Origin of the sequence: Flavobacterium agrisoli (genome assembly GCF_016522065.1) — a bacterium.
Taxonomy (GTDB): Bacteria; Bacteroidota; Bacteroidia; order Flavobacteriales; family Flavobacteriaceae; genus Flavobacterium; species Flavobacterium agrisoli.
In genome coordinates this window covers 519041-634383 of the sequence record NZ_JAEHFV010000001.1, presented here as the reverse complement: position 1 = coordinate 634383, position 115343 = coordinate 519041, and the positions used below count along the sequence as shown (strand labels likewise).

At 35.9% G+C, this 115343-nt stretch carries 94 protein-coding genes and 1 pseudogene (2 of these 95 running past the window's edge); 46 read left to right on the top strand and 49 right to left on the bottom strand.

Annotation, left to right across the window (positions count from 1 at the left end; genetic code table 11):
- On the bottom strand, positions 1–420 hold the start of the coding sequence (locus I5M07_RS02620) for an efflux RND transporter periplasmic adaptor subunit (protein WP_200104632.1). Its footprint begins 639 nt before the window's first position; only the first 420 of its 1059 coding nucleotides appear in the window; its start codon is at positions 418–420; its stop codon lies off the left edge, out of view.
- Positions 421–641: 221 nt separating this feature from the next.
- Entirely contained in the window at positions 642–2747 is a 2106-nt protein-coding gene (recG, locus tag I5M07_RS02615; protein ID WP_200104631.1) for an ATP-dependent DNA helicase RecG, read from the bottom strand.
- Positions 2748–2964: 217 nt separating this feature from the next.
- Between recG and I5M07_RS02610 the strand changes: the two genes are divergently transcribed.
- Both I5M07_RS02610 and I5M07_RS02605 read left to right on the top strand, forming a co-directional pair.
- Positions 2965–3912, top strand: coding sequence for a hypothetical protein (locus tag I5M07_RS02610; RefSeq protein ID WP_200104630.1), 948 nt, complete (start codon positions 2965–2967; stop codon positions 3910–3912).
- A 93-nt stretch (positions 3913–4005) separates the two neighbouring features.
- Positions 4006–4551: a DUF1697 domain-containing protein gene (locus I5M07_RS02605; RefSeq protein WP_200104629.1), complete on the top strand. Its 546-nt coding sequence runs from the start codon at positions 4006–4008 to the stop codon at positions 4549–4551.
- Positions 4552–4567: 16 nt separating this feature from the next.
- Here the strand turns inward: I5M07_RS02605 and I5M07_RS02600 are convergent, their stop codons facing one another.
- Both I5M07_RS02600 and I5M07_RS02595 read right to left on the bottom strand, forming a co-directional pair.
- Complete coding sequence (locus tag I5M07_RS02600; protein WP_200104628.1) at positions 4568–5821, bottom strand: DEAD/DEAH box helicase; 1254 nt, start codon at positions 5819–5821, stop codon at positions 4568–4570.
- A gap of 112 nt (positions 5822–5933) precedes the next feature.
- Positions 5934–6965 carry a formimidoylglutamase gene (locus I5M07_RS02595; RefSeq protein ID WP_200104627.1) on the bottom strand — a complete coding sequence of 344 codons (1032 nt, stop codon included), beginning with the start codon at positions 6963–6965 and terminating at the stop codon, positions 5934–5936.
- Between the two features lie 94 nt (positions 6966–7059).
- Between I5M07_RS02595 and I5M07_RS02590 the strand changes: the two genes are divergently transcribed.
- Complete coding sequence (locus I5M07_RS02590; RefSeq protein WP_200104626.1) at positions 7060–7935, top strand: hypothetical protein; 876 nt, start codon at positions 7060–7062, stop codon at positions 7933–7935.
- A gap of 105 nt (positions 7936–8040) precedes the next feature.
- On the top strand, positions 8041–8391 hold the full coding sequence (locus tag I5M07_RS02585) for an iron chaperone (RefSeq protein WP_200104625.1): 351 nt from the start codon (positions 8041–8043) through the stop codon (positions 8389–8391).
- Between the two features lie 20 nt (positions 8392–8411).
- Here I5M07_RS02585 and I5M07_RS02580 read toward each other — a convergent pair whose 3' ends face one another.
- Together I5M07_RS02580 and mnmE are read right to left on the bottom strand one after the other, a co-directional pair.
- Positions 8412–9989, bottom strand: a complete 1578-nt coding sequence (locus tag I5M07_RS02580; protein ID WP_317191306.1) for a MutS-related protein — start codon at positions 9987–9989, stop codon at positions 8412–8414.
- Between the two features lie 425 nt (positions 9990–10414).
- On the bottom strand, positions 10415–11848 hold the full coding sequence (gene mnmE, locus I5M07_RS02575) for a tRNA uridine-5-carboxymethylaminomethyl(34) synthesis GTPase MnmE (protein ID WP_200104623.1): 1434 nt from the start codon (positions 11846–11848) through the stop codon (positions 10415–10417).
- Positions 11849–12038: 190 nt separating this feature from the next.
- On the opposite strand from mnmE, the gene I5M07_RS02570 reads away from it, so the two are divergent.
- A complete protein-coding gene (locus tag I5M07_RS02570; protein WP_200104622.1) occupies positions 12039–12872 on the top strand; it encodes a universal stress protein in 834 nt (277 codons plus the stop codon).
- A gap of 692 nt (positions 12873–13564) precedes the next feature.
- Here the strand turns inward: I5M07_RS02570 and I5M07_RS02565 are convergent.
- Together I5M07_RS02565 and I5M07_RS02560 are read right to left on the bottom strand one after the other, a co-directional pair.
- A complete protein-coding gene (locus tag I5M07_RS02565) occupies positions 13565–14659 on the bottom strand; it encodes a Fic family protein (RefSeq protein ID WP_200104621.1) in 1095 nt (364 codons plus the stop codon).
- Positions 14660–14839: 180 nt separating this feature from the next.
- Positions 14840–15157, bottom strand: a complete 318-nt coding sequence (locus I5M07_RS02560; RefSeq protein ID WP_200104620.1) for a transposase — start codon at positions 15155–15157, stop codon at positions 14840–14842.
- Positions 15158–15794: 637 nt separating this feature from the next.
- Here I5M07_RS02560 and I5M07_RS02555 point away from each other — a divergent pair.
- The 16 genes and pseudogenes from I5M07_RS02555 (at position 15795) to I5M07_RS02480 (ending at position 38380) form a co-directional block, all read left to right on the top strand.
- Entirely contained in the window at positions 15795–16148 is a 354-nt protein-coding gene (locus tag I5M07_RS02555; protein ID WP_233621917.1) for a DUF6122 family protein, read from the top strand.
- Positions 16149–16206: 58 nt separating this feature from the next.
- The gene (trxB, locus tag I5M07_RS02550) at positions 16207–17154 is read left to right on the top strand and encodes a thioredoxin-disulfide reductase (RefSeq protein WP_200104619.1); all 948 of its coding nucleotides are present in this window, start codon (positions 16207–16209) and stop codon (positions 17152–17154) included.
- Positions 17155–17649: 495 nt separating this feature from the next.
- Positions 17650–18219 carry an RNA polymerase sigma-70 factor gene (locus I5M07_RS02545; RefSeq protein ID WP_200104618.1) on the top strand — a complete coding sequence of 190 codons (570 nt, stop codon included), beginning with the start codon at positions 17650–17652 and terminating at the stop codon, positions 18217–18219.
- Between the two features lie 155 nt (positions 18220–18374).
- Positions 18375–19559 (top strand): FecR family protein, encoded by a 1185-nt coding sequence (locus I5M07_RS02540; protein ID WP_200104617.1) that lies wholly within the window; start codon positions 18375–18377, stop codon positions 19557–19559.
- A gap of 97 nt (positions 19560–19656) precedes the next feature.
- The gene (locus tag I5M07_RS02535; protein WP_200104616.1) at positions 19657–23124 is read left to right on the top strand and encodes a SusC/RagA family TonB-linked outer membrane protein; all 3468 of its coding nucleotides are present in this window, start codon (positions 19657–19659) and stop codon (positions 23122–23124) included.
- A gap of 15 nt (positions 23125–23139) precedes the next feature.
- Positions 23140–24636, top strand: coding sequence for a RagB/SusD family nutrient uptake outer membrane protein (locus I5M07_RS02530; protein WP_200104615.1), 1497 nt, complete (start codon positions 23140–23142; stop codon positions 24634–24636).
- A 246-nt stretch (positions 24637–24882) separates the two neighbouring features.
- Complete coding sequence (locus tag I5M07_RS02525) at positions 24883–26130, top strand: TlpA disulfide reductase family protein (RefSeq protein ID WP_200104614.1); 1248 nt, start codon at positions 24883–24885, stop codon at positions 26128–26130.
- Between the two features lie 27 nt (positions 26131–26157).
- Positions 26158–26673: a protein-disulfide reductase DsbD domain-containing protein gene (locus I5M07_RS02520; RefSeq protein WP_200104613.1), complete on the top strand. Its 516-nt coding sequence runs from the start codon at positions 26158–26160 to the stop codon at positions 26671–26673.
- Between the two features lie 24 nt (positions 26674–26697).
- Positions 26698–28194, top strand: coding sequence for a hypothetical protein (locus I5M07_RS02515; protein ID WP_200104612.1), 1497 nt, complete (start codon positions 26698–26700; stop codon positions 28192–28194).
- Positions 28195–28227: 33 nt separating this feature from the next.
- Positions 28228–29601, top strand: coding sequence for a TlpA family protein disulfide reductase (locus I5M07_RS02510; RefSeq protein WP_200104611.1), 1374 nt, complete (start codon positions 28228–28230; stop codon positions 29599–29601).
- A gap of 432 nt (positions 29602–30033) precedes the next feature.
- Positions 30034–32070: a protein-disulfide reductase DsbD family protein gene (locus I5M07_RS02505; protein WP_200105141.1), complete on the top strand. Its 2037-nt coding sequence runs from the start codon at positions 30034–30036 to the stop codon at positions 32068–32070.
- 99 nt (positions 32071–32169) lie between these two features.
- A complete protein-coding gene (locus I5M07_RS02500) occupies positions 32170–33696 on the top strand; it encodes an aminotransferase class V-fold PLP-dependent enzyme (protein WP_233621916.1) in 1527 nt (508 codons plus the stop codon).
- 44 nt (positions 33697–33740) lie between these two features.
- The gene (locus I5M07_RS02495; protein ID WP_200104610.1) at positions 33741–36533 is read left to right on the top strand and encodes a M16 family metallopeptidase; all 2793 of its coding nucleotides are present in this window, start codon (positions 33741–33743) and stop codon (positions 36531–36533) included.
- A 196-nt stretch (positions 36534–36729) separates the two neighbouring features.
- The gene (locus tag I5M07_RS02490; protein WP_200104609.1) at positions 36730–37086 is read left to right on the top strand and encodes a hypothetical protein; all 357 of its coding nucleotides are present in this window, start codon (positions 36730–36732) and stop codon (positions 37084–37086) included.
- A gap of 236 nt (positions 37087–37322) precedes the next feature.
- Positions 37323–37715: pseudogene (locus I5M07_RS15965) on the top strand (Pycsar system effector family protein); the annotation flags it as partial.
- A 356-nt stretch (positions 37716–38071) separates the two neighbouring features.
- Complete coding sequence (locus I5M07_RS02480; protein ID WP_233621914.1) at positions 38072–38380, top strand: tyrosine-type recombinase/integrase; 309 nt, start codon at positions 38072–38074, stop codon at positions 38378–38380.
- A 319-nt stretch (positions 38381–38699) separates the two neighbouring features.
- Here the strand turns inward: I5M07_RS02480 and I5M07_RS02475 are convergent, their stop codons facing one another.
- Positions 38700–39596, bottom strand: a complete 897-nt coding sequence (locus I5M07_RS02475; RefSeq protein ID WP_200104607.1) for a helix-turn-helix domain-containing protein — start codon at positions 39594–39596, stop codon at positions 38700–38702.
- A gap of 239 nt (positions 39597–39835) precedes the next feature.
- Between I5M07_RS02475 and I5M07_RS02470 the strand changes: the two genes are divergently transcribed.
- From I5M07_RS02470 to I5M07_RS02395, 16 genes are all read left to right on the top strand, one after another.
- Complete coding sequence (locus I5M07_RS02470) at positions 39836–40762, top strand: aldo/keto reductase (RefSeq protein ID WP_200105139.1); 927 nt, start codon at positions 39836–39838, stop codon at positions 40760–40762.
- 33 nt (positions 40763–40795) lie between these two features.
- Positions 40796–41635, top strand: a complete 840-nt coding sequence (locus tag I5M07_RS02465) for an aldo/keto reductase (protein ID WP_200104606.1) — start codon at positions 40796–40798, stop codon at positions 41633–41635.
- A 29-nt stretch (positions 41636–41664) separates the two neighbouring features.
- Positions 41665–42132 carry a nuclear transport factor 2 family protein gene (locus I5M07_RS02460; protein ID WP_233621911.1) on the top strand — a complete coding sequence of 156 codons (468 nt, stop codon included), beginning with the start codon at positions 41665–41667 and terminating at the stop codon, positions 42130–42132.
- Between the two features lie 26 nt (positions 42133–42158).
- Complete coding sequence (locus I5M07_RS02455; protein WP_200104605.1) at positions 42159–43139, top strand: aldo/keto reductase; 981 nt, start codon at positions 42159–42161, stop codon at positions 43137–43139.
- Positions 43140–43146: 7 nt separating this feature from the next.
- The gene (locus tag I5M07_RS02450; RefSeq protein WP_200104604.1) at positions 43147–43770 is read left to right on the top strand and encodes a flavodoxin; all 624 of its coding nucleotides are present in this window, start codon (positions 43147–43149) and stop codon (positions 43768–43770) included.
- Positions 43771–43796: 26 nt separating this feature from the next.
- Complete coding sequence (locus I5M07_RS02445; protein WP_200104603.1) at positions 43797–44690, top strand: SDR family oxidoreductase; 894 nt, start codon at positions 43797–43799, stop codon at positions 44688–44690.
- Between the two features lie 10 nt (positions 44691–44700).
- The gene (locus I5M07_RS02440) at positions 44701–45924 is read left to right on the top strand and encodes an MFS transporter (protein ID WP_200104602.1); all 1224 of its coding nucleotides are present in this window, start codon (positions 44701–44703) and stop codon (positions 45922–45924) included.
- Positions 45925–46034: 110 nt separating this feature from the next.
- On the top strand, positions 46035–46607 hold the full coding sequence (locus I5M07_RS02435; RefSeq protein ID WP_233621910.1) for an NAD(P)H-binding protein: 573 nt from the start codon (positions 46035–46037) through the stop codon (positions 46605–46607).
- 36 nt (positions 46608–46643) lie between these two features.
- A complete protein-coding gene (locus tag I5M07_RS02430; RefSeq protein WP_200104600.1) occupies positions 46644–47777 on the top strand; it encodes an NAD(P)-dependent alcohol dehydrogenase in 1134 nt (377 codons plus the stop codon).
- A 187-nt stretch (positions 47778–47964) separates the two neighbouring features.
- A complete protein-coding gene (locus I5M07_RS02425; protein ID WP_317191305.1) occupies positions 47965–49077 on the top strand; it encodes a cupin domain-containing carboxymuconolactone decarboxylase family protein in 1113 nt (370 codons plus the stop codon).
- A 26-nt stretch (positions 49078–49103) separates the two neighbouring features.
- Positions 49104–50159: an NAD(P)-dependent alcohol dehydrogenase gene (locus tag I5M07_RS02420; RefSeq protein WP_200104598.1), complete on the top strand. Its 1056-nt coding sequence runs from the start codon at positions 49104–49106 to the stop codon at positions 50157–50159.
- 205 nt (positions 50160–50364) lie between these two features.
- Positions 50365–50832: a (2Fe-2S)-binding protein gene (locus tag I5M07_RS02415; RefSeq protein ID WP_200104597.1), complete on the top strand. Its 468-nt coding sequence runs from the start codon at positions 50365–50367 to the stop codon at positions 50830–50832.
- A 47-nt stretch (positions 50833–50879) separates the two neighbouring features.
- Positions 50880–51473, top strand: coding sequence for a hypothetical protein (locus I5M07_RS02410; protein WP_200104596.1), 594 nt, complete (start codon positions 50880–50882; stop codon positions 51471–51473).
- Between the two features lie 26 nt (positions 51474–51499).
- Positions 51500–53662: a xanthine dehydrogenase family protein molybdopterin-binding subunit gene (locus I5M07_RS02405; protein WP_200104595.1), complete on the top strand. Its 2163-nt coding sequence runs from the start codon at positions 51500–51502 to the stop codon at positions 53660–53662.
- A gap of 55 nt (positions 53663–53717) precedes the next feature.
- Positions 53718–54725 carry an XdhC family protein gene (locus I5M07_RS02400; protein WP_200104594.1) on the top strand — a complete coding sequence of 336 codons (1008 nt, stop codon included), beginning with the start codon at positions 53718–53720 and terminating at the stop codon, positions 54723–54725.
- A gap of 17 nt (positions 54726–54742) precedes the next feature.
- Positions 54743–55348 carry a nucleotidyltransferase family protein gene (locus I5M07_RS02395; RefSeq protein ID WP_200104593.1) on the top strand — a complete coding sequence of 202 codons (606 nt, stop codon included), beginning with the start codon at positions 54743–54745 and terminating at the stop codon, positions 55346–55348.
- A gap of 519 nt (positions 55349–55867) precedes the next feature.
- Here I5M07_RS02395 and I5M07_RS02390 read toward each other — a convergent pair.
- The 3 genes from I5M07_RS02390 to I5M07_RS02380 form a co-directional block, all read right to left on the bottom strand.
- Entirely contained in the window at positions 55868–56179 is a 312-nt protein-coding gene (locus I5M07_RS02390; protein ID WP_200104592.1) for a hypothetical protein, read from the bottom strand.
- Positions 56180–56731: 552 nt separating this feature from the next.
- On the bottom strand, positions 56732–57748 hold the full coding sequence (locus tag I5M07_RS02385) for a DUF4238 domain-containing protein (RefSeq protein WP_200104591.1): 1017 nt from the start codon (positions 57746–57748) through the stop codon (positions 56732–56734).
- Entirely contained in the window at positions 57723–58097 is a 375-nt protein-coding gene (locus tag I5M07_RS02380; protein WP_200104590.1) for a hypothetical protein, read from the bottom strand. The genes I5M07_RS02385 and I5M07_RS02380 overlap by 26 nt, the downstream gene beginning before the upstream one ends.
- Before the next feature lie 579 nt (positions 58098–58676).
- On the opposite strand from I5M07_RS02380, the gene I5M07_RS02375 reads away from it, so the two are divergent.
- Entirely contained in the window at positions 58677–62483 is a 3807-nt protein-coding gene (locus I5M07_RS02375; RefSeq protein ID WP_200104589.1) for an NACHT domain-containing protein, read from the top strand.
- Positions 62477–63295: a hypothetical protein gene (locus tag I5M07_RS02370; RefSeq protein ID WP_200104588.1), complete on the top strand. Its 819-nt coding sequence runs from the start codon at positions 62477–62479 to the stop codon at positions 63293–63295. The genes I5M07_RS02375 and I5M07_RS02370 overlap by 7 nt, the downstream gene beginning before the upstream one ends.
- A 123-nt stretch (positions 63296–63418) precedes the next feature.
- On the opposite strand, the gene I5M07_RS02365 is transcribed toward I5M07_RS02370, so the two are convergent.
- The 27 genes from I5M07_RS02365 to I5M07_RS02235 form a co-directional block, all read right to left on the bottom strand.
- Positions 63419–65041, bottom strand: a complete 1623-nt coding sequence (locus I5M07_RS02365; RefSeq protein ID WP_200104587.1) for a DUF4209 domain-containing protein — start codon at positions 65039–65041, stop codon at positions 63419–63421.
- 138 nt (positions 65042–65179) lie between these two features.
- Positions 65180–65749: a hypothetical protein gene (locus tag I5M07_RS02360; protein ID WP_200104586.1), complete on the bottom strand. Its 570-nt coding sequence runs from the start codon at positions 65747–65749 to the stop codon at positions 65180–65182.
- Positions 65750–65782: 33 nt separating this feature from the next.
- On the bottom strand, positions 65783–66769 hold the full coding sequence (locus I5M07_RS02355; RefSeq protein WP_200104585.1) for a putative phage abortive infection protein: 987 nt from the start codon (positions 66767–66769) through the stop codon (positions 65783–65785).
- A gap of 117 nt (positions 66770–66886) precedes the next feature.
- The gene (locus I5M07_RS02350) at positions 66887–67288 is read right to left on the bottom strand and encodes a hypothetical protein (RefSeq protein ID WP_200104584.1); all 402 of its coding nucleotides are present in this window, start codon (positions 67286–67288) and stop codon (positions 66887–66889) included.
- Between the two features lie 12 nt (positions 67289–67300).
- Positions 67301–67741, bottom strand: coding sequence for an Ntn hydrolase family protein (locus I5M07_RS02345; protein ID WP_200104583.1), 441 nt, complete (start codon positions 67739–67741; stop codon positions 67301–67303).
- Between the two features lie 162 nt (positions 67742–67903).
- The gene (locus tag I5M07_RS02340; protein WP_200104582.1) at positions 67904–68329 is read right to left on the bottom strand and encodes a hypothetical protein; all 426 of its coding nucleotides are present in this window, start codon (positions 68327–68329) and stop codon (positions 67904–67906) included.
- Positions 68330–68883: 554 nt separating this feature from the next.
- On the bottom strand, positions 68884–70230 hold the full coding sequence (locus I5M07_RS02335) for a hypothetical protein (RefSeq protein ID WP_200104581.1): 1347 nt from the start codon (positions 70228–70230) through the stop codon (positions 68884–68886).
- A 252-nt stretch (positions 70231–70482) separates the two neighbouring features.
- Positions 70483–70647 (bottom strand): hypothetical protein, encoded by a 165-nt coding sequence (locus I5M07_RS02330; RefSeq protein WP_200104580.1) that lies wholly within the window; start codon positions 70645–70647, stop codon positions 70483–70485.
- Positions 70648–70875: 228 nt separating this feature from the next.
- A complete protein-coding gene (locus I5M07_RS02325) occupies positions 70876–71469 on the bottom strand; it encodes a hypothetical protein (protein WP_200104579.1) in 594 nt (197 codons plus the stop codon).
- 36 nt (positions 71470–71505) lie between these two features.
- Entirely contained in the window at positions 71506–71949 is a 444-nt protein-coding gene (locus I5M07_RS02320; RefSeq protein ID WP_200104578.1) for a hypothetical protein, read from the bottom strand.
- Positions 71950–72008: 59 nt separating this feature from the next.
- Complete coding sequence (locus I5M07_RS02315; protein WP_200104577.1) at positions 72009–72374, bottom strand: hypothetical protein; 366 nt, start codon at positions 72372–72374, stop codon at positions 72009–72011.
- Positions 72375–72530: 156 nt separating this feature from the next.
- Positions 72531–73364 (bottom strand): hypothetical protein, encoded by an 834-nt coding sequence (locus I5M07_RS02310; RefSeq protein ID WP_200104576.1) that lies wholly within the window; start codon positions 73362–73364, stop codon positions 72531–72533.
- 60 nt (positions 73365–73424) lie between these two features.
- On the bottom strand, positions 73425–74216 hold the full coding sequence (locus I5M07_RS02305; protein WP_200104575.1) for a hypothetical protein: 792 nt from the start codon (positions 74214–74216) through the stop codon (positions 73425–73427).
- Positions 74217–74436: 220 nt separating this feature from the next.
- On the bottom strand, positions 74437–75291 hold the full coding sequence (locus I5M07_RS02300) for a tetratricopeptide repeat protein (protein WP_200104574.1): 855 nt from the start codon (positions 75289–75291) through the stop codon (positions 74437–74439).
- A gap of 115 nt (positions 75292–75406) precedes the next feature.
- Complete coding sequence (locus I5M07_RS02295) at positions 75407–76294, bottom strand: hypothetical protein (RefSeq protein WP_200104573.1); 888 nt, start codon at positions 76292–76294, stop codon at positions 75407–75409.
- A complete protein-coding gene (locus I5M07_RS02290) occupies positions 76282–78573 on the bottom strand; it encodes a Piwi domain-containing protein (RefSeq protein ID WP_200104572.1) in 2292 nt (763 codons plus the stop codon). The genes I5M07_RS02295 and I5M07_RS02290 overlap by 13 nt, the downstream gene beginning before the upstream one ends.
- A 207-nt stretch (positions 78574–78780) precedes the next feature.
- On the bottom strand, positions 78781–80160 hold the full coding sequence (locus tag I5M07_RS02285) for a hypothetical protein (protein WP_200104571.1): 1380 nt from the start codon (positions 80158–80160) through the stop codon (positions 78781–78783).
- A 640-nt stretch (positions 80161–80800) separates the two neighbouring features.
- A complete protein-coding gene (locus tag I5M07_RS02280) occupies positions 80801–81226 on the bottom strand; it encodes a hypothetical protein (protein WP_200104570.1) in 426 nt (141 codons plus the stop codon).
- 10 nt (positions 81227–81236) lie between these two features.
- Positions 81237–81863, bottom strand: coding sequence for an SOS response-associated peptidase (locus I5M07_RS02275; protein ID WP_200104569.1), 627 nt, complete (start codon positions 81861–81863; stop codon positions 81237–81239).
- Between the two features lie 292 nt (positions 81864–82155).
- Entirely contained in the window at positions 82156–85209 is a 3054-nt protein-coding gene (locus I5M07_RS02270) for a DNA polymerase III subunit alpha (RefSeq protein WP_200104568.1), read from the bottom strand.
- A 3-nt stretch (positions 85210–85212) separates the two neighbouring features.
- On the bottom strand, positions 85213–86394 hold the full coding sequence (gene dinB / locus I5M07_RS02265) for a DNA polymerase IV (protein WP_200104567.1): 1182 nt from the start codon (positions 86392–86394) through the stop codon (positions 85213–85215).
- Between the two features lie 169 nt (positions 86395–86563).
- Positions 86564–86803 carry a DUF6965 family protein gene (locus I5M07_RS02260; RefSeq protein WP_200104566.1) on the bottom strand — a complete coding sequence of 80 codons (240 nt, stop codon included), beginning with the start codon at positions 86801–86803 and terminating at the stop codon, positions 86564–86566.
- Positions 86804–86861: 58 nt separating this feature from the next.
- Positions 86862–87332, bottom strand: a complete 471-nt coding sequence (locus tag I5M07_RS02255) for a JAB domain-containing protein (RefSeq protein WP_200104565.1) — start codon at positions 87330–87332, stop codon at positions 86862–86864.
- A gap of 268 nt (positions 87333–87600) precedes the next feature.
- Positions 87601–88917 carry a PcfJ domain-containing protein gene (locus tag I5M07_RS02250; RefSeq protein ID WP_200104564.1) on the bottom strand — a complete coding sequence of 439 codons (1317 nt, stop codon included), beginning with the start codon at positions 88915–88917 and terminating at the stop codon, positions 87601–87603.
- Complete coding sequence (locus I5M07_RS02245; protein WP_200104563.1) at positions 88914–89294, bottom strand: PcfK-like family protein; 381 nt, start codon at positions 89292–89294, stop codon at positions 88914–88916. The genes I5M07_RS02250 and I5M07_RS02245 overlap by 4 nt, the downstream gene beginning before the upstream one ends.
- 24 nt (positions 89295–89318) lie before the next feature.
- Positions 89319–89678, bottom strand: coding sequence for a DUF7222 domain-containing protein (locus I5M07_RS02240; RefSeq protein WP_200104562.1), 360 nt, complete (start codon positions 89676–89678; stop codon positions 89319–89321).
- A gap of 44 nt (positions 89679–89722) precedes the next feature.
- Complete coding sequence (locus tag I5M07_RS02235) at positions 89723–90112, bottom strand: single-stranded DNA-binding protein (protein WP_200104561.1); 390 nt, start codon at positions 90110–90112, stop codon at positions 89723–89725.
- A gap of 315 nt (positions 90113–90427) precedes the next feature.
- On the opposite strand from I5M07_RS02235, the gene I5M07_RS02230 reads away from it, so the two are divergent.
- The 3 genes from I5M07_RS02230 (at position 90428) to I5M07_RS02220 (ending at position 94934) form a co-directional block, all read left to right on the top strand.
- Positions 90428–90862, top strand: coding sequence for a DUF1810 domain-containing protein (locus I5M07_RS02230; RefSeq protein WP_200104560.1), 435 nt, complete (start codon positions 90428–90430; stop codon positions 90860–90862).
- Positions 90863–91082: 220 nt separating this feature from the next.
- The gene (locus tag I5M07_RS02225; protein ID WP_200104559.1) at positions 91083–94352 is read left to right on the top strand and encodes an SMEK domain-containing protein; all 3270 of its coding nucleotides are present in this window, start codon (positions 91083–91085) and stop codon (positions 94350–94352) included.
- 39 nt (positions 94353–94391) lie between these two features.
- Positions 94392–94934: a hypothetical protein gene (locus I5M07_RS02220; RefSeq protein WP_200104558.1), complete on the top strand. Its 543-nt coding sequence runs from the start codon at positions 94392–94394 to the stop codon at positions 94932–94934.
- A 100-nt stretch (positions 94935–95034) separates the two neighbouring features.
- On the opposite strand, the gene I5M07_RS02215 is transcribed toward I5M07_RS02220, so the two are convergent.
- From I5M07_RS02215 to I5M07_RS02195, 5 genes are all read right to left on the bottom strand, one after another.
- Complete coding sequence (locus I5M07_RS02215) at positions 95035–98445, bottom strand: DEAD/DEAH box helicase (protein ID WP_200104557.1); 3411 nt, start codon at positions 98443–98445, stop codon at positions 95035–95037.
- Between the two features lies 1 nt (position 98446).
- The gene (locus I5M07_RS02210) at positions 98447–99268 is read right to left on the bottom strand and encodes a hypothetical protein (RefSeq protein ID WP_200104556.1); all 822 of its coding nucleotides are present in this window, start codon (positions 99266–99268) and stop codon (positions 98447–98449) included.
- Between the two features lie 478 nt (positions 99269–99746).
- Complete coding sequence (mobC, locus tag I5M07_RS02205; protein ID WP_200104555.1) at positions 99747–101735, bottom strand: conjugal transfer protein MobC; 1989 nt, start codon at positions 101733–101735, stop codon at positions 99747–99749.
- 18 nt (positions 101736–101753) lie between these two features.
- Positions 101754–103007 (bottom strand): relaxase/mobilization nuclease domain-containing protein, encoded by a 1254-nt coding sequence (locus tag I5M07_RS02200; protein ID WP_200104554.1) that lies wholly within the window; start codon positions 103005–103007, stop codon positions 101754–101756.
- Positions 102992–103384, bottom strand: a complete 393-nt coding sequence (locus I5M07_RS02195; RefSeq protein WP_200104553.1) for a plasmid mobilization protein — start codon at positions 103382–103384, stop codon at positions 102992–102994. The genes I5M07_RS02200 and I5M07_RS02195 overlap by 16 nt, the downstream gene beginning before the upstream one ends.
- Before the next feature lie 399 nt (positions 103385–103783).
- Between I5M07_RS02195 and I5M07_RS02190 the strand changes: the two genes are divergently transcribed.
- From I5M07_RS02190 to I5M07_RS02180, 3 genes are all read left to right on the top strand, one after another.
- Positions 103784–104074, top strand: coding sequence for a hypothetical protein (locus tag I5M07_RS02190; protein WP_200104552.1), 291 nt, complete (start codon positions 103784–103786; stop codon positions 104072–104074).
- A 219-nt stretch (positions 104075–104293) separates the two neighbouring features.
- Positions 104294–105778, top strand: coding sequence for a MauE/DoxX family redox-associated membrane protein (locus tag I5M07_RS02185; RefSeq protein ID WP_200104551.1), 1485 nt, complete (start codon positions 104294–104296; stop codon positions 105776–105778).
- A gap of 77 nt (positions 105779–105855) precedes the next feature.
- Entirely contained in the window at positions 105856–106140 is a 285-nt protein-coding gene (locus tag I5M07_RS02180) for a DUF6520 family protein (RefSeq protein ID WP_200104550.1), read from the top strand.
- A 45-nt stretch (positions 106141–106185) separates the two neighbouring features.
- Here I5M07_RS02180 and I5M07_RS02175 read toward each other — a convergent pair whose 3' ends face one another.
- Genes I5M07_RS02175 through I5M07_RS02165 form a run of 3 tightly spaced genes read right to left on the bottom strand, consistent with a single transcriptional unit; the run spans position 106186 to position 113254 of the window.
- A complete protein-coding gene (locus tag I5M07_RS02175) occupies positions 106186–108825 on the bottom strand; it encodes a S9 family peptidase (RefSeq protein WP_200104549.1) in 2640 nt (879 codons plus the stop codon).
- Between the two features lie 9 nt (positions 108826–108834).
- Positions 108835–110217: a RagB/SusD family nutrient uptake outer membrane protein gene (locus I5M07_RS02170; RefSeq protein ID WP_200104548.1), complete on the bottom strand. Its 1383-nt coding sequence runs from the start codon at positions 110215–110217 to the stop codon at positions 108835–108837.
- 10 nt (positions 110218–110227) lie between these two features.
- Positions 110228–113254 (bottom strand): SusC/RagA family TonB-linked outer membrane protein, encoded by a 3027-nt coding sequence (locus tag I5M07_RS02165; protein WP_200104547.1) that lies wholly within the window; start codon positions 113252–113254, stop codon positions 110228–110230.
- 851 nt (positions 113255–114105) lie between these two features.
- Here I5M07_RS02165 and I5M07_RS02160 point away from each other — a divergent pair.
- On the top strand, positions 114106–114735 hold the full coding sequence (locus tag I5M07_RS02160) for a hypothetical protein (protein ID WP_200104546.1): 630 nt from the start codon (positions 114106–114108) through the stop codon (positions 114733–114735).
- A gap of 180 nt (positions 114736–114915) precedes the next feature.
- On the opposite strand, the gene I5M07_RS02155 is transcribed toward I5M07_RS02160, so the two are convergent.
- Positions 114916–115092, bottom strand: a complete 177-nt coding sequence (locus I5M07_RS02155; RefSeq protein ID WP_144219336.1) for a histone H1 — start codon at positions 115090–115092, stop codon at positions 114916–114918.
- A gap of 77 nt (positions 115093–115169) precedes the next feature.
- Positions 115170–115343, bottom strand: partial view of a helix-turn-helix domain-containing protein gene (locus tag I5M07_RS02150; protein WP_200104545.1) — the final stretch only. Its footprint extends 1500 nt past the window's final position; only the last 174 of its 1674 coding nucleotides appear in the window; the start codon falls outside the window, past its right edge — the gene reads right to left on this strand; it ends in the stop codon at positions 115170–115172.

Below are 115343 nucleotides of genomic sequence, written 5' to 3'. Positions count from 1 at the left end.
TTCTTCTTGACTAATGGCTTCTTTTTCTAATAGTAATTTGGCTCTTCGGGCATTTTCGCCAGCAAGTCCTTGTTTGGTAATAGCTTGTTGCAATTGCGCTTTTAGTTCAATGTCGTTGACTTTAAATAAAACCTGGCCTTTTTTGACCATCGAACCTTCTTTAAAATAAATACCTTCTACAATTCCAGAAACTTCACTTCTAATTTCCACTTGTTCGTTCGCTTCAATAGAACCTGATAATGAAAGATGGTTGTCAAAAACACTGCTTTTTACAATTATTCCCGAAACGGTAGTTGCTTTTTTCTTGCTTTTAAATGCTTTTGCTTCGGCATTTTTTTCTTGATTGGCTATTATCCTGTATCCGATAAAGCTTCCTATTCCGATAATAATGATAACAAGGGCTAGATTTTTAAATTTCATTTTATGTGAAGTTGTGTAGGTTTATGTTAGGTTTTTGGTATAATTGCAAATTTAGTTTTTTGTTGTAAAACCTTTGAATGTGACTTTGTATTTAACAGTTGTAGCTACAACAATTGTAGTTTTTAAGGCAATTTAAGAGTATAAGACTTTCAAAACAGACAAAGGTTTAATTAAAAATGAGAAAAAAATAGTTTTCAAAAAATATACAGCCTTTTATAGAATTAACTGATGTAATTCCAAATGTTTTTCTTTTTCGTCATTTCTAGGAATACGGTTCGCAAATTTTGGTGTTCAGGCAATTGCAATGCGGGGTCTTTTTTCAATAATACAAGCGCGTGATTTCGAGCCAAAGCTAAAATTTCTTTGTCTTTTACAATATCGGCAATTTGAAGATTGAGTACACCACTTTGTTGGGTTCCCATTAGATCACCTGGACCTCTCAATTTTAAGTCGACTTCGGCAATTTCAAAACCATCGTTGGTTTGTACCATAGTTTCCATACGGGTTTTACTGTCTGAACTCAATTTGTGACTGGTCATTAAAATGCAATAACTTTGTTCGGCACCACGACCCACGCGACCTCGCAATTGGTGTAGTTGCGATAATCCAAAACGTTCGGCGCTTTCAATAATCATCACACTGGCGTTGGGTACATTCACACCAACTTCGATTACTGTGGTCGCCACCATAATATTGGTTTTTCCTTCGCTAAAGCGTTTCATTTCAGCATCTTTATCGGCAGGTTTCATTTTACCGTGTACGATAGAAATGCTGTATTGTGGCAAAGGAAAATCGCGTGAAATACTTTCGTATCCGTCCATTAAATCTTTAAAATCCATTTTTTCGGATTCTTGAATGAGTGGATAAACAATATAAATTTGACGGCCTTTGGCAATTTCATCTCGAATAAATTTCCATACTTTTAGTCGGTTAGCATCGTAGCGGTGCACGGTTTGTATGGGTTTTCTGCCAGGAGGCAACTCGTCAATTACCGAAATATCCAAATCGCCATACAGACTCATCGCAAGCGTTCGCGGAATAGGAGTGGCGGTCATGACTAAAACATGGGGCGGAATGCTGTTTTTTTTCCACAATTTTGAACGCTGCTCTACGCCAAAACGATGTTGCTCATCAATTACCGATAAACCTAAGTTTTTAAACTTCACTTTATCTTCTAACAAAGCATGCGTTCCTATTAAAATTTGCAAAGCGCCATTTTCTAATTCTTCGTGAATGATTTTTCGAGCAGCTGTTTTAGTAGAACCGGTTAGAATTTTGATAGAAATGTTCATACGCTCTGCTAATTCGGATAAGCCCACAAAATGCTGATTGGCTAAAATTTCGGTTGGTGCCATTAAACAAGCCTGAAAACCATTATCTAAAGCCAAAAGCATGCTCATAAAAGCAACTATGGTTTTACCCGAGCCAACATCTCCCTGTAATAAACGGTTCATTTGGGCATTGCTTCCCATATCAGCCCGAATTTCTTTGAGGACTCGTTTTTGCGCATTGGTTAAGTCAAAAGGCAAGTGATTTTGATAAAATTCGTTAAAAAACGAGCCAACTTGTGTAAAAGCGTGTCCTTTTATTTTATGTTTTTGGAGGAGATTTTTGGTAATTAATTGCAATTGTATAAAAAACAATTCTTCAAATTTTAATCGGAATTGCGCTTTAGCTAAAAGTTCGTTGCTTTTTGGAAAATGAATATTAAATAATGCGGCTTTTTTCGGAATTAATGAAAGTGATGTTAGCAAATAATCGGGTAGGGTTTCGGAAAAAGCAGCCTGAGTTTCTAGAAAAAGTTGTTGCATTAATTTGGTAAAAACTCGATTTGAAATACCTCTGTTCGCTAATTTTTCTGTTGAAGGATAAACGGGTTGCATGGCCGATCGCAAACTTTTTTCATGTTCGGCTAACAATTCAATTTCAGGATGTGACATGTTAAATGTACCGTTAAACAAAGTACATTTTCCAAAAATCACAATTTTTTCATTTAGTTTCAAAGATTCTTTAAGCCATTTAATTCCTTGAAACCAAACGAGTTCCATTTGTCCAGTTTCATCATCAGTAAAAGTTGCGACCAATCTTTTTTGGTTTTTACCAAATTCAACGGTTTTAATATGAATAATTCGGCCTATTATTTGAACTTCTGCAGCTGAATTTTGTAGTTCGTTTATCTTATAATACCGCGTTCTATCAATATATCGATTGGGAAACAACTGCACTAAATCGCCATATTTATGAATTCCCAACTCCTTTCGCAATAATTCGCCTCGACTTGGGCCAACGCCTTTGAGGTATTCGATAGGAGTTTGTAAAAGATCCATTTTAAGATTTAAAATTTACGATTAGCAGTTTTAAAAAAGAATTTATTCCTTTTAGCGAAGATAGATTTTAATTGGTGATTTTGAAAATGGAGTTAATATAACTTTTAGAATGAAAAATGTGTTTTTTTATTTTATCTATAAGAAAAATCTTCTTTATGTATTTTATTGTATTATTCTTGTTTATTAAAAAACGAACCAATTAACCAAATTCAACCTTATGAAAAATCAAACCAAATTTTTAATTTATTTTTTAATTAGTACTATATGTAGCGGTAGTTTACTAGCTCAAAAACAAATTATTACAATAAATAAAAAAGTAAACGACGACAAGAGCATCGATTTCTATTACGAAAAAAACAGTCCCGGAAGTTACTCGGTAGATTTGCAGTTTTCGAATGTTCAAAATTGCGATGTTCGTGAACACAAAGCAGTTCTAAGAAGTCATAGTGGTTTTTTAATGAAACTCAGACCAATTGATAAAAACAAAGGAATTGGATATTCGTACAATATTTACTCCATAATGGGTGAGTTAAATCCGAGAATTGATAGTCTGTTTGGATATTCATTACCTTTTAAAAATGGTAAAAAAGTAAAAATTAAAGAAGCTGGTAATGCTGGCGAAAAATTTTTAGGACAAGAAAAACCGGCAAATTGGAAATCTTTTTTTGTGATATCTCCAACTCCCGATACAATTTGCAGCATGCGAAAAGGAATTGTGGTAAGAATTGTAAACGAACATGAGAATACCGATTCTGCAGATGCCATCTATACAAGCAAACGAAATTCGGTTACCATTGAACACGAAGACGGAACTTGTGCCACTTACACCGGATTTAATCAAAATAAAATATGGGTTAAACTAGGCGAATCAGTCCATCCGCAAACCGAAATTGGCGTTTCCGAAATGTATAATGGCAAAGGGTATACCATTCATTTTAATGTACATTATTTGTTCGATAAAGATTTTAAATCGACTAGTAAAAATTTAAAAGGTTATAAAAGTAAGTTTAAAAACATCAATCCGATATTTATTACGCAAGAAGGAGATGTTCAAATTGAGTCGGGAAAAGAGTATACGGCAAAAGTTGATGAAATGGTAATTACCAAAGAATTTTCAAAATCAGAAAAAAAGAAATACGCCAAAGAACATTTGAATTTTAAATAATTTTGAGTGAACGAGAAGTTGTTTTTTTTAAATCATTTTTCTGAAGAAATTCTAAAATCTAAAAAGTACCTTTGAAAAAAGAATAACTATTTTATGAATACGCACTTATGTCTTCTTCGCGGAATTAATGTTTCGGGACACAATATGATCAAAATGGATGCTTTGAAAACTACGTTAGAGAATTGTGGTTTTCAAAATGTGGTGACTTACATTCAGTCTGGAAATGTTTTTGTTGATTCGCCTGAAAGCAATTCAGCAGCAGTTGGATTTGCCATTAAACAAGAAATTTTTAAGGTTTTTGGACACGAAGTTGCGGTTGTGGTAGTTTCTAAAGAAGATTTAAAAAGTACTTTAAATGAGAATCCTTTTTTGATTGATAAAGAAGTAGATGTGAAAAAATTATATGTGGCTTTTTTATCCCAAAATTTAAAAAAGGAAGCTATAAACGATTTAAAAATGAGTCAATTTAAACCCGATGAAGCTATTTTACAAGGGAATAAAATTTTTATAAAATATGCGATGGGAGCAGGAAAAACAAGATTGGATCAAAAGTATATCGAAAAGAAATTGAATGTGGTTGCCACGATTCGGAATTGGAATACGGTGAGTCGTTTGTTAGAACTTTTTGAAGAGCGATAAAAAAAAAACGTTGGTATTAATACCAACGTTTTTTGTTTTTCTTAGAATTATCCGATTTTCGAGAATTGGTTTTTTTACCCCCACTTCGGTTTGAATTTTTAGGTTTAGTTGCTTCGGCAATTGGAGAGCCGCTATGCCAAGGATAAGGATGATCGGCAATTGTTTTTACATCTACCTTAATCAATTTTTGAATATCCTTCCAGTAACCGTGTTCATCTTTACTACAAAATGAAATCGCAATTCCACCATTTCCGGCACGACCTGTTCGGCCAATACGGTGTACATATGTTTCGGGAATATTGGGCAAATCAAAATTAATAACATAGGGTAATTGATCAATATCAATTCCCCTTGCGGCAATATCGGTGGCAATTAAAACACCTACTTCTTTATTTTTAAATGCATCCAAAACACGTTGTCGCGCGTTTTGCGATTTGTCTCCGTGAATGGCTTCGGCTGCTATCTCTTTTTTTCGTAATGCTTTTACAATATTATCGGCACCGTGTTTGGTTCTTGAAAAAACCAAGACATTCGATAAATTGTCTTGCGTGATTAAATGATGAAGTAAATTTCGTTTTTCTCCTTTTTCAACAAAATAAACACGTTGTTCTACTTTTTCAGCGGTAGAAGAAACAGGAGATACCGTGACCGTTGCCGGATCTTGCAAAAACATTTCGGCCAATTCGCGAATAGCAATAGGCATCGTGGCAGAGAAAAGTAGCGTTTGCCTGTTTTTTGGGGTAAGTTTTACTATTTTTTTGACATCGTTTATAAAACCCATGTCTAACATTTGATCGGCTTCGTCTAAAACCAAAACATGCAAATGATCCAAATCGATAAAACCTTGTTTTTGCAAATCCAATAAACGTCCTGGAGTAGCCACCAAGACATCTACACCATTTTTTAAAGTATCTACTTGTGCATTTTGCGATACTCCTCCAAAGATGGTCAATTGTGTTAGATTGGTGTATTTAGCATATGTATCGAAATTTTGTCCAATTTGAACCGCTAATTCACGCGTAGGGGTTACAATTAAAGCTCTGATTTTTTTGGCTTTTTTAGAAGAACCCACGATGCGGTGCAATTGATGGATAATCGGAATAGCAAAAGCTGCCGTTTTTCCGGTACCGGTTTGGGCGCATCCTACCAAATCTCGGCCTGATAAAACAATAGGAATAGCTTGTTCTTGAATGGGGGTGGGGTTGGTATAGCCTTCTTCGTGAACGGCTTTTTGGATACTTTTGGAAAGTGCTAAATCTTCGAATAACATATATATCTGAATTAATGAAGTCTTTTACTATAAGGCTAAAAGACAAGGTAACAAAGATAGTGTTATTATTTTGGATGCGCTCTAAACACGAAAATTGATTTTAAAGTAGACTTTATTGTTCGCTGGTTTTGATAAAATCGGTTACCAAATACCCAATTAATTTTCCGATTAAATGGTTGTTTTTTTCTTCTCCTAAATCGGGAGCGCCTTCGCAAATGTGCAAATAGGTTGCATTTTTGTGTTTTCCGAAATAAGAAACAAACTGACGAAGTTCTTCAATCGAAAATCCGCTTGGGGTCATGGCACTACTGGCAATATTAGGCAACGCATCTAAATCAACTTCGATACCAAAGGAATCTGTTTTTACAAAATCCAAAGCATGTTGCATTTCGCTAAAAAAATCTTTTTCCCTCCTAATTTTAACACTGTCGTAAGTGTTGTAACGCACACGATCTTCCTTCTTTTTAATGATGTCTAAAACACTTTTTGATGTGTAATTTTCGTGTAATCCAAAAATGAAATATTTTTTTAAAAATCCTTCTTCGTAAGCATACGAAAAACCGTTTCCGCTGTGTCTTCCTTCCAAAATTCTAAAATCCGAATGCGCATCAAAATTCACGGCATTCACCGGTTTTCCTTTGGCTAAAGCACTTCCTTTTATATTTCCGTACGAATTATTATGTCCGCCACCAATAATAATGGGTGTTTTGCCAGCCTTTACAATATTAAAAATAATGTTGGAAACTTCTTTATCAATTTTTTCGACCAACTGGCTCAATTTCAAACGATCATCAATATCGTTAAAATCCAAATGGGCAACTTCTTGCATTTCGGACGTTACATCCAGATGGCCTAAAATAGCAATTTGACTGCCTTTACAAAACCGATTGTGTTGGATATTAGCAATGCTTTTGAGTGCACTTTCCCAAGCCGAAGCGGCTCCAGGTCTTCCATAATTGGCTCGAATACCAATATCTTCTGGAATTCCTAACAGAATGTATTGAGCTTCGCAATTTGTAAGAAAAGTTATTAAATCGGTGTCTTTTGGTACGGTTAAAATCTTCTCACCAAACTTTATTTCGCCACTTCGGTGGTTGGTAACTTTGGCTAGATCACTGATTGTAAAAGGGATAAGTTTTTCCATGTAAAAAAGTGTTATCCAAAAATACTATAAATGTAGTAACTTACGTTATTACCTAAGATTAATTATTAAATTTGATAAAAAATTATAGTAAAGTATGGAAAATCAACAAAAAAATTCAAGTCTTAAAGCGATTATCGCAGTGTTGGCTGTCTTATTAGTAGGAGCCTTAGTGTATATTTTTAAAATGACTTCAGATACAGAAGTTGTAAAAACAGAATTAACTACAACCTTATCTGAGAAAGATGCTGTAATGAAAGATTTACAGGAATTAAAAGCAACTTACGATGCTGCAATTGCCGAAAATACATCAATGTCGGACGAATTAATTCAAGAGCGCGATAAAGTTGTAGGTTTAATGGATGAATTGAACAAATCTAAAGGAGACGTTTCTAAATACCGTTCTCAAGTTAGATCAATGCAATCTAAAATGAACACTTTAATTGCCGAAAACGATGAGTTGAAAAAACAAAATGGCGTGTTAACTACACAACGTGATAGTACTATTACGGTTTTAGGAGAGTCTAAAAAATACAACGAAGTATTAGTTGGACAAAACGAAGAATTAACAAAAACAGTAGAGAAAGCGTCGAAATTAACTATTTTGAATACAAAAACGGCTGCTTACAAATTGAAAAATTCAGGTAAACAAGTAGAAACCGATAAAGCGAGTAGAGCCGATGTTTTAAAAGTAAGCTTTACAGTGGCCGAAAATCAAGTGGCTAAATCGGGTGACAAAACCTATTATGTACAAGTTATTGACAGTAAAAACAATGTGTTAGGAGACAAAAAAACAGTTTCTTTTGGAGAGACCAACTTAACGTACAGTTTTCCAACTACAGTAAAATATGAAAACAAAACGGTAAATGTATCTGAAGATTTACCTGGAAAAGATTTTGCTAAAGGAACTTATTTTATTAACATTTTTGACAACGATCAATTGGTTTCTAAAACTAGTTTTTCTTTGAGATAAGTTACAAAACTAATTTTTATAAAAGGCTTGATCTACTTCTGGATCAAGCCTTTTTGCTTTAAATAACGTATTAAGTTTGGTTTTAAAAATTAAATTTGAAAATTTATGAATGAAGAAGTCACAAGCTATATCGCAAAATTTCCTTCTGAAGTGGAGTTTATTTTAGAAAACATCCGGGCGATTATTTTAAAAATTGTTCCAAAGGTTACCGAGTCCATTTCATACGGAATGCCTGCCTATAAATACAAAACCAAACCATTGGTCTATTTTGCAGCGTATAAAAATCACATCGGATTTTATGCTACGCCTTCCGGACACGAGCAGTTTAAAGAAGCTCTTTCGGTTTACAAACAAGGAAAAGGATCTGTTCAATTTCCTTTAAATCAAAAAATCCCGTATGATTTAATAGAAGCAATAGTAAAATATAGAGCAGCTGAGAATGAAACGAAAAATTAGATTTTGTTTGAATCAGAATTTTAAATAATGCCCATTTTTTGCATCAAAAAAGTGGCGCTTTTATTTTGACAAATTCCATCTCGCAAACAATAATCAAAATGAAGTTCATTGGCTATAATTTGTGCTTCAAAACATTGGTTTTTTAGTTTTTCAGGAAAAGCATTGGTAGTCAAACAAACCTCTACATCATGAGTAGCAATAGCCCCTATTGCATTTTTTGAAATAATTTTTTTGATTACTTCAATAGTTCCGTTTCGTTTGTCATCTGAGTTGGTGCCGCGTAATATTTCATCCAAAAGTACAAAAGCCGGTTGTTGGTTTAAGGCTTCCATAATTTGGTGCAGTCGTTTAATTTCGGCAAAAAAATACGATTCGCTATCCGAAAGTGAATCGGATAAACGCATTGAAACTAAAATAGGTAAGGGGTGTAATTGGGCTTTAGTAGCACAAACGGGTGCACCAATGCAACCTAAAACCATGTTGATGCCTAAACTTCTTAAAAAAGTACTTTTACCCGACATGTTGGAACCGGTTAAAATAATAAACGATTCCGGTTGAAAGCGAACATCATTACCAATTCGAGTTTGCGGATTTAGAAGTGGGTGGCTCAAATTATCAAACGAAATATTGAAATTAGAATTCAATTCTGGAAAAACAAAATCGGGATTGTTATAGGAATAATTAGCTAAACTATTTAGCATTTCAAATTCGCCAATAATATTCAACCAGTCTTCTAATGCGGTAGCATGTTTGGCTTTCCATTGCCATAGCGCTTTTAAAATATGTGCATTGTACAAAAAAGTACCGTTAAAAAGCGAAGCAGTTATTAAGTTGGCAATAGAGTCCATTTTAGAAAAAAGCTCCGATAATTGCTTTAAATGCGTGCTGGCTTTGGTATTTTCAAAATACAATTGTTTTTGAAGTGTTTGTAATTTGGCTGATGCAAACGTTTGATTTTCTATAGCTTGAACCAGTAAACTATATTGATTAATGATTCGGTCTATTTCGTAAGTGGGAGCGATTTCAGCTTTTATTTTTTTTATAAAATAGCCTAAAAACATCAAATTGGCTATAAATACATAGGTTACTAATTTGATTAATAATGTGTTGGAAGTTAAAAAATACCCGATTACAATTCCCAAAAATAGAATCGGACCCGCATACAAATAAAACTGAGCAAATTTTGAAAATTGTTGTGGTGGAGTCGAATTCCATTTAAGTAAATTTTCATACGCCATTTTAGAATCTTTTCCTATTTGGGCAAGTGCTAAAAAATGCTGACGAAATTCCAATTTCTCTTTTAATTCTTTTATACTATTTTGATTAGCAATAATTTCTTTTTCGGTCAAGGGATTTAATAGCAAATTGGCTAAGGTTTTTTTTCCGATAAAAGTAGCGGTGCGGTTAAGATGCTGAAAAAGCGAATGTTCTCCAAAAATATCCAAATCATAGCTGTAAGGATGTTGTGGTTCATGGAATTCGTTTCCGTTTTCAAAAGGATTTTTTTCTCGTTTTAAAAAACCAATTTCAGCGTTATTAATTTGGAGTAAAGCGGTATATAGTTGTTTTTGAAAGGAGAGTTTCGAATGTATTTTCATCAAAAAAACAAATGCAACTAAACTTATAAAACAGAGATATAAGTAAAAATCTTCTTGTTTATTAAAATAATAGTAAACTGAAAAAAGTACCAAAAAAACACTCAAAAGGCGCAATAAACTTACTAAATTGAATTTTTTCTGATTGTCTTGTAATTGTTTTTGATAAAGAGAAATATTGTCGGAATAGGCATTCATAAAAATTCGAGTTTAGCTATTTCCTACAAATATAAATGTATTCTCGGTTCTTTTGAAACCCCTTTTTTTATGAAAATTTATAATTATGTCTTTTTTGGGAATAATTGCTTGCCAAATTTGATAACCGACTTAATTAAAAGTAAAAAAACATTGTGATTTCTAGCGGTATATTTTTGAATATAAATTACGAAAAATGATCTATTTATTTTATTATGTAATGCTTTTGAAATCTACTTCCCGATACAAAAGTTAGCAAAGATATTCCCCAGTAATTCGTCGTTTGAGACCTGACCTGTGATAAGCCCGAATTGATACAAAGCTTCTTTAATATCCAGTGCCAATAGGTCACTAGAAAGATTTGTTTCAAGTCCGTGTTTTACTTTTTGGATTTCATCTAATGCTTTTAAAAGCGAATCGTAGTGGCGGGTATTGGTTACAATGGTTTCATTATTGCGTAGAGCACCTGTATTTACGAAAGATAATAATTGATTTTTGAGTTCTTCTACGCCTTGTTTTTCTTTGGCAGAAATGTAAATGGTTGATAGTTTACGGTTGACAGTTGACAGTTCGTCTTGGTAAGCAACTAATTTGTTTTGTATAAGTGATAGGGTTTCATCAGAAATCATATCTTTTTTGTTGATAATAACGACTAGGGCTTTTTGTGGATATTGATTTTGTGTTTTATTAATTTCAAGTAATAAATTATCAAGTTTTCCATCAACTGACAACTGGCAACCGTCAACCAAATACAAAACCATTTGGGCCTGGTCTATTTTTTCGAAGGTTTTTTGAATACCGATGCTTTCTACCACATCTTTAGTTTCACGTATTCCGGCAGTATCAATAAATCGAAAACCGATGCCGCCAATTACTAATTCGTCTTCTATGGTGTCGCGAGTCGTTCCCGCAATATCCGATACTATAGCTCGTTCTTCGTTTAAAAGTGCGTTCAAAAGAGTTGATTTTCCAACATTTGGTTCGCCAACAATAGCCACAGGAATTCCATTTTTGATCACATTTCCAACAGCAAACGAATCAATCAGTCTTTTTAAAACAAATTCAATTCGGTTGACTAATTCATGAAACTGAATTCGGTCGGCAAATTCAACATCTTCTTCTGCAAAATCTAATTCGAGTTCGATTAAAGAAGCAAAATTCAGAAGTTCCTCACGAAGTTTGGCAATTTCATTAGAAAAACCACCACGCATTTGTTGCATCGCAATTTGGTGGGAGGCTTCGTTATCCGAATTAATCAAATCTGCAACGGCTTCGGCTTGTGATAAATCTAATTTTCCGTTTAAAAAAGCGCGTAGTGTAAATTCGCCAGCATCGGCCATACGACACCCATTTCGTAATAACAATTGAATAATTTGTTGCTGAATATATGTTGAACCGTGACATGAAATTTCAATAGTATCCTCTCCGGTATACGAATTTGGGCCTTTAAAAAGGGAAACCAAAACTTCATCTAAAGCCTTTTCATTGTCAACAATATGACCCAAATGCAAGGTGTGGGTTTTTTGCTTCGTTAAATCTTTGTTTTTAATGGATTTAAAAACCGAATTTCCAATTTGGATGGCTTCGGAACCCGAAATACGAATAATAGCAATAGCTCCCGCTCCTGACGGAGTAGCTAAGGCTACGATAGAATCTTGATTTATCATGTGACAAAGTTACAAAATTTTGATTCGAATTTAGAAGCTGAATTTTGACCTAATAGTAGGTAAAACATTTTATTTTAAGAGTGAAATTTAAAATTAAAACAAGCTATTTATTTCGTTAAAAATCTGATAATTATCATTTAAAAACCTACAAAAATTGTGTACATTTGAGAGTAACCAAAATATAATTGTCATGAAAAAGATATTATTTCCAACCGATTTTTCCGAAACTTCACAGAATGCTTTTGTGCATGCCTTGGAGTTCGCCAATTTTATAAATGCCGAATTGCTTTTGTTGCATTCGTTTGAATTACCTGTTTTTGATAGTCAATTTTTTCCAGAAAATTATGCTACCATTTACGATTCGATTGAACTGGCACAATTTGAAATGTTCAAAGACGAAGTGCCTAAATTGCGTTCTATAGCACAAGAGCGAAAATTAGAAAACATTCGCATTCAACACCGATTGATGGATGGTGATTTGATCTTTAATCTCAAAAGAGCCATAGATGAAGAAAAAGCCGATTTTATTGTAATGGGAACTTCTGGATTATCCGATTGGAGTACGTTTTTCTTAGGATCTAATACCGAAGCCATAATTTCTAGCGTTCATATTCCAGTTTTATGCATTCCTTCTGAAGTGCCTTATAAAAAAGTCAAAAATATAGGTTTCACTACGCGCTATCGTGAAAAAGACAAAGCCGAGTTAAAAAAAACAATCGCGATTGCCAAAAAAATGAATGCTCAAGTAAAATGTTTGTATGTTAAATCGCAAAATTCGGACGTAAGTGAGGCCACTATTAAAGAATGGGAAACTGAATTTATGGGCGAACCAGTTGTTTTTTCGGTTCTTCCGAGTGATGATATTAAAGAAACCGTTTTGGATTTTATATTATTTAAAGAAATTGATGTTTTGGCTGTCATTGCTTATAAACGCACATTTTTTGAAGCAATTTTAAATCCGAGTTTCTCAAAAAAAATTGTCAAAGAAGTGCAAATTCCAGTTTTAATTATGCACGAACATTAATAAGAGTCAAAATTTTGATCGATTTTGAAAAAATGGGGGAGTACTTTAAAACAAAAAAACCTGCAAATCCTTGAATTTGCAGGTCTTCAGACATTTTTTGTGGCTTTTTAAAAAGAATGAAAACTTTAAGTTTTCCGCCTTTTAGGTCTTTCAGTGGGGAGAGCAGGATTCGAACTTTATGTGTTGAGATCCTGTCTTTGCTACGTTTTTATAAATGTCTTGAACCTAAAGCACCGATTCTGCACCCAAATTCAATTTTACTATTTCAATATTAGATCATGCACAAAAATTACATGCTAACGGATTGACAATCAGAAGTATTATTCTTTTTTTTGTATCACAAATATATCAAAAATATTAAATATCTAGGTTTAAAAGATTAAAGCATTATTATAGAGTAGTAAAAAAGGTATCAACGCCACACAAATAAATTCTTTTTTGCCGATAAATGAACTGTATATGATTCAACTTAATTAAGTTGTATTTGGTTTTAAAAATTATTAGGGCATACTTACGTAGCTATTAGTGATAAAAAGTTATTTCTTCTAAAGAATAAACAACTTTAACAGTCTTTAGTTTTTGTAGCAAAAAATATATTTACTCCAAATAGGTGAACTAAAAAAAATATTAGTAAAGATGGATAAAAATAAGTATTGCTATGAAACTGCTGAATTTTTTGTTTTTGATTTCGATCAAAAATTGTGATTTTTTAATTTATAGCTGGTATTTCTTCCAGCTCCCTCTTGTATTAAAATGTCCTTTTCAATTAGATCTTTGATATCTCTTAAAGCAGTGTCTGTTGACGTTTTTGTCATTTTTGCCCACTTAGATACATTTAGATTTCCAAAGAATGAATCTAAAAGTGACTGCAGCATTTTTTGCTGACGGACGTTAAAAGTTTTATCTTTATGAGATTCCCAGAACTGTCCTCGTTCTAGTATTTTCTCAATAGTAATATCTGTGCTTTCCATTGAACGAAATAAGCAGTTTAAAAACCAATCCAGCCAGGGTGTAATATCCAGATCACCTTTTTGTGTTGATTCAAGAATGTTATAATATTCGTTTCTTTCTTTTTGAATTTGTGCAGACATTGAATAAAACCGCTGTTTGCTTTGATCTGCTCGGGCCAGAAGCATATCGGCGACTGCTCTGGCTATTCTTCCGTTTCCATCATCAAAAGGATGTATTGTAACAAACCATAAATGGCCAATTGCAGCTTTTAGAACTGGATCAATTTCAGTTGTACTATTTAACCATTTTAAAAAGCCCTGCATTTCTTGATCTACTACGTCAGGTAATGGCGCTTCGAAATGGACTATCTCTCTTCCCATAGGACCTGAAGTAACCTGCATAAGATCTTTACGCCAATCCCCAACGATGATTTTATACATACCACTCCTTCCTGTTGGAAAAAGTGAAGCGTGCCATCCAAATATTCTATCTTCTGTTAAATCGTTTGAATAGTTTTGAGTTGCATCAAGCATCATCTCAACAACACCTTCAACATCTCGTTCAGCCTTGATGGTACCAGCGATATCAATTCCTAATCTTCTAGCAATTGATGAACGTACTTGATCATGATTTAACAATTTGCCTTCTATTTCGCTTGACTTTATAACATCCAAAGTTAGTGTTTGCAGCATAGTCTCTTCCTGAAGTTTAAAACCAAGTGCTTTCATCTGTCCAAGGATTTTTCCTTGGCGGTATCTGACTTTTCCTAGTATGACTGTAATTTCTTCTGAATTCCATTTAAAAACTGGCCATTCTTTCTTTTGATGTATGTACATATTCACCGCAATTTTGCGGTAAATTTATTGTTTATTTGCCGCATTTACAAAATGTGCGGTGATTATTAAAAATTTAAACCGCATTTTTGCGGTGATTGTATTTTTAACCACCGCAGTGTATCTACTTTACAACACAAATCTAAATATGAAATTCTACTTTATAGTGAATGTTAAATCGCACTACAGATATATTGTAATTGATGGAACTCCCTTGGAAAAGATGCTTATAGCCTTTTTAGAATACCACGTTCTAATTCTGTTTCTTTTAATTTTTTTTTTAAGCTCATGGATTTTTTCTTGTTCAGGGCTAAGTTTTAATTTTCCTTTCTCTGGAAAACTTCCTGTTCCAAATTCTTGGCAATCCTGACGCCATTTGTAAAGCAAAGGTGCTGTTATTCCAAGTTCCTTGGCTAATTGTGAGATATTATCTCTTTCATAACTTAATTGGACAGCTTTCTCTTTGAAATTGCGGTCATAAGTTTTACGATTTTCTTTCATGTACTAAAGTTAAGATTTAGTTCTTAACTAAAACTCCATGCTAAGTTAGCGCATTCAGGTGGTCAATATATGCGTTTTTTGCAAACAAATTAAAGTTCTTGTATTGTAGCAGCAAAAAACAATAAGCGCACAAATTCAATATTTTTTGAAAGAGAAGATGTTAAAAAACATTTAAGCTTTCAATATTATGCCAAAATTTAATAATCATCTAAGTAATTGAATTTTTTCGTGATGATATTATTATTTATTAGTGTTTAAATCAGGATATTTGTTCGAATAATATTCTTTTTTACTTCGAAACTTATTAAATCATTAAAAGTTTTTTTTTTTATACGTGATAGTTTCTAATTATTACACTATACAACACTATACATAAGATACATAAAATTTCACAATAAAATTCAGTCAAGGAAAAGTAGCTTGACAATCAAAGATAAACGCATCTATAGTTTTTTGCATCTATTTTACCTATGTACTTCGATAGGATCCAATAATACTATTGTAAGCAATAAAATAAATGTATGAATCGACAATGTTGACTAGAATTATAAAATAGTTAGATAATCATTATTAGAAAAACAAAGGGAAAAATTATTTCCTACTTATTAAATCAGATAGAAAAGATGTCTGCAAAATTATGAATATTGAAATTTTAAGAATACTACAAAACACCCTTCATTATAGCCTGCATTTTTTGGCACCAGGACTATTTGCATTTGTTTTTTTTAGATCAAATTGGAAACGAGCATGGATTATTATGGTTGCAACTATGGTTATTGACGTTGATCATCTTTTAGCTACACCAATTTTTGATCCATCTAGATGTAGTGTTGGATTTCATCCATTACATTCTTATTATGCAATAGTTATTTATTTATTTTTACTGATTTTCAAACAAAGTAGAATTGTAGCAGTAGGACTATTGTTTCATATTATAACAGATTATCAAGATTGTTACTGGTCAAGTTTTGTAACAATTCATGGGCGATAAAATTGCCTTCGTCTTATGGCTTAATTAAAATATTTTTATAATTTATACATAACTAACTATGACAAAAAGTATTGAAAAAATTAAATGCTTAATTATAGGTTCAGGTCCTGCAGGTTACACTGCTGCAATTTATGCAGCTAGAGCTAATATGAATCCCGTATTATATCAAGGAATGCAGCCAGGTGGTCAGTTAACTACAACCAATGAAGTTGAAAATTTCCCAGGTTATGTTGATGGTGTTACGGGACCAGAAATGATGATTCAGTTACAGGCGCAAGCACAACGTTTTGGTGCAGATATTCGTGATGGATGGGCTACAAAAGTTGATTTTTCGGGAGATATTCATAAAGTATGGATTAATGATAGTATTGAATTACACTGTGAAACAGTAATTATTTCTACTGGAGCTTCAGCTAAATATTTAGGACTGCCATCTGAACAACATTATTTACAAATGGGTGGAGGTGTTTCAGCATGTGCAGTTTGTGAAGGCTTCTTTTACAGAAATCAAGAGGTTGTAATTGTTGGAGCTGGCGATTCTGCTTGTGAAGAAGCGCACTATTTATCTAAATTATGTAAAAAAGTGACCATGTTAGTTAGGAGTGAAAAATTCAGAGCTTCTAAAATTATGGAAGAACGCGTTCGCAAAACGGAAAACATCGAAATTTTATTAAACCACGATACAGTTGAAGTTTTAGGAGACCAACAAGTTGTTGAAGCGATTAAAGTTTTGAATAAATCAAACGGTGAAACGTATGATATTCCTGCTACAGGTTTTTTCGTAGCTATTGGTCACAAACCAAACACAGATATTTTTAAAGATTATATTACACTTGACGAAACGGGTTACATTATAAATACGCCTGGAACATCTAAAACAAATGTTGCTGGTGTTTTTGTTGCTGGAGATGCTGCGGATCACGTTTACCGTCAGGCAATTACTGCTGCGGGAACAGGTTGTATGGCAGCTTTAGATGCAGAACGTTATTTAGCGGCTAAAGTTTAGTTGTTGACTTAATTTATATTATTATTAAGGTTATTTGGACATTTTCATAGAATAGCTTATAAAAGGCTCCTTTTAGAAAGGGGCTTTTTTCTTTATGAAAATTTTAGAGTTAAGAGTCGACTATGGGATTTAATTTTTTGAGTTCTATTTGTTTAATCGTAGTTCCAAGCAAATAAATTTATTTTCGTAAGGTAATTCAAGTACATAAAAGCGCTAGTAAAAGTTTGCTAGTTGAAGTATTAAAATTATAATATATTGCTTTAGTAGGTTTAATATTGCTATACTATTATATGCAATTATCTTAAAAGTTAGAAGTGTAGTTTATGTGGACTATGTAAAAATATATATGTAAAATTTATGAAATGAAATAAATAGTGTAAGTTGATTTAAATTTACTATGTGATTCTTAAAAAGGATATATTTTATTTGTAATAAATAGAAAAAGTATTCAAATTATTAACTTTTGGTTAAATTGCAAAACATTTGTTAGACAATATGAATATTACTGAGGAAGAATTAATACAAAGGATTAAAGCGGGAAATAAAGAAGCGCTTACTATACTTTATGATAGATTTTGCAGGAAACTTTTGGTGTTTTCATACAATCTTCTAAAAGATAGGGAATTGTGTGAAGAAATTGTTCAGGATGTTTTTATTGATTTCTGGAGAAGACGATCTGAACTTCAAATCAAAGTATCACTACAGAGTTACCTGTACGCAAGTGTACGATATAAGATTTTTGCAGAATTTAGAAGAGAAAAAGCGATTCGTGTGGAGCTGTATGATGATATCAATGGCAGAATGCAATACTCTACTCCTGAAACAAGAATGATTCATGAGGAACTTGAAGAGCAGGTAAAGTTGATTATTGAAAGACTACCAGATAAATGCAAACTAGTTTACACTATGAGTAGAAATGAAGGGCTTTCTCATAAAGAGATTGCAGAACTTCTTGCTATATCAACTAGAACAGTTGAAACTCACATTTCAAATGCACTTAAAGTTTTAAGGGATTCTTTGGGGCACGCTTTAACAATTGAATTTATACTTTATCTACTACATTAATTCCTCTAGATTAGAATATTATAGTTATGTACTGATAATTATGTTGATTTATCAATACAGTATTAACTAATCATTAATAAATTATCAAATCGATAAAAATTTTTTTTTATTTACGTGATACCTCCTTTTACCTACACTATATAATTATACAGACAATGAGAAATCAAAATTTAATGGATTCTAATTATAACAGACAGGACTTTCAAAAACTTATTGATAATTATCTTGATGGTAAAATATCCTTGAGCGAGTTGAAAATGCTTATAAATTACACTGAGAGTTTTCAGCTGGATTCTGACTTAGAGGAATTAAATCCTGAGAATGGTTATAGAGATAGAATGTTGGAAAATATTCTTGATGCTATTAAAGAAGAGCAACCTAAGGAATCAAAAGTTATAAGGTTAATTAAAAGTAGCTTATTTAAATATGGAGTTGCGGCAGCCATTTTGCTTTTTGTTTTTTTTAATGCGTTTTATAACGGCGGTGGTTTACCTGTTGATGAAGTACCAAATGAAGTTGTTGTAAATAATGATATTAGAATAGGAAGTGATAAAGCGACTCTTACCACAGAAACGGGTGAAACTATCGTTCTTGAAAAAGGAAAATCATATAATGGTAAAAATACAGTAAGTAATGGTGAAGAATTGGTTTATGTAAAAACAAATAGTGCAAATGATAAAGTTTCGTACAACTATCTTACTATTCCTAGAGGGGGTGAATTTTTTGTAAAATTATCAGATGGAACACAGATTTGGTTAAACTCTGAATCTAAATTAAAATACCCTGTTTCTTTTGTGGAAGGAGAAACTAGAAAAGTTGAATTGGTGTATGGTGAGGCTTATTTTTCAGTATCACCAAGTACAGTCCATAAAGGTGCCAAATTTCAAGTTCTTACAGGTATACAGGATATAGAAGTGATTGGTACACAGTTTAATGTAAAAGCATACCGTGATGAAGATATCATTTATACCACTTTGGTTGAAGGAAAAGTGGCTGTTGAGATCGGAAATAAAAAAGAATTCCTTAAACCTACTGAACAACTTGCATTAAATAAATTAAATAAAAGGACAGAAATTTCAGAAGTGGATTTATATTCAGAAACTGCTTGGAAAAAAGGATTGTTTGCTTTTAAAAGTAAAAAATTAAAAGAAATAATGCAGGTTCTCGCAAGATGGTATGATGTAGAGATAGAATTTGAAGATAAAAGTGTAGAGGATATTGAATTTAAGGGAGTTATAAATAAAAATCAAGATATTGAAGAAATACTAACCTTAATAAAGAAAACTAAATTTATAAATGCCTATGAGATAAAAAAAGACAGAATAATTATTAAAAAATGAAATTAAAGGGAACAAAGTTTAGACCGACCAAAGTATAAGACTTTATCCCCTTCATAATGACTAATCAATGCTATAATCAATTAGAAAAACCAAATTTATGGAAAATAAACTAACCAGAGTTTTTTTTAATCACAGAAATGAATTTTTAAAAATAAAGAGCAAGCGGTCTCTTGTATTTTTAATTTGTATTGCCTTTTTTGGGTTAATGTCTAATAATGCTGTAGCACAGACTGCTAAAGTAAAAATAGACCAGAATAAGAGTATGAGTGTAGATGACGTATTTAATCTTATTATGAGTCAGACCAATTATACTTTTATTTATCAAGTACAGCAATTTAAAAATTTCCCAAAAGTTGATCTTGTTAAAGGAAGTATACCAACTAATGAATTATTAGATAAAGCTCTTTCATCTGGAAGTTTTAACTATTCATTTAATAATAATACTATTGTTATAAATGAACTTCCTAAACTTAAAGCGAAAAGTGAAATATTAATTTCGGGTAAAGTTAATGATATATCAGGAATGGGAATACCTGGAATTACGGTATATGTTTCTACTACTGGAAATGTTAAGGATGATGCAATCAGTAAAGATTTTTTGATAAGAGGTACTGTTACGGACTACGATGGTTCATTTTCTTTAAAGGCCGAGACGGGAAATTATATTTATGCCGCAGGAATGGGATTTGAAGTTTATACAGAACGTATAACGGGAGCCCAAAAGGTTTTTAATATAATACTTAATGAAAAAGCAAGTGAGCTAGATCAGGTGGTAGTTGTAGGATATGGAACAACTAAAAAAAAGGATTTAACTGGTGCGATTGGTTCGGTTAAAGCGGAAGAGATTGTGCAAGTTAAGACACAGACAATTGATCAAGCTTTGGGGGGCAGGCTTAGTGGGGTATCTGTTTCTCCTCTTAGTGGAAAACCTGGTTCCGGAGCTGCAGTAAATATTAGAGGACTAACTTCTTTACGTGGCGATAACCAACCTTTATATGTAGTGGATGGTGTTCCTATTACCATAAATCCTAGTTTTCAAGAGAATGGATTAGGTAGCTCTGTCACTGGTCAGCGTGAAAATCCCTTAATGGCTATAAATCCTAATGATGTAGAAAGGATAGATATTTTGAAAGATGCTTCTGCTGCTGCAATTTATGGGTCACGAGCAGCTAATGGAGTAATTATTGTAACTACTAAACATGGAAAAAGAAACCAAAAGCCTCAGTTTAATTTTTCTATTAATTCGACATTTCAAAATCCAACCAGTACATTTGATTTTTTAAGTGTAGATCAGTATAAAACTTTTCAAACTGAGCAGGCTCAAAAAAGGATCGATCAAGGAGTTGGTACACCTGACGATGCTGCAATACTTGCGGGTACTTTTTTCGGTTCTGAAAATACTGATTGGCAGAAGAAAATTACGAACCAAAGTGCTTTGTGGAATGACTACCGTTTCAATGTGTCGGGTGGTAGTGAAAACGTTAATTACCTGGTTGCAGCCACTGTTACTGATCAGGAAGGTATGATGATTGGGACTAAGTTCAAAAGATACAATTTTGCAAGTAATCTTGATGCCACAATCACAGAACACTTAAAAATAGGAACTTCTATAAATTATAATTATTCTATCAATAAAACCTCTAATGTAAATGGTTTACTATTAGGGAATTTCAGACCAGATTTAGGGGTATATGATGAAAATGGCGAATATACGTCTACTCCTACTTTTTATGGGCCAAATCCTACGGTTAGAAATCCTGTTGGAGGCGAGGGGCAGGCTAAAAACAATACTACTGCACAAAATGTATTCGGGTCTGTTTATGGTGAAATTAATATTGTTAAAGGTTTAAGTTTTAAATCTTTATTAAGTGTTGCGGCAAATATTGACGAGACCAATAATTTTGCGCCATCTTTTTCACAATTAGCGAGTACAGATCCAATTACTGGTTCTGCTGAAGCCACTTTGCGTGTACAGCATAATAAAGGATTCAGCACCTCTTTCAATAATACATTGACCTACACTAATAAATTTGAAAGTGGGCATAGTATTAATGCGGTTGCAGGTATTTCTTGGGATCAATCTAGAATAGATTTAGCGGTGCAAAATTATGCAGGTTTTCCAGATGATTATATCTTAACAAATATAGGTTCTTCCAGTCGTGCTACAACCTATCAAAGTGATGCCTTAGAAAACGGATTAAATTCAATTTTTGGAAGAGTCAATTACATTTATAAAGATCGTTATTTGGCGACATTTACAGCAAGAAGAGACGGTTCTACTAAATTTGGACCAAATAATCAATATGGTTTTTTTCCCTCTGGAGCTTTAGCTTGGAATGTTCATAACGAAGAGTTTTTCAAAAGTAATGTAATTAATCAATTGAAATTAAGAGCTTCTATAGGTAAAACTGGATCAGATAATTTATCTTCTTTTTCTTATTTGGCGTACATGAATTCATTAGCTGGAGGAGAGTCTATCTATGCAAATATTAACGGTATTGTTGTGAATTCAATACCTAATAATGATATTAGATGGGAAGAAACTAATCAAATCGATTTTGGATTAGAGTTTGGTCTATTTAATAACCGTTTAAACGGTGAGATTGGTTATTTTGAGAAAAAAACAAATGGTATAATTCTATACACACCAGTACCATCAGAAACCGGTACGAGTTCTTACAACTCTAACATTGCAGATGTAAGTAATAAAGGATGGGAGATAACTGTAGGTGGGGATATTATTCGTAACAAGGATTTTACTTGGAATTCATCATTTAATATTTCGTTTATTAAAAATAATGTAGACTCTCTAAATGGAGGGAATGTGTTTAGTTTTGGTTCGTCTTCTTCAATTGTTGAGGGGCAGCCAATTGGAGTTATTACAGGATATGAAGTTCAGAGTATTGCTCAAAATCAAGCTGAGATTGATGCTTTGGACGCGGCATCACCAACAGGTATTTATTATGGTAATTTATCACAACCAGGAGATTATATTTACAAAGATATTAATGGAGACGGTCGTATTAATACTGATGATTTAAAACCGATAGGAAATCTAAATCCTAATTACTTTGGGGGTTGGAATAATACTATGACCTATAAAAACTTCAACTTTTCTTTTAATTTTCAATACTCACAGGGTAATCAAAGAGAAGTTACATTGGGGAATTTTATGAGTGACGCTCAAAATCCTCAAGTGAATACAACAACTATTGTATATGATACTTGGACACCAGAGAATCCAAATGCAACTTATGCTCGTATTGGTGCTGCAAATGAAGGGTATGCTATTTCTAAATATGTTGGAGATGCCTCTTATATTCGATTACGTTCTACTTCGTTAGCATATAATTTTCCAAAACAGTGGTTAAATAAAACGGAGATTGCTAATATGAGGTTATCATTGTCAGCAAATAATTTATTTACGATTACTAATTATATTGGTGTAGATCCTGAATCTGTATATCAACCAAGAGGAGGTGCGACAACAGATCTAAACAGAGATGAATCGTATTCGTATCCTTTGGCAAAAACTTTTACAATTGGTTTAGACGTGACATTTTAATTAAAAAAATAAAAGATGAAACTATCAAATAATATATATATAACGGCATGTCTTTTTTTAGTGTTTTTTACTTCTTGTGATTTAACAAAAGACTTAGATGAATATGAACCGCTATATTCTTTGCCAGCAGAAACTGCAATTTCCAATGAAAATTCTGCAGAATTAGCACTTACAGGCGTTTATTCAATTTTGCAGCAAAAAGGAGGAAGTAACCCCTTTAGTTCTATAGTGGGAAGTACCTTAAGCGGTGTTGATACGGGAGGTTATCCTGCGTTTCTAAACGCTGAGGACAGGGGACTTCTAGGAAATACACCTTTAACAGTAGGGAATAAGGTTCAGTCAATTTATTCAGGTGAATACACTATGATTAATAGAGCCAACTGGGTAATAAGTGGTGTGGAAAAATTACAAGAAGATGTTTTTATTAACAAAAATAGAAAATCTGAAATTGTAGGTGAAGCTAAAATTATGAGAGCTTTAGGTCATTTTAATTTACTTGTGAAATTTGGACAGTTTTATGATGTTAATTCAGAGTATGGTGTGAATGTCCGTTTAGAACCTGCAAGAGATGCTACAACAATACCAAGGATTTCAGTAGGGGAAACTTATGATGCGATTTTGAAAGATTTGGAGGATGGTATTGCAACTGCACCCGCTTTACGTAAGAAATATTATGCTAATAAAACTTTTGCAAAAGGATTGAAGGCTAAGGTGTTACTATATATGGGGCGCTATGCAGAAGCCGCAACAGTGGCAAAGGATGTTATTGATAATTCGGGACCTGATTTTGCATTAGTTTCTAATTTTGAACAACTTTTTGATCATACTACTATTGGTACTTTAGACAATTCTGAGGGGCTTTTAGCAGTCTATGCTGATGGAGATGAAACTTTAGGTAATGGTAATTTCTGGGCCGTTTTCAATGCCGTTTCGGAATGGTACTATAATTTAGGTGAAACGGGTACTGTATCAATAGGAGGAAAGGTTATCAAATACGATGAAACTAGAATTCCATTCATGAAAACGGGTTCTTATGCTATTCCGGACTTTGGTTACAATGGAAATATGAAATTTGCACAACGTTTTGGTCCACAGTCACAATTTGAAACATTATATATTCTGCGTATGGCAGAAATATATTTGATTTATGCAGAAGCTGCAGCTAGAAGCACTAAAAGCGTGTCTTCAGATGCTCTTGCTGCTTTGAATCAAATTAGAATTAGAGCAGGAGCTACTTCTGCTGAGGAAGGTTTTGTAATCTATCCTGCATCAATTACATATACGCAATTTTTAGAAGCTGTACGAATGGAGAAGCTTATGGAGCTTGGCTCAGAAACAGGAGAAGACTGGTACGACCTTATTCGTTACGATTATGCTGATGGATTTGGAACAGGGTTTCAAGTTTCTGATGTGAAATCTACCGCTACTAATTCTGATTTTTTCATCTTGCCTATTCCTGATGTATCTATTAAAGCAGGAAATAATATTGTTAAGCAAAACCCTGGTTACTAGTAATTAAATAGAGGCCTTTGACAAATCATCAAAGGCCTTATTATCCACTTTTTAAAGAAAATCAACAAATAGTTTATTTGTAGGAGAGGTGTGACTATATCTTATATCTATGGAACATTTATTCCAGCTATAAGAGGGCTTCGCTTATCAAAAAATAGAATTATAAGTAATAAAGTAAAATGAATATGGCCTAGGCATAATTCAATTATATAGTGAATAGAGAATAGTAATTAAAAGAATTTTAAGATGAAAATAAGCTGCTACTACATTGCTTTAATAAGTGTGTTACTTTTAGGATGTAAAGAAGAAAAAAAAGAGGTTTATTCTTTTAAGGGTGAGATCGAAGGCGCCGCTGAAGGTACGAAAGTTTTTCTGAAAATTGTAAATGATGATTTAATGACAACAGTTTTTAATGCTGGAAATGTTGCAGACAGTACCGTAATTAAAGATGGGAAATTTGAATTTTCAGGAAAAATGCCTGAGGCAAAATTGTTTCTTTTAGTAATCAATAGTAAAACTGAGCCTGAAGAGCCAGGAATGCCTGTTTACCAGCCGTCTGTTCCTGTTTTTTTAGAGAATTCAGAGATTGATTTAAAAGCAGTTTTGGATAGTATTCCATTGGCGAATCGTCTTTTTTCTGAAGGTAGATATTCCTTTAAGAACGTTGCAATTACAGGTTCAAAAAGTCAAGATGTTTACTTAAGTTATCTTGACGGTTTACAGTTATTTGGAGAAAAAGCTTCTGCACTTTTTGATGATGAATACCTACCTTATTTAAATCCTGAAAAAGCATCAAAAAAAGGTCCAATTTCTACAGGAGTTGCTATTGTAACTAAAATTGAAGAAAATCAGGAAAAAAGACATAATTACGTTTTAAAATTTATTAACGAGAATATAAATAATCCTGTAGGGCTTACTATTGCCAAAAATGAGCTTACTAAATTGTCACTTGAAGAATTGAAAAAATTAGAGTCGGTTATACCTGTTGAGCAAAAAAATACTGATGTAGGTAAAAATCTTATCTCAAGAATCTCTGAAGTTAAAACTGTAGCTCCAGGTGCCTCTTATATGGATCTTTCTTTTAATGATTCAACTGGTAAGTCAGTAAAACTTTCTGATTATGCAGGAAAAGGTAACTACCTTTTATTGGAGTTTTGGGCTTCATGGTGCCATCCTTGTCGAGCGGATATTCCACATTTAAAAGAAGTATACGAACGCTATCATCCAAAAGGTTTTGAAGTAATCAGTGTTTCAATGGATCAGGATAAGCAAGCATGGTTAGATGCAGTGAATGAAGAAAATATGCCTTGGATACAGGTTTCTGACTTACAAGCATTTGATGGAGAACTGGCTAAAAAATACCAGCTTCGTGCCATTCCTACTTGTATACTGTTAGATCCAAAGGGAAAAATAGTAACGACAAACATGAGAGGATCTTTCATGGATAAAAACTTAATTGAATTATATGGAAATCAGTTTGGAAAAACTTATTAATACCAAGAAAAACTAATAAACAGTAAAATGAGAATAATTAAAAAGTGTGGTTTAATTTTGTTTTTAAACTTAGCATTAAATTCATTTGGTCAAAATCAGCCAGATGCTGCTCTTACTAAAAAAGTTGAAAAGGCAATTTTATCATTAAAGGTTAAAGACCCCAGTGTTTCAGATCCTGTTTCAGTTGATTCTCAGCTGATATGGAACAGTAGTAAAACGCAGTTCGCTGTTGTAGTGAAAAGTAAAGTATTAGCAGGATGGCATATTTATGCTTATGTACCAAAAACTCAGCCATACCTTCAGTATAAGCTAGTACTGGAAACCCCAAAAGGAGTAACTCCCTTAACAGATTGGACCAAACCTAATTCATACCCTTATGCAGACAATATTTTTGTCTATAAAGGACAACAGGTTTTTACAAGATATTTTTCTGTGAAGGATTTAGCCTCAGGATCTAAAATAACAACAGGACTATTTTATCAGACTTGCGACATTAGGCAGTGTTTACCTCCGAAAACAAAAGCGAAGGAATTAAAATTATAATCGTATATAATAAAAGTAATTACAATGAGACAGTTGCAAAAAACAATGGTATTGATAGTAATACTGTTCGGTACTAACGCTGCATTTTATGCGCAACAGAAAAAGGAAAACTTGTCGGTATTATATGTAGGATTTGATCCAGCAGTTCCGGTAAGCGAACAAATAATTAATTCGGAAACAAAAACAGGAGGTATGACCCCGGAGCGTTTTAGAGAAGACGTAAAAACAAGATATAATGCTTTTGAAAGTTATCTAAAAGAGTATTTCACATCGGTCAAAGTTATGGATGCCAGAAGCTATACAATGGATATGTCCAAAAGCTATGATGTTACGATCTTCGATCAGGATATCAATCCATGGGAAAAGAGACAGGATTCTCCGAAATACAAACCGGCAAAGTATTTAACGGAAGATTTTGATTTTCCAACTATTTTTATTGGTCACACTGCACCGAATATGGGTAACAGTATTGGTTTGAAACTGGATTGGTTGTGTTTGTGCTTGGATGCAGAGGCTCATCATTTAAAAACGGAACATCCTATTTTTAAAGGACCATTTCCGGTAAAACTTACAATGACAGTTAAACCAACACCAGAAGCAATCTTTCATTATCCTTCTGGGAAAGATGTACCGAAAGAAATACCAATGTGGCGTGTTCAAAAAGAAGGCTATTTAGACGGAAAAGGATACCGTATTGGTCTTGTGACAAGAGGTGATGGCTTTTTAGATTCTCCAGATGCTGAATATATTTCAAGCGGAGTTAATAGTAAAGATGTTGGAGCTGTGGCCATAGGCCGACATGGTAATTTCTTTTTATGGGGCTTTTCAGCGTCTCCAGATTTTATGACTGAGGAAGCCAAGCAGGTTTTTGCTAATAGTATTGTATATATCAAGCAATTTAAAGGGCAAAAACCAATTGCTAGAAAATATAATGATCGTATTGCTATACGAACTTCAATTGACGATATGATTGCCAATCTTAATACGGAGTCTTTTGAGAAATTCAAAATTTACATGGGAGAACTAAATGTTCAAAGGGAGAAAGAGATAAATAAGTTATTGGATAAGAAAAAGAGCGGTGAAAAATTAAGTGAAATGGAAGAAGCTATACTTGGTGCACAGTCTCAGCCGATTCCTGTTCCAACTTGGGAAGACTATCTACAGATGACTGCACAGACTTTTTACAAACCAGAATATCTGAAAAATGTAGATAAATTAATAAAATACCTGAAAGAGAATAAAAAGTATATGTACTCTGAACCCGATGGATTTTATGAGTTAAAAATTGACGAGGACATCAAAAAAATAGGTATTGGCAATGCAGATATCAATCTTTTAACACAATGTGTTTCACTTTTAAAGAGCGGTAAAGATATTGATTTAGTTAACAGAGTTCTTTTACGTTATACCGCAATGAACAAAAGTCCACAGGAATGGGAAAAATGGCTTCAGGATAATTCTTCTAAATTGTTCTTTACAGAAGCTGGAGGTTATAAATGGCTGATTGATACTACAAAGTAATCAGTAACAGTGTAAATAATAAAAAATAATAATATGAAAAAAATAATTTGTTTAGTAGTTGCGGCTTTAGCACTTGTCTCTTGGAATGAAAAGGAACCAGATTATGCTATAATTTCAGGTGTGATCACACATAAAAAAGCCGATTGGAAAATTGTAAGTAAGGATCAATCCTTTTCACAAATTCTTAAAATAGATGCGCAGGGAAAATTTAAAGATACACTTCGTGCTAAAGAGGGGGTATATTTTCTGTTTGATGGAACGAACTATGCTCAGATTTACATTGAAAATGGAAGTGACATTGTTATAAATGCGGATACTAATGACTTCAATAATACTCTTAAATTTTCGGGTAAAGGGTTTGAAGCGTCTAATTACCTAGGTTTAAAAATGGAGGCTGAAGGTAAGTTAATTGGAGATGAAAAAGCTTTTTATACACAAGACGAAGCGGTATTTAAGATAAAATCAAAAGAAGTTCAGACAAGTATTGAAAGAATTTTAGACGGTGTTAAAGGCATTTCTGAAAGTTACAAAACCAAAGAAAAAAGAAATCTAAATTATGGTTATTTAGTTAAATTAGATAACTATGAAAAATACCACGAATATTTTGCCGCAAAACCAGGTTTTAAAGTTTCTCAGGGATTTCTTAGCGACTTAGATGGATTATCATTTGAAAATGCAGAAGACTTTAATTTTTCAGAAGATTATAAGAAACTTATACTCTCTCACTACAGTAAAGAGGGTGAGAAAATAAGCCAATCGACCTCAATTCCTGAAGATGTAGCATTGTTGCAGGCATTAGGTTCTATTTCAAATTCCACTATAAAAAACAGCCTTTTATTTTCTTCAGCTGAATTAGGAATTACTTTAACAACGGATCTTAAGGCATATTACAATGCATTTATGAATGCTTCAACAAGTCAAGACGACAAGAAAGTTATAACAGATTTATATAATAAGTTATTGATTGTGGACAAAGGTCAGTTATCTCCCCAATTTGTAAAATATGAAAATAACGCTGGCGGAGTTACTTCTTTAAGCGAGTTAAAAGGAAAATATGTTTATATAGATGTATGGGCAACTTGGTGTGGACCGTGTATGGCTGAACTTCCTTTCTTGCAAAAATTGGAAGATAAATATCGTGAGAAAAACATAACTTTTGTCAGTATCTCGGTTGATAAAGCAAGCGCACATGACAAGTGGAAAAAAATGATTGTTGATAAAAAATTAGGTGGAATTCAATTAATTGCTGATAAAGATTTTGATTCTCAGTTTATCAAAGATTATTCTATAATGGCAATTCCAAGGTTTATTTTACTTGATCCAAATGGAAACATTATTAGCGCAAATGCAGCTAGACCAGCTGAAGAAGATAAAATTGTAAAATTATTTTCTGAGTTGGGAATCTAAAAACAACCTTTTTACTTTTTTTAATTTTCTAGTTATTAGGAAAATAAATAGTTGCTTAAAATATGCTTTTTATTAAGTGTATTTTGAAGGGACTAGGGTTATAATGCTTTTTTTTAAGGATATTATCTGTTACCATTTATTTACAAAAATGGGAGTCTTGCTAGTTTTATTGTGGTTAAAATTAGATGATTATATATGATATGATGATGATTTATTGCTATTAAGCTTCTTTAATAAAACATGTTTTAAAAGATATTTTGAATTAGTAACTCACTTGGAAAACAATTAAAGAAGAAGGAGAAGAGGACTCTATTCTAGCAGTCCTCTTTTAATAGAATAATTATTAAAAAATTCAATAGAAAGAGCTGTAGAGGCATAACAATTTTATACTTAATATTTTTTTTGAAAAAACTAGAAACAACTTACACTTTTATGAGAAAAACGATACTACTAATAGTACTACTATTATCTTTTTTAGGACATGGACAAGTTTTGGATCCTGTAAAATGGAATACGACTGTTGAAAAACTTTCGGATAAAGAATACAAACTTGTTTCAACAGCTTCGATTCAACAAGGATGGCACCTATATTCGCAAAATGTTCCGGAAAATGGTCCAATTCCCACAACATTTAAATATGATGTTGTTAAGGGATCTTTTAAATTAAATGGAACAACGGCTGAAAAAGAGGGGCATATCATAGAGGATCCTATTTTTAGGATGAAGATAAAATATTTTGAAAATTCTACAGTTTTTGAACAGAGGATACTAGTATCATCAAAGATATCTTCGGTTAAAGCGGTGGTTGAGTTTATGGTTTGTGATGATTCAAGATGTATGCCTCCGACGGAAGTTGACTTGATTTTTAACTTAGAAAAAGCAAAAATAATAGCTCAGCCAATAACTTCAACGCAACAAACCACCGTAATATCTGATTCAATAATTAAAGAAAAGGACACAGCATCAATAGAACAACATGAAAATAATACTATAAAACCAATAGTTTCAAATGATGTGAAGGCTGAAAATAAGAAGGAAAACGGATTATTGGGTATTTTCTTTATTGCTTTTCTGTCTGGTTTTGCAGCACTTTTAACGCCTTGTGTTTTTCCAATGATTCCTATGACTGTAAGTTTTTTTACAAAGCAAAGCCAGAATAAAGCCGTTGGAATTAAAAATGCTATTATTTACGGTGTATGTATTATAGTTATTTATGTGCTTCTAGGAACTGCGGTAACGGGCATTTTCGGAGCAGATGCCTTAAATGCTCTTGCTACTAATGTATGGTTTAATATTATTTTCTTTTTATTGCTGGTTATTTTTGCTGTTTCATTTTTAGGAGCTTTTGAAATTATGTTGCCAAACTCATGGTCCAATAAAGTAGATTCTCAGGCTGACAGGGGAGGACTAGTTGGTATTTTCTTTATGGCTTTGGCTCTTGCAATTGTATCTTTTTCATGTACTGGTCCTATTGTCGGAACACTTTTGGTTCAGGCAGCTTCAAAAGGTGGTATTGCACCTATTATTGGTATGTTTGGTTTCTCGTTAGCGATTGCATTACCATTTGCATTATTTGCTGCTTTTCCAGGCTGGCTAAATTCACTACCTAAATCAGGAGGCTGGTTAAATACAGTAAAAGTTGTTTTGGGTTTTCTAGAACTGGCACTAGCTTTTAAATTCCTATCACAGGCGGATTTGGTTATGCAGACACATTTACTAGAGCGTGAAGTTTTTTTAGCGATTTGGATAGCTGTATTTGGTACACTAGCTTTATATCTTTTTGGAAAAATAACTTTACCACATGATTCGCCTTTGAATCATATTTCAGTAGGAAGACTTAGTCTTGGCCTTGTTGTTTTATCTTTTACTATATATATGATTCCAGGCTTATGGGGAGCACCACTAAATTTAATCAGTGCTTTTCCACCACCCCAAGATTACAGTGAATCTCCATACGGTGTTGGTTCTTCAAAGGGTGGATCGCCAGCGTCAGCTCATACAGATGTACCAGAAGGAGCTCATCTTTTAGCGCCGCATGATATAGTAGCTTTTGACGACTATGATAAAGGCTTGGCTTATGCAAAAAAAGTAGGTAAGCCAGTTATGTTAGATTTCACAGGATGGGCTTGTGTAAACTGTAGAAAAATGGAGCAGAATGTATGGCCTGATCCAAAAATATTGTCTATGTTGAAAAATGATGTGGTGTTAATTTCATTATATGTGGATGATAAAAGGGATTTAGCATCTAGTGAGGTTGTAGAGTCTAAATTACGACCAGGTAAACAGTTAAAGTATATTGGACAAAAATGGAGTGAACTTCAGACTATAAAATACAAAGCAAATTCACAACCCTTTTACGTACTTATGGATCATTCTGGGGAAAATTTAACAGAGCCGGTAGCTTACACACCAAATATTGAAGAATTTCAGAGTTGGCTCAAAAAAGGTGTGTCACAATTTAAAAAGTAACATATATAAAGGTTATTAATTCTTGGAAATGAATTGCTTTGGATAAATATATCCAAAGTAATTCGTCTTCTTCTAAAATAAATTATTAAAAGTTTTGTAATGAAAGATAATGCTAAATCTGAAAGACAAATGGCTGGTGACGGACAGTCAGAGCTTGAAGTATATTTTTCCAAATTCAGAGAAAATACGATAGGATACAATCATATATTTCATTCTGCATATGGTAATCAAAAGATGGTGTATGCTGACTGGATTGCAAGTGGACGTTTATATCGTCCCATTGAAGCGATCATGTGTAGTGAAATAGGACCTATGATTGCCAATACCCATTCATTTTCTAGTGAGTCAGGTAAAGCCTCGACGTATGGGTATCAATTGGCTAGGGAACTTATCAAAAAACATGTAAATGCTTCTGACAAAGATGTTTTAGTTACCACAGGAACTGGTATGACTGGAGCTCTATCTAAATTGTTGCGAATAATGGGGCTGAAATTTGTGGAACAAATAGAAAAAGCAAATAGCAACAGTTTTATTAATGAACGTCCAGTGGTTTTTATAACTCATATGGAGCATCATTCCAATCAAGTTCCTTGGTACGAAATAGATGCGGATGTTGTTATTTTACCTGCAGGGAAGGGTAACCTTATTGATCTCGAGTTAGTAGAATTAGAAGTTAAAAAATACGCTTCAAGAAAAATAAAAATAGGCTCTTTTACAGCATGTTCCAATGTAACGGGTATTATTACGCCGTACCATGAACTGTCAAAAATAATGCACCGTAATGGGGGATTGTGTTTTGTTGATTTTGCAGCATCAGCACCGTATGTTGCACTAAACATGCATCCGAATGATCCACAAGAAAAATTAGATGCTATTTTCTTTTCTCCGCATAAATTTCTTGGAGGTCCTGGTACTTGTGGTATTCTGGTTTTTAATGAAAAATTGTATAATGCGACAAGTCCCGATAATCCAGGAGGAGGTAATGTAAAATATACTACACCATGGGGGGGATTTTGCTACAGCGATTCAATCGAAGTAAAAGAAGATGGTGGAACTCCCGGATTTCTTCAAGTTATGCGTACTGCCTTGTGCTTGGAATTGAAAATACAAATGGGAATTGAAAAAATGAAAAAGCGTGAGACAGAGCTTCTTCAACTATGTTATTCAGAATTCAAAAAGTTACCCCAAATTAAATTGTTAGGAGACTTAAATAGTGAACGAATTGGCTGTGTTTCCTTCACAATAGAAGATATTCATTACAATTTGGCTGTCAGACTGCTTAATGACCGATTTGGGATTCAAGTCCGTGGCGGGTGGTCGTGTGCAAGTACCTATGCGCACAGCCTCTTTAAAATTGATAAAAAAGAATCCGAGGTAATAACAAAAGGTATTTTGCAACAAGATTTAAGTAATAAACCTGGTTGGGTACGGTTATCGCTACATCCTACTATGGCAAATTCTGAGCTACTTTATATCTGTAACGCCTTGAAAAGTATCATTGAGAACTACCTTGAGTGGCAGAAAGACTATGTCTATAACCCTTGCAATAATGAGTTTGATAGTCTTTTTTATAAAGACAGTCTTGAAGAAGAAGTTAAAGGTTGGTTTACCACTGAATTAGTATAAGTATTTGAAAAATAATAAGAATAGTTTAAAAAATTATAAATAAAATGAAAAGAAAAATAATTTGGAGTCTTAGTTCGCTATGTTTTTGCACATTGGTTTTTGCACAAAAAAGCAATCCTAATTTTAGTAAAGTTAAAGTTGTAGGAGGAATTGAAGAGTATATGTACCAGCCTAATGGAATGAATGTATTGCTTTTACAAGATAATGCCTCCCCTGTGGTTACGGTTCAGATTGTATATCGAGTAGGTTCTAAAAATGAAGTTTTAGGAAATACTGGATCAACACACCTTTTAGAGCATTTAATGTTTAAAGGTACGCCGACTTTCAATAAAAAAAGTGGAACAACTATTACTGACGTTCTGCAGAATACGGGAGCTAAGTTAAACGCTACTACCTGGTATGATCGTACCAATTATTTTGAAACACTACCAAGTGATAAAATAGGTTTGGCACTTCAGATTGAAGCTGATAGAATGCGTAATTCTTTATTGCTAAAAGAAGATAAAGATGCTGAAATGACCGTTGTACGTAATGAATTTGAGCGTGGAGAAAATGATCCAAATAGTGTTTTGGATAAGGAAATCTGGTCAGCAGCTTACATAGCTCACCCATATCATCACTCTACTATTGGATGGAAATCTGATATTGAGAAAGCACCAATTGAAGTGCTGCAAAATTTCTATAACACCTATTACTGGCCAGATAATGCTACATTGACCATTATTGGTGATTTTAAAAAGGATAATGTGTTTGCCCTTATTGAACAGTATTTTGGAAAAATTACGAAATCACCAAATGTAATGCCTCAACCTTATACAGAAGAGCCTCAGCAGTATGGGCCTCGTAAAGTAATCGTAAAAAAACCAGGTGAATTGGGTGTAATTAATAAAGCTTATAAAATACCGGGTGCATTACACGAAGACTTGCCTGCACTAAACATTTTAGGAGAGATTATTGGTTCTGGACCGTCATCAATATTAAATAAAACTTTCGTTGACAGTCGTATGGCAATTTATGCCTATGCAGGAGCTAGTAATTTTAAAGAAGTAGGTTTATTTTCTATTGGGGTGGGTTTTCCGGTTTCATCAAAGCATGAAGATATTGATGCTAAGATAACAGAGGTTGTGTCAAAAATTCAGAAAGAGGGAGTAACTCAAGATGAAGTAGACCGTGTTGTTGCTAAAATTAGTGCACAAACAATTTTAGCCAGAGATGGTTCGAGTGTAATCGCGTCTGAATTGACAGAGGCTATTGCTGCGGGTAACTGGACAGAATATGTAATTGGGGTTGATAAGTTGAAAAAAGTTACTCCTGCTGATGTACTTCGCGTTGCCCAAAAATATTTAGTGGAAGATCAGAGTACAACAGGTTATTTTGTACCTAAGCAAAATGGAGGTCAAAATGAAAATGCTCCGCAAGCAAATAATTTCATGCCGGAAAATGGGCCTTTTTATTATAGACATGGCGAAGAAGGCCATTCTCAAGATAAAATACCTGTAAATTTGGTAGCATTGCAAAATGGTAGTAAAGTTGAAACCTGCTTAAGTAGTACCGTAACTGAAAAAAAAGCGACTGTATACAAAAGAGAAAAAGTGCAGGGAATTGATGTGGTGTATGTAAAAACTTCCGCAAAGGATTTTGTCACTGTGGTAGGTAGTATTTCATTGGGTAATTTCTCAAATGAAAATAAAAATGACATGATACCATCATTGACTGCCGAAATGCTTTCTCAAGGGACATTGTTTAATGATAAATTTAAATTTTCTGAAAAGCTTCAAAAACTGGGAGTTACTCTTAATATAAATGCTTCAACTTCAAAAGTTAATATTGGTTTTAAATGTTTGAGCAAAGATGTCGATCAGGTTACAACTTTACTAGCTGAAGCGCTTCGCTCTCCCTTGTTTGATAAAAATGAATTTGAAAATATCAAACAACAGTTTATCGGAAACAAACAGCAAAATTTAAATGATCCTAGACAAAGAGGTAGTATTGCTTTGACTCGAAATATATATTCGAAAGAAAATCCAAATTATGATTTAACAATTGAAGAAGATTTGGCTAATATTCAAAATGCCACTTTGGAAGATTTAAAAGCATTTCATAAAAAGTATTTTGGACCTGCATCAATGCATTTGGTAATTGCTGGTGATACAGACAATACAAATTTTAATGTTTCTTTAAAAAAATCTTTTAAAAACTGGAAGGGTGGTGTAAATGAAATTTTAAATTTTGATGAAACAGTAAAAGCAGAAGCAAAAACGGAAGTAGTATCAATTGCAGAGAAACCAAGTGCTGAATTATTTATAGGGCAGTACACAGGTTTAAAAAGAGCAGATGCTGATTTCATACCATTTCATATTGCTACTTATACATTGGGAGGTGGCTTTGCTGGACGTCTGATGCAAACGGTACGAGATAATGATGGACTAACTTATAACATTACATCGGGAACAGGTGGTAATGCTGTGACAGGAGGTTACTGGTACATAAACGCATCGTTTAATCCAAGTTTATTTCAAAAAGGTCTGGACGCTACCATGGTACAGGTTGATAAATGGATAAAAGACGGTATTACTTCAGAGGAGTTGGAAAACAAAAAAACAAATTTAATTGGAAGTTTTAAAGTAGGTCTGTCTACAACTACAGGGTTAAGCTCAACTATTCTGAGCTTTATCGAGAGAGGTTTGGATCCTGAGTACGTGGAGCAATATCCAAAAGACATTGAAAAAGTGACCTTGAAGGATGTTAATGACGCTATCAAAAAATATGTTCAAGCAGACAAAATGATTATTATTAAATCAGGTTCTCTAGACAAGGACGGCAATCCAGTAAAGTAATTTTAATAGTCGTCTTTCGTGTTTTTATTTTAGATTATATAATTTGTTACTTATTTTTTGAAAGACATTTAAAGAGCTGTTTGCCGACAGCTCTTTACTTTTTTATTAAACGGAAGTGCTTTTAGATTATTTTTTGAGATAATCAGTAATGAAGATATTCTTACATAAATTAAATTATTTTTTAAACTTTATTATTATGCTTAAAGAGGTTCATTCAACGACTACTATTTCAAAGTCCCTTACAGAAGTTTTTGATTATTTTTTCTCACTAAATCCATTGGGTATACTACAGGAGTTTGGATACCTTGCTCAAAATAAAACGGAAATTTTAGTAAATACTAATTCAATGCTAGGAAGTGAAGAGTTGATATATTTCCACGATGGATCAACAGCGTTATATCAATTGTACGATCTTATGCCAAATGTTTTATTTTCAATTCATATTGATGATTTTAGTTCTAAGCGAATCAAAGGTCTGGAAGCAATCCGCTGTCATTATTCTTTTGATGCTTTGGAATCTGGAATGGTAATAGTACATTGTTGCATCAGCTAAAAATGAAATCAATCATTTATAAAGTACTATTTGAATTGCTTTTGCAAAGAAAAATGCAAAAAAAACTTGATGCAATATTGTTAAAATTCTAAATTATATTTATTAGGATATAATTATAATATAGGTTTAATCGATGGCTATAAATTTTCATTGAACCAAAACAGTTTTTAGATTAGATATTGATTTTTATTTAAACACACTTAAAATTTATGTCCCAGTAAATGTAGCAATTCCAAAAATTAGATGGTCCAAAAAATGGACATTTAATTGTACCTACGTTTATCATGTTGACATCTAGTGTAATTACAATAGTTTTTGCCATTCTTTCTACACGTCCCAAAGTGACCAAAGGAGTTTTTACAAAAAAAGATATTGAGGATAAGAAAGTCAATCCCCTTTTCTTTAGAAATTTTTGTAAAATGCCATTAATAGACTACGAATGGGCAATGAACGAAATTATGAAAGATCAGGAATATATCTACAATTTTTTGATTAAGGATTTGTATTATTTGGGAGTCGTTTTAAATAAAAAATACCAATTACTGCGAATCGTCTACAATATTTTTATGGTAGGAATCTTAGTGTCAGTAATTGCTTTTGTGATTGCTCTATTAGCAATTTCGGGTTAGTTTTCTTTCTTTATATTACTATTTTGAAGTCCAATTACTGTCATCTCTTGGATAAAAATATTACTAGAAGTAAAAACGTCATAGAATTGGCATGATAATTATTGTGGCAATGGCAAGGGGACTCCAAGTTATTGATAACAAGAATAATCAAAAATAAACTAGTAATCATTCGAACTTAGACTTTCAAATTCTTTTAATTCAGTATTTAATTTATTTCTTAAATCTCAGTTGATGTTTTGCAATTAAAGACAAACAAAATAAAAATAGGTTTGAATGGTGAGAAATGTATTATGTCAGAGTGTCAAAAAACGGGATTTCCAACCAACATACCATTATTGCCTAAAGCTCTCTAAATAATGGAAAAGTACAGAGAACATCCACTTTGTTTAGAAAGAAGATCTGTTCTTCCTGTGATCTCAAACCAGAAAATGAATGAATATCTAAAAGAAATTGCTGAAATATGTGGATTACATGTGATTTTAAATACACATAAAGCTAGAAGAACTTTTGCAAGTACTGCAACTCTCGGTAATGATGTACCTATACGTGTCGTAAAAGAAATGCTTGGTCATTCATCTGTAAAGCAGACCGAAGAATATGCAATAATTGAACAGGCAGCCATCGGTCGCGAGATGCAGGGATTAAAAAAAAATACTGGCAGATAAGGAAGATGTATCGGGTAATTTAACTATCCAAACAATTGAGAGGATGGAGAAGGAATTGAGCGAAATGAAAAAGAAACTTACTATCATTAACCAGAAGTGAATAAATTACTAGAAAGCGAAGGGTTAATGTAGAGATTTTTCTCTGCACTAGCCTTTCATTTTTTATTAATGCTTATTGTATGGTAAATTACCAATTGCGAAATATTCAGTGATAAATGGAGCTAGAATATTTATTGTGAACCTTATTAAACGCTGGGCCAATAGTTTCTGATAGAACAAATGCACGTACAATTGCACTTAAAATTTAATTAAATGAAACTTAATTTAAACTTCTATATTCAATCGGAGTATAACCAGTATTTTTTTTGAACATTCTATTAAAGTGTTGAGGATACTTGAATCCAAGTTCAAATGCGATTTGGCTAATGGATTTCTCAGTATCAAAAATTCTTTCTTTGGCTAAGTTGATTAATTTTAACTGAATATGGTCCTGAGCTGACTTACCAGTTTCTTTTTTAATTAAATCTCCAAAATAATTGGAGGAAAGGTTCAAAAGATCTGCAAAATAACCAACTGAGGGCAGACCGAAATTTTGTGTGTTTTCCGATTGAAAATATTCATTTAACAGATTCTCAAATTTTGATAAAATGTCGGTATTTATATTTTCACGGGTTATAAACTGCCTGTCATAAAATCTGACGCAATAATTAAGCAGCAGCTCAATATTGTTAGTAATGATGCTTTTGCTGTGCTTGTCAATTGACTGATTAAGTTCATATTCTAGCTTATTGATTAAATCCCTTATAATCTGCTGTTCCTTTAATGATAAATGCAGTGCCTCATGTGAGTCATAGGAAAAGAAAGAGTATTGGCTCATTTGTTTGCCTAACGTTGTACCTTTTATAAGGTCAGGATGAAATAACAATGCTAATCCGGTGGGCTGATAATCTTCTTCGTTTTTCACTTCAATTACCTGTCCAGGGGCAACAAATACCATTGTCCCATCATCGTAATCATAATTGTTTCGTCCGTATTTAAGTTCACCGCATTTACCCGCCTTTAGAAAAATAGCATAAAAGCCAAAATGCATACGACTGTTATTTGGTAGTGCTTTTGTTTTTGAATTATCAAATACACTAATTAAAGGATGCTGGGTATCAACACCTTTTAGCTTATTGTACTGAGCTATTTTTTCAACTTTTATAATTTGTTCCATGATGTATCATATAATTGTCGTACAAATATACTACTCAGATTGCTAATTAGTTAGCCCATTTGTTCAAATCAGTAAAAATGGTAATAATAACAGTAATATGTATAATCTCCCGATCACATTATTGAAGGAACTTTGTATTATCAAAAAAGTTAACAAGATTATTAGGTTAGAATTAAAATAAAATATAAAATGAAAACAAGATATTAGGTACACAAGGTTTGGAAGTTTCTGCTTTGGGAATGGGATGCATGAACTTAAGTTTTGGAACAGGAAAGGCAGCTGATATAAACGATGGAATTAAAGTAATCCGTTCTGCATATGAAAGAGGGATTACATTTTTTGATACTGCAGAGGCATACGGACCCTATACTAACGAAGAATTGGTTGGCGAGTCATTGAAACCTTTTCGCAAGGATGTAATTATTGCTACAAAGTTCGGAATGATTTCAGATACAGGAATTAACAGCAAACCGGAGCATATCCGTAAAGTTGTAGAGGCATCCTTAAAAAGATTACAGACTGATTATATTGATCTGCTGTACCAGCACCGTGTAGATCCAAATGTACCTATTGAAGATGTTGCAGGATCAATTAAGGATTTGATTCAGGAAGGGAAAGTAAAATATTTTGGTCTTTCAGAGGCTGGCGCAGAAACTATTCAGCGTGCTCATATTATACAGCCTGTTTCAGCGGTTCAGAATCAATATTCAATCTGGACAAGAGAACCCGAAGCGAAAGTTTTACCGCTGTGTGAGCAATTGGGAATTGGGTTTGTTCCATGGGCGCCAATTGGGACTGGTTTTTTAACCGGGAAAATTACACCTGATACCAAATTTGACAGTGATACCGACCTGCGCGCTGCTTTTCCTCGCTTTACGCCAGAAGCAATTAGAGCCAATATGCCAGTTGTAGAACTGCTTACAAAAATTGCCAATAGAAAAAATGCCACACCAGTACAAATAGCACTTGCTTGGTTATTAGCACAAAAAACTTTTATAGTGCCAATTCCGGGTATGGATAAAATTGAATTTTTAGATGATAATATTAAGTCTGTCGAGGTTCAGCTTTCTACACAGGATTTGCAGGATATTGAAGAAGGACTTGCAAAAATCACTTTTCAGGGAGCAAGACTTAACGAGGGTTTGCTTGGTTTATCTGAAGAATAATTCATCTTTTTAATTAACTACTAAAATGACAAAATGAAGAGTATAATATTAAATAATGGAAGCGAAATGCCTCTGCTTGGATTTGGTGTTTACCAGATTCCAGATGCAGACGAATGTGAAAAAAGTGTGCTAAATGCTATTGAAGCAGGATATCGACTTATTGATACAGCAGCTGCTTACGGCAATGAAGAAGCGGTAGGGAACGCAATTAAGAAAAGTGGTGTAGCAAGGGAAGATTTGTTTATTACCACAAAAGTATGGGTCTCAGATGCCGGTTATGAAAAAACAAAAAAAGCATTCGAAACTTCGCTTCAAAAACTGCAGTTAGAGTATCTGGATTTATACCTGATTCATCAGCCTTATGGGGACGTGTACGGATCGTGGCGCGCTATGGAAGAATTATATGCTGAAGGAAAAATAAAGGCAATCGGGGTAAGTAATTTTCAGCCTGATCGCCTGATCGATTTAATTCTCCATAATAAAGTCGTTCCTGCAGTAAACCAGATTGAGACACACCCATTCAACCAGCAGATAGAAACTCAAAATTTGTTAAAAGCAAACAATGTTCAGATAGAAAGCTGGGGGCCATTTGCCGAGGGTAAAAATGATATGTTCACCAATAAACTATTGGTTTCAATAGCTGAAAAATATAACAAAAGTGTGGCTCAGGTTATTTTGCGCTGGCTGGTGCAAGGGGGAGTTGTAGCCATTCCCAAATCAGTTAAAAAAGAAAGAATTATTGAAAACATCAACATTTTCGATTTTGAACTAGGTTTAGAAGATATGGATATGATTTCCATTTTAGATACTAAAAAAAGTGTCTTCTTTGATCATCGCGACCCTGACATTGTAAAATGGATAGGAAGCCGATAGAAGGCTTCTTTCTGATTTAAATTAAACAAATGAAACGAGTATTAAAATTATTGCTTCTGAGTCTGATTTTTATTTCAACAGAAGCTCACACACAATCAAAATCCAAACAAACTATGGAAAGCGATAAAGAAAATGCTGAAAAATCACAAATAATTGATATAACCCGGCAATTGACAGAATTGATGATTGACAGGAACATTACAGGACTAAATAAGATTTTAGATGCAGGATTTACGCTCACGCATATTACCGGATATGTCCAGTCAAAAGAGGAGTGGTTCTCAGAAATTGAAAGTGAAAGGATGAAATATTATTCCTATACAGAAGTCAAAACTTCAGTGAATATTGAAGGAGACAAGGCTGTTTTTGTGGGACAGAATCTTTTGGATGCGAGAATTTGGGGTACCCGAAATAAGTGGCGTCTGCAGCAGACCATGCATCTTGAAAAACGAAATGGAAGTTGGATTATAGTTAAATCTGTGGCAAGCACATTTTAAATAAAAATAATATAAGAATTGAAATTATGGAAAAGAGAATATTAGGAAATCAAGGATTAGAAGTATCAGCATTGGGAATGGGATGTATGGGACTAAGCTATGGTTATGGTCCTGCAACAGATAAACAAGCTGCTGTAAAATTGATTAGAGAAGCTTACGAACAAGGAATCACTTTTTTTGATACAGCTGAAGCTTATGGTATTGCCAATGAAGAACTGGTTGGAGAGGCTTTAAGTCCTTTTAGAAAGGAAGTGGTTATTGCAACCAAATTTGGTTTTAAAGACGGAAATGCATCTAACGGGCAAGACAGCCGTCCGGAGCGCATCAGAGCAGTTGCCGAGGAATCTTTGAGACGTTTAAAGACAGATGTTATTGATTTATTTTACCAGCACAGGGTTGATCCAAATGTGCCAATGGAAGATGTGGCCGGAACGGTTAAAGATCTTATTGCAGAAGGGAAAGTAAAATATTTTGGACTATCGGAAGCCGGTGTTTCCTCCATTCGTAAGGCACATGCAGTTCAGCCTGTAACAGCTTTGCAAAGTGAATATTCGATTTGGTGGAGAGAACCGGAATTGGAAATTTTACCAGCTCTTGAAGAATTAGGAATTGGTTTTGTGCCGTTCAGTCCGCTGGGGAAAGGATTTTTGACAGGTGCTATCAATGAAAACACAAAATTTGGCCCATCTGATTTTAGAAATATTGTTCCTCGTTTTTCTGAAGACAACCGAAAAGCCAATCAAAGGCTGGTTGATTTGTTAGGGAAAATTGCTTTAGACAAAGAAGCAACTCCTGCCCAAATAGCATTGGGATGGTTATTGGCTCAAAAGCCATGGATTGTTCCTATACCCGGAACAACAAAATCACACCGCCTGACGGAGAATATCGGAGGAGCGTCGATTCATTTATCAGCTTCGGATATTCAAAAAATTGATGAAGCTTTTGCTGAGACTACGATACACGGGGAACGATATCCTGCACACTTGCAAAAAAGGGTAGGTAACTAAATTGATTATGAAAAAGATAAAAAATATAGCAGGTTTAGTAATCACCGTCTGCCTTTTTTGGTCTTGTTCACAAGCACAGAACGCGCCAGATGAAGCGCTGGAGCCTGCTGCAGATAAAAAAATCCTGATTGTTTATCTATCACGGACAAATAATACCAAAGCTATAGCTGAGATGATTCAAAAGTACGTTGACGGTGATCTTGCAGCGGTTGAGCTGCAAACGCCTTATCCCGAAAATTACACGCAGACTGTAGATCAGGTAGCAAAAGAAAATGCTGCAGGCTATTTACCGCCATTGAAAACAAAAATTGCCGACATAGAAAAGTACGACGTTATATTTTTTGGCTTCCCAACCTGGGGCATGCAGCTGCCTCCTCCAATGAAAAGTTTTTTGAGCCAATATCAATTAAAGGGAAAAACTATTATACCATTTAATACCAATGCCGGATATGGAGTTGGAAGTGGTTTTCGGGATGTGAAGAAATTATCTCCAGATAGCAACATATTAGAAGGCTTTACAATCGAAGGCGGAAAAGAAAAAGACGGTGTTTTATTTGTCATGGAAGGTAACAAACAAAAAAAGGCACAAGAACAGGTTGAAAGCTGGCTACGGAAAATTTCGATGCTGTAATAATTAGGAGTACTAATAATTGGCTATTGAATGACTTTTTAGATAAAACATTTTATAGCACATATAAAACAAAAAAGATGAAAAATAATAAAGATATAATCGTATTGACAGGCGCGGGCCAGCTTGGACTGGCTATCGCCAGAAGGTTAGGTTACGGAAATAAAATATTTGTCGCCGACTGGAAGCTGGAAAATGCTGAATCCATCTCGAAAATACTAACGGAAGCTGGTTTTGATGCTGTTCCATTTAAAGTTGATATTTCGTCGAGAGCATCAGTTCTTGCATTAATTGCAGCCGCTCAAAAGGAAGGCGAAATTTCCATGTTTATTAACGCCGCAGGTGTATCGCCAAGCCAAGCATCTATTGAGCAGATTTTGAGTGTGGATCTTTATGGAACGTCACTTTTGCTAGAAGAGTTTGGCAAAGTGATTAAGCCAGGCGGAACAGGTGTCGTTATTTCCAGCCAGTCCGGCTATAGAATGCCTGCTTTGAGTGCAGAGCAGGACAGGTTACTGGCAATGACACCAGTTGAAGAGTTACTGCAGCTGGAAATGCTTCAACCTGCAAATATAAAAGATACACTCCACGCATACCAAATGGCAAAACGGGCCAACGGCAAAAGGGTGATGGCAGAAGCTGTAAAATGGGGAGAAAGAGGCGCACGTGTCAACTCAATTTCTCCAGGTATCATCATTACACCTCTTGCTCTTGATGAGATTAACGGACCTCGCGGAGATTTCTATAAAAATATGTTTGCCAAGAGTCCTGCCGGCCGTCCGGGTATCGCAGATGAAGTAGCCAATGTAGCAGAATTATTACTGTCCAAATCCGGGGCTTTTATAACAGGAGCAGATTTCTTAATAGATGGTGGTGCAACCGCTTCATACTTCTACGGTCCACTTCAGCCAGAAAAAAATTAAAACTTCTATTATGTCAACACCTGCCAAATTTCATTATGGTTACGTCATCGTTTTTTGCTGTTGTCTTATTATGGGCATAAACATCGGTTTTGTGATGAGCTGCGCCGGTATTTTCTACAAACCAGTCAGCTCAGCTCTTGGTATTTCAGTGGGGGATTTTGGTTTATATATGACCTTCATTAATGCATTTTCATTCCTGATGCTTTCCATAGCGGGAAAAATGATGGACAACTACAGCGCACGGTGGCTGCTTACAATCAGTTCTGGTATTACAGGGTTACTATATCTCGGCATGTCGCAATTTAGTGCTGCATGGCACTTTTACGTTGCCGGTGCCATTACCGGGATATGCCTTGCCTTCCTTTTATACCTGAGTTATCCCATTCTTATAAACCGTTGGTTTAAAACCAGGGTTGGTTTTTTCATTGGACTCTGCAGTGCCGCTTCCGGCATCGGAGGTGTTTTATTTAATCCGCTTGCCGGTCACCTTATTGCAGAATACGGCTGGAGGAACACCTATCTGATTTTCGGAATCATTGTCCTTGCTATTGTAACACCATTGCTTGGGCTGTTGCTGCGAAATTATCCTGAAGACAAAGGATTGCTGCCATTCGGTAATGATAAAGCAACTGTTGAGCAGGCAAAAACAGGAACAGATTATTCTAGAGCCATCAAAAGCCCCGAGTTTTATGTATTGGTTGTTTTTACTTTCCTTATGATCTCCGTTTCTACACTCAATTTATTTCTGCCTACCTATGTAAATAATTCAGGTTATACCGTAGAGCAATCAGCATTTGTGGCTTCTGCGATTATGTTAGGGGTAACTGTCGGCAAAGTGGCATTAGGATGGATAAATGATAAAAGTCCTTTGGCAGGGGTATTGACATCGGTGGGCTTCGGTATTATCGGTTTTATATTTCTTTTATTAGGTGAGACCGGAATGGCGCTGATGATCATCGGCGGGTTCCTATTTGGTTGGGCATATGCAGGTGTGACATTGGAAACTGCTTTGCTTGTAAGGACAGTTTTTGGAACCAAAGACTATTCGCAGATATTCTCAAATATTGCTATTGCCCTGGCATTAGGAGGAGCAGTTATGTCAGGCGCCTGGGGTTATATAACCGACCTGATTAATTTCAAATATATTCTTACAACAGGAATAATATTGTTAGCAGTTTCAGGAATTTTAGGATTTTTTGCCCTGCGAAAAAGCAACCAATTTCAATCAATATAAAAGATTATTATGAAAAGGATCTTGTCGTTAACAATTATTCTTATCAGCCTGTGTACAGGCTGCATGAATGCACAAAATAATAACATAATAACATAATAAAAAAAGAAAACATGAAAAAGGTATTAGTAATCGGCGCAAGCGGAAGCCTTGCAAAATATGTGATAGACACTTTGCAGCATGTGCCAAATATTCATCTCACATTGTTGGCGAGAAACAAAAGCAGGATCGAAAATGATACCATCAATTGCACTGTGGTTCAGGCCGATGTCATGGATTATGACAAACTTAAAAATGCGATTGATGGCCAGGATATTGTCTATGTCAACCTTGCAGGAAATTTGGAAGCAATGTCGAAAAATATCGTAAAAGCAATGCAGGAAGCCGGAGTTAAAAGAATAATTGCTATCAGTTCCATTGGAATTTATCAAACGACTTTGAAACCGGTTTTAGTTCCGTATAGAAAATTAGCCGATGTGATAGAAAGTTCAGGATTGGATTATACCATTTTAAGACCGGAATGGTTCACGAATGCTAACGAAGTAGACTATGCAATCACCCAAAAAGGTACACCAGAGAAAGGTACGGCAATTTCACGAAAAAGTATTGCTGCGTTTGTAGCAACTCTTGTACAAAATCCAGATTCACATATAAATGAAAACTTGGGAATAAGTAAACCCAATTAAGTAAAGCTAAAATTACAAATAAATAAAAATGATAGTATGAAAAGAGTATGGAGTTTGACAATCGTATTAGTTATGGCATTACTAAATGCTGTAACGGCCCAAAATAAAACAATACCATCAAAAGGTTTTGCCGTTTTGGCTGCTGATGGAAAATTTAAACCTTTTGAATTCAACCGTCACGCACTTGGCGACAACGAAATTTTGATAGAAACATTATACGCAAGTATCTGCCACAGTGACATTCATCACGTACACGGAGATTGGGGAAAAGAAGAATTCCCGATGGTTCCCGGTCATGAAATTGCAGGGCGCGTGAGTAAAGTTGGAAAAAATGTGACCAAATTTAAAGTCGGCGATTATGCGGGTGTAGGCTGTATGGTCAATTCCTGCGGGAAATGTGATTTCTGTAAAGCGGGATTGGAACAGTACTGCAAAGATGTTGTGCTTACGTATCACGACAAAGATCAGTTTCATGATAATGAAGTTACACAAGGCGGCTATTCAAATAATATAGTACTTACCGAAAATTTTGCCATTAAACTGCCTGCCAATACAGATATGAAAAAAGTAGCACCGCTGTTGTGCGCCGGTATTACAACCTATTCGCCAATTCATTATGCACAGGTAAAAAAAGGAGATAAAGTTGGTGTTGCAGGCTTTGGAGGTTTAGGTCACATGGCAGTACAGTACGCTGTTAAGATAGGGGCAGAAGTAACCGTTTTTGATATTACCGAAGAGAAACGCGCGGATGCCAAGCGATTGGGAGCGGTAAAATATGTTAATGTAAATAATCCTGAGGATTTAAAAGGTTTGGACAATTCTCTGAATTTTATTATCAGCACGATTCCGGCGAGCTATGATCCGAATATCTATTTAAAAATGCTGAAAATCGATGGGCAGATGGCTTTTGTAGGGTTGCCTCCCTACGCTAAAATGCCAATAATTCCAATTGATAAACTGATCTGGCAGGGTAATAGAAAAGTATTCGGCTCACAAATTGGAGGTATTAAAGAAACTCAGGAAATGCTGGATTATTCAATTGCGAATAACATTTATCCTGAAGTAGAAATTATTCCGGCTACCTCTAAGGCCATTGAAGTTGCCTATCAGAATGTTCTGGACGGTAAAGTGAAATTTCGCTATGTGATTGATATGAAAACACTAAAGTAAGCGGATGAAGAATTCAAATCAAATATTGAATATCGAAAAAAGCGTAAAATCTGTGGTGCTATTGATGCTGTCCTTATTTACAGCAATAACGGCACTAAATGCGCAGACAAATAATAATAAAACTCAAAAAATGACATCATTTACAGATAAAGGAGTCCAGGCTCCGGCAACCAATTTTATAGGTACAGTGTGGGTTAACATGAATGTAAAACCGGAGGAAGGTTACAATACCAATATCGGAACCGTAACTTTTGAACCTAAAGCCAGAACAAATTGGCACAAACATTCCAGCGGACAGGTATTATTCGTGATTGAAGGAATCGGATACTATCAGGAAAAAGGCAAGCCTATCCAGTTGATTCAGAAAGGAGATGTAGTTAAAATTCGTAAAAACGCATTGCATTGGCACGGCGCATCCCATGGCACTATGATGAGACACATTGCCCTTGTTCCTGAATATGACAAGGATAAAACTGAGTGGCTTCAGTCCGTAAATGACGAGGAATATAATAGCTATACTACTGAAAAATCAGTACAGACACCGGTAAAAATTACTGCGACAGCGCACAAAAACCACGAAGAATTGTGGCCCGATTACCAGTCAAAGGCACAAGAGACCGATCCTGAGTTAATAGAAGTATTTGATAATTTTGCCTTTGATGAAGTGATAAATCACGATGCAATGGAAACTAAAACCCGTGTGCTGATTATTATGGCTTCTACCATCGGCAGCCAGGCATTAACAGAATATAAAATGTTTGTTAATGCCGCTTTAAATACAGGTATTTCGCCTGTCGAAATTAAAGAGGTACTTTATCAGGCAGTGCCTTATATTGGAATTTCAAAAGTGATTGATTTTTTAAATGCCACCAATGAAATATTCACTGAAAGAAATATTTTGCTTCCTCTGGAAGGTCAATCTACCACTACACCTGAGACGAGAATGGAAAAAGGATTGGCTAAACAAAAAGAAATTGTGGGCGAGAGAGTAGATGAAATGTACAAAAACGCCCCAAAAGATCTTTTGCACATTCAAAAATATTTATCAGCCAATTGCTTCGGCGATTATATTACCAGAAATGGACTTGATGTAAAGAAAAGAGAAATGGTGACATTATCATTTTTAATTGCAATGGGTGGAACAGAAAGTCAGATCAAAGGACATATTGCAGGAAATGCAAAAGTTGGAAATGACAGACAGGTACTGATTAATTTAATGACACAGCTAATTCCTTACGTAGGTTATCCCAGAACATTAAACGCAATTACCTGTCTGAACGAAGTACTCCCTGCTAAATAAAAATAACAAAATATATAAATAACAACATGGAAACAAAACAAACAAAAGCATACGGAACAACATCAGCAGCAGAACCCCTAAAAGAAATGGTAATTAACCGCAGGAAAGTTCAGGCTCATGATGTAGAATTTGAAATTTTATATTGTGGCATCTGCCACTCTGATCTTCATCAGATTAAAGATGATTTTGGAGGAACGATGTTTCCTATCGTTCCTGGTCATGAGATGGTGGGAAGAGTTACAGCTGTAGGTGATCATGTAACCAATTTTAAAGTGGGTGAACTGGCAGCAGTTGGCTGTATTGTGGACAGCTGCGACAATTGTGAATATTGCAATGACGGTATTGAACAATTCTGTGACGAGGGAACTACTTACTCTTTTAACAGTCCTGATAAATATCTTGGAGGAGCAACGTTAGGAGGGTTTTCAAAAACTTATGTATGTCATGAAAGGTATGTACTTCATATGCCTGAGTTCAAAGATTTGGCAGCTTCTGCACCACTGCTTTGCGCTGGAATTACAGTTTATTCACCATTAAAACACTGGCAGGCAGGACCAGGCAAGAAAGTGGGTATTCTTGGAATAGGCGGACTTGGGCATTTGGCTATTAAAATAGCGAAAGCGATGGGCGCGCATGTCACGGTTTTCACCACTTCACCTTCCAAAGTAGAGGACGCCATACGACTTGGAGCTGATGAGGCTGTGTTGTCTTCAGATAATGAAAAAATGCAGGAGTATTCAAGAAAACTACATTTTATATTGGATACAGTTTCAGCAAAACATGATGTCAATACTTATCTGAATCTGCTTCGTCATGACGGAAGTGTAGTCCTTGTTGGACTTCCGCCAGAGGCCTTGGAGATAGGAGCATTTAATGTTGTTATGGGTAGAAGAAGTTTTTCAGGTTCTAATATTGGTGGAATTGCCGAAACTCAGGAAATGCTGGATTTTTGCTTTAAGCACAACATTACCGCTGAGAGTGAAATAATCAATATTCAGGATGTTAATACCGCATTTGAACGTTTGGAAAGAGGGGATGTAAAGTACAGATTTGTGATTGACATGAATTCATTAATATCTTAGATGTAATTATAAATTTAATAATCCCAAACAGCAGTAATATGTTCTTTGGGATTACTTGCTATTTTACTTATTGTTGAATAATTTTTTTTGGATTTTAATCAACAGTTGTAGAATAAAAGTGTTTAATTTTCAAAGAGTTGATTGGTTTTTGTAAATTAGATGATGGAACTAATTAAAATGTTATAAATCCTAAAACAGGCGAATTATGATACAATTAACCGTAAACGGCAAAACTGAAAAACTTGACGTAAGCCCCGAAATGCCGCTGCTTTGGGCAATACGAGATACAATAGGACTCACAGGGACAAAATTTGGCTGTGGTGTAGCACAATGCGGGGCATGCGTGGTACATCTTGATGGCGAAGCAGTGCGCTCATGTGTTACAAAAATGAGCCGTGCCGAAGGTAAAAATGTCGTGACAATTGAAGGACTTTCAGAGAATAATGACCATCCAGCACAAAAAGCGTGGCAGGAAATTGACGTTCCACAATGTGGCTATTGTCATTCCGGACAAATAATGTCGGCTGCTGTTCTTCTGCGTGAAAATCCAAATCCTTCCGATCAGGATATAGACAATGCAATGGCAGGAAATATATGCAGATGTGGTACGTACCCACGAATTCGCAAAGCGATACATCTCGCTTCAGAAATGCAAGAGAAAAGCAAAACATGATTTATAAACGGAAAACAAAACTAATGTCAACAAAAACTAAATTTTTAATGATAGCCGTAATATTGGTTTCTACTATTGCACTGGCATTTACCGTTTCGATACACCATCGGATAACGGAAAAGGAATATATTGGCATTACACCCATAAAAAAAGACAGTGCAGCATCTGTAGCGGCTTTTAAGCAAGTATACAAAGTACTTATGAGTCCGCGTTGTCTTAATTGTCATCCAAAAGGCGATATCCCGCTTCAGGGAGATAATAATGTGGTTCACAGTATGCAACCAAAACGCGGAAAAGACGGAAAAGGAATATATGCTATGAAGTGTGCAAATTGTCATCAAGCCGAAAACAGTCCAGGACTGCATACACCTCCCGGAAATCCCGAATGGCATTTACCGCCTGCTGATATGAAAATGGTATTTGAAGGAAAAACTGCTCATGAATTGGCCAAACAATTGGTTAACCCGGAACTGAATGGACATAAGGATTTGCAAAAACTTATTGCTCATGCTGATGATGGTTTGGTAAAAGCAGGGTGGAATCCCGGAAAAGGAAGAACCGTTCCGCCTTTAACCCATGCACAATTTAAAAAAGCCTGGATTACCTGGCTGCAAACGGGCGCTTATGCTCCTGCAAAATGATATTGCTTTAATTTAATGACGATCTGATGACTAAAAACAACAACATAGATACTACAAGACGAAATTTTTTAAAGCTAACCGGTTTAGGTGGTGCGGCACTTTGTCTTGGCTTTTATTTTCCTGCAGAGGGTGCACCAATTCTAGTACGACCTTCAGAATTAAGTGAATCTGAAATAGAACTGTGTCCTTGGATTATTATTAATCCGTCAGGAAAAATAACTATTGTGAATCACAGGGCAGAGATGGGACAGGGTTCGTATCATTCGGTACCGCAAATTGTAGCTGAAGAACTGGAAGTTGATATGAATGATATCAATGTGATTTTTGCAATTGGAAACGAAAAAAAATATGGAGGACAGGTAACCGGAGGAAGTTCTACCATTCGCTCTTCCTATAAAAATCTGCTAAAATTAAGCGCTGCTTCACGTGAATTGCTCATTGCGGCTGCAGCTGCAAAATGGAATGTTCCGGTTGTAGATTGTTATGCAGCATCCGGCCATGTAATTCATAAACCATCCGGAAAAAAAGCACACTATGGAGAACTTGCTTTAGCTGCTTCAAAACTCCCAGTTCCAAAAGAACCAAAGCTTAAAAAAATATCAGAATATAAACTAATCAGAAAGCCACTAAAAAGAATTGATACACCGTTTAAAACTAATGGTGCCTTAATTTTTGGACTTGATAAAAGAATTCCGGGAATGTTGTTTGCTTCAGTAGAACGTGATCCCCGTTATTTTGGAAAAGTAAAAAGTTTTGACGCGACAGCAGCCTTAAAAGTTCCGGGTGTTAAAAAAGTTTTTAAAGTTGAAATGGCGTATTATGAATATATACGAGAAGGTGTTGCTGTAGTGGCAGATTCAACCTGGGCAGCTCTTGAGGGAAGAAAAGCATTAAAGGTAGAATGGGACAGCAGTGGTTTTAAACACTGGAGTACTCCGGAAATCTTTAAAGCCCAAGATGATTTACTGCACAGTCAGGAAGGTATGATACTCAAAACGCAAGGTATTCCTAATGAAATTCTTGCCCAATCGACAAAAAAACTAGATGTGGTTTATCAAACTCCGTATCAATCGCATGTTGCTATGGAGCCTATTAACTGTATTGCACATTTTAAAGGTGATTCGATTGAAATTTGGGGCCCGATTCAGGCTCCGGGATGGATTCAGGATGATATCAGTAAACAATTTAAAATTGACAAAGAGAAAGTAATTGTGAATATGACTTTCCTTGGAGGTGGTTTTGGAAGAAAAGCGATGATCGATTATCCAAGTGAGGCCGTTGGTGTTTCAAAAATAATAGGTGGTCCGGTTCAGGTAGTCTGGACGCGTGAGGACGATGCTACTTTAGGACCGTTTCGCCCCGGAATATCTTATCGATGCGAAGGAATGATTACCAATGGAAAGATTGAAGCATTGAAATTCAGAATGGCCGGCCAGAACAATGATCACTGGCGTGGCGGTGCAAAAGATAAGCCCAACAGAAGTACCAGCGAAGGATTTTTGAACCCCTATTACGCGAGTATTAAACACCTTAGTATTGCAGATGTTCTTTTTGAAACCACAATTCCAACCAGTTTTTGGCGTTCGGTTTACGCATCAACAAACGGATTTGCCTATGAAAGTTTTATCGATGAAATGGCGCACGAAGCGGGAAAAGATCCTTTGGATTTCCGTCGCGAGCATTTGCAGGAAGAGCGGTGTCAAAAGGTAATCGATAAGATGGAAGAAGTATCAGGCTGGAAAAACCGTGCAAAAAATGAAGGATATGGTGTTGCGATAACAGAATGCTTTAATTCAACAGTAGGCCATATCGTCAAAGTTTCAAAAAATCCTCAGGGAGGTGTCAAAATTGATAAAGTTTGGGCTGTAATGGATTGTGGCTGGTATGTCAATCCCGACATTATTCATGCACAGGTAGAAGGCTCTATTGTGATGGGATTGGGAGCGGCCACTACGCATCAGATTACATTTAAAGATAATGTAGTGGAACAGCATAATTTTTATGATTATCCATTGCCCAGAATTAATGAAATCCCAATGATAGAGGTCTATATCATAGACAATGAAGCAGATGCGGGTGGAGTTGGTGAGCCTGGGCTTCCGCCATTAGCACCGGCACTTACCAATGCCATTTTTGATCTTACAGGAAAACGAATTAGAAAACTGCCTTTTAGTCTTGCAACAGTTTAACGAATTACCGTATAAATTTGTTGAAAGTATAATTATTTCAAAAAAGGATTAAAATATGATGCACGAATTACTGAAATTAAAAGAAGCATACCTTTCAGCACAGACAATGGGACTAAAAAGCATTATGGCAACAGTTGTCGCTATCGAAGGTTCCTCGTACAGAAGACCGGGTGTTCGTATGCTGATATTTGATAACAATACGATGGTTGGTGCGGTAAGTGGAGGATGTGTCGAAAATGAAATCCTCAAACAATCTCGGTCTGTATTTTTCGACAATAAAGCGAAGATCATGATTTATGATGGAAGATATAGACTTGGGTGTGAAGGTATCCTATATATTCTTATAGAGCCGTTTTCTCCTGATATAGCTCTTTGGAATGCTTTAGAAAATGTTGTACAGGAAAGAAAACCTTTAGAAATAGAATCCTTTTACACAAAAACAGAAGGGAGTCAGCCTGGTTTAGGTTCTGAATTTCATTTTGAAGAGAAGAATTTCACTTTTTCTACTGTTCAATTAGACAAATCCTTATTAAATTTTACACAAATATTAAAACCACGCTTTCATTTAATTATAGTTGGATCAGAACATGATGCTGTCCAACTATGTCAATTTGCTTCTTTAACAGGATGGGAAATTGCAATAGTAGCATCATTAAAAGATCCGAAAAAGGAAAGTGATTTCCCAGGGTCAGCTCGCGTTGTTCATTTATTGCCTGAAGAAATAGGTGGTCTTTCTATTGATAATGAAACAGCTGTTGTTTTAATGACCCACAGTTATGCAACCGATTTAAAGTTTCTGATAGCATTAAAGAATTCAAAGCCGGCTTATCTTGGTCTTCTTGGTCCAATTAAGAGGCGGAATCAAATATTAAACGACTTTTTTGAGTATACGGATTCTTATAATGAAGGTCTGCTTGATGTAGCTTATGGACCTTCAGGCATTAGTATTGGAGCAGAGACCCCTCAGGAAATCGCAATTAGTATTATTGCGGAGATACTTGCTGTAGTAAGAAAAGAGGAACCCATATCGCTAAAATATAAAAAAAGTACTATTCATTCCTAAATTATAATTGAATTGTAATGAATCAAATCGCTACAGTAGTTTTAGCCGCAGGAATTGCTAAAAGAATGGGGGAATCAAAGCAGCTTTTGCCTTGGGGAGATTCGACTTTATTGGAGACTGTTATTAAAAATGCTTTGACAACCGATGCAGATATTTCGTTTGTAGTTCTTGGTGCATATAAAAACGAAATTGAGGAAAAAATAGATTTTTCAAATAGTATTGTTGTTATTAATGAAAATTGGGAGCAGGGATTGGGCAGTTCTATTGCCTTAATAACTGCTGAAATAGATAAAAAGTACCCCAACATAAATGCTATGTTGTTTGTGCTGGCAGATCAGCCTTTTATTAGCATTTTACATTTAAATGAAATGATGAAACTTCATCATAAACAGAATGAATCAATTATTTTAACCAAAAAACAGGATTACAGAGGAGTCCCAGTTTTATTTCCAAGAAAATACTTCTCAGAGCTGATGTTATTACCCAATGATGAAGGAGCCAAAGAAATTATCTATAACAATAAGAGTCAAGTCATGGAAGTTGTAACTCAGGATAACACAGCAGATATTGATACTTACAAAATGTATGAAGCATTACGCAAAATTTTCAAAAGTGAAAAATGATTAATTTGTTGAGAATCATAGATTATTATGTCTTTTCTATATTTCCATTTGTGACAGAATATCTAAATTCCATTGTCTTCTTTTTTTCTTCTCTGCACTATCTTATTTTGATATCATTTCCATACTAATTTTGTGCACTCTTGTTATCTAGATTAATTGGTTTCTAGTAATGTTTCGAACTTAAGTTTTTAAACTTTTGTTTTACAGAGTTTTAAGATGAATGTTGTAAATCAATGCACCGATTTTGCACCCAGATTCAAATATATCTTTTTTCAATACTTTATCTGTCTAAAAATATGTAATACATATTTGAAAATGAGTTTTTTAAGTATTGATTTTTTTTAAGGTTTTTCCTTTTCTAAATAAATTGTACTAAGATTTTACTGCAAAATTTGGATGGTTTATTATCCTTAAAAACGCTTTTGCTTTTTGGTGAAATTCTAGGCATCCCCAAATAAAACTTGTTCTATAAATGTTTTATTTAACTAGTAAGGTATTGTAATTTATTAATTCCTAAAGTTAAATCTTTGCATAAAAATTATTGTTTAGAAAATTACAAGTGCCGCAATAAATTACTCCTTCAGGCGAGACATTTTTTTTCTGTTTAATTTTAGTTGGAGTGTAAGTTTTTTTTTCTAATATATTATCTTCTACAGTTTCATCACTTTCTGAACCTTTTAGAAATTTCTTTACTGTATTTTCTTCTAGAAATCTTAAAAAAGATAATATTTCAGCACCTTCGTCTAGGATGACGTTCATCCCTTCGTCGGTTAACATTTTATGTGCCTCCTCAGGAGTTATTTTCCATGTATCCCTTTGGTTGTTCATCATGTGTTAGTTTTGTAACTCAAAGATAATCATTTGTTTATGGAGATGAATAATGGTTTGTTTTAATACGTAGAGGGACCGTTACTGAACAATTTACAAACCATTTTATAAACGATTTAAAGAAATTAGTTTATTTTTAAGTCAATTTGAAAGATAATTACTTTGTTTTTCCGGTTGTGAGCGGTTTGTATATGTTGTAAGGGGTAAACGTTAAAAAATGTTAAAACATATGTATATTTAAATTTATTAAGATGAAATAGCTTTTATAAAATTCTTGAAAATCAAGTTTAGTAATGACTAAATAAAACGGGTTAGTTTTTAGTAAAATTAAATAATCATTTGGAGATTTATTCAAATCAAAATTTGTTGAGGATATTAGAGTTTTTTAAATGATCTTAATCTAATTAGAAGTTAATTATGTTAGATATTTAATCTGCTAATTTTACAAATAACAATATTTAATTCATTAAATATTGTTTGACTTATGTTAAAAATTGATTTATTTCTCTTTGCTACATTTTATATTTTATGTTGTTCTGCCGAAGCTTACTTTTATCATCCTAAGTTTATTTTTGGGTTATTCACAAATTCAGACTTGTTAAGGTAATCTGAATGATTATTGAAACTTGCCTGATGATACATGAATTCAAAAGTACTTTTTAAAATAGTATCAGATTGCTTGATTTTGAGCAGTTCTTTATAATGGAATATGGTTCTTTTGAGACCTTCTTCGGAATCAGATGCAATAAATCTTTTAGCTTGATTCAATATGCTGATGTTTGTATTTGCTAAGAATAAACCATCTAGAAAATTAGGGGATTTATCAGATAAAACTAAAAGTTTATTTTTAGTCAGTGGAAAAATTAGTTCATTAAAGACGTTATCTAATCGAATATCATCATTGTTTATTAAAAATGGATTGTCTCCGGTAATAAAATTATTTGCAGGAACATCTATGGTAAAGATTTTCCATTTTTCCATCAGTTTTAAAAGTTCTTCCTTATTGCCATCGGATAATGGAATCATATGTTTGAGCATTTTTTGAATTTCAGGATCGTTTAAGACATGCTCTTTAATTTCTGGTATTTCTTGGTCAGAAGCAAATCGGTTATTATCCTTTTTTTTAAAGCCAAAATATTTATTACTAAGCCCTTCTTTTTTTATAAGGTCTAAAAAAATACTGTTTGTATCGGGTGAACGCCAAAATAGCTGGCTAATAAAGTGAAGAACTTCAAGTTGTTCTGTGGTGTTAAAATGATAATTTGTGATATCTGGATTCTGAATTTTGGAAAATAAACGAGATACTCTTGAATCAATAGGAGAAAACATTGGTTCTTCCAAAGTAAAATGGATTTTACCATCAACTTTATAATTGTTCAGGTCCTTTTCGTAAAACTTACTTTCAGGATTTTGTTTAGGAATTATAATGTCTCTTATTTTATCATAGACGTTGATCAATTTGTCTTGGTCCGCAAAACCTTTTAAATAGAATACAGGAAGATAATGATGTCGTTTTGAATATTTATCAAATGTAATTTTTAGCTTTTTATTCATATCTTTTCTTTCTTTCACTTATAGATTTTTGCAATAAATTATTTATTTCGCATACGTCCATTTGCATCTGGTACAGCGCGTTTGCCCGGCGCAATTGAGACCATGCGTCCGTCGGGTCCTTGAACAGCCCGATGTCCTTTTCTAATTGCAGCCATTCTGCCATCCGAGCCTTGAAGCCCGCGGGCACCAGCAGGAATTTCAACCATTCGCCCGTCGCTGCCTTGAAGTCCGCGTGAACCTGGTCGTATTGAAACCATCCTTCCATCGGCTCCTTGCAGACCACGGCCGCCAGGAGGGATTGGAACCATTCTTCCGTCAGCTCCCTGCAGACCTCGATATCCTGTTGGAATGATAATAGCTCTTCCATCGCTTCCAGTTAATTTTCTATCCATGTCTTTATCATATTATGTTTATACTAATTGGGTTTACTGAAGTTCTTTACAAGTTAGTATTTATATTAGTATTTTGTTGCTGCTTTTTCATGAACAATTTAAACATTTTACTATGTCTATAAAATGGCATGTTTCCAATTTTATATTCCTTTGTCTGTATTTGAACGCAGATCTTTCAAAAATATGGATTTAGCTGTATAAATCACAGCGTATAAGTACCTGTTTATAATTGGGTTTTACTTAAAATCAGGGATATTATTAGATGTTAAATATTAAGTTATATGTATGAGATCTATAATAATTGTAATTTAGTTTTATTTTAGATTTACGCTTAGGTGAAAAGAAAAAGTTAACTATTTAAATTCTAAATGAAGAACTGCGTATTTTTGGCATAAATTATTCACTTCTATAAATACACGTATAAATACCTGTTGTAAATATCCTTGTAATTCTTTTTATTGTATTCAAAATAATAATGGGAGTGACTACAATATATTTTTAAACAACATTAAAAAATGAAGCTAACGTTTGAAGTTTTTTCTAATTCTTAATCAATGGATAAAATCAACTGGTCGAATTACAACTATGACGAATTCGAAATGTTTTGTAACGCACTTCTAACATTTGAATTTGGCAAAAATTATATGCCATTCTCGGCAGCTGGAAGGGACGGGGGGATTGATGGAGCATTTACCGGCGCTTACCAAGACTTATCTGGCAGGTGGAGGTTTCAGTTTAAATTTTCTCAGGTTGCCAGAGGAGAAGCAGTAAACAACCTTAGGTATCAGTTAAAAAAGGAAGTTGAAAAACTGGGAGAGGAGGAATATTTCGTACTGTTAACAAACATAGAACTTCTACCACAGGAACATGCAGGTCTTTTAGCAATTTTCGAAACGGAAAAGCAGGTTTTAAATAAAAAAGCTGCAGGATTTATCTGGGATGGCGCAAAAATTTTCAATTTGTTCCTTCAGTATCCTATTTTATTTTTATGGATCAATGACGGCTTTAGTACTGCTCAGGTCCAAGATTATAAGATTGTTTTCTCTAAAAGTTTAAATGCCGGGCCCTTTGAACCGTCATCTTTGTCTAATTTTTTTATTTCAAGAGAGGAAGATATTAATAAACTGAATGACTTTATTACTTCAGATGAGAATCTAATGGTTGTGTCAGGTGAAGCCGGTATTGGCAAAACCAGACTTGTCATAGAGTTTTTTAAACAGACTGTAGATTTACTTGAACAATGGATGCCTTTAGTCTTAATGAATAAGAATATTGATTTTGACAAATTAAGAAAGGCCTTTTCAGCAAATTATAATTATGTTGTTTTAATTGACGATGCGCACAATTACAGACCAGAGATTATTTCTGATCTAAACGCACTTATAGAAAATCTTCCTAATAGAATAAAATTAATACTTACTTCCAGAACTATAGGAGCGTCAGATTCGCTGTCCTTACTCAAGGAGTCTTTGGATATTTCTTTTATTAATTTAAATGAGCTTTCAAGACAGGACACTGAACTTATTTTTAAACATTACTTAGAAAATACTGAATTAAGGCATTATACTAACGAGTTGGTAATGACATCATTTGGGAAGCCGATTCTCATAGTTGCCATGTTAAACGCTATATTTAAAGGTGAACCGATACACAAGATTAAAGAGCAGGATTTTCTAAAACTCTATGTTAACAGATACTTTAAGACATATATTGAAGAAGTCAGTGACATCACGGGTATAAATAAGTTGAGTATAACTAAGCTCCTACAGAATATTGTATTAATCGAGCCAATCAATTTCACCAACGGTGATGTACTTAGAAAATTAAGTGAACTTCATGATATTAATATTTCTGCATTGACTGAAGCTTTAAATATTCTAATCAATAATAATTTTGTTAATGGCCGATTTGAGCAGAGTATAAAGCCTGATTATTATAGTGATATAATACTTTCACAGATAAAAAAAACAGAAATTGTTAATTACCTTGCCGAGTTCTCAACCTACATTGAAAATATAATTATCAATCTAAGCAGTGTTGCTGAGATCGACAATGAACATAATAACATTTTAAATGAAATACTGCAGGTTTACATAAATCTGATCGGTACGGAAAAAGACATTAAAAAAGTTCAAAAAATACTTCTCACTGTTAGAAATATTAGTTTTGCCCAGCCTGAGGTTGCTAAGTCCGCTGTCATTATTTTTATAAATTCGTTGGTAGACTGTAATCATCCAATAGTAACAGAGAGTAATCGTAATGGTTTTAAGTATTACTCAGATGAATCGCCGGTATTGACAGTTATATCGATTTTATCAAATCTTTTTCAATTCTCAAATAATATTGAATTTGTGTGCGCAAGTACTTTTAAATTGTATGATATTCTTCCCGAAGGTAAGATAGCTGGAATTTATTCATTTTCTAAAAGAGATATTATTGAAAGATTCAGTATGGAACGCCAAACTTATTTTGTGGAGATGCTTTCAAAAGGTGTAAAAAGATTTAGCGAAAAAGATTTAGAATTTTCCGTTTTATGTTGTAAATCTCTATTAACTCTTGATTATACTCATTCGGAATGGGATGTAGTAAATAAAGAAAGTATTGTATTTACAACTTACTATATACCTTGTACGCCAAAAGTAAAAAAATTTAGAAAATTTGTCATTTCTACATTAATTAAATTTTATAAACTGCAGAAGATTAATTCCCTAAGGTCTGAATTATTAAAATTCATAATTGATATTCCACGAGCAATATTTGCAACTCATAGAAATAGTACCCCATACAAAAACGATGAGGAAATGAAAATCATTTTCGAATTTCTAATAAAAGAAGGAAAAGAATTTGATATTTTAGATCAAAAGGAAATACTTGAGAAATTATATTGGTTTGAGAAATGGGGGATTTCAGAAGATCTCAAGCCGCTGATATCAGAAGTGAAAAATGTTCTAAAACCTAAAAATTTAACAGAGCGTTTATCTCAGTTGTTTTCCAAAGCAGAGCTCAGCATTTTAGATATGCCAAACATTGAAGAATATGTAGTTCAAAAATGCGGCGAAATAGTTAAAACTGCCAGTACTGAAGAATTGGCGGAAAGTATTATTGAGTTTTTAGCGCCTCAAAATTACCCTCCTCATTATTATTTTACCTTCCAAAAGGAACTTGAAAATAATTATCCGAAATATGCCAGGCAGTTACACGATAAATTGTTTGATCACTCTTATAAATTGTATGGAATTTACGGAGCGAGAATTCTATCCGCATTATACTTTAAGCACAATGATAAAGAATTTTATTGGACTCAGGCAGGAAAGCTGCAGAAATTGAATTCTACTGAATCTGACAATGCTTTACTTTCCGTGTATTCTGATAAAGTTCCCGGATTTTACAACCTTGACGAGGAAGACATTGAAGTTATTGTGAAAGTTTTTAAAAAGAAGAACGCAGAAAATAATTATGAACTTTCCATGGCCCTGCAGAGTCTATTTGTGGTTAATTATCCAGAAGCCTTAAAAATTTGTGCTGACTTTTTAGATAGAGCAGCTCAACGGCAGACAGAAATGTTTTTTATCAGGCTAAGTGATAACAAAACTGTCTCAGACGAGCAGATGGCATATCTTGTTTTGAAGCATACAATAAGATATCAGCTTAGTTATGAAATCGAACATTGTTTAAATAAAATTCTCATAACTGCAGGTCCTGATCCTATTTTTGAGTATTTATTGGAAAGATTTGATTTTAAAAAGAACATCGTAATAACCAAAAAGACTTTCGGCGGTTATGAATTTGTCCCATACGGCAGTCATTCACACTTGTTTAATCAAACACCGCCTTCTCTTAGGGATGAAATGTTTTTCCGTGCGCTAAATTGGTTTATGGATCTTGATAGTGATGCAGGGCATTTATATTACGCAAAAGATCTCTTAGAATATTTACAGCCTTCCAAATCCTTAAGCATCAGCCTTTATGAGAATTACGATAAAATTATTTCAAAATTTAGAGATGACGGCGAAAAGTTAGAACGGATAATTATGAGCCTTAATATTTTCCATGTCAAAGATGATAATTTACTTCAGACAATAATTAATTGCTTTAATTATGCCACGAGCTTTATAGAGGAAGATCCGGAAACATATCAAAGTTTAAGAGATGCCTGCTATATTGCAATTATTACAATGGGCGTTAAATCCGGTTCTGCAAATCAGCCATTTAAGGTAGATCTTGATTTACAGTCACTATTAAAAAATTGTATTGCCAGCCAGCCGTACGAAATGCCATCTACACAGTTTTTGAAAGAAGTACTGAAGTCCGTTGAGGCAGATATAAATCGTTTAACCGACAAGGATAATCTAACATGGTAAAAAACATTACTTTAACGAATTTCAGCAGTGAAAAAAATGAACTTCTGAAAATAGTCAGAAAGAAAATTTCCGAAACAAAAATTACCAGTCATAATGAAATTTTTCATAATAAATATAAAATCGAACTTAGTTCTATTATTGAGCTTTTAAATGCAATAGAAGCAAAATTTAAAAAGTGCGAGATACTTTATTATACCTATTTTGAAAGTGCCGATCATGCAGTTTTGAGCGGTAATGCAGCAACGCTGCCAGTTGATATGGAATGTACATTTTGGGACGGTACAGCGAAGTTTAACTATGATTTTAAAGTAGATGATAAATTTTTTTATAAAGAAATAATAGATCTCAATTTTCAGAGTTTTATCCTTCAAATTGCTTCGCTTTATGAAAATTTAGTATTTCTGGCAGAAATATTAATTAAAAAAGTTATTGTCTATGTAAGGCCGCCTTTGAGTTCTCCTCTTCATGACTATTTAGATTTTCTTAAGCGCTTAGTTAATTTAGGCTATCGTCAAAATGATAGACTTAATATTTGCATCAATGCACATCATGCTTTTTTTAATAGGTATCTGCAGCAAATAAACAACCTCAGAAACAGATTTATACATGGACATAGTATAAATCTGAGCACCGATGGGTACAATTATTATGTAGACAATATGCCGTCTACTTCATTTGTACCTAACTCCCCAGACCTGCTGCTGGATGTTTTTACTAAAGAGATTTTAGATAGTTCTAAAGTATTTATATCAGAACTTCTAATTTCTTTAAAACAGTCAACTAACCATCATACTAAATATCTTCCTGCATAAATTTATTTTAAAATATAGCAGATTGGGAATATGTCTATGGTTATAATTTATTTTTGCATTATCTGGTACATTTTATTATTAAAAGATGCTTTTTCTAACATAGGACTAAGAATTGTGATTGCCTCAGCTATGTAAAATAAAGATTTCTTCACAGTCCCTAATCATTTTTAATGTAAGCCACCATACGTATATGCCGTAATGCTCAATAATAAATGGCGGTAAGATTCCATGACATAGTTCATTTCTGAAATTAACACTGCTGTTTTCTATTAAAAAATCTTTTAGCTCATCGAAAACGCTGTGTTGATAATTATTAATTAATATTTCCAATATTCCGCCTAAAGTATTATCGTGCTGTACTTCTTCATCAATTTTAAACGTTATTTTATTTTTAATTTGCAAGACATGTTTAAAACTATTTTCCAATTGAGGAACCAGTAAATGGGCAGCAGTTACAAAATCATTATTAAATCCTGCTGATATTCCGTTGACAAATATTACAATTCTATCCTCGGGTATAAAGTGGGTATTCATTTTTTTCAAGAGTAACTGAACATAACCTTTATCTATTTTTTCTTCTCTATCCATTCTCCATTTTGTTTTTCTAATAAAACTGATTACTGCCTCTCTTAAAAGGCGTTTATCTTGGATTTGAGAGTACATTTCTAATGTAGTTTTACCGACAATTTTACCATTGGCGTCTTGTTTCATTACAGTATCAAAAAAAGGAGATAACGAATTATTTTCTGATGGACTGGTATTAAAACCATTTACTAAAGATATGGGGAATGATAATAAGTTCTGTAATCCGGATTGGAAGTCAAACGTTTCAAATAATGAAAGCCAATATTCAGACTGCTCATTACTAAATTTTTCAATTTCACTATTTTCGTTGTTATAGTTCTTGGCGACAGCAAGATGCATTTTTGCATGCTGCTTTTGTTCAGAGATAATTTTAGCATGCAGTCTGTTTTTTAATTCATCTTGTCCACTGATGCTCTTTAACTCTCTTGAACCATTTTGATAATATGAAAGTATCGTTGGATAATAAGTATTTGCCTTCTTATTTCTGCTCTCAAAATCACCATTTTTTTCGTGATTTTCAGCGAGTTTAATTTTAGATTGAATTGCTGAGATTAACTTAATATCAAATAAGAGTAATATTAAATGATGAGCACCATTGTAATCATTGTTACTTTGCAACTTCTCGATCCATTGGTTTAAAAGTTCACCAAAATCTTCCTGCACTCTTGCAGGGTTTAATGAAAAAAGTTCCACCGTGATCTCTTTTACTAAAAATGGCTGGCTGAAGTTCATTTCCAGTATTGTCTTTTTTGCTATTTCATATATGTTTTCTTTTTCAGAATTGAAAAGGGCTTTTGCTGATTTTACTAATTTTAGCGCATTTAATAAATAGTCAGGATCATTATTATAAATAAATATCTCCAAGTAAAGAAAAACAGTTTTAGGAAGATGTTCTTTTTTATCTTTTGCAAATCGTATTGAAAGATACTCTCGCCATCTGGCGCTTATTTCTTTATTTTTAATATCGCTTATTGTAGAGAAATTATCTAGTATTTCTTCCTGAAATGAATTAGAAATAAAGTTTTTAATATTTGTGGAGCAGAGTTCTATAAAAAGATTTATTATGGTATTTGAATCAGGATAGTCGTTTTTTTGCTTATATAACATTTTTGTTAGTGCTGATCCATAGTAATAATCTTCAATATTTTCTATTTCTTTCATTATCGTTTGATTTAAGGATTCGCACTAATTATATTTGAGATTATTTCAGATAATGAAAATATGCAGTTTTAGTATTAAATTTTATTCTTCTTAATATCTCGCAATATTTTCTGTAACTTGATTTATCTATTATTTTGACTAATGCTTTCCACATAAGGGTTTTAATTTGAAAGCAATTATTTTTTCAATTGTATTTAAATAATCATTTGGCAGATCATTAAATTCAACTACATGCAGTTTGACCACACAGTCCAATTTATTACTCCAGTGGATTAATTGTAATCCTTGGGTTGAACCTTTAACATAATAACCTAGATGAATGGAAATCCTTCCTGCAATATTGGATAATTGGTCTCTTTTTCTAATACCTCCTCGTCTTATTCCTACGTACAAAACATTACTGTTACAGTTATTATTCTTTGAAGGTACTGTGCGTAAGTTAAGCTTTAAATTTTCACGATTTGTATCTAATAAATCTTTTAATTTACCGCATTTATCAGGGGTTTCTACTTCAAACCAATAAAGGCAATTGTGTATCTTTTTATTAAGTTCAGAAAAAATTTCAATAAAATTTAAATCACTGCGTATATCAGTTTGGTAGTTATTTATATGAGGAAGATCCTTAATGTTAAAACTGTAGATTTCAGCTTCATTTATTACGTCCTGTGCAATTCTCTCAAATTTTTCGGATAAAATATTACTATTCATTTTGTTGAAGGAATAAAAAAGAATTTTTAATTTTTAGGTCAAGTCTTGAGTGCTTTTAAGATTGATGCCGACAATTTCTTTATGCTTTGGATCTAATAAGTCTTCAACATATAGGTTTTCTAATATATTATATTTGACAATTTCTTTTTTCAATTTATTGAAAAACAATAAATTATAAAACAGGAGAAAAAGTTCAGGAGTTGCCATCTGGGCTTGTACAAAATCTGCATATCGCTGAAATTCCTTTTTCACTTCTTTTTTTTGGGGCTCGGATTGTTTCTCCATTTTTGTTTTTTCACACTCTTCCAAAAACAAAAGAATATGATGTAAATGTCTAAAATAGTGCCCTATTGCATATTGAAACCTACTGAAAAATAACTGGAAACAGTATCCGGCGAATTCATGCGGTTGAAGGGTTTGCGCATATTTCCATTGTACTTTTGTGATCCCGTAATATTTATTTGTGTAGGAAATCTTTCTTGTTTTAAATAGTTCCTGTTCCTCGAAATCATTTGAAGGACCGCGGTATTGCTCATCATATTCGGTCCAATCTTCATAGCTCAGATAAGTAGGGTGTTTTAGTGCCTTTGATATTCGTTTTACTTCTATCTTGGAATTTACGAAAAATTCACGGCCTTTAACTGATCGATTTTCATATGAGTCATAAGTTTTTAAATCGGAAATGATAACATGGATGTCATTTGGGATTTGCTGCTGAGTTTTCAAAAGATTGAAAAAAGTAGTTTGAAAGTTTTGGTCTCTAAATTCAGCCCTAGTATCTGTCAGTTCTTTTCGCTGCAGGCTTAGCTCGGTCTGTTGGAGATGTATGGAATAAATAATAACAGCAAGTGCCAATCCTGAAAAAAGGGAGTTTATAAAACCAAATTTATCTCCAAAATTTGCTCTCTGTTCAACAGGTACAACAGTATCTACAAATAGCCATCCCAAAACCCAAAATAAAGCTACACCCAGAAATATTGCAATAAACTTGAGGTTTTCATGTAGTTTTTGATCTTTCATAGATTGTATTTTAAAAATTATTCGAGCAGGATTATGAAGTTATGTGTTGATTATAGATAAAATATATTTCGTTAAAAAGTAGAAATGTATATCCGTTGTAGCTGTTACAGTTGTTTTTTATTTTTTCCTGTTTAGTATATTTAGCTGTTGCATCTTTTCGGAAAATGGTGCCATAGAAATTATGCCAATTTTACAGTTTAGTTGTTTAATTCTTGTATCTTCCCAATTCATCGGTAAACTTCGAAACAGCCTTATTCCTCTATACTCTTTCACATTATTTTCCTCATTTAAATACTCTTCGATATCATATATTCCATAGATTCTAAAATTTCCACCAAGAAGACATCCATATTGAATACATCCGCCAACATCTACAATTTCGCTATCTTGAATAATTTCTGACATCAAATCAAAATGAGTGAAATTTAGATCTATTTTGTTTGCAATTTCTCTAGCTTTGTTAATAGCATTATTACTTCCAAGATATTCTATGTTATCACTCAATAATAGTTTAGTCATATAAAATCGAAGCTAATCCTTTATTGAAACTGAAAATTTAGTTATTTCTGATATTCCAGACTTTGGACATGAACCTATGAAAAAAGCTTCAGAAACCCCATCTGTTCTGTGAATTTCACCTAAATGCTTTGTAACATTTTCATAAACAAAAAATGCCACTTGACATACCAAATCAAATGTCGGTTCAAAATTTTCCTCTACAAAAATTTCTGAAGTTAATTCAGAAATTGTATTCGCTAAATAGCTACCATTTAAATAACTTCCGGCAAAGCATAGTCCGTACTTAGCAGAAAATATTGATTGCTTTTTTTGAACAGTCCCTGTAAATATATTTACATGAATAGTGAAAATTTTGTTAGCATTATTTGTCACAATTGACATATTGTTAGTCAATCGAGAATCAGACATTAAGCTAATTTCATCCTCTATTCTCCATGCTAAACATAGTGTCATTTTCTGTGTCTTTGTAAAATTAATGCCAACATTTTAACGCTTGGGGAGGTGGCGAATTTCTAATTTAGTTCTTTCAGCTAAGATAAAAATTCTTGCGAAACTTAAACTGGAATTTGCAAAACAATTCCTAATCTTTCCAAAAGGCGGTTGACCGTAATTTTTTTACCATAATGTTTGAATAAAACTAGGACCGTTATTAACTGTTTCAAGAATTTCTTCTTCTGATATCTTGTCATTTAATCTGAATATTTCTCTAATAGTTTGATTATAACTATCGTCAAACCTTATTTCTGTATTCAAAAATTCAGTTTCGGTAAATCTAAACATTTCTACAAGTTCCATTTTGTTTAAATATTGACCGCGCTTTAATTCAAATGCTGTTTGATGTTTAAAATATATGTGAGGCTCTAATTCACTATTGAAAAAATCAGAATGTGAAAGCCAAAGGTCTATTCTGACTGTTCCATTTGATTCAACCTCAAAAGAGGTTTTAAGAATAATTTTTTTCAATCCTCCATCTCCTGAATCAACATAATCAGAAGAATAATGAATTACATTATTAAATTTGGTTATCAATTCTGGTTTCATATCGGTTGATTTTTTTTACTTAAAATTGCGGTCGACTCTTGGGTCTGATCTAAAATTTTTGCCAAAGTTCAGATGTTTGTCCAGGTTTGGGAATAAAGATGCGGGATTTTTCGGTCAATCACAAATTTTCCATATAAAAAGCTATATTTAAATTCAGCCAAAATCCCAATCTCCGTAAAAGGCTTTTATAGCCAGTTTTTTTCAAGAATATTCATTTTCTAAAGAAGCTTGTCAAAAGTGAGCTTATCATTAGCCTTTTTGTAAAGTAAGTCATTATTCATTTTTCTATACTCATCAAGAACTTTTTCATGAGTTTTGTTAGAAATGTCTTCAACAACTTTATATGTTCCGTCACTGGAAAAACCAGTCAATTTGCTCCGAAATTAGGTGGTCAATTTGCATCGGAACGAGTGGTCAATTTACTCCGGAATTAGGTGGTCAAATTGACTGGTTTTTCCAGCTCGGGTTGTCCGCTATCTCTTTTTCCAGCTTAAGAAGTGGGAAAAAGGATTCCGTTTCTAATCCTAAGGCGGAGTTTAATTAAAAAGGATGTGTTAAATCTTAATATTATGGCTTATTTTATAGCTTCTTTCATAATCTTTATCACTCATCAGCCCGGGATTAACAACATCATAACCAAATTCGTATGGAAATTCATTTAGCAGATGCTTTTTATTATCTAAAATGAATTTTCCATAATATTTAATGATCGTTTTGTTGACTTCAATAATCCTAAATATTTTCTTTTCTAACAATTTGGAATATCTATCTTCAGATTTTGAAGATTTGGAATGGATAATTTCATTTCTGATATCTTCCAGCTCAATAAAAGAATTCCACCAATTGGTTTTTGCAATATCTGGAGTATGTAGAATATCTTTCAAAATATTTTTAAATTTTTCCCTCAGTGAAAATTTACGTTCAATCGCTTCTTTGGAATATATCATTTTAATGCCATCTTTTTCAATTTTATATTCATGGTTATCTGGAATGCAAATATTAGCAAATGCCTCCAAAGAAGTATAAGAAAAAATGACTGCTTCAATAATTAATTCAAAATAATCAAAATATTCTTTTTGCATTTCCTCAGATGGGAAGGCGCCATGATAATTTTTATGCCTGGGTAAAATGGTGTTTTTATAAAATAGTAGTGATGCTATCCGTTTCTTTTCGGCAATATTTGAATATATGGAAACATCATTAGGTTGGGTCATTAGTGTTTCAAGCTTGTCAAAAACTAATACCCAATTTGTATCCAGAACAAAATATTTAAAAATGTTGTCCTTATTAATTAAAATATGAGGTTTTTTTATTCTAAAATCTTTATTTTTTCGATAGTCATCATTGAGTTTTGATGACATAATATTCAAAGGGTTTATAATATTCCATTCATTTTTATCAAATCTGAAAGTTCTCTTGTTTTCACCCTCATCAAAAACTTCTTTTATATTTTTTATTAGAAATTCATTCTGATTATTTATTAATGATAAAATTAATTTCAATGAATTCTCAAATGGCAGAATATAATTTTTTGACAAAAAATTGAAAGGGAAACTTAGTTCATATTCATTAAAATTATAAATAACAGAAAATGACGAAAATGAAGAAGAATACTCTAAGGCTTTATCTAAATTTTTTGAAACTGTACCAAGTAAACTATCTAATTCATTTATAAATAAATTATAATCTTCAGACTTTTTAGAAAAATGATCTAAAATAAAACTATCATTGACAGACAATTTGAACCAGGATGAATCTCTAACTAATCTTACTTTTTTATTTTCATCTTTTGCAAGAATCTTAATGCCTATAGTTATTGAATTGTTTACAAGTTTTTCTACGAAAAATTTCTCCACTAAAATTTGTAAATCAGCTCTGTCAAGTATAAATTCTATATCCATAAATCCAAAATAATTTTATGCAAATTCTCTTAAGCAAATCTATACAAAAAAGATTTTTGTATAAGGAGGAACGATTAAAAAGTTATCTAAATAAAAAAAGCATCTAAAACTGGAGGCAATTGGCAATAAAATTTAATACGTGAAAATTCGCAGCTAAAAAATCATGTTCCACATACCCAATATCACCCATTTTCCCACTTAAATCATAATATTTTACGATTAATTATTATGGTATTCTCTGTTGAATTGCAGTTATTTGTCGCCGCAGAGCGTTTTGAATCCGTCCCGAACTTCTTCAAAAGTCGGAGCCCCAATAGTTGTTAATTTGGTATATGAATCTATTCCACGATCTGTTGACATAGCACTCCAAAAGTACTGCCTTACCTTCTCAGCGCTTACCTGTTTGTTTAATCTCATTCTGGTGGCATTGATTTTTCGCTTAATGGTGATGTCGGCCTTCGGGTTTGTTTCTGTTGGAATTAGTACGTTTTGCTCTAAAAAAGTGATGAGCTCTTCTTTTGTTGCATTCATAGGGAATTAGGTGTAATTGATATCAAATGTTTGGTTCATCGAGAGGATATTTTTTTTCAGACTAATGATTTATCGAGTCAGCGTTAATTGACTTTATCTTAATATACTATAGATTTACAGATTAGTTTTTTCAGTTATTTCAACAACGTCTTCGAACTCAATAACTGTTGCTCCACGTTTTAACATTCTATTATAGAAACTCTCAACCATCTGAACTAAAAATAATCGGTAGCCATGCTTTACCGCTATATGGAAGATTTCTTTTATAATCTGCTTTCCAAATCCGTTATGCTTTAAGCTATGCTCTATGAAAATATTTGAAATCTCTATATTTTTTGATTGGCGGTCTATTATAAGTTTCACTAAAGTACCGCGGCTATTATGGTCTTCCGTTTTATTGATAAAATAAAACTCAACCACTTCCTCCGAGTTATGGTCACTGTACAAATGATTTTGAGACATCAAAGGATTTGTATCAATAAAATGATATATGGCCTGTGTAATATGATCATTTATAAAATATTCGTCCTGTCCATCAATATGCTTGATGATTTTATCGTCTTTAAAGACGTAGAAGTTTCCGTTGTCAAATTTAACGGTGCTGAATCCGTCATTTTCTTGGCCTATATAGTGCCTATTATATCTTTGCAGGCCATTTATTTCTTTTCCGCCGTGCAGGTCTTGTTTGAATTTTTCTTCTAAAGTCATAATTCTATTATTTTTTAATAATGTAAAAAAATCTTATTATTTCATTTCTGTAAGATGTTCTATCTCTTCTTTGGAATAATTGCCCCATTCTCGATGATTGATTGAAAATAAGCCTTCATCAACCTTATGCTGGTAATGGTCAATTAGTATTGAACCAATGTAATCCATACGATCTGCTGTAGAAAATGAACTGTCTGTTATGTACAGATTTCCAAAATTTCTATAAAGTGCGCTTGGAGATTCTTTGTCGAAAATTCCGATTACATACTCTCCAATATTCCCGCATCTTTGGATTGAAATTTTAACAGGCAGTGATTCGTCAACGATTTCCGATAAAAATTCTTCAACAGTTAGCGGTTTTTCATCAGGTGAAAGGATTGACCTTGCTCCAAGCAGAAATGGTATGGTCAGGCCATTGCTAAAGTAACCTCTGAAACCAAAATGTAATAATACTTTTAACCATAGAGGCTTATTATTCATATTTTTATTATTAGAAAAAGTTTAACGTTTTAATCACTTAATTTTCAATATTTAAAATGCTACAATTTATTATCATTCATTAATGGAAAAGCCGTTTTCAGGATGTCAAAAATGTCTTGAGGTTCGGACGATGCCGCTACTAAGGCCCTTGAAGTCGTAAATTGATTTATTACTGCTGGATCTATATTCTTCCTGACCGCTGTTGCTATGAGTTTATTGTAAGCTTTATCGAGATGACCTTTTACTTTTTCAAGTTTATTCGTAAATTCTTTTTCTACGGCCTTAAAATTTCCAACATTGGAATTTTTGAAGTTATAATGCTTAATTTCTAAATCTTCCCAGGTATCCGTATTGGCACCGTGCTCAAATCGTTTGCACTTCCAGCATCTGCAGATAAAAAATTCGTATGTTGTATTCTTTTCCATTTTAATTTGGTGTTTTAGGATTTTTGTAACGCTGCATGCGTCACGGAATCTATATGTTATGTTGTATATTTTTATGTTATTCTTTAACTTTTAGATGAAATCAGTGTGAGTTATATCCTTTAGACCCACCTCTTGGCTTATTTATCCAACAGCTGTTTAGCTTCCGATTTCTCCGTCAAAGAATAGATAGTCAAAAGTCTCAAAGATTTTGTGGCTCTCTCTTATGCCTCCGCAAAAAATGTTTTCAAAACAAACGGTGGTAAGGACACTTTTTTCGATAAGTTCCTTCACAAAATCTGTTGCTTTGATATAATAATGATTATGTGGCCTTATGTATTCTTCAAATTTGTTTATTAATATTTCTGATGGAACAGCGTAGTTTTTGTCAAGAATATTAGAGGAAAAACAGTCCAGATCAAAATCTGCGATAAAACTATTATCTCTGTGGAATTCAAATTTCCCATTATTTTTAATCCAGCCCATATCTTCCCAAAGTTGCCCATATGTAGCAACGTTGGAAAAGTCATCTAAACGGCAATTAAACGCTAATGCATCCCAGGTACGTCCCAGGTTGTAAAGCCTCTTTTCTCCAAAATTATGGGTCTGATAGGTTTCTAAAAAATTATAGGATGCTTGTGTGGAGTGGAATAAAAATATATTATTTATCAATCCCAATTCCATTCCAGCTTTTACCCAATCATTGTCCTCCGGATTCAAATCAAATTCAGTAAAACTCCAAAACACTCTTTCAGTCGGGGCAGCAGCATTGAACTCGGCAATCCGTTCCAAGGCATTGTCAGATGGTGTTTCAAAATCATCATGATCGTCGAACATAAATAAATCGATAGGAAAGTTTGCCAGCTGATTTAATTTTAAAAAATACAATACATTCAGGATTGTCCTATGATCTTCATATATGACAACTTCCGAATTTTGTGTATCGATAGTATTTATATTTAACCTTTTTGAAAGGTCACTGATTTCAGGCATATTTTTTTTATTTTTGATTAATATATAAAACTGACTTTATGGCGCTTTTATCCAAAACTGTTATTTAAAGTAGTGAATGGGAATTTCCCCAATCTTGGTCTCATTTTCGTATTCGATTAAAAAACAATATTTATGTAAATCTTCTTTTGAAATAGTCAAGATATTTAAAGCAGTTTTAGTAGTTTCATCAGTTAGTGTTTTTATAATGGAAGACAGGCAATAGTTGAGTTGTTTAAAACATTCAAATGATTGATGAATAACGTCAAATGCTGAAAAATCTTCTTTTATTTCACTTAGGTCCTCTTTTACAATCTTACCCCAGTCGAATCCGTCCTTTAATTCGGAAATCAAGAACTTAGGTATGAAAATAACATTTTTGCTTGATTTCTGGATAGTAATCGAACACAAGGAAAAGCCGCAGTGAACTGTGAAATTTCTCATTTTGTATAGAAACCTGTAAGCGAAATGATTGTCAAAAACTTCGCTTGCTTTTTTATCGAACAATTTCAATTGCTCAGATTCTTTACCAAAAGTTCTTGACAGATAAAAACGGGCGTGGTCCAAATACGTATTTTGTGAAGCCAGATAATTAAGCAGGTTCCGGTTGACCTCCAGGGTCGCATTTTCCAACTGTTCCCAAGTGTATTGAGAATTTAGGGAAAGTGTCTTGAATTCCTGATCTGTATTCGAAAAAAGCGTTTTGAAGTTTTTTTCCAGAAGGCTGAAAGACCAGCTTATTTTTTGGTTTTTTACGAGCTGGTCAATTAAATTGTTTATTTTATCCCTGTCTGCACTGCTGAAATTTATAATTGGCTTATGATCGGACTTAAGGGCTAAAGCGAGTTTATACATTAGATAGGATTATGTTCTTTTTTGTGATGTAGGATGCAAATGTTTCGAACTTAATCTCTTAAATGTTTGTTTCGCAGAGTTTTAATTTGGTTCTGGATCTGAATGCACCTATTTTGCACCTAAAATAAAATTTATGTTTTCTTAAGTGACCTATTTTATAAAAATGGTTGTTTAAGGTTTTAGGTAATTTGTATATGTGTCCGACGTTTTTAAAGAATCATTATCGAGTATCTGATTTTTGGACAGTTTTGAAATAGCTTATAATCTTCTTATTGTGATAAAGCTCTTTATTTCTCTCCCAATACCCATATGCTTCCTGAACTGACCGTGTCGGGATGCCGGCATCAAAGTTGGGTTCACCCGGAATCCTGTAAGGAAGCGGCTTTACATGTTTGGTTCTGGTTACTTCATCGATAAAGAAAGTATTGGTCTGGACAGCTTCCTCTAAATGCTGATCCGCCAGCTTCAAATTATCATTCAGGATATGAACTGCAACTATGCCAAATTTAAATTCTATAGTAAAATCGTCTGGATATTGATTTAATAGATCTTCAGCCTGTTTGTAATCTTTTAACGCAAATAAGGTCTCCAGCAGGAGATATCTGATGCCCTGATGATCTTCGGGATTCAAAGCTAGATTTAACCTGTAGATTTCAACAGCTTCGGAATATTTTGTATGATATTGCAGCTCAACTCCCCAATTTTGGCATGCCCTTAAAAAAGGTCTGTTATCAGACATAGGCCATATCAGTTGGTCTTTTTTTAGGTTAAATGCTTTTGGCAGGCATCCGATCCCCACATTAAATGCCTTCTCAGCAGTCAGAAGACTTTCAAAGGTTTTTTCCTGACTACGATATGCAATGCTGAGATGAACATAAGCATCTATATAATAGGGATGCTCTAAAACCAGTTTTTTCAGCATTTTTTCCGCAATCAGGTCACTATCATCCAGAAATTCGACAGCTTCCCAAAATTCATCACTGACTCTTTCATCAATAATGGACAGGGGATATACAAATTCCCAGGTATTGCCATACTGTTTCTGTACTATTGGTTTTTCAGATGTATTGCCCATAGTTATGTGTTTTTTTATTTTGGTTTTTGTTTTTAAAAGACCAAAGAGCTGCTATTGTTAAACCGTTAGACTTTAAATAATTCCAGTACTGTTAGTATTAAGTACATACAATCAATTACGATTGTTTAAGCATTTCTTTGGGATAACCTAATAACCTCATTGTAAATTCTTGCGATTTTCGTTTGATGAAACTTAATTGATTACTTAATACAGTGATGCCGGATGCTCCTATTAACGTAAATACATAGCCATAATCATTAATTTTTTTAACAAATTCAGGAGAATAAACAGGAAGTTTTAGTAACTCATAAACCGCGAATGAAAAAAGACTTGCTTGTAATAACCAGGATAAGATTTTTGCTCTGCGAATGAAACTGTCATTAAATTTTTTAAGCAGATGCATTTCACTTCCTTCAGGCCCTTCTTTCAATTCAATAATTAGTTCATATGCCCTTAGCGCAGACAAGATTTGGAAATCATTTCTATTTTCAAACAATACCGTATTGTCCATTATGCTTTTAAAGGTGTTGTTAAGAAGTTGGTTATTAATGAATGATCGATCATACAGGTTTAAATAAACTAAGACAACTTCCATTTGATTGCTTGTACTGGAGTAATTTTTATTTAGAATATTTTCAAGCGTAATAGTTATAATGTTTCTGCTGCGTATGGAGAGAATATTTTTTATCCAGTTCGCATCAAAACCAAATTTTTGGATACCAATAATTAAAATTAAAATCAAATAATCGTCATTTACAAAGGGAGCTGGTGAATCCCTGCTGGGATTACTCTTGCTTTTTAACGAGTAAATCTGCTCAAAAGCGGTCTTGTTATTTGTTTGGATTGCTGCAATCATATTCACAAACTGCTTGTCGGAATCACTAACTTCTGAATTAAGATTCAAATTAACGGCAGAACCGCTTAAAAATTGGTCAAATGCGACAAGTTTTGCACTGCTTTTTATCCTGTCCTTGTAGGTGATTCTGTTGTCTATAGAAACCATTTTTTTCGTTTTAATCCATATTTTAGTGTATCAGGATCCCAGCCCTGAACGTTTCTCATTTTTCCCAAAAGTCTTGAAATCAGATTTGAATATTTCATTGTGGCCGGTTCTTCACCAGGCAGAAAACTTCTCCATGACAAATAAGTAAAGGAAAAAATCTGCTGTGTTATGTAGGTCAAATCATAGAATAACATATCATTTATCTCCGTATTATTATAGTTGCCCTGAGGCGTGAGAATTTTAATCTGGATTGGTTTGCTCATTCCGTGTTTAGACGTTTTTAATTCGCTTGCGCCCAACATTTGAACAATGCAGGTTTCCGAATCAAGGAAAACGTTGCTTCCCCGCACCGGTATGTATTCGCCTTTTTTGACAGTTGATCCATAGGAACCAATTCCTGGCTGATTGATGTCAAATAATGTGGTCGGATGTATATTACCAATAGTAACAAAAGCAAATTTTATTCTGTATTGTGAAATGTCTTTTATGAGCTGGGTAATCACATCAAATTCTGTATTTTTAATTGGTTTGAAAATGTGAAATATTAGGCGCACAGTCTCATCGTCATTCCAGCCTTGTTCAGATGAAAGCCTATCTATGGATTGTTTAAGACTTTTTAAGAGTTCATCAAAATAATTTTCATATGATACGTCTTTAACCTTATCTCCAAGGAGGTATTGTCCGTCACTGGAAAGAAATGTTGTAATTCCGACTACACGGTTGGATTCTGATCCAGTATATTGATTTTTTCTAAGCCAGCTGTGACCGATACCGATTACCAGTTCGCGATCCACAGAACGCTGCGTCGGCAGGACCCACGGAGTTCCTCCCAGTTTTGCATAAATTTGTAAAGCTATCGAGTTAAGGATATACTCATTGTAATTATTGATAATCCTGGTCGTAATAAATTGAATTGGTATCTCAAGAGCTAAAAGTTTTGCTTTTATTTGATAGTAGGGGTTGGTCTGATCACTATATTGTTTAAAATTTTCGGGTATTTCAATGATGGCTAAATGTGGTTTGCTATCGTCATCGTCAGTTATTGCTTTCAAGTACTGTTCTAAGGTATTGCTTTGGATTTCTTTAATATTAAACGATACACTATGCAGGTCGTACTTTTTTTGCAACCCTTTTTGGAAATACCTTGACTGTGGCAAGCCATCCCTTAGGTTAGATAGAAATTGCGTAAAATTTCCTCTAATTGTTTTGTTGCATACGCACAAAACATTGGGAGATTTGATATCAAAGATGTTACTGTCATAAGGGCCGAAATTGTTAAGGCCGTTATCAGGAAAGGAATTTGTTGTTTTTGTTGCGGCAGGATCAAAAATGAAAGTAGGTGGCTTGATTTCAATACTGTTGTAAACTGTTAATGGACTCGATTTAACTGTAAAACAGAAACCATCCTTGTTTTGAAACAGTACCGGGTTGCCATTCTCAGTAAAAAGCGCTTTTGCTATACTGTTAATTTCACTATATAGTTTCTTTGTATCATAAATATCAGATCTTTTATTCTCTATGAGCCTTAATATTTCATCACTTTTTTCCTGAGAGATTGCAAATGCAAGATAATTTCCTATGCTACGTTTGGTTTTACGGATAAAAAGTTCGCCCAAATCATATTCTTTTTCGCCCTCATTGGTATTAATTTTTGCTTTTGTTCCACTTATAGAAAGAATCTCCCCTATGAAGTCCTCGTTGGGTGCCAGGATATTTGTAAGTCCCGGCAAAGTTTCCGCGTGTAACACCTCAGCACCGATCAAGTTATAATTTTCGGAATGCAGCTCTGCACAGGTTTTATCAAAAATCCAATTGCGTTTAATGTTGATTAAAAATCCAAATTGCTTTTTGTTTTCTATTTCCGTTAGACGAAGCTGCACTTCAATTAGTTTTTTATAGCCTATACGGTTCTTCAGATTGTCCGGGAGGAAATCAAAGATGATATCGTCTCGTTGCTGTCCAGAGAAAAAACGGAACGGATAAAAATCAACAGGCGTGTGCTGCTGGAAGCGCTCCTTGAAAGTGCGGAAGAACAAATGTTTAATGAGCGATGCTGTAATTTGGGAATTGCCAAATATACTGCGTTCAGCTAAACTACCAATTGCAGTGCCGGTATTGTCGTCTTTATTGGATATGTAAATTAGATCGCCGTTCCTAAAAAAAGAGTGCGTATTATTATGTAATGCCCGTAATTCGCCAAGGCGCTCATGACTGTAGGGTTCAGCATTGAGCTGGTATTTTTCGAATTCAAATTCTATTGGAAAGTAATTTAGCTGCATAAGGTGTGGTTAATTATTAATCTTCTAACAGCTTGCTAGTGAGCAAAACGGCCATTTAGCTTGACGCAAATTAAGATTAAGTTTGGTTATGTATAGATAAGTAAATTTTGTCAGTAATTTATATAATTTATTTGTAACTGCTTTAGTTTTTGCAAAGTTTTATTTGATCTCTTCCGTACTATATAAGTAGGTTTGTTCATATAGAGTTTATTGTGGCAATGGGCGGTCCCAGTGCCTGCTGTTATTTATGATATCTGCTTCTTCCGGAATGACAAGAAAATTTTTAGGCAGAGGGGTTATTGGTACAACATAGGAAGAGGCGACATCAACAGACTCATCAAATATCCATTCTTGATTACTTCTGGAATAAGACTGAAAAAAATGAGTAAAGAGCCAGCTTAATCTGGTTTTTTCCGGATTTATGCTTTCAATTGTCTTAACTATTTTTTTTAATCTTTCCCTTTCAACTGCCGGACCGTCAAAAGTTTCCATTCCAATATGAATAACAGCTTCATAGGGAAGCGTCAACTGTCTTAAAGCTTTGGCAAGCAGTCCGTCAAGATCGCGGGCTTTTCCGACATACGCTTGAAGAGAATCACATGTACATTTAATCCCTGCGGCATTAGTAATCTTATGAATATACCGGTTATTCGCCAGACCTTCTCCCACATGATATCCTGTCGAATTGAGTGCTACCGTAAAACCTTCATAATCGATAGGTTTTTTTGCCAGCAATTCTAGTAATTGTGGTGAATTGTACTTTATGTGATATTTTAAAAGCTGCGCATTAATCATTTTCAGATCAAACGTTGATGCGATTATCTCAATTTTTTCGTTAGACAGCCTCCAGTTTTTTTCTTTTATTTTTGAATTTTCGAGTCTGAACAAATCGATCAGATAAGTTTCGGGCAGTGTTTTTAATTCTACATGAAAAGTAATTTCCAATAGGTAGTTATGCGCTAAAACAAATGGTATGATATGGTGCACCATTTTTTGACGCAGTAGGGTTTCCTCATAAAAATAACTGCCTGATTTCTGCTGTCTCTTGCATTCCACCTGATAAGATTTATCTTCTTTTCGGACTAAAAGATCAGGGGTTTTGTCAGCCTCTTCTGGAAGGAATTCTACTTGGTAGCCATTCCTTTTCCAGGCAAGTGCAGCTAGAAATTCAAACAGGATCTGGTCCGCTTCAATTGGTCTTTTTTTTATGAGATCGCTGATTTTTTTTCTGAGTCCATCAAGGGAAGGAAGCAGATCAATGTCCAATCCGATACGTTTAAAAATAGGGACAATGCGTGCCCCCTGATAATACTCATACTTATGGGGTTCATGTATTAAGCAGTGTACCAGATAAAGATACCAGCCTATTCTGTCTTTTTCAATTACTAGTAACAGTCCGTCCGATACGGGTTTTGAAAGAGGTGGAGAGTCAGAGTGGAAATTACTGAGATATTCTTCAATTGCCTGTTTTCTTTTGTGCCATTGGTCGGGTGTCATAAATGTCATAAAATAGTCAAAGGCAGCGATCACATCTTTGTCATCATATTCAGGAAAAATTAGTTCTGTTATTGGAATTCTCGTCGTCATAGTTGGTTTGAATTTTACTAGTTAAAAAGAAAATAGATCAAAGGAAATTTTTTGAAAGTGCAGTAGACTCCAAAAGTAGCATTTGTAAAATTTTTTGAATCAGTAGAAATACGGGTTTTAGCGATCCATCTTTAAACTTTATTATTTTAGTGCAAAACTGAAACCCTAATGAATGTTGCATACTGCTGATATATTTTTACGTTATTCCGTAAGGTAAACTTAGGACTAAATGATATTAGGGTTTTACGGTTTTCCATAATTGGTAAACTTACTACTGTTTTCACTCGAAACGGCTAAAAAGGGCAGCTAAGATAGCGTCAGCCGTCTGCTGCATGCGCATAACGGATTCCAGTTACCTTTCGTCCGCCCTTCGGGACTTATAGCACTCCGCATCCTTTAACTGACGCTTGATTCTTGCTTTCTTTTTTTCTGTTTTTTCTTTTGAAAACAATTTTTTTAAAGGGCGGAGCGGGAGTTAAGGAAGCAGGGATCAATAGTTATTGCTTCAGTATTTCATAAGCATTCTAAGTTACTAATTAAATCAATATTTATTTTGCACGTTAAATATTATGAAATATATATAGCGCTTAACGATTCTAATCACCGCTCTACATTGAAAAAATTTTTTTTGTTTCAAACTTTATTTAGTAAACAGTAATTTTAGAAACTTCCAAAATCTGCACAGCCATCTCTGCAAAAGAAATTTTTGTTCACATTCCCGAACAGGATCAATATAAGTAACTGAAACCTTTTCAATATAGTCTTCGATTGCCGATCCGGTCCGTTTGTTGATCTCTTCTCTTTTCTGTTGCACCATTTCTTCAATCCGCTCCTCAGTTAATATTACTCCAGCTTTAGCAGATGTACTTCGGATTAATTCTCGTATAAAATCTCTTTCTTCAGCAATACATTGTGTTATGTGGTTTCCGTATTCCTGTTCCGGATCGAAAAAATCATCAGGGTCATTATATTGTATGAATTCTGTCTTGGAATACAGCTTCTCCATAAATCTATTAAGCAGATCTTCGGTGCTCATGCCATTGAAATAATCGATATCCTGTTTCATAAAATTGGTATTAATTTGACGGAAGTGCGATTAAATTTCCTTCGTAGGGAAAAGCAAATTCGGTTATAGCCACTGACTGGTCCAGCCAAGCGGTTTCATCCTGCTTTTTAAGCATGATGGGCATTCTGTGCTTGTGGTTATGTATGAAGTCCATTAGTCTGTTGGCTTTTGTGGTTACCATGGTATAGGTGTTTTTAATTTCATCTGTGACGGGATCCGTCCAGGATGAATACAAACCTGCAAAAGTGAAGATTTCATCATCCTGCGAGTTGATCTGGTACTTGTCCTTGCTTTTTCCCTTCTCATCATTCCAATGCCATTCGTAATAGGCAGATGCGATTATAAGGCATCGGTTATGGGTTATATTCTTGAATGACGCCTTCTCATCAATGGATTCAATGCGGGCATTAAGGGTATTTTTTCTAAACTCAATGTCTTTTGCCCAGGAAGGCAGAAGCCCCCAGGTGTAATCCGTTGTGATAAGATGTGGAGAGGAATTCAGTATCACAGGGATGTTGGGATGTGAAAATCCGTTTATGAAATCCGACTGCAGATAAGTCTCTTCATTGTCGAGTTCTGCATTAAAGCGTCTTTTTAGATCTTCTATTGAAGCATTCTGCTGGGTGTAATAACACATAATTTTCCGTTTTTAAGGCTGTTTTAAAAATGTCTTATCCTGACACAGGTAAGCCCTTAAAAGGGCTTTTGTCTTTTTAATTGCGCTTAAGTTTGGCAAAACGATCTTATGGAATCTTACCCAATAGATATTAAACGCATTGAAAGGCTCATAAAAGAAAATGAGCATCGAAAGCAAAAGCTTAGGAAAACAAACAGCAGAAAACTGATGTGCTTTATGCTTATTTTTCTTTTCCTTTTCTTGCTTCTCTATCAAATTTAATTCATTATTAGGACTTTACATAAATAAATATTCAAAATTTCATTCTGTGGCGCGGCAGATTAATTTCATGATCCTGCGGATAAGGCTGCCTATGGGTGCTGCTGACATCCTGTTTGATATTGTGCTGTGTGGTGTACTTTTTTTCCGAGTCCGAATATCTTGGATCAGGGATAAAGGGCATTTTCGCCATTCTGGAAATTGTGATCGTAGGAAAATGGTAATCAATTTCCACGGTTCCTAAAAGCAGGTAGCAGCCGCCTCCCTGAAATGGATTATTTACCAGACTATCCGGGAAATGCGCCGTATCAAAATAGGCTCCTTCATGATCGATCCATGTCCCGAAATACATATTGCCCCTTTTTGTCGGGACCTGTTTGGTCGAGATGAGGTAGGCCAGCATGCGGACCTGCTTTTTATGGTATTTTAATAAATCCCGCACCATCACGTCCCCGCGGTGTCTGGTCTGAAGCAGATCAAAAACGGTGCAGGATACCGGGAAATTCAGAAGCTCAATTTCATCAAAAGCGTCTTCAAATATCGAGCGCTCCAGAACAGGCAGCTTAAATTCTTTGGCAGGCTGTTCAATGAGCATAAGCCCGCGGTTCTCGGGTTTGAAATTATTCATCAGAAGGCTGACCTGCACCAGCAGCTGGTTTTTTGTTTTTCCCGTAAAGCGGAAAGCGCCGATAAAAATAAGCGTCTTTACATTCTCAATTCCCATCGGAACCCTGTTTATAAAATCTTCCAGCGATTTATAGATGCCGTTTCTCTCTCGCTCTGTAGCGATGAACTGTGAGAGTTTGGAATCCAGACCCTGCAGGTGCATAAAGCCCAGATAGATATCGCTGCCGTAAAGAGAAGTCTCATATCCGCTTTTGTTCACGCAGGGAGTATGGATAACAGCACCGGCCATTCTGGCTTCGTGGATATAGATTTCCGTTCGGTAAAATCCTCCCTGATTATTGATCACAGCAACCATAAATTCAATAGGGTAGTGCACCTTAAGATAAAGGCTCTGGTAGCTTTCCACGGCATAGGAGGCAGAATGCGCCTTGCAGAAGGAATAGCCTGCAAAGGATTCGATCTGGCGGTAGATTTCCTGGCTCAGCTGTTCGGGATGCCCCTTTGCCGCGGCCGCGATAAAGAAATCGTCCTTTACTTTCTGAAGCGCGGCTTTTGAGCGTCCCTTCCCCGACATGGCACGCCTTAGGATATCTCCGTCTGCGGCCGAAAGCCCGCCGTAATGCAGGGCAATTTTGATCACGTCTTCCTGATAGACCATAATACCGTATGTTTCTCCAAGCTCCTTTTCAAAAACCGGATGAAAATATTCAAATTTTGATGGGTTGTTATGACGGAAAATATATTCCTTCATCATTCCGGACTGCGCTACTCCTGGGCGGATGATTGACGATGCTGCCACAAGTGTTTTATAGTTATCGCATTTCAGACGGCGCAACAGTCCCCGCATCGCCGGGCTTTCAATGTAAAAGCATCCTATGGTTCGTCCCTCGGCAAGATACACGTTTGCGGATGGTTCGTTTTTTGAGATTCTCGTGTCGCGGATATTGATCCGAATGCCTCTATTTTGTTCAATTATTTTTACCGTGTCATCAATATGCCCGATGCCTCTCTGGCTGAGGATGTCAAACTTGTCAAAGCCGATATCTTCAGCCGTATGCATATCAAACAGCACAATCGGGAATCCTTTCGGAGGCATTTCCAGCGGCGTGTAATTGGTAAGCGGTTCTTCCGAGATCAGGATTCCGCAGGAATGCATGCTTCGCATATTGGGATATTTTTCGAGCATCATACCGTATTCCTGCACGAGATTGACAATGGAATTGGTCTGGTGGAGTTTCATGGGATTCTTGGCCAGCATGTCCAGCTCGTCTTTCGGAAGTCCAAATACCTTGCCGACCTCGCGGAAAATCGAGCGGTATTTGAATTCCACATTGGTGCCGCAAAACGCCACATTTTCATAACCGTAGCGGTCGAAGATATATTTCAGGATCACGTCACGCTCTTTCCATGACCAGTCTATATCAAAATCGGGAGGACTCTTGCGGTTCTCATTCAGAAAACGCTCAAAATAGAGGTCAAGCTCCAAAGGGCAGATGTCTGTTATTCCCAGACAGTAGGCGATAATGCTGTTGGCTCCCGAGCCCCTTCCGATATGCAGGAAACCGCGGCTGTTGCTGTAGCGTATGATATCCCAGGTAATGAGGAAATACCCGCTGAATTCAAGATCATTGATGACTTTAAGTTCTTTCTCCACACGCGCCTTTGCTTCGGCGTTATGTCTTCCATAGCGCCAGACCAGACCTTCTTCGGCAAGGGTGGTCAAAAGGGCAATGTCTCCCGCTTTATTTTTGGTATAATGTTTTTTGTTTTTCGGACTCTCGAAATCATACTTGAAATTACAGTGCTCGATGATGTACCTTGTATTTTGGATGATCTCGGGATAATCTTTATACAGCCCGATAAGTTCCGCTTCAGGAATCATCATATCGGATTTCTTGCAGCAGTCATCAGGCCCTAGTTTCGATAAAAGCTCGTTGAGGTCAACCGCGCGCAGGATCCGGTGCAGGTTGTATTCCCTTTTGGTGCGGAATACCACAGGCTGAAGGATAACCATTTTGGAAATCTTCTTTTTAAGCTCAGGCATAAAAAGCCTGCCGAGCTGGTCAGGCTGGATGCCTATATATTCATTTTCGCTGAGCTCTGCCGGCGTATTTTCCAGCGTATAGATAACATAAACCGAATCAAAAGACGGAGCCTTTTGCGGAAGCGGAGCGCCGCTGAAATTATGATCGGTCAGAAAGCGGTTCATTTGGGCAAGCCCTTCAGCATTTTTGGCAAGGCCGATATAGCGAAATTTATGCCTGCAGCGGAATTCTATCCCGACAAGCGGTTTTATGCCTGAGGCTTCACATCCTTTTATAAAATCATAAATCCCTGTAACGGTATTGATATCGGTCAAGGCTGCCGCCGTGACACCGCAATCCGCTGCCTGTCTGATCAGATCATCCAGCGGAATGGTGCCGTAGCGCAGCGAATGAAAAGAGTGGCAGTTGAGGTACATGATTTATTTTTTGCGTTTTAAAATTTCGTCTTTAGTATTTGGTTTGAAAGAGGCGCCGGCGCATCTCATCACGGCATCAAAGCCGTAACGGGTCTTCATTCTGTCCATGGCCTGGTAGAGTGCGAGCATTTCTTCGGTGTCATTGAATAGGTCAATCTGGTAGGTTCCCCTGACAAGGCCGCTGAAGCGGACTCCTATAAGGCGCAGTCTCATCCTTCGCTGGTAGAGCTTGGTAAAGAGATCCGTCACCGTATGGGTCAGAATATGATCCGCTGAGGTGTAGGGCACCCTTGACTGCTTGGTTTCGGTATCAAAATTGGCGTATCTTATTTTAACGGTCACCGTTGAGGTGAGCCACTCTTCGGCGCGCAGCTGATAGGCCAGTTTCTCCACCATTCCCTGCAGAATTCTGTTTAATTTTAATACATCAATTGTATCCTGGGAAAAGGTATGTTCGGTTGAAATTGACTTTCTCTCCGTGTAGGGTTCGACCGGCGTGTTGTCAATACCATTGGCTTTTTTCCAGAGTTCGGTTCCGTTTTTGCCGATCATCTGCTGCAGGGATTCGGCAGGCATTTCAGAGAGTGTCTGGATGGTGCGGATGCCGATTCGGGAAAGGAGCTCAAAGGTTTTCTGGCCGACCATCGGGATTTTTCGGATGGAGAGCGGATTCAAAAAGGACTGCACCAGATGCTCGGGAATCTCCAGGTTCTGCTTCTGCTTGCCTTCGCCGGTTCCAATTTTAGAAACGGTTTTGTTGACCGAAAGCGCAAAGGTTAGGGGAAGCCCCGTTTCTTTGGTGATGCGCTGGGCGAGCTCGTCTGTCCATCTGTAGCTGCCGTAGAATTTATCCATGCCGGTAATGTCCAGATAAAATTCATCAATGCTGGCTTTTTCCACCACGGGCGCCTTTTCCTGAATGATCTCGGTAATGTCGTGGGAAAGCCTGGAGTAGAGTTCCATGTCGCCTTTCATAATTTTTGCCTGAGGGCAGAGTTTCATGGCCATGTGGATAGGCATGGCAGAACGCACGCCGAATTTTCGAGCTTCATAAGAGCACGAAGCCACAACGCCTCTGTCACCGCCGCCGATGATAAGCGGTATGCCGTTAAGTTCTGAATTTGTCAGCCTTTCGCAGGATACGAAAAACGTGTTCATGTCGATATGTACAATTGCCCGGCTCATAATCTTAATCATTTTATACCAGTCAAAATTAGTACAGGCAATAACAATTTTTAAAAATAAAATGTTCTAATTAATAACAAAATTTAAAAAGCCTTATTTTTCAGGGCATAAAAAAAGCACCGATTTAGGTGCTTTTTTGCTTTATTAAGAATTTACGGAAGGATCAGAATTATTCTGAAGCAGGCTCTTCGCCGGTCGGCTGGCCGGCTGTTTTCTTCATTAGAATGTAAAAATCCCGCAGATGCCACCATGCAGGGCATCGGTCTATCGGGCCGTTAAAGTTTCTTATAGTCGAATAGCAGCTGTTGAGGAAAACCTGCGTGTCGGTGATATTTGCCCATTCCGTCAATCTAACTTCCTTTGGGGGAGGATTGTTCTCAAAATGGCGTTTTATTTCTTCATGATTCATAGGGCAAAATTACTTAAAAAACCAGAACAGACCAAGGGCATGAAAGATGAAAACGCCCTTATAGGGCGCCTTCATCTGCAAAAGAGTAATAGGTATAAGGAGTCACGATGATGTGGTCAAGCAGCGGTATGTCCAGCAGCTTTCCCGCTTCATGGATTTTTCGGGTCATGTTTCTGTCGGCCTCTGAAGGCGCTGTTTTTCCTGAGGGATGGTTGTGGGTGATGATGATCCCGACGGCGGCTGCTTTCAGGGCTGCCGCGAAAAGCAGGCGCATATCAACCACAGTCCCTGCAATGCCTCCTGAGGAGACCTCGTAGATTCCCAGAACCCTGTTGGACTGGTTGAGCAAAAGCACTTTGAACTGCTCGAAGAATTCTATTTTCCCGTGATCCCAGCTGTCGAGCAGAATTCGGTAAGCATCTTTGGATGAGCTGATATAGGGTCTTTCAGCACTTTTTACTTTGGTTTTATAGATCAGTTCGATTTCTGATACTTTCTGCCAGTCTGTGTTTTGATTTTGATTTTTCATAGCCGCTGTAGTTTTAAGATTAATTACAGCACCGTTGCCCGGGCAGGGCTGAGCGAACGCAGAAAGCAACGCAATAAAGCAGGAGTGCAGCCCTGCATTTATGGGGGAATTTTTTGCGGAGAACCGAAAGCCGTGTCCGAACTTTGTGGTGAAATTGACTTAACATTCCCCAATAGCCCCTAAACCAGGACTGCCCCGTTCGCCTTAAAGTGTCTGCGCGCCGAAAAAAAACCGCAGTGCAAGTCTGCGGCATAAATAGTAAAATGGTTTAAGCGGAAGCGGTCTGCTTTTTCTGTTTTTTCAACCGTTTGGCAATCTCAGGCAGGTTCTTATGTATAATCCTCAGAATCCTGCTGTGGTGTTTAGTGGCTTTATTTCGATTCCCCCTGCATTGGATGATTTCCATTTTTGAAAGGGAAATTTCAATGGTTTCAATAGGTTTGTTCTCAATCTGCGCAGACAGTATCAGAGAATCTTTCTTTTTAAAATATTCATTGGTAAATACGCAGTGGTGCAGGGTGTCACCCTCTGTAAGAAAGTCCTGCACACGGTCAAGGACTTTTACGGTAAGGTCATTATCGGTAAAAGAAAGTCCCAAGAACTGTTTTTTATCGTTTTCATAAATCGGCTCTGCCTGCTGTATTTCGGCGCGCAGCTGCGCAAGATGCTTTCTTCTTTGAATATCCCTTTTTTTGGCAACAAGCCTGTCATGCGCATCGTCCAAGTTTTGGGGGCAGACAAGAGCAGGGGAAGTTAGGTCTTTTTTAAACCATCTGAGCAGCGTAATATAATCCTCCCAAATTTTGATGTCCTGAATTTTATAGTGGTGTTTAAGACAGGTTTTCACTGCCTGCCAGTTTTCACGCAGATGCTGCTCATGGGAAGTCAGGTAATGTTTCAGCAGGGAGTTCTGCGCCGATTTTAAAAGTGTTTCTGAAACGGGGTCTTTCAAAAGTGCGGTAAAGAGTATCTGCGGTGCAATGCCATGCACGGAGGTCTTGAAACCGTTTCTTTTCAATATGGGCAGCACTTTCATCTTAGGGTAAATCTTATAAGGATTGATTCGGTATTTTTGGCCGCCTTGAAAATCTTTTGGGCGTACTTCAAGAGGGGAATAAAATTTCCATTGGTCATAGACCTGTGCTAATACATTAGTGCTGAGCGACATGGTTCGGACTTCGCCGTCGGCACTTATCCAATGCTGCATGACTTCCTTATGAAAATAAGACGGCTGAAAATTCTTTTTCATATGTTTGTATGAACAGATGATGCGCACTACTTGAAAACCGCCGCAGGTCTGCAAAATGGAGAAGTATTCGATTTCCTTGAAATGCACCTGATTGTACTGATGCATTTTTAGTCTGCCCTGACAGGCAGTACAATTGATATACTTTTGGCAGGACTGTCTTTGGCTATCGGGCTTCCACGAGTGGGCGCATTCCAAGCAGTGGAATTTTCCTCTTGAGAGCACCGCCCATTTCAGGAAAATATTTTTTTCCGCCCAAGACTGCGTTTGTGAAGTAATGGGTTTCAGATTACTGCTTAATTCAGTAATCTGTTTCTCGATGATGGTTTTCGGTGTCATAGGTCAAAGAGGGTTAAGGTTTGGGTAGCAGGTTTTACAGGTTTTGGCACTTCGGTTTTCTGAATTGGAGTTTCAGATACCGCAGGAGCAGCCGAGAATAAATCAGCTTTTGCAGGCGGAGCGACAACAGCCTTGCAGCTGATTGGTGGAGGAACACCGATTGAATCATCGGTATAGTATTTGACAGCCATGTCATAGATTTCCTGATTATCAAAAGCGCAGCATCCTGTTTTTTTGACCTCTCCGAAAATGTAATTGAAACAGCTTTCTAGGTTTTTGGAATGCTTGGCAAAGGCAGGCGCAAAAGCAGTATCGTTCTGCGCCTTATCAATTAGGTAATTCTCCATTACGGATTTGAATTGTTCTGTAGCTTTCATAAGAGAAGATTTAAGATTAAACTGTTATTCAAAAAGCCTTGAATAGAGGTCATAGCAGTATTCTTCAAAGCAGAGCCAGCATACAAAAGTGTAGTGAGGGGCTTGGAATCGGTTTTCAATCGCTTCGCCAATTGCCTCTTCGAGTTCGGTTCTGATATTTTCAAGGTCATCGATATGCTCGATGTAAAATTCTTTGCAGTCTGCGTGGTAGATAAATTCGGAAATCATACCGCTCACGCAGCCCCCCTGCTGCATATCAAGAAAGAATGATTTCAGCTGTTCTCTTTTTTTTCCGTCATAGGAAGTGATGCTTTTGAGTATTATCCCATTAAAGGCATCGGCTACGCGGTATTCGCTGTAGTTGGATTTTGATAAGGCTTGCATAATATTGTCTTTAGGCGTGTATAAAAAATAAATGTGTGCATGATTTAGAAAGGCAGGTCGTCAGGCTCGTCTTTAGGCGTGCTTTTCTTCTGCACTGCGGGAACAGCTGAGGCATTTTCTGTTTTCGGGAAAACCAGTATTTTGATATTACTGGTGTGAAAGGTCAGCGAGCCGAGCGCTTTGCCCTCGGCATTGGTGTAGACATTCAGACCAATGCGCCCGAAGAGTTCGACCATAGTGCCTTTTTTAAGCCATTGCGCCATTTTGGAACCCATCCAATAGGAGCAGTCGATGTAGGTCACAATCTTTTTAAGTTCGCTAGCCCCTTTAGGTCTGTAGCTGTCGTTTACTGCGATGGAGAAATTTACCACCTCTCTGTCATTTGAAACTTTTGCCGTTACGGCATCTTTTGTAATTCGTCCTGAGATTTCCATGATGTAAGATTTTAAATGAATGTTTATCTGTTTTTTCTCAAGCCCCGCATGAAATTTTTCAAAAGAAAAACGGGAAAAAAGAAAGCACAAAATCAAGCATCCGATAAAGGATCCGGAGTGCTATAAGTCCCGAAGGGCGGCAAGGCCGTTATGCGCATGCAGGAGCCTGCGGGTGCTATTTTCGCGGCTCTTTTAATCCGTTTTCATTGAAAATTTCTTTATCAATCTTTACGGCAGACAGCACCAACTTCAGATGCCTGTTTTGGGAACGGCATTGAATTATTTTGTAATTTCAAGGGATAAAAATGTACTGCAATGGAAAAGCAATATGATCTGGACCGTTTTTTAGAGGCGCAGCGGGAAACCTACGGCAATGCACTGAGAGAGATCAAGGCGGGCAGCAAACAGACCCACTGGATGTGGTTTGTTTTTCCCCAATTAAGAGGACTGGGCTTCACGGATTATAATATCTTTTACGGCATTGAAAATCTGCAGGAAGCCTCACATTATCTTAATCATCCGACACTGGGCGCACGTCTTGTGGAAATTACACTCGCAATGCTTCAAATCGAGAATAAATCGGCACTGGAAATTCTGGGAAGGGCAGATGAAAGAAAACTGAAATCCTGCATGACACTGTTCAGCCATCTGCCTGATACGTCTGATTGTTTCAGGCAGGTGCTTGTGAAATATTATAATGGAGAAATGGACGAAAAGACACTGCAGATTTTAAAGGAATCCGCAACCTAAAAAAACATTTTTTATTTCATTGCCTCGATAGAAGACTTATATATAAAAGATAAAGATAGATTTTAAAGCAGCCCACGGAAATGGTAATTTGGTATACAGTTTCAAGCCACTTCTTATACATTTAGGCGCACTTCCTTGAACAACAAATTCGTTTAATTGGATTTAAGATTCAACGCAATATTTATTAAATTTGGAAATTAAGATAGCATCATAAAGAAGAATGTCAAACCAGCAGAAAGAAGTCAGCGAAATTAAGGAGTACATCAAAAAGTGGATTTACGAGATTGAAATTTCAAATTCTCTGAATTACTTTGACATCAATAGAGTATCGGAAGGAGTCTGTCTCAGGCTGCTTAACCTGATATATGAACATAATCTTCGGGATTTAAATAAAGAGAGGAAAAATTTCCCAGGTGTTGACCTTGGAAATGCGGCTTCTTCGAAAATTGCTTTTCAGATTACATCAGACAGCAGTGCAAACAAAATAAAGAAAAACCTTAAAACCTTTAAAGAATTAGGGCTTTCCAAAAAATTCACAAATGGAGTAAAGTTCCTTATATTGAGCACAAAGAAGAAAAAGTTCTCCAAAATAGAAGGATACGATGAAATTTTTGACCAATCCAAAGACATCCTGTTTGTATCAGATCTCCTTTCAGAAATTGAAGCAATTTTCTGGGATGATAATGTGCGTTTCAACAAAATAAAGAAATTTCTGGAAATTGAGTTTGGGAATGGAGCAAAGAACCAAACAGCAGCAGCTCTCGATTGCGGCTCACTGATAAAAAACTTTACTGATGCAGCAAAAGCCAACCTTCCTTCGCCTGATGTCATCGTCTATACCTATTTGGGAGAGGACCAGATACATTATGATGCGCGCAAGCTTTTCGGGCTGCCTTTTGGTAAGCAGGGAAAAATTATTCTGGGAAGATCGGGATGCGGAAAGTCGCTTCTGGCGAAAGCCTGGGCCCTGAACAACAGTGATGGGATGGTTCCGCTGCTACTGGAAGCCAAATATTTTGAAACGGGACTTATCAGGATGATTGATGAAGAAGTCATTAAAAACGGCTTCAGTTCAGCGTCTGATTTTTTTGAAATCTGCAATGAAGCCGGAAAAAAGATATTTTTAGTTTTAGATGGTATCAACGAATGCGATTCGTCAAAAGCGGCTGTATTGCTGGGCCAGCTTGCCGAAATCTCAAACGAGCACGAAATATTTTATATAATAACAGCTCAGGACCACAGTGCAGATTTTGAAAGCCTCGAGGCTGATTTTCTGAGAATGTCATTGCCGGATATAGGGCTTAAAGCGGCCATTGCAGCAAAATATTCAAATTATTCTGAAAAGCTAATGCCTGTATTGGAGAATGTTTCCACAGCGCAGGAGGCAAAAATGGTTGGAGAAATAGGTGAGTTCGGAGCTGATAGGATAAGCCGGTTCAGTCTGTTTGAACTCTACGTGAGAAAAAAGCTTGCCGGATTTGAAACCCAGGCAATGCTCCTTCTTTTACTGGCAGCGGACTGGATGTCCAAAGAAATCACCTTTTCCATCTCCCTGCGCCAGCTAAACATCATAATGCAGAAGCATAATATATCCGACCTAATTTTGGAACGCTGCCTAAAAGAACACATTCTGGTTAGGGATTTTACAAAAGTAAGTTTCGAACATGAAATGATCTTAAATTTTTTTACTGCAGATGCAGTTATAAGATTCAGCAATAAAGCCGAGGAATTGATTTCAGAATTCAAATCTCCCAGAAATGATGAGAAGAGACTTTTGATAATAGGCGCAGTTGACGACCCTGTGCTCAGAAACAGCCTGTTGGAAAACGTAACTGATATTGCGCTCATTCAGGATATCATTAAAGGGGAAGCAGGTGAGTACTGCAGGAATTGGGCAGAGGAAAGCGTCGTGAGGGTTATTGAAAAATTGCGCCTTGAAGCGGAGGAAATTTACTTTGCAATAACTTCAGACAAGAATTTTCCTGTGGAAGCGCATTCTGATTCCGAGGCAAGCTGGACGTATAGCGATAAATTATTTCTGCAGGTGCTTGCTTTTAAATTGTCGGAAGCGGAACATCTGCAGGAAATCCTTTCCATTATCGGGATCGTAGAAAACAGAATCAAGGAATTTTATAAGGCCTTATTTGAAGAAGCCAAAGAACAGAAGATTAGCCTTAGAAACGGTTTGTTTGCAGCTGCATATGTTTCATATAGAAATTATGAGACTGTACCGGGAATTTCGCAGCTTTTCGATCTTGCCAATTCAGGCGTTTTTACTTTGGGACATGAGCCTAAAATTGCAGACCAGAAGATCAGGGAGCAGCTTCCTTCCGAAGTTACTTCGGGACAGCTGTATTTTCTACTGCATATGCTGCGCTTCAACTTGAGCGGTGCTATCTTGTATCCTATCATCCATGAGGCGCTAACCGCTTCATGGAACATAATTCCCTATCATCTCAAGGTGGAAGTATTGTGGTTTGTACCACACTGTGCCACTGATGGTATGCAGCAGCAGGCATTGGTAAATGCTTTGGAAACAATCCTGAGCGAAACAAGAAACGGCTGGATTTCTACTTTGGTTCTTGAGGCGCTTGCTGATCTGGATGCGCTTGATGAAGATACGGAATCTCATAAAGAAACCGTAAAATTGGAGATAAGTAAATTGCTGGAGAAGCCGGAAACTGAAGAGTCATGGAGGGAAGCATTTTATTTATATTCCAACCAGTTCGATCATCCCTATAACAGAGCCTATTTTGAATCATTGCAGGAACTGGAGGAAGATTCCAAAAGAATCTTTTATTCGATGGCGGTGCGCTATCATAGCGAGAATTCACTTTTTGTTCCCGGCCTTATATTTATGTCCGAGCAGCTTCATGGCGAAGGATGCTGCAAGTATATTCTGCATTATCTGGACAAGCCGGAGAGCGAGTCAATACTGCGTTATGAACAAGTCAAAACCTGGATAGCGGCTAATGCGATTTTGGGCAGATACAACTTTGAAATTGAAAATATTGCCGCAGAGGATGCGGATCCGGATTTTCAGCATACATGCGCCAAATTGTATTATTGGATAAACAGGACCAATATAAGCGAGCAGGAAATAAGAAAGAATTGTGCCCCAATATTCCAGCTTCTATTTCAATCCAATGCCCTTTATGCCATTTATATACTGAAAGAGCTCGAGTTTTCTTATTATCAGACACATTTTCCTGTCCGGTTCTATGAAAATGAGAATACATCTATCAAGGGGATTTATGATCTGTTTCCGGATAAGCTGCTTGAAGCTTGCAGGAAAGGCGTTGCAGATCCCGTTGCAGGAAATGCCAGATATGGGTTTGACAGTGGCGATGCAATCATAAGATTCGCTATCGATAAGATTGGGGCTTATGGAAATGCAGCAGACCTATCCCTGCTGCAGCAGACAACCGGCAGCCCGGTTTACGGCAGAAATGCTGTTGTCGCATTAAAACAGATTAAAGCAAGGCTGTAATTTGAAAGCAGAATAAACAAACTTAAAAAGAAATATTTAATGCATTACAAAGAGGTTGATTACAGGGCCAGCAGCCTGAACATGGTCATCAAAGGCCTGAGCAGTTCTATCAAGGAGTTCCAGCGCTTTGGCGAAAAGAACCGATGGTATGACGCACTTTTTTTTATGGAAGATTCAGAGCATATTTTTGGACTTGCATTCATCGCTTTTCAAAATTATATAAATGCCTCGATAAAGGACCTTACGGAACAAGGAGGAAAGCAGCTTCAGCTGGAGCATTACAGGCACGGAGATATCCTGCCTGCTTCAGGCTACACAAATATTGAACTCATAATATGTCTAGCCAATTATATAAAACATAAAGAAGATGATAATGAGGAGTTCCACAATCATACCAAAAGAGTGCTTTCCCAGTTTAATCTCAATACGGATAAACAATGCGACATTACAGAGTCCGCCGTCTTTAGGGGGCTGGATCTCCTTGATGAGAACTGGGACCTAATTGCTATAAAAGATTCAGTTCTCAGATGGAGAAAATCAGCCGCCGCCCATATACTCGGCGCAAGCGATTCCGGATTATAAAAATTCGATTTGTTAAAAAGATGTTGCTATCTGCCATGTAAAAAGCAAAAACTAGAAAAACCAAATCAATCCATTTTATTTCGCAATGTGCGTTCTGTTTTTAAAGCAGATCCATCAAAGTCATTTCTACGATTATACTGTTGTAGTTTCCGTGGGCAATAACCTCTTTGACTGTCACCAGATAATCGGCATCATTAATGTCGATTTCAGCTGAAATGACCTTGCTGTACTCTGCAGGCACGCGTCCAATGCGATGCCCTTTGTATAATAAATAGATGGCATATGGATTATTCTTGCCTCGTACCCTCCTATATTCAAGAACGGCACCTTCTTGAACCCTACGGGAGCTTATGCGATAACCAATAAATTCCGAGGTTGCTTCCACTGTAAAAGAAAATACATCGGGAAGAGCGTTGAAACGGTGAGGCGTAAGTTTTCTGCTTATGCTGATAATATTTTCCCTATCAAATACTGAAAGCTCCAAACTATTGATTCTGCCAGTACTCAAATTTGAAAGCCATTTTATAAAATCAGGACCTGTTCGTCCGGATGCCAGTTCGGTAAGCACAACGACCGCATCCCTGTTCTTAATTCCAAGCGATCTGGCCAAGCATCCTGCTGAATCAGGAAGTCCATATTTCAGGTAGGATGATAAGTTGGCAATATTATACGGTACATCATCCCTTTCAATTCCGAGCCTGTAAATCATAATGTTGGTAAAGGCAGTAAATGCCCATGGATACAGATAATAAAGACCTTTTGAAAGAAACAGATGGAAACTCTCTATGCTTTTATTCTTTTTCCACTGTTCGATAATTTCTTCGAGAGGCTCGCCCGAAATCCACATTTCTATGATTGGATAATGCATCTCGACAGTAAGACCGATATTTGTCAGCTTGCGATCATCCAGTTCCTCTAATTCTGCATCAAGCAAAAACTCAAAAACAAGCCTGCAGAAATCAAAATGATTGTCATCTTCCAAATAGCCGTTCAGTTCTTCCAGATGCTTGATGATAAAGTCATCTATTATGATATTGCTGTCGTAAGTAAAACCGGACTGCTTATATATTTCAGCATCAGAGACGTCAAGATTTTCCTCAAATTTCTTAAAAGTACTGCGGAAAGACCTTTTTATCAGTTCAAGGTCATCCTCATCAAGCTGGAATTTGAAAAGGCTGTTTTCTATAATATCGTTTATGATTTCTTCATAATCAGTCCCAATGATTTCCTCGGTAAACATTTCCATCAGAAATGTTTCAGATAAAATTGACAAGTGCCTGTCACGAACCATGCGGCTAATTCTCCTGCGGTTATATGTATTAATGACTTTAGAGAATAGGCTGTCTGCTTCCTCCAGATTATCCCTATTGGTGAATTCTTTATAATTATTCAGGTCAATAGGGGTATTTATTACAAAAATTATTTTTCCTTCTGTTTCTTTGCCAGCGCGTCCAGCTCTTCCGACAATATTCCAAAAGTCCCTCTTTGAAATCAATATCTGTCCCTGGTCGCTATGTCCAATCGCCAGATTGTAAAAAATCAAGTTCTTAATTGGAAAATTAAGGCCCTGTCCGACCGTATTGCTCGAAAGCAGCACTCTTAATCTGCCTGTACGGTAATCATGCTCTACAGAATTCCTTACCTGTTCAGGCATATCTCCGAAATGAATTCCAATACCATGCCTGATAGACTGCGTTATGGGATCGTCTTCTCCATACCACATTTTTGCGTAATAAAAAGATTCTTTGTCCTCATCGGCCTCAAACCATTCCGGCAGATCGATGTCAATACCCTGTAAGATCTTCAATAGATGTTTTGCAATGGTCAGGGTAAGTCTAGGCTGTCCGCAGAACACCAGTGTATTGCCTTCGAGAGACATTCTGTAGGCCAGAGCTGCAGTAGTTGCAGGCTTAGTTCTTCCAGAAGGAAACTTTCCTCCAATTTCTTTTTGGATGAGGTAATTTGGTACAAATGAGTTCCCGATTGCAGCGAGCGTTTCAGTTTCTTCAAAATTTTTAAATCCGATCTGGCTCCCCCCTTTCGTCCAGGTGAAGCTGCCGATCAATTTACGTGTAGGTTCCCATTCTTCAGTTACGGGACTGTCCGGAAACTGAAGAGACCGCAGCACGTTCTCCTGCTCGCCGCTAAGCCACTGCGCATATTGGTCTGCATTTTTTGGAGGCATAACTGCCGAAATGAACAAGAATGCTATTTCAGGAAATTTAATTTTCAATCGTATGATCAAAAATTCCAGCAAAGCTGCTCTTGTGCTCACTTCGCCGATAATGTGGCCTTCATCCACAACCATTAGGGAAATGCCTTTAAAGAGTTCGGGATTTATTCGAACGAGCATATCGATTTTTTCGGGAGTAGCTATCAGGACATCTGTCTGGGAGATTATTACATCCTGGAAGCTGTCCACTTCATAGCTCCCGGAAAGGGCGGAGACTGAGTAGCCGAGCTTGGAAAAGTATCTTGCAAGCTCAATCTCTTTTTCGCTTGTAAGCGCCCTGAAGGGTGCCACATAAATGCATTTCTTGTCAGGAAACTCAGTAAGGTTTTTTAAAATGGAAAGTTCAGCAATGAAAGTTTTGCCGGCGCTGGTGGGCATTTGAACGACAAAGTTTTCATTTCTTTCAAGAAGCCCTTGCTCGATTGCCCTATGCTGGGAAGTCCAGAGTTCAAATACTGATCTGCGGTTCTCGATATTTTTTATAGAATTACTGTCATAATAATCATGCGCTAAAAGTTTTACATATTTCCTCCAAACTTTGCTCTCGGCAATATGCCCGTTTCTTTTGAGCGCGTTCCATATTGATTTGTTCTCAAAAACTGTAATGCGTATCTTTAAAAGAAAAAGAAGATGCGAGATAAAAATATTGTGCCTGTTTAGATAATATCGGTAGACTCTCTCAAACGCTTCTTCATATCCTGCCTCTTCAGAAAGCTTGAAAATAGCATCACACCATTTTGACAAAGCATCATTAAAAAGCGTAATGCCGAGATCATCCGTAGCCTGGATATTGGCCTTGGCCTCGGGTATTTTTTTTAAAAGAATACAGGTTATCTGCCTAACGATGTAGCTTTCGGAATCAGTGCTTGTTTTGGATCTTTCGTCATCAAATATGAATTCACCAATCTGCTGCGCAATACAATAGGCATTTGCCTGATATCCGGACAGGTCATAGCACAATGCAGAGAGAAGAAGGACAGAGTCCTTATCATAAAGCTCTGCTAATTCTTTGAGTTCGCTTAGATATTCAAAGATTTCCGCGCTGGATTTCAACCCTGTAGTAATTATTCTTGTGTCGCCGTCCTGCTCCAGCAGATATGCGCAGCTGCTTGAAAGCAATACTGCACGGTTCCACAAATAATCAATCTGGAACGATCTTGTAAAGGATGCATTAAGGCGCCAGGCGAAAATCTGGTTCTTGTAGCTGGCAAGGGTAGTGTCTTTCAAGACATTCCTAACTTCGCTGTCAATAAACTGGGTGTATTCCTGTCTAGTCATTTTATTTTTTTATCATGTCCACTAAACGCTGTTCAATATCCTGCCATGTTTCATCAATAATTTTCTGCAGATCTTTAATAATAATTACGGTTACGCGCAAAGGGGCAAGCTGCGGTGGAAGGTTGTGAAGCTCATCAAAAATTGTGTCAGTGTAATTGTTCTCTTCCACAATAAAAAACAATTCAAAATTTCTGTTGTAAGCTGAAGGATTCTTAACGATGTCTTTAAATTTTGCGGCAGATGCATAGTCGTTCTGCTCGACATAATACCTCATAAGAAAGTCAGCCAGCATTTCATTGGGCATATTGTTTTCTTTTGCAAGGCTATTGTGGGCAATGATTGAGATATAGTTGCGATTGGGTTGTTTACCTTCTTTTTGATGCGAGGCAACCCTGGTCTTTATTTCATAATAATGTATATCTGTTATCGGATCTCCCAGATTAAAGGCGATCAAGTCTGTGCCAAATACGGATTTGTTCTTATTTATTTTCCATCGCAGCTTGTGGATCGGTATGCTAAGTTTTTGAATATTTGCCACGATCAGTCCTGCCACGATTTCTCCCCAGTCCCCCTGCCTTACAATGCGGTCAATGATGCCGGCATTTTCCGGTATTACATAATCTGTAACATATTTTTTAATTTCGTCCTCAGTTGATTCGCTCAGATGAAACTTAAGCGCCTCGATTGAGCGATATGATAAGAGAACCTTCTCTTTCAGATCTTCAAGAAATGCCGCATCCACTTTTTTATTTTGGGTAACATAGAAAAATTGAAAACAGAAGTCTTTTCTGTCCTGAGTGTAGTCAAAGTAATGCTCAATCATAATTAGAATTGGATTAGGGGACTAAATTAAGCAAAGAGGCATAAAGAAAACTACAGTAGAAATACGTGTTTGCATCCGCAAAAAACTGCCTGTTTTCCCAGCTTAAATTATTCTAAAGCGCAAAGTAGAAAATGTTTTGAAAAGTATTCTACGGGTTTCCGTAAAGCATAAGAAAATCGTCCCACAATTTCTGTCACTAACTTTGGAATAGGTATTTAAATATTTTATAATTTCAAGCATTAAAAAAACATTTAAATGGAGAGCATTGGAAATCCTGTGGAGACCACATGAAAGAAAATTGAAATCCCGCATGACACTCTTGACCCGTCTGACTGATGTGCCTGATTTTTTTTGGCATGGGCTGAAAAATATTACCATGGAGAGCAGGACGAAAATACCCTAGAAATTATAAAATGCCCCAGCAGCTAACAGCAATTTTTGTTTTTTCTTCTGCTGAGAAACAAATCTATTTTAAAGGCTATTTTTCTTTTTTGAGCACCAGCGATGAAAGCGACGGGCTTTTGATTATCCTTTCCATCTCGCTGTGGATTATTTCCTGAATCTCAATTTTGATCTGCAGATAATTTTTTTGGATGATAACATTATCAATTGTCCGTATGAGTGGAATTTCTTTATAATTATCCGTTTCTTTTTTGATCTTTTCATGGTCGTTGATAATCTCGCAGTGAAAAGTTTTAAGTTCAATTCTGCAGTCTGGGTTATCGGCTGTCATCCCTACAAATTCCCCCGAGCTCAGTGAAGAAATCTTCGAGGGCGGCACTGCGGATTCCAATTGTCTTGAACGACTGATGGAAGTGTCACTGCTGTTGATAGATAGACTTTCACGATCCTGCATTATCTTTCCGAAACGCTCCGAGAGCTGTTTTGCCGTATCCCCGCTAACCTGTCCTGAAACAATATTCCCCACTATGTTAACAATTACATCAGCCTGTTCCCGTCCGTAGTCCTTGCGAAGCTGGCTGAAGTCCTGAATCCCCAGACAGGTGCTCACCCTGTTGCTTCTAGCCGTTGCAATCAAGCTGTCAATATTGTTGAGATAGATAGTGGGGAACTCGTCAAAAATAAGGCTGCTTTTGAGTTTTCCCTTCTGGTTTACCTGTTTGATGAGACGGCTGACAAAAAGGGAAAGCACTGCCCCATATGTCTGTATTTTCTGCGGATTGTTTCCCATTGAAACAATTTTCGGATCAGATGGATTATTAATATCGAGGGTAAAATCACTGCCCGAAAGCACATAATAAAGCTGGGGCGAAGAGAGTTTAGCCAGCGAGATTTTAGCCGAAGCAATCTGCCCCTCCAGCTGGTCGACTGCCTCGTTCAGGAACGCACTTACAAAGGGATTGATAAGCACTTCGATCTCTTTTTCGGTTCTCAGAAGAGTGAAAAGGCTTTCGTAATCGGTCTGGATCATTTCAATGACATGGGGCAGGGTGCAGTACTCGCCATCGCTGTATTTTCTAAGGTACCAGATGACCGCCGTCAGGAAATTTATAGGAGATTCCACAAAGAAATCGCCCTGTTTTTTGATCCATTCCCGATTGAGCCCCATAAGGATAGTGCGTGCTGATTCAGCAGCATCGGTAATGACGGTCATTGCCGCTGGGTCCAGAGGATTGCACCTGTGGGTTCTAGATAGGTCATCGAAATTTATGATGTAAAATTTGGGCTCCACGGCATAAAGATGACGGAATTTCAGCCAGGCATTATAAGCAATAATAGTGAGGTCGTCGAACTTAAAATCATAGATGAACATGGAAAAACCTTTAGCGATATGCTGGGTGATTACATGGCGGATTACGAAGTATGATTTTCCAGATCCGGGAGTTCCGGGAACCATAATCCCGCGGAAGGGATTTATGATGTTAATCCAGCTGCTACGCACTTTGTCTTTGAGGTGATAGCGTGCGGGAAGGTTAACGGAATATTCGTTTTCAATAAGCCTTTCCTCCTGAGGGAAAGTTTCGTTTTCCTTATTAAAAATATCTGCTGAACTAAGCTTTCTGCGGATAATGCGGGAGAGCAGGGTGCCCCCGGAAAGCGTCATTAAATAGCCAAAAGAACACAGTGATACATATATTGCGGAACATACTTCCGCATCCGCAAATATTACAAAAGACAGATAGGATCCAAAGTAAAACATCAGCCCCGTTGAGATATAATAAAAAGCAGTTCTAAAATGGAGCTTTTCATCTTTTTTTCCTCTGGCACCCATAAGGGAAATAACCAAGAGTCCAAGTGCAAAAAGCTTTGATTTATGGAAGCTGTCCAGAAGCCCAGTACGATAAATATTCTCCAGTATCCTGTAGGCAAAATCCGGTGCAAGATTCCAATGCCTGAATGAATGGAAGCAATAATAATAAAAATGGATGAGCAGTACTGCGATGCTCATCAGTCTAGTCATATCTAAAATTTTTCTAAGCGCCTGTTCATTTTCTCCCGTCTGCATGCTGTTGATTTTTATGTATTAATTATTATCGGACTGTCCTTTTCTCTTTCTTTTTTTTCGTTTTTTCTTAAGCTGTTTGGGAACGGAATCTGATGGCGTTCCAGCATAAAGCACGTCATCAATTATCCGCTGCACTTCAGCTGCGGAAATAAAAGGGTCCTGCTTATGTGCGGTGCCATCAGGAACTGTATTATACTGCTTCTCAGAATGGGACGAATGGCCCAGACGCTGCAGGAGCCCTTTGGCTGCATATTCAGGTCCGAGACTGCTTCCGTTGAAAACGCATCTGGTGTTATGATCGATGTAGGTCATGCCGTATATTAGCCCCTGTTCATTCTTTCTGACAACTGCCGTGATGCCCTGCTTCGCCAGCCGCGTTTCAAGCTGCGAGAGCGTAATTGATGGGTATTTCAACAGCAGCAGATCAACCGCATTTCGTGTTCTTTTCATAAATATCGCACGCGCAGTTTTAGCTGCAGCAAAATTAATTTCAAGCCGAGAAAGGGTAGGCTTGGAATAAAAACTGCTGGCTTTTATAGGAACCCCGACAGTCTTTTTGTTATCATCCAGAATCTGGTAGATCAGCCCTTTATTCTGAAACATTTTTGAATTTTCCTTTCCCCTTTCCGCCCTCACGTTATAGAGGTTCAATACTGCGTTCAGCTCACCCAGCGTTGTGTATTTGTAGTGCGGAATAACTGCATTGAGTACACTTCCGATGGCTCTCTTTGAATCTATTGCCCCATATTTTATTTTTTCCGCATCAATGGCATTAATAAGCGCAGGACTCTGTTTTTTTCTCGAGTCCGCCCGAACCAGATTAAAAGAAATCTCCAATTCCTTCCGCGCCGTTTCGGACTGGTTTCTTCCAATATTGTGCATGTTAATCCCGGATCCGTCTGCCCGCACATTTATGGATGCGATATGCAGGTGCGGATGTCCCGCATCGTGGTGCTGGTAGACCAGATAAGGCTGTGCGCCGAATCCAATTTTCTCCATATAAGAAGAGGCAATCTCCATGAGTTTTTCTTTTGATAAATCCTTGTCCGAACGGTCGAAATTCAGCGAGATGTGCACTGCGCTGCGCTTGACATTTTCATTGAGCTGGAGCTGTCTTAGAAATACGCTGAGCTTAAAAGATTCTGACATTTTTTCAATATCGATGGGATAATTTCCCTCGCCGATGCACACAGCTGCACCCTGGGAAACTTTATTCTCATTGTACATGAAGATGCCTCTAATGGAGTGTCCTGTGTTTATGACTGCAACCATTTTTGGGCAAGAATTTCAATGTGTTTTTTTATTTCTTCAACCAGTGAAAAATATTTTTTCCTGTCGGAATCAAAAGCCAGAATCCAAATTCTGAAATCTGATATTTCAAAAAGGGTATGGAGTTTTTTAACGCTCTGATTGAAATTATTTCCCATGAAATTCAGCTGTGTTCTGAGCTGGATAAGCTCCTGCAGCAGTTTATCCAGCGACTCGTTTCTGTACTTCATAACAATAGGTTTTCGCAGCAGATTTCTGCGCACGAAATCACTTCGTTTGCGGCAGGCTGAAGCTTTAAAATTTCTGTCTATCTGCTCGAATTCTTCTTTGGTCAGCCGGATGTGAAGCCATCTGTTTCTGCCGCTGTTTTTTTCTTCCATGATCTTTTCTTTTTCATTGTTTCAATTTCATTCAATCTTAAAGTTTCACTGCCAGCGAGTTCCGAGCAGAGGGGCAGCAAGATTTTTGGTTGTGATACAACCAGACATCTTGCTGACTGCAGAAAACCGCAGTCCGAAAGCTTCGAAAAGGCATTTTCAGCTTTTTCCAATCAGTTTATTAGTGCCTGTCATGCCTATCAAATCTAAAGGAAGACGAATTCAAAACCTCCCTTGAAATTCCAAAAAATGATAATGAACGAGTACGGAATAACTAACTGAGAGCTAAATTAGAAAAGGCAGACATGCCCTGCAATCCTCCCCAAATTTTGAGTAGGGTAAATAGGGGGGATACTTTATAATTTTACGGTGAGCGAAGTATTAATTTTTAAATGATAAATTATGATTACAGCAAATGATGCGGCCAAGGTTTTTGATACAGTGCTGAGTATCCCTGGCATGAATGAGACAGTGAAGATGGATCTGAAAATTTCACGAAAAAATGTGCTGCTTTTAAGCCATCTGATACAGGATGGGCTGAAAATCCGGGAGGGGTCATCGGTTCTTCTGGAGAGCATAAGCGAGCAGGGAAAGACAGAACTGGAGAGTCTCTCAGAGGAGTGCCTTCAGAAAGTAGGACTTATAGAACTGCATGAAAAACTTGCCGGAATCAGCGCCTCGATAAAAGGCTGATTTCTAAAACGACCATTATGATTAATGCCTGCATGATTCTTACAAAGTGCAGGCTTTTTTTTGATGTCCGTTAAAATATAAAACTGCTTGATTTTCAAAGTTTTTGGCTTGATTTTTAAAGTATTTATGCGAAATTTCGTATCTATATTTGCAATAGACATTCAGGTAATGAAATGTGATTTTTTTAATAACAGTATGATTTATAAAACTTTTAAGAACATGAATTCAAGAAGCCGTTTTAAAAATTATTTCATTGAGGCAGTAAGTCTTTTTTATATATTGCTGTTTGTTTATGCCGCAATCAGTAAGGTATTGGAATTTGAAAATTTTCAGGCACAGCTGGGGCAGTCTTCGATAATAGGTGCTTATGCAGGCATTGTATCCTACAGCATAATTACTATCGAACTTGCTGTATCACTTATGCTGGTGATTCCCAGTTTTAAATTAAAAGGTCTGTACATAACATTCATTTTAATGTCTCTTTTTACCGTCTACATTTTTATCATTTTGAATTTCACTTCCAACATTCCCTGCTCATGCGGAGGGATACTGGAAAATATGACATGGAAAGCACATCTGATTTTTAATATTATTTCACTTATCCTTGCCGGCCTGGCAATATTGTTTTTTGATGGGGCAGGCAGAAGAACAAAACTAAATCTGGGGGCAATCTTTTTATCAGCTGTTTTTACACTTGTAATGCTGAATATATCGTCGCAGTATCTGATACAAAAGGAAAATCCTTTTATAAGGAAATATGTTCATATGTCCTGCAATAAAGCTTCAGCCACAGTCTTGTATAGTAAGAATCTGTACTTTGCCGGCAGCGATAAAAGGACAATATATCTGGCAGACCGCCTTGCCCCTCTCTATATAACCGCTTATGATACTGCCCTTAAGATTAGGAAAAATTTTAAGATAGAACTGAAGGATGATAAATATCCATTTCGATCTGTACAGGTGAAAATAGCACCGCCATATTTTTTTCTTCTTGACGGTACAGTGCCTATAATCTACAGAGGTAAAATCTCCAATTGGAAAGCAGAGGTTCTGATGAAAGAAAGCGGGTATTATTTTTCAAATGCTGCAGTGATTGATTCTGTCCATATCGCATTTAGAACTCAGGGCGAAAAGTCTGGAGAAAATATACTGGGAATATTTTCTTTTAAAAACGGCCTTCAAAGCAGCATTAAAGACAATCTTCTTGAAAAGCAGATTGACGGTTTTTTTGACACGGACGGAATGATGAATTACAGTGTGGAAAGTAAAATTTTTACCTATCTGTATTATTACCGCAATGAATTTATTGTTACTGATGACCAGCTGCAGTTAAAGTTCAGGGGTAATACTATTGATACCAATAAAACAGCCAAATTAAAGCCTGTATTCATTAAAGAAATGGGAAGGAGAAAATTAGCTTCACCTGATTATGTGGTCAACAGGCTGAGTACTGTGAGAAAGAACCAATTATTTGTCAATTCGACACTTCCTGGAAGATATGAGGACAAGCAGATGTGGAAGACCACTTCGATAATAGACGTGTATGATCTCTCAACAAAATCATACATTTCAAGTGTTTACATTTATAATGCTAATGACGGCAGAATGAGAGATATGCTGGTACTTGATAATAATGTTTATGTGATTGCCGGTACGGAGCTCAGCAGGTATGCACTTCAAAGGAATTTAAAAATAAAATTATAATAATTTATCGGGCCGATAGCAGGACTAACGATTGAAAACCTGTATAAAAGAGTAGATCAAACCTAAATTATTTTATTATGAACACAATTGTAAAAATGATTCTGCCGGCAGCAGTATTTGTACTTGCCAGCGCAGGTGCTGTAGGCACTAAGGCAGAGAGAGACAATGCTTCAAAAAAAGCATTAACAACAGAGTGGATCCAGATCAATAATTCTCCAAACCAGTGTGAGGAGAGAGAGGTCAACTGTACTCCTGATAATATTGCGCCTATCTGTACTGCAGATAGTGACAACAAGCAGGTTTTCCGTAAAAATGCTGCTGGACAATGTAGCGTCCAGCTTTATAAATTAGATGATAATTAACTCTAAAAAAGTATGCGGCTTTATGTTAATAAGGCCGCATATTTATTAAGGGTTAAGATTACTTTTTTTTTCATCAGTAGATGTTATCCATTCTTTTGGATATTCATCTTTTAAGTAATAATCAAACCATTCCATTATCTTATTGTTTAGATCTTCCTGCGGATTTTTAGAGAGTAGTGTATGGCCTTCATTTGGATACTGCAGCATGACACTTTTCTTATTGAGTCTTCTAAGCGCAAGAAAAAAAGCTGTAGATTGTTCGGGTTTAACATTATTATCATTTTTACCAGTCCATATAAGAATCGGCGTGTTTACTTTATTTGCATTGAAGACGGGCGAATTTCTCAAATAGGATTCCTTATCTTCGTAGAAAGATCCTTTCATTCTGTACTGCTGATTTTCAAATCTCCAGATTTCTGCATTATTAAATTCACTATTGACTGTAAGATAACCTCTGATATTATCCGATACTCCTGCGCCGCTAACTGCAGCTGCAAACATAGTGCTATTCGTAATTATAAAATCGACCTCGTAGCCGCCGAAGGAATGACCCATAATTCCAACTCGAAAAGAATCTACAAGTCCTTTTTCAATCACTTCTTTTACAGCACTTTCAACGCATTGAGTCGTAGATATCCCCGTATTTCCTCTTTCATAATAGATGTCCGGCATAAGAACAAAATAACCGTTCGAAGTAAGGTGAGCAATATTAAAACCATTTGTACTGCGGCTGCTTGGAGTTATATAATGATGCACTTTGTGGGAAAGTTTCTCATAGATGTAAACTACCATTGGATATTTCTTTTTAGGATTATATCCGGCAGGATAGAATAAGGCTCCACTGCTGGTATTATTTTGATAATCTTTGTAGTGAATCATCTCGGAATGTCCCCAATAAAAACTTTTCTGCTGCGGGTTGGTCTGGGCAATGGTTTTTAATTTTGATTCTTTTTCATATTTTAAAACAAGGGTTGGAGATTTATCAAAGTTTTCAGATTCAAAACAATATATATCCCGTTTAGCGGCCTTACGGATATTTGAAATTCTGGCATCGGCAAAAATTAAAGGCTGCAGGCCTTTTTCATGATCAAGGACAGAGTATCCTGATGCTCCGTTCATGGTATCGAATACCTCTACTATTTTTTTTGCATTTATATTAATATCCAGGCTTTTTACACTTGAATAATTTGATCTTTTTCTTTCTTTCTGCAAGGATGCAAACCTGAAGCGAATTCGTTTTTCTTTTCCATTGGTCAGTCTTATTGGAGGATTTCCATTTATAAAAAACTGCCAGATATCGTATTTATCATAGAATAAAATTGACCTGCCGTCGGAAGACCAGGCATAAAACTCGAATGAAACTTTTTTTCGGTTGAGAGGGTCTTCCAAATCTTCGGAAGAGTAGCTGGAATTAAGAGTTAAATTGCTGCTTTTCTTTTTATTGATATCATATAGATGCCATGAATCATTCTTATAATAACAGATATAACTGCCGTTCGGAGAAAACTGCATGTAGCGTATATGTCCAGACTGATTACTGACGATCAGGTCTTTTTCATTAGTGGAAATATTGACTAAATAATAGTCCATTGGCGCAAAAAGATCGTATTGGGGTTCATATTGAAGCACGTCAGCTACCATTGCATAATTTTGATTTCCGGTTAGAGCTGCCCATGAATATTTCTCACTGCTGAGCGGATGAGCCAATTTTATTTTAGGGTACCAGACTGCCAGAAAAGGTTTGTTGTAACTTTGCGCGAGGACTGTGTTTGGATAAAGGTACTTATCATCATTTTTCCATAATTCAACAACTGGATTTTGCATTATGGTGTGAACGGAATTTTTATAAGCGAAAAAGACAGAGCGGTTATCATCTGATATTTTCAAGGGTACGCTGCTGTCAATAGTAATAATTTTATTATCGAAAGAGTCAGCTGGAAGATCTTTTAAAACAGATACACTTCCTGAAGGGAGCTGATAGTAATACAAATGTGTGGACAAACTATCCTGTGTGTAAAAAGCAGCTGTACTGCCATCCTCAGACAAGGTAAGGCTTTTAATATCAGAATGGATATTTTGAATTACATCCCGAATGCTAATTTTTTGTTTCAAATTGACAAGACCTGCATTTTGACTGCCGCTTTGCGCAGTAGAATATAAAAGCGCATTTCCTGAATTATTGATTGCGTATTGTGTTACATTTTCTATCCTCTGGACCAGCTTTCCGTTTTTTTTCCGAATGGTTAGGTTCATTGAGCTATCGTCATTGGATTCTAGACTTATTAGGAATCGGCCGTCACCAGAAAAATCAAATTTCTTTACCCTTTTAATTAAAATTGAATTTCCTGAAATCAGATTCACAAGATGAAGATTTTCCTTTTGGTCAAGACATGCGAATATATCTTCAGAGGCGAATTGCCCATTTAGAGCTCCTGCAATTTCATATTTTGCACTTGTATAAGTACTTTTTACAAAAAGGGTATCCAGTCGGGATTCGTATCGAAGCGCATAGCTTATCCAACGCCCGTTTTCTGATATCTTATCAGTTTCAAGCCGGCACCATAAATTATAGTCATCTTTTGTGAGCTGTCTTTGGATTAGATCCTGTCCCGAAGCGGGACAGGCTACTAATCCAAGTATGAGTACAGCAAAAAATCTGTACACAAGTTGTATATGCTGTTTCATTGTATAGTTTTAATATCCAGGATTCTGAGGTTTTAAAAAAGGGTTTGCCAAAAGTTCCTTCTCGGGAATCGGCCATAAATTATCAGTGCTTTCCCAGCCGGGTTTTACCGCTTCCAGTACTGAATCAAGCTGGTTGGTTCTTTTAAGATCAAAGAAACGCTGGCCATATTCGCAGAAAAACTCAGATCTTCTTTCTTTTTGGACTGCATTTACAATTTCATCGGCAGTAATTGCAGGAGTGTCGGAAAGTCCTGCATTGTGACGTATTTTATTGAGGTCTTCTTTTGCTCCTATTAGGTCTCCCTGCATGGCTCTTGCTTCTGATCGTATCAGATATTGTTCTGCAATTCTCAATACAATGGAGTATTCAACGCTTGTCCCAGTATTTGCATTCTGTTTATATTTATAAGCATGGTACCAGACTCCTGATGGATTGCTGATCGATCTAATCCAATTGGTTCTTCGCAGATCTCCATTCTCAAATGAATTAACAAGGCTGTTGCTTAATGCTCGGGTGGAGGGAGGACCGGAATTAAAAATGAATGAGGCACCTTCATCTGCATTGTTTCCGGCTCTTTTTGGCATAAACTGCCAAATTGTAGTGGTACTGCCTTTGAGAAATATGCGGTTAAGGCTGCCCTCCCAAACGTAAATCGGATTATTGAGCACTGCTGAAGCGGCATTGGAAGCCTCCGCCCATTTCCCTTGATAAAGAAAAGTTCTGGCAAGTACGGCATAGGCTGCTGATCGATTAGGACGAACCCGTTCGGCAGAAATATATTCCAAAGGAAGTAAACCGACGGCTTTATTGAGATCATTTGCAATATTTTCATATACTTTCTCGGATGGCAATCTGCCCACCTGTCTGTTTATTTCATAATCTGTCCCTGTGATGTACGGGATATCGCCATACATGTTGAGAAGGTAAAGGTGAATAAGTCCGCGTACGAAAAGAGCTTCTCCTTGTAATTTTTTCTTCTCGGCATAAGTCAGGGAAGAAGATTTCTCTGTGCTTTCTATAACCGCATTGCAGCAGTAAATCTGATGATAGCTTTCATTCCAGTAGGTTGATACAATGGCGCTTGTAGGTTCCAGACTATTGGCATAGGGAAGTCCCGGTACGACATCCGAGCCATAATATATCAGTTCATCGGCGTACATTCCAAGGTTGGAGGATATCCCTCCTGAGAGACCGGTGAGGATTCCCGTATCACGCATTTTTGAATAAATATCGGTCATGGCGGCATTAGCTGTTGCCGGGTCTTCAAAAACTTTTGTTCCAGTCAGCTGCGAGTCCGGGAGTTCCACATCCACGAAATTCTCGCAGCCTGTAATCAGGAACGCAAACATGAACAAGGTAAAAAAGGCTATTGATGTGATTAGAATTTTCATGCTGTATGATTTAAAAAGTTAACTGTATTCCTACTGTATAGGTTTTTAGAGGAGGAAGATAGCCTGCTAGCTTAAATTCTGGATCTCCACCTTTGTAAGGGGAGAAAGTAAGCAGGTTTTGTCCCTGAAAATATATTCTGCTTTTTACGTTTTTTGAAAACGAACCCGGAATATCATAAGAAAGCGAAATGCTTTTCAGTCTAATAAATGAGGCATCCTCAAGAGCAGCATCACTGGTTTTGAACCTGGTATAAGCAGTATTCAATACGCTGTTTGTTCCAGTAGTTAATTTTTGATAATCGGCAGGGACATCTGCCGTCTGCCAGAAGTTATCCAAAGATCCCAGCTGGTTTGTGAAGCTGCCCGGCACAGCCGGCAGATAGGCAAAGGCCTGCTGCTTTACGAATTGGAAAAGGAAGTCGACTTGCAGGTTCTTATAGCGTATGTCATTCTGTATGCCACCGAAAAATTTTGGATTTAAATCAACTAAGGACTGCCTGTCGTCAATTGATGTAATCTGCCCGTCATTATTAAAGTCATAAAAGTTGTATGCGCCGTTCTGCGGGTTTATGCCTACATAGTTATAAAGCTTATTAATATTTATGGAATGCCCAATTACATAACGGTTAGCATTGGAGGAACTCTCAAGGCCAGGGTATGAAAGCAGTTTGTTTTTATTGGCTGATATATTGAAAGTTGTAGTCCATTCAAAATTTTTGGACTGCATATTCACAGACCTAAAAGTAAACTCAAGACCTTTATTCTGAACCGACGCATCAAGATTTGCTGTCAGGGAAGTAAAACCTGCAGTTCCGGGGAGCGGAAGTCCGACCAGCTGGTTGGAGGAGGTATTCAGGTAAAGTGCCCCTGTGAGAAAAAGACGATCATTCAATAGTCCTATTTCAAGCGCTGCTTCAAATTTCCTGTTGGTTTCCCACCCAAAGTCTGCATTAAAAAGCCGGCTGGGCTGCAGGCCAGTAATTCCCTGATAAGTGTTTGCTGTTGAGGTGTACGTGTCTATGAACTGATAGTCTCCAATCTGATCATTTCCAGTTGTTCCGTAGCTGAGGCGCAGCTTTCCAAAACTTAAGATACTGCTGTTTTTTAAAAATGCTTCATTTGAGAAAACCCATGCGACGCCGGCTGCCCCAAACGATGCAAACTGTTTTCCCGGTCCAAAACGGCTTGATCCGTCTCTTCTGGCAGTTAAATTTAGTATGTAGCGTCCTTCAAAATTATAATTCACGCGTGCGAACAAAGCCTGATATTTATAAATTGTCTCATCGCTGAGATCGACAACTTTCAGTGTTGCCGATGCAAGATTGTAAATGAGGCTGTTGCTTGAGAAGCCAAAGCCTGATTCAAAGCGCCTGTTGGTATTCTGGCTTTGAAATGTCGAACCTATAAGCGTCTCTACTTTTGCTCTTCCGGCATTAAAGTTCCATGTAATCTGTGGTTCAGCAATCCATGAACTTCGGAGAGTCAGATTAGTGTTTAGTACAGAACTTTTGCTATCAAGACCCAATGAAGGATTGTACATTGTTGAAGGCTGGGTAAGGGTTTCATAATTTCTAAGATCGGTATAGCCAAAATTAGCCTTTGCCACTAAATTTGCAGTAAGATTATAAGATAGTAAAGCATTGGCGGTCAGGTCATTTATTTGGGAGTGAAATTTTGACTCGTAATTGGCAAGCGGATTCTGCCATGTATTATTTTCCCAGTTAAGGTTACCGCTCTGATCAAATAATGCTGGAGCATTAGGTGCAAGCGTTCTGGAAATTCGAGTAAGGTCTGCCGCAGGCTGATAGTTTTTCTGGCTGGTGTACCCTGCTGAAAAATTGAGTCTGAATTTTTCGTCTTCCGAGATGTGGTTGTAGCTAAAATGTACAGTTCCTCTGTTGTATTTGAAATCGTCAGGAAATACGGTCGTCTCGCTTCGTGTATTTCCGCTTAGCAGAAACTGGTTTTTTTCAGATCCGCCGCTTAGGGATGCCTGCAGGTTCAGGATCTGTGCAGTTCCTCCAATGAGTTGTTTCTGCCAGTCAGTGTATCGGTTCTGGTCCCATGTTCCATTTACATCGTAGGCATTGGCAGGATAATTGGTTATTCCGTCATTAGCGAATGCCATGCGTCTCATATCCAGATACTGATCAGTACGCATTAGATCCAGCATTTTTGTGACCTTCCCAATTCCCGTTGAGGAATTTATCACCAGCTTTGTTTTTCCTGCCCGTCCTTTTTTAGTGGAGATTAATACCACACCATTAGCTCCTCTGGAACCGTAAATTGCTGTTGCATCTCCGTCTTTTAAGACTTCAACACTTTCGATATCTGTTGGATTTATCGAATTCAGAGGACTGGTCATTGTCGGTGAGCCTCCGGATGTAAGTGTGGCCCCGAGCGTTTCTGAGGAATAAGGCACGCCATCTATAATATACAGCGGCTGGTTGGCATCAGAGCGCAGGCTGTTCTGTCCTCGGATTTTGATTTGGAAAGCTCCTCCTGGAGAACCGCTGTCCTGGATAATTTCCACACCTGCCATTCTTCCCTGCATTGCTCCGAGAACATTTGGCGAAGACTGCTTCTCGATATCCTTTGATGTGATTTTGGCAATACTTCCGGTGCGTTCGCTTTCCTTAACTGAATAATATCCTGCATTGACCCGAACTTCCTGAAGCGTAGTGGCATCATACTGCATTCGTATATCAATAGTATTTCTTCCATTTACAGAAGCGACGTAAGTCTTAAATCCTATAAAGGATACAATAAGCGTATCCTTCGGAGAAGCTGCAATGGAATAATGCCCATTGTAATCTGTGATTACAACTGTATTTTTATTGCTTTTAAGGGTAATTGTAACTCCTGGCAGAGGAGAAGAACCGTCACTTACAATACCTTGGACCAGATGTTGCTGGTAGGGAGGCATTTTGGAATTTCGAAAATTTCTAGAATAAACGGTGGAAAAAGTCAATAGAAGCCCCGTTAAAATAAGGCAATAAAGCACCTTTCCACCCTTGTAAAATGAAAAATAATTCATAATATTGGGATTGGTTAGTTAAATATGGATTTGATTAGCTAAAAGCTCTCTATGTTAGTTTGGCGACGAAGTAGAGAGCTATTTTAATTCTAAATAATTCGCTTAGATTTATTTCTATATAATATAAGATTTAAGATTATTATTTTTATTAATAGATTCGTTTCTTAAAGCTAAAATCAAATAAAATAATGAAGTGCTGCTATGAATTTATGTGGAGATTTATCGCTTAATAAAGTGACGTGGAACTCGACTTAATGTTTAGAAGGATTTACTGGACTACCTGCGCACAAATAAGTGAGCCCACGCACTTTTAAGCGTAGGCATTTGCACTTATCATCTTGCGCGCTAAAAAAGTGTCCAGTTTTTCTAAGCAAGATTCAAAGCGAATGCTTCAAATATTTTTTATGAAGTATCGCAAAAATATGTATTTCATTACAAATATAACAAAATATTTTATAATGCGCATTTTCGTACGCATTATTTTTTATCTATTAGCTTTCCTTTGTTAGAATGAAGGACGTTAATAAAATAATATGTAATTATATTTATAAGAAATGGATTGAAACTTATAAGTCTCAACGTGCTTTCGGATTGGATCATGGTATTGAAGAAAGTATTGTGAGAAAAATAAAAAATACTGCCCTTAACAAAGAAAACGTAAATTATAATATTCCTGTGAATACTTTGAATAAAATCTGTGAAGCTAAAAATATTAAACTATCCGAGTTTTTTAAATTAATAGAAAACTAATTAGAATTATAATTAAATTGAAGAGATGCATACGCATCTTTTTTTATACAAAAATTTTAGAAATAGTTTTTTTTAATCTGTACAATATAATTTTAGAAAATATGAGAACATTTTTACAAATAATTAGGGAGTTTTGGATTCAAATTTTGTTAAGTTTTAAGTGGGCAGTATACAAAGTATGTGTTGCATCTGATTCGGATAATTTAATTTCAGTTTTTCCAACTAATTTTTCAGCATCAATATTTTTGATTAGTTGGATGTTTGGACAGGTTATAAGAGTAAAGAAACAGCATAAAATTGAAGATGAATTTAATATTGTTAAAAGTGAATTAACATCTTTATTACATAAAATTGAAACTCAAACAAATAATTTAATTGGTTATTCAACTGGGGGGGATAGTCTAGCATATTTTACACCTGTAATTTATGACGATAATAATATTTCATTAGAGCTTATTAATAACGATACATATCCTGTATTTGATTTTACTGGAAATTGGTTGAATCAAGATGAAGAAAATCCAGATAAAGGAATCAAGCCTCACCCGAGATATCCTTTTCATTTTCAAGCGATCTATCCAGGCAAATTATTAAGAAGAGCATTGAATTTTGACATTAGTGGAAAAGAAAGTTTAAGAATTATAATTTCGGCACATACGCGTTCTGGTCGAAGTGTATGGCAGCAATTTAAAATCTTGAGGGTTGGTGATACAATAAAAATTGCTCACTAAATTGAATCTGGAACCTTTAAGGAAATTGAAGTTCCACCAGATTTTCCTAATTATGATCCAGAAAATCTTGAAAGTGTCTTTAAGTAGTTATATTTTTGGTTGTTCTATTAGGCTTTTTTTTGCAATTATTGCGAATTAAGAACAATAAATCCCATTACTAGAAATGGGATTTATGTGAAATTACTTTTTTGATTCCTCAATAGAAACTTTTCTAAACTCTTTTAAAAGTTTCTCAATTTCCAAAGATGATTTACGAGCTCTAGCTCCTGCAGCTTTAACTCCTTTTTCAGCTACTGCTTCAGATTCTGCTTTAAATGTTTCGATTTCAGCGTTGATTTTTGCAACAAGGTCTTTCATTATACAATTTTTTTAAATTAAGTGGGCAAAAGTAAAATTTTGCCATAAATGAAAACGGAATTGCTAACAAAATATTTTTACGAATTCTCTTTTTTCAATTCCTTAAGAAAATAACTGACCGAAATTCCTGTTTTAGAATGAAATGCATTGGTGAATCGTGGAGTGGAAGTAAAACCGGCTTCCTCAGCAAGGGAGCCTATCGAGTAATTTCTATGCATGCTTGAATTTTGCAGCAGTTCCACCAGATAATC

What these genes read in the sequence shown, in the direction of transcription:
- mobC (WP_200104555.1), bottom strand. Translation starts at nt 101,735, where the DNA reads ATGCAGACGGGAGAAAATGAACAGGCGCTTAGAAAAATTTTAGATATG.
- I5M07_RS02515 (WP_200104612.1), top strand. Translation starts at nt 26,698, where the DNA reads ATGAGACAGTTGCAAAAAACAATGGTATTGATAGTAATACTGTTCGGT.
- I5M07_RS02420 (WP_200104598.1), top strand. Translation starts at nt 49,104, where the DNA reads ATGGAAACAAAACAAACAAAAGCATACGGAACAACATCAGCAGCAGAA.
- I5M07_RS02170 (WP_200104548.1), bottom strand. Translation starts at nt 110,217, where the DNA reads ATGAAAATTCTAATCACATCAATAGCCTTTTTTACCTTGTTCATGTTT.
- I5M07_RS02600 (WP_200104628.1), bottom strand. Translation starts at nt 5,821, where the DNA reads ATGTTATTCGAAGATTTAGCACTTTCCAAAAGTATCCAAAAAGCCGTT.
- I5M07_RS02395 (WP_200104593.1), top strand. Translation starts at nt 54,743, where the DNA reads ATGAATCAAATCGCTACAGTAGTTTTAGCCGCAGGAATTGCTAAAAGA.
- I5M07_RS02535 (WP_200104616.1), top strand. Translation starts at nt 19,657, where the DNA reads ATGGAAAATAAACTAACCAGAGTTTTTTTTAATCACAGAAATGAATTT.
- I5M07_RS02240 (WP_200104562.1), bottom strand. Translation starts at nt 89,678, where the DNA reads ATGCAAGCCTTATCAAAATCCAACTACAGCGAATACCGCGTAGCCGAT.
- I5M07_RS02460 (WP_233621911.1), top strand. Translation starts at nt 41,665, where the DNA reads ATGAAACGAGTATTAAAATTATTGCTTCTGAGTCTGATTTTTATTTCA.
- I5M07_RS02315 (WP_200104577.1), bottom strand. Translation starts at nt 72,374, where the DNA reads ATGGAAAAGAATACAACATACGAATTTTTTATCTGCAGATGCTGGAAG.
- I5M07_RS02295 (WP_200104573.1), bottom strand. Translation starts at nt 76,294, where the DNA reads ATGGTTTCTATAGACAACAGAATCACCTACAAGGACAGGATAAAAAGC.
- I5M07_RS02255 (WP_200104565.1), bottom strand. Translation starts at nt 87,332, where the DNA reads ATGAAAAATCAAAATCAAAACACAGACTGGCAGAAAGTATCAGAAATC.
- I5M07_RS02290 (WP_200104572.1), bottom strand. Translation starts at nt 78,573, where the DNA reads ATGCAGCTAAATTACTTTCCAATAGAATTTGAATTCGAAAAATACCAG.
- mnmE (WP_200104623.1), bottom strand. Translation starts at nt 11,848, where the DNA reads ATGATAAATCAAGATTCTATCGTAGCCTTAGCTACTCCGTCAGGAGCG.
- I5M07_RS02380 (WP_200104590.1), bottom strand. Translation starts at nt 58,097, where the DNA reads ATGGAAGAGCTATTATCATTCCAACAGGATATCGAGGTCTGCAGGGAG.
- I5M07_RS02560 (WP_200104620.1), bottom strand. Translation starts at nt 15,157, where the DNA reads ATGAAAGAAAATCGTAAAACTTATGACCGCAATTTCAAAGAGAAAGCT.
- I5M07_RS02220 (WP_200104558.1), top strand. Translation starts at nt 94,392, where the DNA reads ATGCATTACAAAGAGGTTGATTACAGGGCCAGCAGCCTGAACATGGTC.
- I5M07_RS02210 (WP_200104556.1), bottom strand. Translation starts at nt 99,268, where the DNA reads ATGATTGAGCATTACTTTGACTACACTCAGGACAGAAAAGACTTCTGT.
- I5M07_RS02495 (WP_200104610.1), top strand. Translation starts at nt 33,741, where the DNA reads ATGAAAAGAAAAATAATTTGGAGTCTTAGTTCGCTATGTTTTTGCACA.
- I5M07_RS02310 (WP_200104576.1), bottom strand. Translation starts at nt 73,364, where the DNA reads ATGCCTGAAATCAGTGACCTTTCAAAAAGGTTAAATATAAATACTATC.
- I5M07_RS02160 (WP_200104546.1), top strand. Translation starts at nt 114,106, where the DNA reads ATGAGAACATTTTTACAAATAATTAGGGAGTTTTGGATTCAAATTTTG.
- I5M07_RS02340 (WP_200104582.1), bottom strand. Translation starts at nt 68,329, where the DNA reads ATGAAACCAGAATTGATAACCAAATTTAATAATGTAATTCATTATTCT.
- I5M07_RS02440 (WP_200104602.1), top strand. Translation starts at nt 44,701, where the DNA reads ATGTCAACACCTGCCAAATTTCATTATGGTTACGTCATCGTTTTTTGC.
- I5M07_RS02375 (WP_200104589.1), top strand. Translation starts at nt 58,677, where the DNA reads ATGGATAAAATCAACTGGTCGAATTACAACTATGACGAATTCGAAATG.
- I5M07_RS02225 (WP_200104559.1), top strand. Translation starts at nt 91,083, where the DNA reads ATGTCAAACCAGCAGAAAGAAGTCAGCGAAATTAAGGAGTACATCAAA.
- I5M07_RS02590 (WP_200104626.1), top strand. Translation starts at nt 7,060, where the DNA reads ATGGAAAATCAACAAAAAAATTCAAGTCTTAAAGCGATTATCGCAGTG.
- I5M07_RS02505 (WP_200105141.1), top strand. Translation starts at nt 30,034, where the DNA reads ATGAGAAAAACGATACTACTAATAGTACTACTATTATCTTTTTTAGGA.
- I5M07_RS02595 (WP_200104627.1), bottom strand. Translation starts at nt 6,965, where the DNA reads ATGGAAAAACTTATCCCTTTTACAATCAGTGATCTAGCCAAAGTTACC.
- I5M07_RS02195 (WP_200104553.1), bottom strand. Translation starts at nt 103,384, where the DNA reads ATGGAAGAAAAAAACAGCGGCAGAAACAGATGGCTTCACATCCGGCTG.
- I5M07_RS02180 (WP_200104550.1), top strand. Translation starts at nt 105,856, where the DNA reads ATGAACACAATTGTAAAAATGATTCTGCCGGCAGCAGTATTTGTACTT.
- I5M07_RS02415 (WP_200104597.1), top strand. Translation starts at nt 50,365, where the DNA reads ATGATACAATTAACCGTAAACGGCAAAACTGAAAAACTTGACGTAAGC.
- I5M07_RS02605 (WP_200104629.1), top strand. Translation starts at nt 4,006, where the DNA reads ATGAATACGCACTTATGTCTTCTTCGCGGAATTAATGTTTCGGGACAC.
- I5M07_RS02455 (WP_200104605.1), top strand. Translation starts at nt 42,159, where the DNA reads ATGGAAAAGAGAATATTAGGAAATCAAGGATTAGAAGTATCAGCATTG.
- I5M07_RS02410 (WP_200104596.1), top strand. Translation starts at nt 50,880, where the DNA reads ATGATAGCCGTAATATTGGTTTCTACTATTGCACTGGCATTTACCGTT.
- I5M07_RS02585 (WP_200104625.1), top strand. Translation starts at nt 8,041, where the DNA reads ATGAATGAAGAAGTCACAAGCTATATCGCAAAATTTCCTTCTGAAGTG.
- I5M07_RS02400 (WP_200104594.1), top strand. Translation starts at nt 53,718, where the DNA reads ATGATGCACGAATTACTGAAATTAAAAGAAGCATACCTTTCAGCACAG.
- I5M07_RS02360 (WP_200104586.1), bottom strand. Translation starts at nt 65,749, where the DNA reads ATGAATAGTAATATTTTATCCGAAAAATTTGAGAGAATTGCACAGGAC.
- I5M07_RS02250 (WP_200104564.1), bottom strand. Translation starts at nt 88,917, where the DNA reads ATGACACCGAAAACCATCATCGAGAAACAGATTACTGAATTAAGCAGT.
- I5M07_RS02280 (WP_200104570.1), bottom strand. Translation starts at nt 81,226, where the DNA reads ATGAAACAGGATATCGATTATTTCAATGGCATGAGCACCGAAGATCTG.
- I5M07_RS02270 (WP_200104568.1), bottom strand. Translation starts at nt 85,209, where the DNA reads ATGTACCTCAACTGCCACTCTTTTCATTCGCTGCGCTACGGCACCATT.
- I5M07_RS02235 (WP_200104561.1), bottom strand. Translation starts at nt 90,112, where the DNA reads ATGGAAATCTCAGGACGAATTACAAAAGATGCCGTAACGGCAAAAGTT.
- I5M07_RS02470 (WP_200105139.1), top strand. Translation starts at nt 39,836, where the DNA reads ATGGGATGCATGAACTTAAGTTTTGGAACAGGAAAGGCAGCTGATATA.
- I5M07_RS02285 (WP_200104571.1), bottom strand. Translation starts at nt 80,160, where the DNA reads ATGACGACGAGAATTCCAATAACAGAACTAATTTTTCCTGAATATGAT.
- I5M07_RS02565 (WP_200104621.1), bottom strand. Translation starts at nt 14,659, where the DNA reads ATGTACATACATCAAAAGAAAGAATGGCCAGTTTTTAAATGGAATTCA.
- I5M07_RS02610 (WP_200104630.1), top strand. Translation starts at nt 2,965, where the DNA reads ATGAAAAATCAAACCAAATTTTTAATTTATTTTTTAATTAGTACTATA.
- I5M07_RS02300 (WP_200104574.1), bottom strand. Translation starts at nt 75,291, where the DNA reads ATGGGCAATACATCTGAAAAACCAATAGTACAGAAACAGTATGGCAAT.
- I5M07_RS02450 (WP_200104604.1), top strand. Translation starts at nt 43,147, where the DNA reads ATGAAAAAGATAAAAAATATAGCAGGTTTAGTAATCACCGTCTGCCTT.
- I5M07_RS02260 (WP_200104566.1), bottom strand. Translation starts at nt 86,803, where the DNA reads ATGAATCATGAAGAAATAAAACGCCATTTTGAGAACAATCCTCCCCCA.
- I5M07_RS02390 (WP_200104592.1), bottom strand. Translation starts at nt 56,179, where the DNA reads ATGATGAACAACCAAAGGGATACATGGAAAATAACTCCTGAGGAGGCA.
- I5M07_RS02475 (WP_200104607.1), bottom strand. Translation starts at nt 39,596, where the DNA reads ATGGAACAAATTATAAAAGTTGAAAAAATAGCTCAGTACAATAAGCTA.
- I5M07_RS02275 (WP_200104569.1), bottom strand. Translation starts at nt 81,863, where the DNA reads ATGTGTTATTACACCCAGCAGAATGCTTCAATAGAAGATCTAAAAAGA.
- I5M07_RS02330 (WP_200104580.1), bottom strand. Translation starts at nt 70,647, where the DNA reads ATGAGATTAAACAAACAGGTAAGCGCTGAGAAGGTAAGGCAGTACTTT.
- I5M07_RS02165 (WP_200104547.1), bottom strand. Translation starts at nt 113,254, where the DNA reads ATGAATTATTTTTCATTTTACAAGGGTGGAAAGGTGCTTTATTGCCTT.
- I5M07_RS02465 (WP_200104606.1), top strand. Translation starts at nt 40,796, where the DNA reads ATGAAGAGTATAATATTAAATAATGGAAGCGAAATGCCTCTGCTTGGA.
- I5M07_RS02545 (WP_200104618.1), top strand. Translation starts at nt 17,650, where the DNA reads ATGAATATTACTGAGGAAGAATTAATACAAAGGATTAAAGCGGGAAAT.
- I5M07_RS02405 (WP_200104595.1), top strand. Translation starts at nt 51,500, where the DNA reads ATGACTAAAAACAACAACATAGATACTACAAGACGAAATTTTTTAAAG.
- I5M07_RS02525 (WP_200104614.1), top strand. Translation starts at nt 24,883, where the DNA reads ATGAAAATAAGCTGCTACTACATTGCTTTAATAAGTGTGTTACTTTTA.
- I5M07_RS02350 (WP_200104584.1), bottom strand. Translation starts at nt 67,288, where the DNA reads ATGACTAAACTATTATTGAGTGATAACATAGAATATCTTGGAAGTAAT.
- I5M07_RS02430 (WP_200104600.1), top strand. Translation starts at nt 46,644, where the DNA reads ATGAAAAGAGTATGGAGTTTGACAATCGTATTAGTTATGGCATTACTA.
- I5M07_RS02245 (WP_200104563.1), bottom strand. Translation starts at nt 89,294, where the DNA reads ATGAAAGCTACAGAACAATTCAAATCCGTAATGGAGAATTACCTAATT.
- recG (WP_200104631.1), bottom strand. Translation starts at nt 2,747, where the DNA reads ATGGATCTTTTACAAACTCCTATCGAATACCTCAAAGGCGTTGGCCCA.
- I5M07_RS02555 (WP_233621917.1), top strand. Translation starts at nt 15,795, where the DNA reads ATGAATATTGAAATTTTAAGAATACTACAAAACACCCTTCATTATAGC.
- I5M07_RS02175 (WP_200104549.1), bottom strand. Translation starts at nt 108,825, where the DNA reads ATGAAACAGCATATACAACTTGTGTACAGATTTTTTGCTGTACTCATA.
- dinB (WP_200104567.1), bottom strand. Translation starts at nt 86,394, where the DNA reads ATGAGCCGGGCAATTGTACATATCGACATGAACACGTTTTTCGTATCC.
- I5M07_RS02540 (WP_200104617.1), top strand. Translation starts at nt 18,375, where the DNA reads ATGAGAAATCAAAATTTAATGGATTCTAATTATAACAGACAGGACTTT.
- I5M07_RS02480 (WP_233621914.1), top strand. Translation starts at nt 38,072, where the DNA reads ATGGAAAAGTACAGAGAACATCCACTTTGTTTAGAAAGAAGATCTGTT.
- I5M07_RS02320 (WP_200104578.1), bottom strand. Translation starts at nt 71,949, where the DNA reads ATGAATAATAAGCCTCTATGGTTAAAAGTATTATTACATTTTGGTTTC.
- I5M07_RS02305 (WP_200104575.1), bottom strand. Translation starts at nt 74,216, where the DNA reads ATGTATAAACTCGCTTTAGCCCTTAAGTCCGATCATAAGCCAATTATA.
- I5M07_RS02570 (WP_200104622.1), top strand. Translation starts at nt 12,039, where the DNA reads ATGAAAAAGATATTATTTCCAACCGATTTTTCCGAAACTTCACAGAAT.
- I5M07_RS02510 (WP_200104611.1), top strand. Translation starts at nt 28,228, where the DNA reads ATGAAAAAAATAATTTGTTTAGTAGTTGCGGCTTTAGCACTTGTCTCT.
- I5M07_RS02185 (WP_200104551.1), top strand. Translation starts at nt 104,294, where the DNA reads ATGAATTCAAGAAGCCGTTTTAAAAATTATTTCATTGAGGCAGTAAGT.
- I5M07_RS02335 (WP_200104581.1), bottom strand. Translation starts at nt 70,230, where the DNA reads ATGGATATAGAATTTATACTTGACAGAGCTGATTTACAAATTTTAGTG.
- I5M07_RS02200 (WP_200104554.1), bottom strand. Translation starts at nt 103,007, where the DNA reads ATGGTTGCAGTCATAAACACAGGACACTCCATTAGAGGCATCTTCATG.
- I5M07_RS02325 (WP_200104579.1), bottom strand. Translation starts at nt 71,469, where the DNA reads ATGACTTTAGAAGAAAAATTCAAACAAGACCTGCACGGCGGAAAAGAA.
- I5M07_RS02530 (WP_200104615.1), top strand. Translation starts at nt 23,140, where the DNA reads ATGAAACTATCAAATAATATATATATAACGGCATGTCTTTTTTTAGTG.
- I5M07_RS02500 (WP_233621916.1), top strand. Translation starts at nt 32,170, where the DNA reads ATGAAAGATAATGCTAAATCTGAAAGACAAATGGCTGGTGACGGACAG.
- I5M07_RS02520 (WP_200104613.1), top strand. Translation starts at nt 26,158, where the DNA reads ATGAGAATAATTAAAAAGTGTGGTTTAATTTTGTTTTTAAACTTAGCA.
- I5M07_RS02355 (WP_200104585.1), bottom strand. Translation starts at nt 66,769, where the DNA reads ATGAAAGATCAAAAACTACATGAAAACCTCAAGTTTATTGCAATATTT.
- I5M07_RS02490 (WP_200104609.1), top strand. Translation starts at nt 36,730, where the DNA reads ATGCTTAAAGAGGTTCATTCAACGACTACTATTTCAAAGTCCCTTACA.
- I5M07_RS02345 (WP_200104583.1), bottom strand. Translation starts at nt 67,741, where the DNA reads ATGACACTATGTTTAGCATGGAGAATAGAGGATGAAATTAGCTTAATG.
- I5M07_RS02580 (WP_317191306.1), bottom strand. Translation starts at nt 9,989, where the DNA reads ATGAAAATACATTCGAAACTCTCCTTTCAAAAACAACTATATACCGCT.
- I5M07_RS02155 (WP_144219336.1), bottom strand. Translation starts at nt 115,092, where the DNA reads ATGAAAGACCTTGTTGCAAAAATCAACGCTGAAATCGAAACATTTAAA.
- I5M07_RS02230 (WP_200104560.1), top strand. Translation starts at nt 90,428, where the DNA reads ATGGAAAAGCAATATGATCTGGACCGTTTTTTAGAGGCGCAGCGGGAA.
- I5M07_RS02370 (WP_200104588.1), top strand. Translation starts at nt 62,477, where the DNA reads ATGGTAAAAAACATTACTTTAACGAATTTCAGCAGTGAAAAAAATGAA.
- I5M07_RS02190 (WP_200104552.1), top strand. Translation starts at nt 103,784, where the DNA reads ATGATTACAGCAAATGATGCGGCCAAGGTTTTTGATACAGTGCTGAGT.
- I5M07_RS02435 (WP_233621910.1), top strand. Translation starts at nt 46,035, where the DNA reads ATGAAAAAGGTATTAGTAATCGGCGCAAGCGGAAGCCTTGCAAAATAT.
- I5M07_RS02215 (WP_200104557.1), bottom strand. Translation starts at nt 98,445, where the DNA reads ATGACTAGACAGGAATACACCCAGTTTATTGACAGCGAAGTTAGGAAT.
- trxB (WP_200104619.1), top strand. Translation starts at nt 16,207, where the DNA reads ATGACAAAAAGTATTGAAAAAATTAAATGCTTAATTATAGGTTCAGGT.
- I5M07_RS02365 (WP_200104587.1), bottom strand. Translation starts at nt 65,041, where the DNA reads ATGAAAGAAATAGAAAATATTGAAGATTATTACTATGGATCAGCACTA.